The following is a 115343-nucleotide window of genomic DNA, read 5'->3' on the forward strand; positions in this document are numbered from 1 at the left end:
GTGCTGCGTCGTCCCCGGGTGCGGTGCCACCCGCGGATTGCACGCCCACCACATCATCCATTGGGAGGACGGCGGCGTCACCGAACTGCACAATTTGGTCCTGGTGTGTCCCTACCACCACCGGTTGCATCACCGGGGTGGCATCACCATCACCGGCCCCGCCGACCGGCTGGTCGTGACCGACGCGGCAGGACGGCCCTTGAGCAACCGATCACTGGCCCGGCCACCCACCACAGCCCGCCCGGATGTGCCGCCGTGCCCCGGACCGACCGGGGAACGCGCCCAATGGTGGTGGTACCAACCATTCGAACCACCACCAACGTCGGCCAACTAGGCGCGTTCGACTTCATGAGGACTCAGGTTTCCATGACCGACATCCAGTCGGCGACCGTCGCGCTAGACGGCGCAGTGGTCGATCACGAACTGGCGGATGCTGGCATTGACCGCGTCAGCAGCTTCGATCGGTAGGGCATGCGAAGCATTGGGCCACAACCGATGTTGCCAGTCGGGGACTACAGCCAGCATCCGCTGGAGCCCATTGCTCGAATTGTGAACTGTGTTGCCTGCCAAGAGAACTTGCACTGGCAGACGCACCGCACGCAGCACACGACGACTGACAAGGAGTGGAGCCGGCGTGCCTAGCGGTGGAGCGAATTCGGCGAATCCCGCGAGAAACAGTCGTGCGAGCATGTCAACACAACTGCCAGGCTCCGGTTCTCCGGTCATCCAAGCCGCAGCGTGTTGAGCGCGCACTGATCGCGGGCGCGAACTCGCGAAGGCAAGTCCCGCCCAGAATCTTGCCGACGGCCAGGCGACCGTGCTGGCCGGGTCTATCAGTGTCATCGTCGCCAACCGGTGGGGGAAGCGCGCGGCCGTATGTGTGGCCACCCAACCTCCATACGAGTGCCCGATCAGGTGAACCCCTTCGAGACCAAGACCAACGAGAACGTCGTCAACGCACCGTGCACAGTCGGCAGGAGTAAACATCGGCCTCAACTGCACGCTCCCACCGGGCTGACCAGGCATGTCCACCAGATAGACGGTGAAATCGCGCGTCAAACCAGCCAATTGGTTCACCCACATAGCTGAAGTCAGGAAGAACCCGTGAAGAAGCACGACAGGCACACCGCTTGTCGGGCCGTACTGATACACACGGACTGAACCGAACTTTGTCGGAACGTCATGGACGGTATCCTCTGGCTGACCCAGTGCCAGGAGCTCCTCATACGCGGCGAAATAGCGCCGTCGGGCGTTTGCGCTCTTGAATCCCGAGTTCGACCGGCCCAACAACACAGCCCCTCCCACCGACGCCGGTGACTGCCTTACGTGCCCAGTCTCCGTTACAGATAGTCGCCCTAGAACCAGCCGTCGCGCATCTCCAGCGTCGTCCGGTCCAGCGACTCCAGCAGGTCCAATTGCGGTGCGGTCTTGGGCAATTCGAACCGGAAGAAGTACCGGGCGGCCTGCCGCTTACCGTCGTAGAAGTCGCCGTCCTTGCCCGCGGCTGCCACGAACTGTTCCAGCCACAACCACGCCACCACGATGTGCCCGAACGCTTCCAGGTAGACGTGGCTGTTGGCCATCACCGCAGGAATGTCGCCCGAGCCGAACATGCCGGTGGTGACGGCGACGAGCCGCTGCCAGGACGCATCCAGCGCGGCCGCCAGTTCGGCGCCATCGCCGCCCAGTTCGTTCGCCGCCCGGACCGTCTCCGAGATGACCTGTCCCAGCGCTGCCAGGCTGGCTCCGCCGCGCTGAGTCACCTTGCGGCCCAACAGGTCCAGGCTCTGGATGCCGTTGGTGCCCTCATGGATCGGGTTCAGCCGGTTGTCCCGGTAATGCTGCTCGACGTCATATTCGCGGGTGTAGCCGTACCCGCCGTGCACCTGGATCGCCAGGTTGTTGGCCTCCAGGCACCACTGCGAGGGCCAGCTCTTGCCGATCGGGGTCAGGATGTCGATCAACAGACCGGCCGCGTCGGCTTCGGCGTCCGACTCCGCGCTGTGCTGCACGTCCACCAGCCGTGCGCAGTACAGGCCCAGCGCCAGCCCGCCTTCGACATACGCCTTCTGCGCCAACAACATTCGCCTGACGTCGGGATGCTCGACGATGGGCACCTGCGGCGTCGTCGGGTCCTTGACGTCCAGCGGGCGGCCCTGCGGCCGCTCCCGCGCGTACTGCACCGACTTGAGGTAGCCCGTGTAGCCCAGCGCCACCGCACCCATGCCGACGGCCAGCCGGGCCTCGTTCATCATCTGGAACATGTAGACGATGCCGCGGTGCGGCTCGCCCACCAGGTAACCGACCGCGCCGTTCTCGCCGCCCGGATTGAATTGCGTGTCACCGAAATTCAGCACGGTGTTGGTGACGCCGCGCTGCCCCATCTTGTGGTTCAGGCCCGCGATGGCGACGTCGTTGCGCTCGCCGATCGACCCGTCGGCGTTCACCAGGTACTTGGGCACGATGAACAGCGAGATGCCCTTGGTGCCGGGAGGTCCGCCGGGAAGCTTGGCCAGCACCAGGTTGACGATGTTGTCGGTGATCTCGTGCTCGGCGCCCGAAATCCACATCTTGGATCCGAACAGCCGGTAGGTGCCGTCGTCTTGCGGTTCGGCGCGGGTGGCCACGTCGGCCAGCGACGACCCGGCCTGGGTCTCCGAGAGCGCCATGGTGCCCGAAAAGCGGCCGGCCAGCATGGGTTTGACGTAGGTCTCGATCTGCTCGGGCGTACCGAACTTGGTCAGCAGATTGGCGTTGGCGATGGTCAGCATCAGGTAGCCCGACGTCGACACGTTGGCGGCGGCGATCCAGGCGAACGCCGCCTGTGCGACGACCGCCGGCAGTTGCGCCCCGCCGACCGACTCTTCCATCGACATGCCGATCAGGTCGGCCGCGACGAACGCGTCCCAGGCCTCCTTGACCTCCGGGACCATGGTGACGGTCTGCCCGTCGAAGGTGGGCTCGTTGGCGTCACTCTTCTTGTTGTGCGGCGCGAAGTAGCGTTCGGCCAGCTGCTCGCTGAGGTCCAGGACCCCGTCGAAGGTCTCGCGCGAATGGTCGGCGAATCGTTTGCGACCGGTCAGCTCGTCGACCTTGAGCCACTCGTACAGCAGGAAGTCGAGGTCCCGTCGGGACAGCAGCAGAGATTTCATCGGACCTCAGTCACCTCTCGATTGCGCGGTCAGTCCTATGCTCCGCCACCGAGGGGGTCCTCGGCGCGGATCTTCTCGTCGCGGATCAGGCCACGCAGCAGTGCGGTGCTGAACTCGACGGCGATTTCGGAGGCCGAGCGCCGGCCGTGGGGCCGCAGCCACCGGTAGGCGCCGAGCGTCATCCCGATGTAGCCGAGCGCCAGCACATGCGAGTCGCAGTCGCTGAATTCACCACTGGCGATACCGCGGTCGATGACGTCGCGGACGTGTTCATAGACCGTGGTCTCGGCCTGGCGGATGTAGGCGACCTGTTCCTCGGTGAACCATTCGGTGATGTACGGCCCCTCCTGGAAGTACACCGCCGCGCGTTCCAGGTCAGTGGCGATGCCGGTGAGCAGCCGCCGGGTGAAGTTGAAGATGGTCTCCCGCGCCGAGGCCGTCGGGTCGTCGTGCAGGGCGTCGACGGTGAAGTCGGCGGTCGCCTTGTAGATGTCCCAGAGGATCAACGACTTGCTGGCGTAGTAGTGGTAGACCGTCGCCTTGTTCAGCCCGACCGCGTCGGCCACGTCGTCCATGCGTGTCCCGTGGTAGCCGCGGGCCGCGAATAGCTTGGCGGCCACCGCCAGCAACTCCTCGCGCCGCGACGAGCCGTTTGAGGCGGCCGATCCCGTCGCAGAACCCTTTGCCGACGACTCTGTGGACATATCAGCTCAACTCTATGCAGCCGGGCGCGCGGCCCGGGACCCAATCAACTGGTTGGCCAGTCTATGCCGTGGCATCTCGACAGCCGATCTGCCACTCGCAGGCGGGCCCCAGCAGCTAAACTCCGCAGTAACAAGCATGTCGGCTGGAGGTACTGATGGATCCGAGTCCGGATTACGACGCGAGCGACGAGGTCGAGTACTTCTTCAACTGGGTCCCGTGGGGCATTCGCGGCGTATACCCGCCCCCGGCGTACCCCCCGGTGTAGACGTACAACCAGTTTCACCCAACCGGCCGGTGTCAGACGCACGTCGTCCCACCGGCCGAATTTTGCGTACCCGAACCCCCGTCGGTGACGTAGCCATATCCAGGCAATGCCGGCAGTGAGCTTTTGGTGGACTTATGAGCGACTGCTAATTTATAAGCGATTGCTAACTCGTACAGGGGGGTAAGAGCACCATCCAGACGTGGATGGGGGAGACTCTTGCAAGCAAACCAACACAGATCGGATCGAATTCGATGATCATCGGGATTCCCCGCGAGTCTCTGGCTGGTGAGACGCGGGTTGCCGCCACTCCTGCAACTGTCGGCCAGCTGATCAAGCTCGGCTATTCGGTAGTGGTCGAGTCCGGCGCTGGCAACTTGTCCAGTTTCGCCGACGCCGCCTATGTAGAGGCCGGGGCCGACATCGGCTCCCCCTGGGCCGCCGACATCGTGCTGAAGGTCAACGCCCCCGACGACGGCGAGATCGCCGCGGTCAAGGACGGCGCCACCCTCGTGTCGCTGATCTCCCCCGGTTTGAAGCCGGAACTGGTCGAGAAACTGGCAACGCGCCCGATCACCGTCCTGGCCATGGACGCGGTGCCGCGCATCTCGCGCGCCCAGTCCCTCGACGTGCTGTCGTCGATGGCCAACATCGCCGGCTACCGCGCCGTCGTCGAAGCCGCCCACGCATTCGGCCGGTTCTTCACCGGCCAGGTCACCGCCGCCGGCAAGGTCCCGCCGGCCAAGGTCCTGGTCGTCGGCGCCGGTGTCGCCGGCCTGGCCGCGATCGGTGCCGCCGGTTCGCTCGGTGCGGTCGTGCGCGCCACCGACCCCCGTCCCGAGGTGGCCGACCAGGTCGCCTCCCTCGGCGGTGAATACGTCTCGGTCGACCCCAACGCCGGCGAAGTCTCCGCCACCGGCTACGCCAAAGAAATGGGCGACGACTACAAAGCCCGCGAAGCCGAGCTCTACGCACAACTCGCCCAAGATGTCGACATCATCATCACCACCGCGCTGATCCCGGGCCGTCCCGCGCCGCGGATCATCACCGCGGACATGGTGGCCTCGATGAAGGCCGGCTCGGTGATCGTCGACATGGCCGCAGCCAACGGCGGCAACGTCGAAGGCACCGTCAAGGACCAGTCCGTCGTCACCGACAACGGCGTGACGATCATCGGCTACACCGACCTGGCCGGCCGCCTGCCTGCGCAGGCCTCGCAGCTGTACGGCACCAACCTGGTCAACCTGCTCAAGCTGCTCACCCCGGAGAAGGACGGCCAGGTCGTCCTGGACTTCGACGACGTGGTGCAGCGCGGCGTGACCGTCGTGCGCGACGGCGAGATCACCTGGCCCCCGCCGCCGGTGCAGGTCTCCGCCGCCCCCGCCCAAGCCGCGGCCGCTGCCGCGCCGGTGGTGTCCAAGGTCAAGGAGCCGATGTCGACGCAGCGTCGCCTCGGTGTGACGTTCGGCGCCGCAGCCGTGCTCTTTGCCCTGATCGCCGCGTCGCCGGCCGCCCTGCAGGTCCACCTGACGGTGTTCGCGCTGGCGATCGTGATCGGCTACTACGTGATCGGGCACGTGCACCACGCCCTGCACACCCCGCTGATGTCGGTGACCAACGCGATCTCCGGAATCATCGTGGTCGGCGCGCTGCTGCAGATCGGGCATCACAACACCCCGATCACCGCCCTGGCCGGCGTCGCGATTCTGCTCGCCAGCATCAACGTCTTCGGTGGCTTCGCGGTGACCCGCCGCATGCTGGCCATGTTCTCCCGCAGCTAGAGCCTGCGAACCTCAGAGACCTTTGGAACGGATTCATGTTCAACGCAGAAACCATCACCAACGTGGCGAACGCGGCCTACGTCGTCGCTGCCCTGTTGTTCATCCTCGCTCTGGCCGGGCTCTCCAAGCACGAGACCTCCAAGGCCGGTAACGCCTTCGGTATGGCCGGCATGGGGGTGGCACTGATCGCCACCATCGTCCTGGCCATCAACAACAAGATCGAGCCGCTGGGCCTGGCGCTGCTGGTCGGCGCCATGGCCGTCGGTGCGGCCATCGGTCTGTGGCGCGCCCGCGTCGTCGAGATGACCGGCATGCCCGAACTGATCGCGCTGCTGCACAGCTTTGTCGGTCTGGCTGCCGTGCTCGTCGGCTGGAGCGGCTACCTGCACGCCGAGTTCGACCCGAACAGCCAGGGCGCCCTCGAGCTCGCCAAGGAAGGCATGCTCGGCATCCACTCCGCCGAGGTGTTCATCGGCGTGTTCATCGGTGCGGTGACCTTCACCGGTTCGATCGTCGCCAACCTGAAGCTGTCGGCCAAGATCAGCTCCTCCCCGCTGATGCTGCCGGGCAAGAACTTCCTCAACGTCGGCTCGCTGGTGCTGTTCGTCGCGCTGACCGTCTGGTTCGTCATCTCCCCGAACCTGTGGCTGCTGGTCGGCGTCACCGCCCTGGCCCTGCTGCTGGGCTGGCACCTGGTCGCCTCCATCGGCGGCGGCGACATGCCCGTCGTGGTCTCGATGCTCAACAGCTACTCCGGTTGGGCTGCCGCGGCGTCGGGCTTCCTGCTGTCCAACGACCTGCTGATCATCACCGGCGCGCTCGTCGGCTCCTCCGGCGCCTACCTGTCCTACATCATGTGCAAGGCCATGAACCGGTCGTTCATCTCCGTCATCGCCGGTGGCTTCGGCATCGAAGCCGGCCCGGCCGAGGACAAGGACTACGGCGAGCACCGCGAGATCACCGCCGAAGGCGCCGCCGAGCTGCTGGGCTCCGCCGACTCGGTCATCATCACGCCGGGCTACGGCATGGCTGTGGCCCAGGCCCAGTACGGCGTCGCCGACCTGACCCGCAAGCTGCGCGAAAAGGGCGTCAACGTCCGCTTCGGTATCCACCCCGTCGCCGGCCGCCTGCCCGGTCACATGAACGTGCTGCTGGCCGAGGCCAAGGTGCCCTACGACATCGTGCTCGAGATGGACGAGATCAACGACGACTTCGACGACACCGCCGTCGTGCTCGTCATCGGCGCCAACGACACCGTCAACCCGGCCGCGTCCGAGGACCCGAGCAGCCCGATCGCCGGCATGCCGGTGCTCACGGTGTGGAACGCCGAGAACGTCATCGTGTTCAAGCGCTCCATGGCCTCGGGCTACGCGGGCGTGCAGAACCCGCTGTTCTTCCGCGACAACACCCAGATGCTCTTCGGCGACGCACGCGACCGCGTCAACGACATCCTGGCTGCGCTGTAATTCCCAACGCAGAAACCCCCAATTCCCTAGGGATTTGGGGGTTTCTGTGTCTGACAAACTTTCTCCTCGCGAACAGACACAAAACTGTCGTTTTGGCCCGCTAGATGACAGTTTTGCGTCTGCTCGCGGGGATCTTCAGCGCACGAAATCACCGATCGCGGCGAGGAATTGGTCGGGCTTCTCCACCATGGGGCTGTGCCCGGAGCCTGCGATGAGGTGCGGCGGCAGGCCGGCGGCGGTGTAGCGCGCGACGTTCGACGCCGTCGGGGTCAGGACATCCTTGTCGCCCCACAGCACCAGCACCGGTTTCCCCAGCCCCTTGAGCGTCTCCACGACGGGACGTCCGGCTTCCTTGGAGTCGCAGACGCCCGCGTAGTTCAGCTGCTTCAACGAGCGGTACGCCAGCGGCGGAACGGGGTAGTCGGCGGCGAACCCGGTCTGCAGCGAGCTTTCACTGATCGCGTCGACGCCGCGGAAGCGATCCAGCGCGGGCCCGATGACCGGCCAGCACAGCATCCTGCCGAGCAACGGCATCGCGACCAGATCCTCCGCGGCCGGGGTATCCGAAACCGCCACGCGCTCAACCATTTCCGGGTACTTGGTGGCGAACTCGGCGGCCACCTTGCCGCCCATCGAATGTCCGACCAGCTCGGCATGCCGGACACCCATCGCCTCGAGCGCCCGGTGCACGGCTTCGGCCTGACCGTCGGCGTGATACGGCGCGGGATCGGTCGGGGCCTCGGAGCCACCATGGCCGACGAGGTCGATGGCAATCACCCGCTGATGCGCGGCCAGGGCCGGTGCGACCTTCTCCCACCACTCGATGGAGGCCGAATAGCCGTGCAGCAGAACGATTGCCCGGTCACCTGGTGGCCCGTACTCGCGGACGTTCAGGTCGGGGCCATCGAGCTTGAGGACATGACCGCCGGCGAACGGTTCCGCCGCCCGGCTGGTGTGCTCCACGACCACCATGTTCACGACCAACGCCACCACCGCCGCGACCAGCAGGCCAACCAGAATGCGTAGCTTCATGGCGCGACGCTACCGCCCGGAGCCCGCTTCGAGCGACCTGGTTTTCCCTGCCGAGCAGACGTAAAACTGTCGTTTTAGGGGGCCAAACCGACAGTTTTATGTCTGCTCGCGAGAGGACTACTCGCGCTCGGGCGGTGACGTCACCGTCACGCGGGTGCCGCCGCCGGCCGCCGACTCGACGAGCATCGAGCCACCCATCGCGTCCAAGCGGGCCAGCAGCGAGCCCAGGCCGATGTGGCCGTCGGCCACGTACTGGGCCACCACGGCCGCGTCGAACCCGACGCCGTCGTCGGCGACGGTCAGGACGATCCGATTGCCGATGGGGCCCAGCCGCACCGACACCGTCGTGGCCTGCGCATGCTTGCCGATATTGGTCAGCAGCTCGCGGGCCGCCCGGTACAGCAGTTGCTGCGAATCGGGCTTGCCCACCTCCTCGAGGTCGGCCCGCACCACCAGGTGGGTACGAGACTCGAACTGCCGCACCAGGTCCCGCACCGCCGGGGTCAGGCCGAGCTGCGCGAGCACCTGCGGATGCAGCTCGGTGACCGTCGAGCGCAGCGCCGCTGCAGTGTCTTCCAACGCTGCGTAGACCGCATCGAGTTCCGGCCCGGGGGTCCGTTCCCGGACCTCGTCGAGCTGCAGACGGGCTGCCAGCAGCGTCTGCAACGGACCGTCGTGCAGCCCTTCGGCGACTTCCCGGTTGTGCCGTTCGTCGGACTGCATGGCCTCGGACACCAGCTGGCGACGCACCTCCTGCAGGGCCTGCACGTTTTCCTGGCGCCGTACCAGCACGAAACACAACACCGTGGTGGCCACCGCCAGCCAGACCAGGAACCCGAAGTGGGTGTAGACCATGTTCGGCAGGCCCATGCGGTCGTCGTGCTTGGAGTAGAAGATCCACACCGACAGATAGCCGGCGGCCGTCAGCGTGCCGATGGCCCCTGTCATCAGCGGCTGGTCCTGGAACGCCACCGAGATCGGCAGTAGGAAGAAGACCGGCAGCAGGGCCGCCGTCGCACCGCCCGACACCAGGCACAGCGCCAGGATGACCAGCAGGTCGATGCCGGTGGACGCCCAATCCGCCCAGCGTGGCACCGGCCCGCGCAGCACCGCCACCAGCCAGATCACCGCGGCGATGGCGTACAGCCCCAGGATTACCGCGTACAGCACGGGCAGCCAGTGGTCGACCTCCCAGATCCACACCAGGACGCCGATCAGCGCGATCAGCGGAAGCCGCAGCCCGGCCGAAATCCGCACCGGTTCGGCAGCCAGGTACTCGCCGATCCGGCTGAGTGTCGGGCTCACGTCAGTCCAGCAGCTTGCGACGCATCGCCTCGGCCACGGCTGCGCCGCGGTCCCCGACCCCGAGCTTCTCGTAGAGCCGCTGCACGTGGGTCTTGACGGTCGACGGCGCCAGGAACAGCTCCTTGGCCATGGTCGGGATGCTCGCGCCCTTGGCGATCAGCTGCAGCACCTCGCGTTCGCGCGGGCTGAGCACCGGGGCGTCCGGCTCGGCGCGCCGGCGGATCTCGCCGGCCAGCCCCGCGGCGAGGCTGGGTGCGACGACGTCGCGGCCCTTCGCGCATTCGAGGATCGCGTTGACGAGCTCGCTGCGCGTCGACTCCTTCGGCAGGAAGCCCGCCGCGCCTTCCTGCAAGGCTCGGTACACGATCTCCGCCTCGTCGTGGGCGGAGAGCAGGAGCACCCGGGTCGGCAGGCCGTCGCGCAGCACCGCCGCGGCCACCTCGGCGCCGTCCATGCCAGGCATGCGGTAGTCCAGCAGAGCGACCTGGGGTTTGTGGGTCCGGATCGCCTCCAGCGCGGAGGTCCCGTCGTCCGCTTCGGCGAGTACCTCGATGGCGCCACTCGCCGTCAGCGCGCGGACGACGCCGTCGCGAAACATCGGGTGGTCGTCCCCCACCACAACGCGAACCCGTTCGTCGGTCATGCCGTCAGCGTCGCACGGCGGCCAGCGAAAAAGTAACAAGATCGCCAATTGGCGGCCGGGTGTCCCCCGATCAGGGGACACCCGAATCCACCGGCGGACCAGCCGATCACCGGACAGACATCAGACCCCCAACCCGGCACTCTTGAGTCATCACCGGAACACACCGGAGCAAGACCTCAAAAGCTAACTGACACAGGAGAATTCAAATGAGCATCACCGTCCGCACCTTCGGTTTCTCGATCATCGCCGCCGGCGTCCTGGGTGGCTCGGCACTCGGCCTGGCCGGCGCCGCGGGCGCCACCACCCTCGGACCCGACGTCCGCCCGCCGCACATCGTCGCGACCCCGTCGATCATCGCGCCGCCGGCGGGGACGCCGCTGCCCGGCGCCATCTGGCACCGCGGCGTCTACCGGGTGGCCGCCTTGCAGGGCCGCTGACCGGACCCATACCCGGATTCCCTCCCCGAAGTCGTCGCGGGGAGGGAATCCGCTGTTGATCAGTGCTCCGGCTGCGGCCACTCACCACGCAACAGGTCGTGATCGAGCACATCACCGAGGTCTCGCATCAGGTCCGACATTTCGGAGTGTCCTGGCCCTCTCGGGGGCAGGATCAGCGGAATCCGCAAGTGGCGCCCGAATTGTTGTGGACTACGTAACTGCGACCAACCTCGTTAAGGAGCTACGCCAATGTCGACCTATCGGGCCTATCAGGTGACCGGACAGCATCAGTTCGAACTCGTCGAGCGCGATCTGCTCGAACCAGCGCCCGGGCAGGTACGCATCCGCGTCGACTCGTGCGGTGTGTGTCATACCGATTCGTTCACCGCCGAGGGCTTCCGCCCAGACGCCACGCAGCCGTTGGTCCCCGGACACGAGGTGGTCGGCGTGATCGAGGCGATCGGGGCTGCGGTCAACGGGTGGCAGGTCGGCGAACGTGTCGGTGTGGGGTTTCTGGGCGGCCACTGCGGTGACTGCGAGTGGTGCCGGCGCGGCGACTTCGTCAATTGCCAGAACCAGCCCCAGACGGGACTGACCGGAGACGGCGGCTACGCCGAGGTGCTGTACGCCCGGGCCAGCGGACTGGTGCGGGTACCCGAACCGATGGATTCGCTCGACGCCGCACCTCTGCTGTGCGCCGGTATCACCACCTTCAACCCGTTGCAGCACCTGCACGCCGAACCTGGCGCCCTGGTGGCGATCCAGGGCATCGGCGGGCTCGGCCATCTGGGCGTGCAGTACGCCAACAAGCTCGGCTATCAGGTCGCCGCCATCGCCCGCGGGCCGGGCAAGGCGGACCTGGCACGGAAGTTGGGCGCACACCACTACATCGACAGCGCCTCAGTCGATCCCGCCGAAGCGCTGCAACAGCTTGGCGGTGCGGTTGCCATCGTCGCGACGGCTGCGAGCGGTGCATCGATGTCGCCGCTGGTGGCGGGGCTCCGGCCGCGCGGTCAGCTGGTGGTGGTCGGCGCCGCGAATGATCCGCTCGCCGTCAACACCGCTGACGTCATCTTCGGCGGCCGCTCGATCGTGGGCAGCCTCACCGGCACCTCGATCGAGAACGAGACGGGCCTGCAGTTCAGCGCCGCACACGACGTGTCGTCGATGAACGAGGTCATCCCGTTCGAAGACGCACCCGCCGCCTATGCGCGAATGATGTCCGGCGAGGCCAGGTTTCGGGTGGTGCTCGACATGCCCGCCGGTCGCGACTGACGGGTGTGACCCGCTACGGCGTGTCGGCAGCCGGGTGGGCCGGCGAAGGCGCCGCACCCAGCTGAACCAACGCCGCGGCGGTGGCACTGCCGAGATCGGCGCGATAGGTCAGCATGTGCTGCCCACCGGAGTGCGGGATGTTGAACCTGTTGCGGTGCAAGTAGAGATCACCGACCACCGGATGTCGCATGTGGATGACACCGGGCCGGTACCCGACGTCGGCGCGTGCCCACAGCTCCCGGAACCGCTCACTGACGGAAGACAATTCGTCGATCAGCGCCCGCAACCGGGCGTCGTCGGGGTTGCTCGCGGCCGCTTCCCGGAGCCCGCTCACCGCCACGTCGGTCGACTCGTCCCAATCCACGTAGAGCTCGCGGGCCGCGGGCTCCAGCAGCCGCCACCGCAGGAAGTTCTCACCGAGGGCGAAGCCGGGAGACAGCGCGCGGGCAAGGGAATTGGCGGCAAGCACATCGAGACAACTACTGGCCACGATGGCGGGCATGGGAAATTGTTCGATGAGCGTCGCCACGTCGTCGATGGCCTCACTGGCACTCAGCCGACCATGCCGCCGCCCGGTCGGTCCGACGAGCTGGTGGAGGTATTCGGTGGCTTTGATGTCCAGCCGCAGCGCCTTCGCGAGCGCGTCGAGGATCTGCGCTGACGGGTTCATGTCGCGGCCCTGCTCCAGCCGCAAGTAGTACTCCGCACTGACCCCCGCCAAGGTCGCCAATTCCTCGCGCCGCAGGCCGGCCACCCGTCGCCGCGCGCCGGGCGGCAGTCCGACATCTTCGGGACGTACCTGGGCACGTCTGGCGCGCAGGTAATCACCGAGGGCGTTATCGGTGTCGACCATTCGACCACCCTATGGCCCACAGCTGCGGCCACGGCACGAATACGGCATCAATTCCACCGTCGGCGTCCCCATCCTGGCCCCCGTGATACCAGGGTCACTGCGGTGTCCCGTGGCTGCGTTCATCAGCGGCATCGTTCATGTTGTGCCTCTTGAAGGCAGCAGAAGGGAGCAAAGATCATGCAGCGACAGGACGTCGAATTCCCAACCGACGACGGGGTGACACTGCGGGGTTGGCTGTTTACGCCCGACGGCCCCGGCCCGTATCCGGCCATCACCATGGCCCACGGATTCGCCGGGGTGAAGGAGCACGGGCTCGAGCGTTTCGCCCGCCGATTCGCCGACGCCGGATTCGTGGTGCTGGTACATGACCACCGGGGCTTCGGCGCAAGTGATGGCCTGCCGCGCAACGACATCAACCCCTGGGTGCAGATCGCCGACTGGCGCCGCGCCATCTCGTTTCTCGAGGGCCTCCCGCTCGTCGATCCGGACCGAATCGGGCTGTGGGGCAGCAGCTATGCCGGCGGACACGCCATCGTGTTGGGCGCTACCGACCGGCGGCTGCGAGCCGTGGTGGCCCAGGTCCCGACCATCAGCGGCTACCAGCAGAGTCTGCGACGCGTTGCGCCCGATCAAGTTTCAGCTCTCGAAGGCGCCTTCACCGAGGACGACCGTCGGCAATTCAGCGGATCTGCGCCGGCCACGCAGGCGGTGGTGAGTGCGGACCCCGCCGTCCCCGCCGCCTACCGCAGTCCTGACGCCGTCGCGTTCTACACGCAGCCGGTGCCGCCGGGAACGTGGGACAACGCAGTGACGTTGCGTTCGACTCGCGCGGCACGCATGTACGAGCCCGGCACCTTCATCGGCCGCGTCTCACCCACTCCGTTGCTGATGGTCGTGGCGATGCAGGACGCCGTCACCGTGACCGACCTGGCCCTCACCGGATACGAAAAGGCACTGCAGCCAAAGAAACTCGTCACGATCGCCGGCGGCCATTTCGACCCTTACCTGACGCAGTTCGACGCCGCCGGCGGCGAGGCGGCGGACTGGTTCACCGAACATCTCCAAAGCAATTGAGCCCGAAGGAAATTCGACATGCCTGAACTGCACTACGACGTCCTGGTCAACGACGGACTGCCCCGGCACCGCGAGCAGCGCCTACCCGACGGCAGCCCGATCGTCTCGTCGCCCGTCACGTCAACCCTGATCTACGGTGAGCACGACGCCGTCCTGGTCGATCCACCGTTCACCTACGCGCAGGTCTATCGCGTCGGCGACTGGATTCAGCAATCCGGTAAACGACTGGTCGCGATCTACGCCACGCACGGCCACGGTGATCACTGGTTCGGCACCGCACTCCTGCTGCAACGCTTTCCGGGTGTCGTCGCCTATGCCACGCGCGGAACCATCGCGATGATGCATCAGCAGGGCACCGACGGCCGGGCTCAGATGTGGGACGTCGATTTTCCTGGTCAGATTCCACCGAGTCCCGTTGTGTACCAGCAGGTTCCGGAGTCCGGAATCACGCTGGAAGGCGAACAGCTGCTAGCCGTTGAAGTCGGCCATACCGACACCGACGACACCACCGTCCTGCACGTGCCCTCCATCGGCCTGGTCGTGGCCGGCGACGTCGCTTACAACGGGGTGCACCAATACCTCCTCGAGAGTGCGCATGGCGGCGTCGAGGCGTGGTTGGCGGCCCTGGACAAGGTGGCAGCGCTGAAGCCACGTGCCGTGGTCGCGGGCCACAAGAACAAGGAGCTGCCCGACGACGCCGCGATCATCGACCAGACCCGCGAATACTTGCTCGAGGCCCGCCGGCTGCTCGATCAGAAGCCCAGTCCACAAACGTATTTCGAGCGGATGACCACGCTGTACCCGAACCGATTGAACGTCGGCCCGGTGTGGTACTCCGCGGTCGCACTGCTGTCCGGAAGCGCCGGCGAGTCCTCGGTGCGCGACGAGGTGACGCACTGGTTCTTCGACGACTATCTGCCGACCTGGGTCGGCGTCGCCGCAGGCACGATCTCCCGCGACTCGGATTTCATCCTCGACTACTGGTCGGCGCCGCTGAATTGGACTGATCCGCAAGGCAGTCGGTGGCTTCGGGAGCCAGCCGATGTGGTCGACGTGCTGCACGAACTGCACACCCGACTGAACGCCGCCGGCTACACCGACACCGCGGTGCCGGACCGGAAGGTGACCGTCTACCACGACAACGGTGCGGCAATCGAGGTGATCTGGGCGCGGCTCCGCGGCGATGGCACCGAAATCGAGCGAATTGCAGCACATTTCGAGCTGGCCCGCGGAAGTCAGGGCTGGCGGATCATCGCCATCCAGGCGGTGCCGACCGCCAGCGACTCGCTGAAGACCGTGTGGCTGCACGAGAACTGATCGCAGAGGACAACAACCATGATCATCGACACCGCCGACCTGGACCCCACCTCGGCTTACAAGCTCCTCATCGGCAGCGTGCTGCCTCGGGCCATCGCCTGGGTCAGCACCGCCTCGCCCACGGGGGTTGGCAATATCGCACCGATTTCGTTCTTCACGGTGGTCGGGCGCTTTCCGCCGATCCTGTCGATCAGCCTGCAACCGCGTTCGGACGGGGTGACCCTCAAGGACACCTTCGTCAACATTCGCGACACCAACGAATTCGTCGTCAACATCGCAACCATCGGGCAGGCCGACGAAGTCCACCGATCCGCATTCGAATTCGGCACCGACGTCGACGAATTCGAGGCCCTGGGCCTGGAGAAGGCAACTTCCGAGGTAATTTCCGCACCACGTATCGCGGGTGCGCCGATTTCCTTCGAGTGTGTCGTGGACCGCATCATCCCGATGCCGCCGCTGCCAGATCACGTGGTGTGGGGACGGGTGAAGCGGATCCACGTGCGCGACGACCTGTATCTCGAGCGGGGGCGCATCGACGTCGGCGCCCTGGGGGTGTTCGGCCGCCTCGCCGCGGAATACACCATGGTGGACAACATCTTCACCACTCCGCTGCCCGTGCCACTGGTCGCCGAACTCGGCGCACTCCGCGCCGGCCGGCTCGACGGGCACCCGTCCGACTACTCCCCCATCGACTCCGCCGAATGGTCGCCGTCGGGCTCAACGAAGACGGCCGTGCAATGACCACGCACCACATCGGGTTCCCCGTCCGACGAACCCCCGCACGCGCCCCGGGTGCCCCGACCGTGCTGTTGATTCACGGGTTCCTCGACGACGCCTCGGTATGGGATGACGTGATCGACGCTCTGGCCGGTGAGATCGCCACCATCAGCTACGACCTCCCCGGTTTCGGGAGGCGCAGCGAATCGGTATCTGACACCGCCACCATCACGTTGCAGGCGTTGGCCGCCGAAGCCGGCGACATCGTCGCAGGCCTCGACGGGGCGGTCGTGGTGGTCGGCCAAAGCCTCGGCAGTCAGATCGCCGAACTGGTTGCCGCAGCGCACCCGGACCAGGTCCGCGGCCTCGTGCTGCTGACCCCGGTTCCGCTGGGCGGTACGCAATTGCCTGACGAAGTTGTCGCGCAGTTCCGCGCCATCGACGGTGACAGCGCCGCGCAGCGCGCGGCCCGATCCGAACTGTCACCCCGCCTGACCGACACGCAGCTCGACCGGTTGACTGCCGTCGGCACCCCGGTGGCCGCCGGCGTCGCCGCTCACTATGTCGATGTGTGGAATGCCGGATACCCAGCGGCGCCGGCCCGCAGTTCCTACGGCGGCCCGGTGCTGATCGTCCGCGGCGGCGGAGACGGTTTCGTCACGGCAGCCATCGCCGAAACCATCGCGGCACGCTTCACCGGAGCCGAAACACACGTCGTCGACCAGGGCGGCCATTGGCTACACGTCGAGTACCCGGGCACCGTCGCCGCGATGATCCTCGATTTCACCGACGCAATCGCGGAGGAGCGGGCCGCACTTCCACATGTCTAACCAGGTGGCATATCGTGGCGGTCATGGACTTCGCGTTGTCGGCAAAAGCGCAGGATTACCAGCACAGGCTCACCGAGTTCATGACCGAACTCGTGTTGCCGGCCGAGGCCTCCTACCACGCCTATCGTGAGGAGAAGGGCCCGAAGGATCACACCGTGCCGCCGGTGGTCGAGGAGCTCAAGATCGAGGCCCGCAAGCGTGGCCTGTGGAACCTGTTCCTGCCGTCGGAGTCCGGGTTGACCAACCTGGAGTACGCCCCGTTGGCGGAGATTTCCGGCTGGAGCATGGAGATCGCGCCGGAGGCCATCAACTGCGCGGCGCCGGACACCGGCAACATGGAGACCCTGCACCTGTTCGCGAACGAACAGCAGAGCAAGCAGTGGCTCGAACCCCTGCTCAACGGTGAGATTCGCAGCGCGTTCGCCATGACCGAGCCCGCCGTGGCGTCCTCGGATGCCCGCAACATCGAGACGACGATGCTGCGCGACGGCGGGGACTATGTCATCAACGGCCGCAAGTGGTGGATCACCGGCGCCGCCGACCCGCGCTGCAAGATTCTGATCGTCATGGGCCGCACCAACCCGGATGCGGCCTCACACCAGCAGCAGTCGATGATCCTGGTGCCGGTCGATACCCCCGGCGTCGACATCCAGCGGTCGTTGCCGGTGTTCGGCTGGCAGGACCAGCACGGGCACTGCGAGATCGTCTTCGACAACGTCCGGGTGCCGGCGGAGAACCTGCTGCACGAGGAGGGTTCGGGGTTTGCGATCGCGCAGGCGCGGCTGGGGCCGGGCCGTATCCATCACTGTATGCGCGCGATCGGGGCCGCTGAGCGGGCGCTGGCGTTGATGATCGACCGGGTGTCCACGCGGGTGGCGTTCGGTAAGCCGCTGGCCGAGCAGGGCGTGGTGCGCGAGTCGATTGCCCGCTCCCGCAACGAGATCGACCAGGCCCGGTTGTTGTGTGAAAAGGCTGCCTGGACCATCGACCAGCAGGGCAACAAGGCTGCCCATGTGCTGGTGTCGCAGATCAAGTCGGTGGCCCCGCAGGTGGCGTGCGATGTGATCGACCGGGCCATCCAGGTGCATGGCGCGGCGGGAATCTGCGATGACGTCCCGCTGGCGCGGCTGTACGGCTGGCACCGGGCGATGCGGTTGTTCGACGGTCCGGACGAGGTGCACATGCGCACCATCGCGCGCGCCGAACTCGGCCGAGAGAAGTCGGCACTGGCGGCCGCGGTGTTGGGTCGCTGATGCGGTCGACTGGCCTGGAACTCACTGGCGCCTGGAACTTCCGCGATGTCGCCGAGGAGACGGGCATCGCCGGTGGCCGGCTGTTCCGGTCCAGCGAGCTGAGCGGACTGGACGACGACGGACGTAAAGCCCTGCAGCGCTACGGCATCAGCGATGTCGCCGACCTCCGGTCGCTGCGCGAAGTCGAGCGCCGGGGTCCCGGGCAGGTGCCCGACGGCGTCGCAATCCACCTGCTGCCGTTCCACGAGCTGGCCGCCGCCGGCACCGAGGAAGCCGAGGCACCGCACGAGAACGCCTTCGAGAAGATGATGACGGAGAAGCCCGACGACGAGGACGTCGCGGCGGCTGCCGGTCGCTTCATGGTCGAGGAGTACCGCCGCTTCCCCACCCTGCCGGGCGCGCATCTTGCGGTGCGCCAGGTCATTTCGATGCTCGCCGACTCCCGCCCGGTGATCGCGCACTGCTTCGCCGGCAAGGACCGCACCGGATTCACGGTGGCGACGGTGCTGGGCGCCGTCGGGGTCGGGCGCGACGCGATCCTGACCGATTTCCTGCGCAGCAACGACGCGGTGCCGCAGCTACGGGAAGGCATCCTGGAGACCATCCGCACCCGGGCCGGGCAGACGGCCGAGGTCGTCACGTTCGCCGAGGCCCGGCTCACCGAAGAGGTGCTCGGCGTCCGCGAGGAGTACCTGGATGCGGCCCTTGGGGTCGTGGAGGCCGAGTACGGCTCGCAGGCGAATTACCTTGCGGCCATTGGGGTTACCGATGAGCAGTTGACGCGATTGCGAGGCGTGCTGCGAGGCTGAGGCGGTGCCTAGCCGCGACTCGCGGTAAGTGTCACCCGAACCTCGTCCGTCACCTTCATCGCGCCCATCAGCATCGAATATTGCTTGATGCCGTGGTCACTGTGCCGTACGACCGCCGCTCCGCTCAGCCGCCAACCGGCGTCGTCCCGTACCGCCTCGACGTGGACGGTCTGCTCGCTGCTGCGTCCGCCGAGGTCCAACGTTCCGGTCAACCGCCACGAGTCCGCATCGGGTTCGATCGACGACGTACGGAATGTCGCCTGCGGAAAGCGCTTGACCTGCAACGTCTTCAGCGCGTTGCTCCGCACCAACGACTTCTCCGCGCTGGACAGCGGAGTCATCCCGCCCTCACCGGTCAGCACTTCGAGTGAGTTCAGTTCGACGGTCACCTCGACCGAGGCGGGTTTGTCTCCGTCCCAGTCCACGGTCGCCCGCCAGGAGCTCAACGCGATGGTCAATCGGTGCCCCATCCTGGCCGCACTGCCGGTCACGCCGGTGTGCAGCAGCAGCTCGCCATCGGCTTCGCCGAGACTCCATTGCGTAGAGGTCAATTGCCCAACACCAAACCCGTCACCCAGGCGACCGTCGAGAGCAGCGCGGCTGTCAACTCGACCCCCATGGCCAACGCAACGCCCTTCAGGGCGTGCTTGGTCGACGTCCAGGCCCGGCCCTTGTCACGTAGTGCCGAGTACTCGGACAGGTAGACCCCCAGCACGAAGCCGAGGGCCAGTCCCAGCACGGGGATCACGAAAAACCCGATGACACCAAGGATTCCGCCGACGACGAGGCTGCGGGTGGACACGTCAGCCTGTCGCATCCGGCGCATCGGCCAGAGGTACTTGATCACCTCGCCGGCCAAGAACAACGCCGCCGCGACGCCGAGCACCACCCACGACGTCGCGGTGTGGACGACTACCGCCCACACCGCGATCGCGAGGAATACGACCAAACCGCCGGGTAGCACCGGCACCACGATGCCGACCAGGCCGATCGCGATGACCAGCGCAACCAGCACTGTTCCCAAGGTATTCACGACTAGGGCTCCAGGACTGCCTTGCCGTGAATCTTCCCGTCGGCCAACGCCTGTAGTGCCGCAGCACCGTCGGCCAGCGGAAAGCGCATCGGCTCAGGCGGTCGCAGCCCGGCTTCGACCAGCTTCGCCAGGCCGGCACCGATCTCGGCGGCCGAACCCGGCACCCGGTTGATGAACTCGCCGTACCCGACGCCCACCACGCTGATGTTGCGCAGCAGCAGCCGATTCACCTTGACTGACGGAATACCCTGTCCGGCAGCGAAACCCAGCACCAACAGCCGGCCCTCGGTGGCCAGCACCCGAATCGCGTCATCGAAGGCGTCGCCGCCGACCGGGTCGACCACCAGGTCCACTCCCCGGCCGTCGGTGGCCGCCAGCGCCGCGTCGCGCCAGCCGTCGGTGAGCGGCAGCACCACGTCGGCTCCGAGTGAGGCCACGAAATCCATCGCCTCGACCCGGTGCACCATGGCGATCACCTTGGCGCCCATGGCCTTTGCGATCTGGATGGCCGCGACCCCGACGCCGCCGGCCGAACCCAGCACCAGCACGGTCTCCCCCGCCAACAGCCCGCCGCGGCGGGCCAACGCGAAGTACATCGTGTAGTAGTTGCCGAGCAGGCAGACCGCCGAGGCGTCATCCAGACCGTCGGGCGTGGGGATCACCGACGACGGCAGAGCCAGCGCCTGCTCGGCATAGCCGCCCATCATCGTGAAGGCCGAAACCCGTTGACCGGCAACGAAACCGCATCCCTCTGGCGCCGACCGGACGGTACCCGCCACCTCCATGCCCGGGGTGAATCCCGGCGGCAGCTTGAGTTGGTACTCGCCGCGGACCAGCAGCAGATCGGGGAAGCAGACGCCGGCCGCACCGACATCGATGACCACCGCGTTGCCCGAAGGGTCAGCGGCGTCATCGATATCGGCGTAGGCAAGGCCCGAGGGGCCGGTCAGCGACTGTGCAACAAGCGCTTTCACCTATCAGCCGAGCGCGAACGACGCGGCCTTGGCGGCAGACAGATCGGTGATCTCGCCCCACCGCGCGGCGACCTCGTCGACACTGGGCACGTCGTCAAAGGTGACACCGTCGTTCTGGAACAGCGCGGTGCGCTGCACCTTGCCGCCACCGACGATGAAGATCGACCCGGTCTCCGGCAGCTCTTCGCTGCACAGCTGCGCCACGACCGGCGCCACGTACTCCGGCGACAGCTTCGCGAAGACCTCCGGCGGCACGATGTCCTCGGTCATCCGGGTGGCGGCGATCGGCGCGACGGCGTTGAGCTTGATGTTGTACTTGGCGCCTTCCTGGGCCAGGGTGTTGATCAGACCGACGAGACCCAGCTTGGCGGCGCTGTAGTTGGCCTGACCGAAGTTGCCGAACAGACCGCTGGTCGAGGTGGCGACCACGACGCGGCCGTAGGCGTTCTCGCGGAAGTGCGGCCACGCGGCACGAATCACGTTGTACCCGCCGTACAGGTGCACCTTGAGCACGATGTCCCACTGGTCGGCGGTCATCTTGTGGAAGGTGCCGTCCCGCAGGATGCCCGCGTTGGACACCACGCCGTCGATCTTGCCGAAGGCTTCGATCGCGGTGTTGACGATGTTCTCGGCGCCCTCGGCCTCGGCGACGCTGTCGTAGTTGGCGGCGGCGCGGCCGCCGGCGGCCTTGATCTCCTCGACAACCTGGTCGGCCATGTTGTGGCCGGCACCAGTGCCGTCACGCGCGCCGCCGAGGTCGTTGACCACGACGCAGGCGCCTTCACGGGCCAGCGTCAGCGCGTATTCGCGACCCAGGCCGCCACCGGCACCGGTGACGACAATGACGCGATCCTGCACTCCGGGCATGGGTTTCCTCTCATGGAAGGTCAGCGGGACACCGCAGTGGGTGTCCCCTTGTGTATACGGCGACCGATTGGCCGCCGCATCGGTGGGTCCGGTCTGACGTCGACCGGCTTAGAAGAACTTGCGCGCGATCTTCCACGCCTTGTCGGTGTACGGCGGGTAGATCAGCTTGCCCAGGTCGGGCCGCGTCGGCTTCGTCATCACCGACTTCGCGTGGCTGAACTCCAGGAAGCCGTACCGGCCGTGGTAGGCGCCCATGCCGGACGGTCCGACGCCACCGAACGGCAGCCGGGCCGTCGACACCTGGAAGATCAGGTGGTTGACCAGCATGCCGCCGGCCGGCACCTCACGGATGAAGCGCTCCCGGACGGCCTTGGCCTTGGTGAACAGGTACGCGGCCAGCGGCTTGGGCCGGGCGTTGACGAAGGCGATGGCGTGGTCGAGCGAATCGACGGTGATCACCGGCAGGATGGGCCCGAAAATTTCCTCGGTCATCACCGGTGCATCCAGCGGCGGGTCGACCACGACGGTCGGCTGCATGGTGAGCCGAGCCGGGTTCGTGCCGCCGCCGGTGACGACGTCCCCGCCGGTGCCCAGGTAGCTGCTGAGCCGGTTGAACTGCCGCTCGCTGACGATCGGCAGGCCGTCGACGTCGTCGGCGGTGAAAGCCACGATGGCGTCGCGGATCTTGGCGACCAGCTCGTCGCGGATGGGCTTCTCGGCCACCACGTAGTCCGGCGCCACACAGATCTGGCCCGAGTTGACCACCTTGGCGAAGGCGATGCGCTTGGCGGCGACATCGATGTCGGCGTCGGCGGCGACGATCACCGGGCTCTTGCCACCGAGTTCCAGCGTGACCGGGGTCAGGTGCTCGGCTGCGGCCGCCATGATCTTCTTACCGATCTCGGTGCCACCGGTGAACATGATGCGGTCCAGGCCCTGCGCGATGAGTTCCTGGCTGACCATGCCGTCGCCCTCGACCACGGCGACGGCCGAGGTGTCCAGGTACTTCTCGACCAACTCCACCATCAGCCGTGACGAGGCCGGAGCGAACTCAGATGGCTTGAGCACCACGGTGTTTCCCGCGGCGATGGCACCGACGAGCGGGCCCAGCGTGAGGTAGAACGGGAAGTTCCAGGCGCCGATGATCAGCACCGTGCCGTAGGGCTCGTATTCCACCCAGCCACGGCCGGGCAGTTGCGAGCGCTCCAAGAGGCGATAGCGACGTTTCGCCCACTTGTGCAAGTTCTTGGCCGCGTCCTTGGCCTCGGCGATGGTGCCGACGCTGTCCGCGAGCCAGGCCTCGAAGGGCTTGCGGCCGAGATCGGCCTCGAGCGCCTTGGCGATGGCGGTCTCGTTCTCTTCCATCGCCTGGGCCAGCGCGAGCAATTGCTTCTTGCGCCACTGCAGGTCACGGGTGCGCCCGGTGGCGTAGGTCTTGCGTAGGCCGGCGACAACCGCCGGGATATCAGCAGCTGTTGGGCCGACGGATACAGCTGAATCAAGGGTCATGACGAACGTCCTTACGTGAGCCAGGCAACATTCGAATCCTAGCCAACCGGCCGGTTGGTTAGAAGGGCCAGCCGCTCCGGATCAGCGCTTGAGTGCGGTCACGAACGTAGAAAACGCCTTGTCATCGGTGGCATCGACCTGCACCCAGCGATTCAGCCGGCGCATCTCATCCTGGGAGGTGACGGACGCGGACGACCAGCCGTGCGAGTCGAGCCATTGGGCCACGTCGGCGCGATCGGGGTCTTCGTACATCAGGTCCTGCACGTTCATGACCTGTCCCATGCCGAACTGCCCGGCGAGCTTGTCGAACCGATCGCGCATCCGCTGGCGGCGTTCGGCGGCGTGCTCGCCGACCGTCTCGACCGAGATGCGGCTGCCCGGTGCACTCAGCGCGGTGATGTTCTCGAACAGGCGGTCCTGCGCATCGGCCGGCAGGTACATCAGCAGCCCTTCAGCCAGCCAGGCGGTCGGCGCCGAATCGTCAAATCCCGCGTCCCGCAACGCTTTCGGCCAGTCGTTGCGTAGGTCGATCGGCAGCTGGTGCAATACCGCGACCGGCGTCGCACCGTGCGCCTTCAAGGTCTGGTCCTTGTACTCCAGCACCTTCGGCTGGTCGATCTCGAAGACCGTCGTGCCGGCCGGCCAAGCCAATCGGTAGGCCCGCGAATCCAGCCCGGACGCCAGGATCACGACCTGCCGAATGCCGGCCGCAGCGGCGTCGGCGAAATACGCGTCGAAGAAATGCGTGCGCACCGCCTGGTAGTTACCCATGTGCTCGAGCACCGCGGCGACCTCAGGATCGGCGCCGGCCATCCGGTTGTTGAAGTCGGCGTCCAGGATCGTCTCCCACACGCCGGTACCGGCGCCGGCGACCAGGATCTTGGCGAACGGGTCGCGGATCAACGCGTCGTCACGTTCGGATTCCCCGGCCCGCGCTGCGGCAACCATCACCGCCGTCGCGCCGACGCTGCTAGCGATATCCCAGGTGTCGTCGTCGGAGCGTTCGCTGCCCATGTACTAGATGTACCAGCTGACGCCGGCCTATTCGGTGACCCGCCACAACTTGTTGGCGAGCAAAAGTTCGAGCCGCTCGATGACGGCCGTCAGCTCCTGGTGACTGCCGACATATCCGGCGTAGAAGCCCATCCCCCACATGACGGCGATCAGCATCTCCACCACGGTGGGCACCTCGGTGTCGACGGCCAGCTCACCGCGCTCGATGGCGTCGGTGACAGCCCAGGTCACGAAGTCACGGGAGGCCACGAGCGCGTCGTGCTCCTCCTGGCGCAATTCGGGATGTCGCTGCGCCTCGAGAATCGAGGTCACCAGAAACGCCGCGGCGGATCGGTCCTCGGAGTCACCTTGGATGGCGGCGACGAAGAAGGACGACAAACGCCTGATGAAGGTGGTCTCCTCCTCGGCCCGGCGACGGCCCGCAGCGACCACCAAGGCGTTGGTCTGATCGAGGACCTCGCCGTACAGCACCCGCTTGTTCGCGAAGTAATGATTGATCGCTGGGCGCGTCAAATCCGCGCGGATGGCGATGGCTTGGAATGTTGCTGCGTCGTAACCGAGTTCACTGAAAACCTCGCGGGCAGCGCGCAGGATGCGCTCACGGGTTTCGGCCGCCTTCGCCGCGGGAGGGCGACCCGGGCCTCGGGTGGCGATGTACGGCATCGTCAAATTGTGCCACAGATCTCGGCCCGACCCTGCTCGTATGCGAAGCATGGCCGCTGAAATTGCTTCTTCCAGCAAACTTGCAGCTATGTCAATGACCGATTGCTGCACGGCGCCAGGTTCGCGTCCGCCGGCCGGTCCCGATCGGTAGCCCGGCCAGGAACGACCCCGCGTCGGCGACGGCACGGAGAAAGCCGGCCCATAGGGCGTGTTGTTGCCGGCGCATGACGACGTCAGCCAAATTAATGTTGGGCGCCATGACGGGCGTGGTGTCGCGAGAGTCGCTGGCGGTGCGCTGGCAGCAGCTCCGAACGCGGCCACACGACGGCGATCCCGAACATGACGCCCTGCGCCGGGCGACCCGTGCGGGATTGGTGCTGCCGGTCGTCGCCGTCGTCGGACTGGCGGTCGGTACCGCCGTCGGCAGCGGTTCGCAGACGACGATGTTCGCCATCTTCGGCGCGGTGGCGCTGTTGGTGGTGGTGGATTTTCCCGGCAACCGGCCGGCGCGGGCGCTGGCCTATGCCGGCCTCGGCTTCAACGGAACGGTCCTGATCACCCTGGGCACGCTGCTGTCCCCGCATCCGTGGCTCGCCGTACCGGCGATGTTCGCCATCGGCGTGCTGGTGACGTTCTCCGGTGTCCTCAGCGAGATCATCGCCGCCGGCCAGCGCTCCACCTTGATGACGTTCGTGCTGCCGGTGTGCACGCCGGCAGGCCCGGTCCCCGATCGACTGCTCGGCTGGGCGGTGGCCTGGGCCATTGCCGTCCCGGCCGCGTTGTTCCTGCTGCCGCCCACGCATCACGACGACCTGCGCAAGCACGCGGCGCAGGTGTGCCGGCTGCTGGCGGCCCGGCTGGAGGGGTCGGCGACGGCTCAGGAGCTCTCCGATGCGATGGAGGTGCTGGGTGACAACTTCCTCGGCGCCGATTTCCGTCCGGTCGGTTTGACCGCCGGCAGTCGCGCCCTGGTGCGGGTGGTCGACGATCTGCGCTGGCTGTGCGACCGTGCCACCGATGCCACCGGCTCACTGCTGGCGGAGACCCGTGGGCCGGCCATTCGGGTATTGAACGACTGCGCCCGGGTGCTGAGCACGCCGCGGGCCGAGGGCCGCAATCGGTACCGCGCCGATCTGGCCGAGGCGTTGACCGCGCATCGGGCCGCGACCCGGGGGCGTTACCGCGAGGACATCGAATTGATCCGGGGCGAGCCCGACGACCTGCTGGCTGTCGCGGCCGGCCGAAAACTGTTGCGGCTACGCACCTTCTCGGCATGTGTGGGGGCCACCGGCCGGGTCATCGGGTTGGCGGCCGACGCCGACGCCCGCCCGGTGTGGGCCCGCGTCCTCGGTCGGCGATTGCCGGTTTCCGGGAACTTCGATCGGGTGTTGTCCGAATCCCAGGCCGTGTCCGCCATCCCGTCGGGGTTCGTCGCGACCCGGGCCGTGGTGGTGCAGAACAGCCTCCGCACCGGCATCGGGCTGGCCGTGGCGGTGGCGGTCGTTCATCTGTTTCCGCTGCAACACGGATTCTGGATCGCCATGGCGTCCCTGTCCGTGCTGCGCAGCAGCGCGCTGACCACCGGGACGCGCGTCGTGCGTGCGGTCGGCGGCACCGCGATCGGGTTCCTGCTCGGCACCGTGGTGATCCACCTGATCGGGGCGAATCCCGTCCTGCTGTGGTTGCTCCTGCCGATAGTGGCGTTCGGTTCCGCCTATGTGCCCGACGTGTTTTCGTTCGTCGCGGGCCAGGCGATGTTCACGATGTTGGTGCTCACGATCTACAACCTGCTCAGTCCGGCGGGCTGGCGGGTCGGGCTGATCAGGCTCGAGAATGTCCTGGTCGGCGCCGCGGTGGGCGTCGTGGTGTCGCTGCTGCTGTGGCCACGAGGTTCAGCGGCGGTGGTGCAGCGCACGCTGGACTCGGCGCGCACCGCCGGCACGCGGTACCTGATCGCCGCCGTGCGGCGGGTGACCCGCGGCGCATCCGAGGCAGCCACCGACCGGGTGCACGCCTTGAGCTACGACGCCCTGACCGCCTCCCGCACCGTGGATGATGCTGTGCGCCACTTTCTTTCGGAGAGCAGTGGGGCCACGGAGTTACGGGCGCCGGTGGTCCGGGCTGCCAATCAGACGGTCCGGTTGCGGGCGGCGGCCGACCTCATCGCTGACGTCGTGCCGCCGCCCCTGGCCCCGTACCCGGCCGCCCGCGCCGTACTCGAAGAACACACCGCGTCGATCTGCGCCCGAATCTCGGGCACCGAAGATCCCGGCGCCGCAGAGCGCAGCCCGATCAGTGACGACTTCGTGCTGGCTCTGCGCGCCGAATCTGGAGGCGGAACCTTGTCGGTCGAGGCCGCGCTGCCTCTGGTGACCGTCGCGGCCAGCCTCGGCGAGTTGGAGCTGCTCTACCCGGACCCCGCGCCCGCTTGATCAGCGACCGGGCCGGTGCGGCTTCAACGCATTCGGCGGAATTTGGCCGAACTTGCCGGACTGGAAGTCGTCGAACGCCTCGATGAGCTCCGACTTGGAGTTCATCACGAACGGGCCGTAGTGGAAGACCGGTTCCCGGATCGGCTGGCCCCCGAGCAACAGCACCTCGAGCGCGGGCCGGTTGGAGTCCTGGCCGGCGTCGGCAGCGACGGTGATGCGGTCCCCCGGGCCCAGCACGGCCAGCTGACCCTGGTGGATGGGGTGCCCGACGGGTCCGACGGTGCCGCGTCCGGAGAGGATGTAGACGAGCGCGTTGAACTTGCGGTTCCACGGCACGTCGAGGCGAGCTCCGGGCGCAATTGTGGCGTGCGCCATGGTGATTGGCGTGTGGGTACCGCCTGGCCCCGTGGCGTCGCCGATCTCACCGGCGATGACGCGCGCCAGCGCGCCGCCGTCGTCGGAGGACAACAGGGTCACGTCGGTGCCCTCGATGGCCTGGTACCTGGGGGCGGCGAATTTGTCCTTCTTGGGCAGGTTCACCCACAGCTGCAGGCCGTGGAACAGGCCACCGCTCTCGACAAGTTCGGCCGGCGGCGTCTCGATGTGCAGGATGCCCGATCCGGCGGTCATCCACTGGGTGGCGCCGTCGGTGATCAGGCCGCCGCCACCGTGTGAATCCTGGTGTGCGAAGCGGCCGTCGATCATGTACGTCACGGTCTCGAAGCCGCGGTGCGGGTGCCAGTCGGTGCCCGTCGGTTCGCCGGGCTCGTACTCGACCTCGCCCATCTGGTCCATGTGGACGAACGGATCGAGGTCGGCCGGGCTGACCCCGGCGAAGGCACGGACGACTGGGAAACCCTCGCCCTCATAGCCCCGGGGGCCGGTGGTGATGGATCGCACCGGGCGTTCTGTCTCACTCGGTGCGGCGGAAGCGATACGCGGCAAGCTGATCGTGTCAGCAGTGATAGCAGGCATGTCACCTATAACCGGACCGTAGTCCGATTAATTCCGGACGGCAACAGCGCAGGTCAATGCCCGGCCAGCGCCGCAATCGCGACACTGCGCGCCTCGTCCGAGGACTCCGCCGCCAGCGCGGCATCGGCGGCCGCCCGGCAGTGATCCAGCGTCACCCCCGACAGCGCCGCACCGACCGCGCGGACCGCGGCAGCCGCCGTCGACAGTGACGTCACGCCCAGCCCGACCAGCACGCACGCCAGCGCGGGATCAGCCGCGGCCTCCCCGCACACGCCGACCGGCTTGCCCTGCTCCTCGCCCGCCTTGGCCGCCGCGCGCACCAGCGCCAGCACCGCCGGCTGCCACGGGTCGCTCAGTGTCGCCAGGTCGGCCGACATCCGATCGGCCGCCATCGTGTACTGCGTCAAGTCATTGGTGCCGATCGACAGGAAGTCGACGTGCCGCAAGATCCGGTCGGCCAGGAGCGCGGCGGCGGGCACCTCGATCATCACGCCGGGCGTCAGACCGAAAGATCGCACCTGCGCCGCAAAGGCTTTCGCCTCCGCCGGCGTCGCGATCATCGGGGCCATCACCCACGGACGCTGGCCGGTCGCCGCGGCCGCAGCCGCGATCGCCTGGAGCTGGCGGGTCAGCAGCTCCGGATTGCCCTGGGCGATGCGGATGCCGCGTACTCCCAGCGCCGGGTTGGCTTCATCGGCATGACCGGCGAATCGCAGCGGCTTGTCCGAACCAGCGTCGAGGGTGCGCACCACCACCTTTCGCTCCGGGAACGCCGCCAGCACGTCGCCGTAGATCTGCGCCTGCTCGTCGACGGTCGGTTCCAGATCCCGATTCAGGAAGCACAATTCGGTCCGGAACAGCCCGATGCCCTCCGCCGGGGTCGCGGCGGCCGCGTGCGCGGCGGCGCCGTCCTGCACGTTGGCGAGCACCGCTACCCGATGCCCATCGGCGGTGGATCCGGGGCCACCCCAGCTGTCGGCAAGGTCGGACTCACGCCGCGCCTGCGCCACAGCCTCGGCCGCTGCGGTCGCGTCGGGCTCGATCGCCACCGTGCCGTTGGTGCCGTCCACCAGCACCATCGCGCCCGACTGCACCTGCTCGAGCCCGGAAACGGCCACCACACACGGAATGCCTAGTTGACGGGCGATGATCGCGGTGTGGCTGGTCGGCCCGCCGAGGCTGGTCACCAACGCCACCACCAGCTGCGGGTCCAGCCCGGCCGTGTCCGCCGGCGCCAGGTCCTCGGCGCAGAGCACCGACGGCACGTCCGGCACCGGCACCCCCGGCTCGGGAAGTCCGCGCAGTTCGGCGATCACGCGATCCCGGATATCCCTGAGGTCGGCGACCCGCTCGGCCATCAATCCGCCCATCCGAGTGAACATCTCGACGAACTGGTCTGCCGTGGCGACCACGGCCCGCACCGCGGACATGCCGTCGGCGATGCGCTTGTCCGTCGCCGACGCCCAGGCCCGGTCCTGCGCCAGCGTCGCCGTCGTGGCCAACACCTCCGCGGCCGCTCCGGTGGCCTTGGCCGCCCGGGTCCGGAGGCGGTCCGCGACGGTGACAGACGCGGCCGCGAAGCGCTCCCGCTCCCCTGCCCGCTCCGACTCCCCCAGTTCAACGGGCACGGCGTCGGCCTCGGGCGTGGGTCGCGCCCCTGGCCACAGCACCGGCGCGTAACGCACTCCGCCGACTGCGGGAACTCCGCGCAGCACCACCGGTGCGCCGCCGGTTTCCACATCGACCGGCATTGACTGTGGCGTCGGGGCCGGGCTCACAGATGTCTGGCTCATGTGATGTAGATTACTCCGAACCGTTGACAAGTCAACATATCCAAGCGTAAAACAAACAATATAAAGATCGAATCGGATGTGTTCCCACAATCTTGGAGGGTCATGTACGCGGAAGAACGGCAGCAGGCCATCGCCTCGCGAGTGCTCGCCGACGGCCGCGCCTCGGTCAACGAACTGGCAGACGCCTACGACGTCACCACAGAAACGGTGCGCCGCGACCTCGACGTCCTCGACAAAGCGGGGGTCATCCGCCGAGTGCACGGGGGAGCGGTGCCGGCCCGCACACTGCACCTGGTGGAGCAGGGCGTCGTCCAGCGCGATTCCACCCAGACCCAACAGAAGGCCGCGATCGCCGCCGCGGCGGTTGCCCTGCTGCCCGCCACCGGCGGGACGGTACTCATCGACGCCGGCACCACCACCGCGCGCATCGCCGAGCTCATCCCCACCGACCGCGACCTCGTCATCATCACGAACTCGATTCCCGCGGCCGCGAAGCTGACGTCCAACCCGACAATCTCCCTGCAACTGCTGGGCGGCCGGGTCCGCAGCCTGACCCAGGCCGTGGTGGGGGAGCAGGCGCTGCGAACCCTCGACTCCCTGCGCGTCGACGTCGCCTTCCTCGGCACCAACGGCATCACCGTCCGGCACGGCTTCTCCACCCCCGACAGTGACGAGGCCGCCATCAAGCGCGCCATGGCCAAGTGCGCCAACCACGTTGTGGTGACGGCTGATTCGAGCAAGTTCGGCCGCGAGGACCTGGTCAGTTTCGCACCGCTGTCGGCCGTGCGGACCGTCGTCACCGACAACGAGATCCGCGATCACGAGCGCCGCCAACTCATCGACGCCGGAGTCGACGTCATCTGCGCGGAGGCCGGCTCGTGATCGTCACCGTCACCCTCAACCCCAGCCTGGACCGCACCCTCTCCCTCGACGAACCGCTGACCAGGGGAGCGGTACACCGCCTGGTCCCCGTCTCCACCGAGCCAGGGGGCAAGGGCGTCAACGTATCTCGCGCGCTGACGCAGAACGGTGTCGACACCGTCGCCCTGCTGCCTGCCGCCGACCACGATCCGATCCTGGCGGAGCTGCGGACCCGCGGGGTGCCGTTTCACAACATCGACATCCCGGGCACCGTGCGCAGCAATCTGACGATCACCGAAACTGACGGCACCACAACAAAACTCAACGAGCCCGGGGCACATCTGGATGACGCCACCCTGGCGGCGCTGACCGCAGTCGTCTCCGAGCACGCGGCGCGGGCCATCTGGGTGGTGCTGTCCGGATCGCTGCCGCCGGGCGTTCCCGACGGCTGGTACGCCGACATCGTCGCGCAGCTGGCGGCCCTGCCGTGCCGCGTCGCGGTGGACACCTCCGAGCGTCCCCTGACCGCACTCGCCGAAGCCTTCTCGAGCGCGGCGCCCGATCTGATCAAGCCCAATTCCGAGGAATTGGCGTGGTTGACCGGCCGCTCAGCGCATGAGCTGGAAGAGGCTGCCGCACAAGGTGATTCACTGCCGGTGATCGCCGCCGCCCAGCAACTCGTCACCCGCGGGGCGCACACCGTGCTCGTCACCCTCGGTGGCGCGGGCGCGGTCCTGGTCGACCACGACGGCGTGTGGGCGGCAACGGCCCCGTCCATCGTGCCGCGCAGCACTGTCGGCGCGGGTGACGCATCGCTGGCGGGATATCTCGCCGCCACCATCGCCGGCGCCCCGCCCGCGCAGCGGCTCCAAACGGCCGTCGCCTACGGCAGCGCAGCTGCCTCGTTGCCAGGTTCCGCGCTGCCCAACCCCGAGCAGATCGATGTGAAAACCGTTCGCGTACAGGCAGTCACCTCCGCCTCAGCCACTCTCTGATCCCGTTCTAGTCAAAGGAACACCCATGCCGATCATCACCTCGGACCTCGTCGCACTCGACGTCGACGCCGGCCCGGACAAGCAGAATGTGATCGAACTGCTGGCCGGCCGGATGGCCGCGGCCGGCCGCGCCACCAACCGCGACGGACTCATCGAGGCGGCACTGGCGCGCGAATCCCAGTCCGCCACCGGCCTTCCCGGTGGCATCGCGATCCCGCACTGCCGATCACCCCATGTCGACGAGCCCACCATCGCTTTCGCCCGGCTGGCACCCCGGGTCCCGTTCGGCGCACCCGACGGTCCCGCCGACCTGGCTTTCCTGATCGCGGCACCGGAATCCGGCGGTACCGAACACATGAAGCTGCTGTCCAGCCTGGCCCGGGCCCTGGTGCGCAAGGACTTCGTCGAACAGCTCCGTGCCGCGGGCACGGACGCCGAGGTGGTCGCTCTCGTCGAGGGCGTCGTCAGCCCGGCACCCGCAGCCCCAGTCGCACCGCCGACCCCGGCCCCTGCGCCCGAATCGGCGCCCGCTGCCTCACTCATCGCAATCACCGCCTGTCCCACCGGAATTGCCCACACCTACATGGCCGCCGACGCCCTGAAACTGGCTGCCGACCGTGCGGGCGTGCGCTTCAGCGTCGAAACCCAAGGGTCGTCCGGCTCGACCCCACTGTCGGCCGAGACCATCGCCGCGGCCGACGCCGTCATCTTCGCCACCGATGTCGGGGTCAAGGACAAGCAGCGGTTCGCCGGCAAGCCCGTCGTCGCTTCCGGCGTGAAGCGGGCCATCAACGAACCCGACACCATGATCGCCGAAGCCGTTGCCGCGGCCAAGGATCCGCGGGCCGCCCGGGTGCAGGGCGATGCAGCGGCCCCCGCGCCCACCGATGCCCGCGGCGGGCTGGGCTGGGGCACGCGGCTACGCCAGATCCTGCTGACCGGTGTCAGCTACATGATCCCGTTCGTCGCGGCCGGCGGCCTGCTGATCGCGTTGGGGTTCCTGTTCGCGGGCTACGAGATCGCCAACAAGCCTGCCGGGCAAACTGATTCACTCGCGCACATCATCGCGACCACCAATTCACTGACCAACCTGCCGGCCGGGGGACTCCTGCAGTACCTCGGTGCGGTGCTGTTCACGCTCGGCGGGCTGGCCTTCGGATTCCTCGTCCCGGCCCTCGCGGGCTACATCTCGTTCGCCATCGCCGACCGTCCCGGTATCGCACCGGGCTTCACCGCCGGTGCGGTGGCCGTCGCCGTCGGGGGCGGATTCATCGGCGGCATCGTCGGCGGGCTGATCGCCGGGTTCTCCGCACTGTGGATCGGGTCGTTCAAAGTGCCCCAGTGGTTCCGCGGCCTGATGCCGGTAGTGGTGATCCCGCTGGGCGCCTCACTGATCGTCGGCCTGTCGATGTTCCTGCTGCTGGGCCGCCCCCTGGCCGCCGTCACGTCGGGCCTGACCCACTGGCTCGGCAGCATGACCGGCAGCTCACTGGTCCTGCTGGGCGTCATCCTCGGCCTGATGATGTGCTTCGACCTGGGTGGCCCGGTCAACAAGGCGGCCTACGCCTTCGCCGCCGCCGGTCTGAACATGACCGACGTCGCATCGCTGCGGATCATGGCCGCCGTCATGGCCGCCGGGATGGTGCCGCCGCTGGCCATGGCGTTGGCCTCGGCCGTCCGGCCCCGGCTCTTCACCGAACCCGAGCGCGAAAACGGCCGGGCCGCTTGGCTTCTCGGCGCGTGCTTCATCACCGAGGGCGCCATCCCGTTCGCCGCGGCCGACCCGCTGCGGGTCATCCCGTCGATGATGTTCGGCGGCGCCGTCACCGGGGCCCTGGTGATGTCGTTCGACGTGACCTCCAAGGCACCGCACGGCGGCATCTTCGTCTTCTTCGCCATCGACCACCTCATCTGGTTCGTCGTGGCCGTCGTCGTCGGAGCCGTCTGCAGCGCACTGGCGGTCATCGTCGCCAAGAGCGCCGGCAGGGCAGTCCCGGCGGCCGAAGCCAGCGCGTCCCTGCAGCCCGCCGGCAGCTGAACAACTTCCAGATCAGACAACCAACCCAACCCCACAAAGGAGAAGCCATGCCCAGCAAGACCGTCACCGTCGGATCCGCCATCGGCCTGCACGCCCGTCCGGCAGCCGTCATCTCCGAGGCCGTCGTCAACTCCGGCGCGCAGGTAACCCTCGCGGTCGACGGCGGCGAACCCGTGGACGCCGGCTCGGCGCTCATGATCATGACGCTCGGGGCCGGCAACGGCGCCCAGGTGACGGTGGCTTCGGACGACGAAACCGCGCTCGCGGTGGTCGCCGACCTGGTGTCGCAGGACCTCGACGCCTGACGCGCACCGCTCGGGGCCACTCCCAGCGGCCACAGAAAGCGCACTGAGCCCCCGCTACACACCACTAGTATGAATTCGTGCTACATGGTTACACGATGTTCCGCAGGTCCAGTTGCGGGATGTTCGGCCGGATGCCAAGGCTCGGCGGGAAATCCATCAGACCGAGCTGGTCGGCGATGACGAGCATGCCGTCGATGGTGACCTCGACGGCCACGACGTCATCGATTCCGCCCGAGGCACTGCTGGCCGCGGAGTACGGGCCGGTCACGTCCACTGCCCCGACAGCGTCAACGACCTGGCATCACGCCCGGTACATGTGTCCACCCGCTGCATGTCGGCTCCACCCCCTGTTCCCGACGCCAGGCGCCGGGCATCGCTGTCCTCCGTGACCATCTTGGTACGCCACCTCACAGGCGGCAGGCCGATGGCCAAACTCCTACGCGAGTCACGGCATCTGACCTGCACAGGCGGCCCCACACCACCCCCACAGCGCTTCCCCACAACCCGCATCGAGCCTACCAGCGGGTCTGACCACAGGTCCGCACCAATTCGACACCGCCACGGCCTGGTCGGCCGCCACCGTCGCGCGCCGAAAGATATTGGTGGGCAAGCAATTCGACGGCACTCCGCGAACCTCCATCGAACCGCCGGCCGGACTGCCGACACCGGTATTGGGCCCGGCCATCCCGCTATCGCCACTGACGTGGTCGATACTGGGAGGGCATCTGCGTCTTGGCACCTGCGTCGAGCGAACCGAGGAGAGAAAGCGCGTATTCGGTGACTGACCACTCTGAACCGCAGCACAACCCCCCGGAAAGCGCTTTTGCCGGACACCCGGTGAACACGCCGCCGGCCTGGCCACGCGTGAATCCGGCGAGCGGCAACACCGGCATGCAGCACACCGAACCGCTGCAGCGCAGGACCGGCTACCCGCCGCAGCCCGGCCCCATTCAGCCCGGTCCCATCCAGCCAGGTCGCCCGTCACAGCAGCCGTGGCCGTACGGCCCACAGGGTCAGTTCACGGCGCCGGGGTCGTACGCCGACGCCATCCGCCGGGACGACCTGCTCCGGGCCCGCAAGCCCGAGCCCGGTCGTGGCTGGCGCAAGACGCTGTTCAAGGCGACGTTCGGGCTGGTCAACCTCGGTCCATCACCCGATGAGATCCACGAGGCTCAGCAGATCAACCGAATTCGGTCGGCGTTGTCGGGTCACTACAAGGTCGGCGTCATGGGCAAGGGCGGCGTCGGCAAGACGACGATGTCCGCCTCGATCGGGTCGCTGTTCGCCGAGCTCCGGCAGGAGGATCGGGTCGTGGCCGTCGACGCCGACACCGCATTCGGCAAGCTCGGCAGCCGCGTCGATCCCAAAGCCCTGAGTTCGTACTGGGAGTTGGCATCCGACCAGCATCTCGAGAGTTTCGCCGATATCCGTAACCGCGTGGGCAGCAATGCCGCCGGACTGTTCGTGCTGGCCGGTGAGGCGAGCCCGGCCCGCCGGCGGGTGCTGGACCCCGCGGTTTACCGGGAGGCGGCCTCCCGGCTGGATCGTCACTTCACCATTTCGATCATCGACTGCAGCTCGACGATGGACAGCCCCGTCACCCAGGAGGTGCTCCGGGATCTGGACGCGCTCATCGTCGTGTCATCACCCTGGGTCGACGGGGCCGGCGCGGCCGGGCAGACGCTGGATTGGCTGGCGGCACACGGCCTCAACGGTCTGTTGCAGCGAACGGTGGTGGTGCTCAACGATTCCGACGGCCATGCCGACAAGCGCACGCGCTCGGTGTTGGCCCAGCAGTTCGCCGGGCAGGGTCAGGCCGTCGTCGAGGTCCCGTTCGACGGGCACCTGCGGCCGGGCGGCGTCATCGCCGGTACCCGGCAGCTGGCGCCGGCGACGCGACGCAAGTTCATCGAGATCGCGGCCGCACTCGCGGCGAACTTCCCGACCAGTGACGACCGGCACCGCGAGCGTTCCTGACACCTGCAGCTAGACCAGCTGCAAGAGCAGCTTTTCGACCAACTGCTTGTCCTGCTCCGACACGGTCGCTTCGGCTTCGGCACCGACCACGACGGCCTCGGGCACGCCGGCGGCCAGGGCCGTCTCCTGGATGGTCAGGTTGGCACCGCGCCGCGCCGCGTACAGCCGCTGACCAAGAGTCGCGGTCGGCGCTTTGGCGCCGAGCAGTGTCAGTTCATCGATCCGGGCGCGCACCAGTCCCAGTGCTTTGATCAGCGGCGGCGATACCGGCCCGAGCCGGGCGGCGCTCGCGGCGACGGCTTCGAGCTGCCGCAGGTCGGAGAGTATCTGCGTCACCCACGGCGTGAATTCGGAATCCTCGATCGCCGGCAGCGCGTCGGCTGTGGCACCCAAGGTGTTCACCGCGGCGACGACCGCCTGGGCGATCAGCGGAACCTCACCCGCGTTGGTCAACGGCGGGGCGGGCGCGGCTTGCAGCTGAGGAGCCGCGAACTGCGCCTGCGCCGGGACCGGCTCGCCACTGCGGATCCGTGCGATGGTTCCCGGCGCCCAGCGCAATACCTCTTCGAGGCGCAGGCGCGTTCTCTCGCGCGGCCAGCTGCGGCCTTTTTCGAAGGAGATCAGCGCTCCGGCGTTGATGATGCCGTCGGCCGCCAGACTGCGCTGGCTGATGTCGAGCTCGCGGCGCCGAGCTGCGGCGGCCGCACCGGCGCGCTCCATCCCGGGATCGACGGCGGGCAGGGCGATGTACTCGGTGACGTCATCGGGATCGATGTTCGGCACCCGAGGTCACCTCCATCTCATTGCGGCCCGCGCTCAACAAGAAATCCGGAGCGCTGTCAGCGGTCCGATACAGCTTAGCCCGTTCCGTCCCGCATAACTATTGCGTTGACAGTCACTGAACCGTATCGGTAGGCCCGGAAGCGCTTCAGTTAGACCGTACACCCTCCCCAAACCACGACTTTCACCAATGTTATTCCGGACCATTCGGATGATTTCCGACCATCAATAGCGCCCTGACCTGCAAATATACCTAGCGCTACGGTTTAACTGTTGCGTTACTGCAGTCTGGTGCTATAGATTCTTCTCAACCGCGACGGAACAGTCGCAGCGCAACAGCTAAGGAGTACCCCGATGACCGCAATTGCCATGGACGGCCTGCCGCTCGGTGAGTGCACCCGGAGCCCGGAGCAGTGGACGACGATCGCCAGCGAGGAAGCCAAGAGCCTCTGCCGGCAGTGCCCCCGCCGCTGGGCGTGCGCGCGTGACGCCGTCGAACTGCCCCGCGCCGAAGGCCTCTGGGCCGGCATCGTCATTCCCGCCGACGAGGGTCGCGGCCGGACGTTCGCGCTGAAGCAGCTGCGGTCCCTGGCCGAAGCCAATGGCTTCCCGGTCCGCCGTCAGCGCCGCATCTTCCTCGAAGTCGCGTAGTACCCCGCTGCCCACGCTGCCGTTTGAGGGGGCGGCAGCGCGGGCAGCGGTTCTACGCACGAGGGTTACCGTGACGGGATGAGCGTTACCGACAACACCGGAGCACCGACCACCGTCACCGCCGAAGCCGGACGATTCACCATCGCCGTCGACGGCAAGACTGTCGGGCTGATCGACTACCTCGACCAGGGCGGCCGACGCATCTTCCCGCACACCGAAGTTCAGCCCGAATACGGTGGCCGCGGGCTGGCGACGATCCTCGTCGCCGAGGCATTGGACGCCACGCGAGCCGCAGGGCTACGCATCGTCCCGGAATGCTCGATGGTCAGTGGATACATCGCCAAGCATCCCGAGTACGCGCCGCTGGTCGACCCGGCCTGAGTGGTTTGGGCGCGCTCCGTATCGGAGAGTGATACGGGGCGCGCCGAGATCACTGCTGGCCCAGGTACTGCGCGGTCGAACCGCTGACCGGCATGTCGGGCATGCCGAGCTTGCGGTGATCCCAGCTGCGCATCCGGCTCGGCACGACGCGGACCGCGACGCGGTTGTTCATCATCTGGTCGACGAACGGGCGCATCTCATCGGTGTAGGGGCCGGTGTAGCGCTCCCACACGCTGATGCCCACGCGCAGACAGGTGTCGACGTCGTCGAGGATCTCGGCGGTGCCGTCGATCGAGACGCCGCGGAGGGTGCCGTAGGTGTCACCGTCCTCGATCATCACGGTGATGGTCGAGTCCCGGCGCAGGTTGAGCGCCTTCTGCGACTTGGCCTTGGTCTCGAACCAGATTTCACCGTCGAGCACGGCGTACCACATGGCCACCAGGTGCGGGCGGCCGTCGGCCAGGACGGTGGCCATGGTCGCGGTCCGGCTGCGATCGATGAATTCGACGATCTCGTCGTCGGTCATGACGATCTTCTTGCGCTCGTTCTGTCCCACGCTCTTATGCCTATCAGGCCACGGCAGCGAGCTGCCCATCGGACCCAGCAGCGCACTGCCCATCGGACCCGGCAGCGAGCTGCCCAGCCGCCCCAGCTGCCGGCTCTTACTCGGCCTGCAGCGCCGCGATCGCCGGGCCGAACATCGTCGCCTTGATGGCGGCCATGGTCTGAGAATCCTTGCCCGCCACCGGGATCACGAGCTCCACCGCGGCAGGCACCACCGCGTCCTCGGCCGCGGCGGCCTCGACGATTCCGTACTTGGCGGCGTCGTCACCACCGAAGCGCCGGCCGGTGGTCATCGAGGCGATCGCCGCCTGCGGGGTCAGTTTGGCCTGGATCAGGGCGGCCATCCCGGGCGTGAACGGAATCCGGATGTCGACCTCGGGGAAACAGAAGAACCCGCGGTCGGAGCGCATGGTCCGGTAGTCGTGGGCCATCGCCAGCATGGCGCCGGCGCCGAAGGCGTGCCCGTTGACCGCTGCGGCCGTCGGGATCGGCAGGGTCAGCACCCGCGCGAACAGCGCATGCACCCGCCCGACGTACGCCTGCATCTGGTCGCCGTGCGCCATCAGCCAGTCGAGATCCAGCCCGTTGGAGTAGAACTTCCCGGCACCGGTGGTGACCAGACCCTGGGCGCCACCCGCGACGAGATCGTCGATGGCGCCGTTGATGTCGTCGAGGAAGCCCAGCGAGAACCGGTTCTCGTCATCGCCGAGATTGAGGATGGCGATCTTGTCCTGGTAGGTGACGGTGATGGTCATGGTTGTTTCCTCCTGGTTGGGGTGGGTTCGTCGGCAAGGACCGCGCGTACGGCTGCGGACAGCCGATCACGAGCCCAGCTGTTACTGATTCTGTTGCGGGACAAGATGATTGCCGTCGGCAGATCCACGATGCACACGGTGATGGCATCGACCGCCGCGCCGTCGCGACGGTCCCATAGGTGCGACGACAGCCGCACCATCAGGTCGATCAGCTGACGGTCGAGGTCTTTGAGTTCGGCCGCCAGCGACGCCGGCAGGTCGGGGCCGAGCAGCTGGTCGCGCTGCACACGCCACGCCAGTTGAGCCGACTGCCGCCGGCGTTCGTAGAACACCGCGGGGGCCTGCGCGGCCGCGACGACGGCGTCCACCGGGTCGGCAGCCTTGTCGGCCAGCGCCGCATCGACCAATTCCGTTTGGACATCGAGGAATCGGCGTGCCGCACGCAGCCACGTCCGGGCGACGAGCTCCGTCCGCGAGCCGAAATTGTGATAGATCGCGCCGTTGGAGATCCCGGCCGCAGCCGCGACGGCGCGGGTGGTGACGCCGGCCGGTCCGGCCTCGACGGCCAGCGACTCGGCAGCGTCGAGCACCGCATCGAGGTCGTAAACACGAGGCCGGGGCACCGGCACACCATAACAGAGCGATCGCTCCGTTACTACGCAGCGGGAGCGCGCCCCGTTACGGCGGGTAGATCTGCTTGATGGTTCCGTCGGCGTTGACCTGCATGTATCCGGTGCCCGGTGCGGTGGAGTGAATCGCCAGGCCCAGGCCGCCGCCCTCTTCACCCTCGATGATGAGGTACATCTGCGATCCCGGCTCCGCACCCAGCTGCGGGGGCGCGCCGGCCATCGTCGCGGCCACCGCCTGCGCATTGATGGCACCGAGATCCGCCAGCACGTCGAACGAACTGGTGCTGGTGTCCGAGCCCCATTTGTTCCAGCCGCCGCCGCGGTACATGAAGCTCTGGTCGACGTGCTTGTTGGTGGGAGAGACGCGATCCATGATCGCGTAGTCGGGGTAGACCACGAGCTTGAATCCCATGGCGTCCCCGAACTTCGCCTTGATGGTCCCGATCAGGTTGGTCAGGCCGTCGGCGGTCTGCAGCTGGCTGGGTCCCGGCGGTGTCGACGCGGCAGTCGAGGCGGGAGTGGACATGCCACCGGTCGGGTACGCAACGGTGCCGCCGGGGCCGGTGGGCAGCGACGGAAACAGTTGCGCGCTGGGATCATTGGTGGCCACCGGCTGATCACTCGAACCGCTGTCGGGCCACATCACGTAGGCGATGCCGGCACCCCCGAGGACGACCACCGTGACCAACGCGGCGACGATCACGACCGCCGAGTTGCGCCACCACGACTGTGCCGGTTGGGCATTCGTCAGCTGGGGCGGTGACCACTGCGCTGATCCGGGCCCCAGGCTCTGGGCCGGGCTCGCATACTGCGTGTGCGCGTGCGCCGGGTAGGACTCGGGGCCGGTCGTGGGGTAGGGGACCGACGGGGCGGCCCACGCCGGCGGCGGTGTCTGCTGAGCGGGCTGACCGAACGGAGCAGGCTGCGCCGGTCCGGCCAACGCGGCACGGGCGGCGGCAGCCAGGTCTTTGGTTGTGGCATAACGCAGTTCGGGATCTTTGGCCATGCCGGTGGCGATGACCTGATCCATGTACGCCGAAATACCGGGCCGCATGGTCGACGGCCGCGGCGGATCCGAGTAGAGGTGGCTGGTGATCTGCCGCTCCATGCTGTCGCCCGGAAACGGCGGAGCGCCGGTCAGACATTCGTGCAGCACACAGGTCAGCGCGTAGATGTCGGAGCGGGCATCGGCACGATCACTGGTGAAACGCTCGGGCGCCATGTACGCGACCGTGCCGATGGTGGCGCCGGTGTGGGTCAGCTTGGTCTCGCCGGCGGCGCGGGCGATACCGAAGTCGATGAGGTAGGCGAAATCGTCTGGGGTGACGAGGATGTTGGCGGGTTTGACGTCGCGGTGCACCAGGCCGACACCGTGCGCGGCACCGAGCGCGGCGGCGATCTGCTCGACGATCGAGACCGCACGGTCGGGCGTCAGTGGGCCGTTGGCCAGCAGCTCCTGGACGGTCTTGCCGTCGATCAGCCGCATCGTCACGTAGAGCCGGTCGTCGATCTCACCGAAATCGTGGATCGGCACGATATGCGGCTCATCCAGCCCGGCGGCCGCGTGGGCCTCCCGCCGGAAACGCACCTGGTACTGCTCGTCGTCCGCGAAGGTCGGGGGCAGCACCTTCATCGCGACGACCCGCTTCATGGTGGTGTCGTAGGCCTTCCAGACCTCACCCATGCCGCCGCGGCCGAGCAGCTCAATCAGCCGGTAGCGGCCGAACGGTGTCCCATCCACCGGCTAACCATAAGAGGCAGCCGCGTCAGCTGCCAGAGGTGGGTGATCCGCGGTTACGCGCGCACCCTGCGGCGATAGGTGACCTTGTCGAATTCCCGGCCGTGTTCGTCGACCGCGATCACGTCCATTTCGCTGAGCAACTGCCCGGGCCTGACGTCCACGCGGATGAAGGCATAGTTGCGGAAACGCACCCGCGACCAGCCGACGGCCTCGGCCTTCTTCTCACCGTCGGACGTCCAAACATAGCTGTTCGGGACGAACGTGTCGGGAGACTCGTGGCCGCGGTAGCTCTCGGGCTCGCCCGGCTGGAAGCCGTATCGCGGCCGGCCGGCGCAGCCCACGGTGTAGTAGACGGTGCCGTCGGTTTCCGCGTCCACGGTGGAGTTGTCACCGGCGACCTTGGTGGGGCGGTCGGCGCGGATCGGGTCGGTGCGTTCGTAGACGTGGTTGTGTCCCTGCAGCACGAGATCGACCTGGTAGCGGTCGAACAGCTCGCACCAGGCCGCCCGGACGCCGCCGTCGCTGGCGTGGGAGTCGGTGGTCGAGTAGGCGCAGTGGTGGAAGAAGCAGACGATGAAGTCGATGTTGGGGTCGGCCCGGTAGGCCGCGAGGGTGCGCTCGACCCAGGAATTCTGCGTACCGTCGGAATAGCCCGTGTTGGAACGGATTTCGAAGCTCACGTCGTTGGCGTCCAGGGACAACACCGCAACGTTGCCGTAGGCGAACGAATAGACCGACGGGCAGGCCGCCGGGCCGTTGTCCGGAAAGTCCATGCGCGCCAGGTGGCCGCCGTATCCGTGGCTCGGATACGAGGCCTCCATGTCGTGATTGCCGGTCGCGAACATCCACGGTGTGCTCGCCGCGCTGGCCTCGATGGAGCCCAGGTAGACGTCCCAGACGAACGGGTTGTACTTGTCGAAGCCGTGCGCGGGCTTACCCGATGCGACGAATGACAGCGGCTTGCCGCCGCCGGACGGGTCGGCGTAGGCGATATCTCCGGCCAGCAGGTGGAATTCGGGCTTGGACGCGACGATTTGGTTGAACACGTTGGCGGTGTGCGGAGCGTCGGGCTCGTTATCCGGCTTGTAGTAGCGATCGTCATAGTCGCCCGGCTTGAGCCCCGCAGGCTGACGGGGCACATCATCGGTGCCCTGGTCGCCCATCATGGTGAACCGGAACGGTGCCAACGTCTTTCGCACGCTGGGCATCGCCGTCTTGGCAGACCGCACGTCGCTGACGAAGCCGTCCTCGGTGCGCCACCGGTAGAAATGCGCGGTGCCGCCGGGTAGGCCGTCGACCGGGACATGGGCGTAGAACTGCTCGGCCGCCAGCACGCCGCGGTCGTTGGTCGGAATCTGGGTGACGAGGTTGCGTACCTCGGCTTCGAAGGTCGCGCCCAGTTGATCGGTGGGTCCGTGGTCGACGAACACCCTGGTACTGCCGGGATTTCGCGACAGCTGCGCGGACAGTCGCAGCTGGTTGGTGGCGTCACCGCCGAATCCGACCCGGCGGTTGGCCACGCTCAGCGGCGCGTCCTGCGCGTAGGCGCGGCGCCCGAACGGTGCCAGGCCCAGGGCCGCCACCGCAGCGGCTGCCGCTGACCCACGCAGGAAGTTCCGCCGCGATACCCGGTGCCGGCGCAGGTACTGCTGGTGCCAGTCGTGCTGCTCGGCGATGGTCATGGTTGCCGACAAGTCGTCGGGGAGGCCCGTGTCCGGGATTTCACCGGCGGCGGTCAGTCGGGTCGGACGCACCCGTCGATCGTGGCCCAGCGCGGAGCGTCTGGCGAGTCCGACACCGGAATCAAGTCCGAAGTTCAGCCGGGGTTCACGGAATCGCGATCAACGACGCCGGGGCGCCGTACCGCTGCGGCCAGTCCTGCCACGCGACGTCCGTCGGGCCGACGGCCTGTTCCGTCACCGTCCACCGGTCGCCTCGGTGGTTCAGCAGGGCCGCGTAGGTCCGAGACACAAACCCTTCGGCGGCGCCTTCGGCAAGGGGCGTGCCGCGGAAGTCGAACGGCTGGCCGTCGGCCCCGCGGATGCCGCCGTACACGAATGCCCACGGCTCAGAGATGTTGACGACCTGAACCGCAAGAGTTGCGGGCTTGCCGAGTTCGGCCGCCAACGCCGCGACGGAGGGCGTCACGATGGCCTCGCCGGCCGGTGAGCCGGGGTCGACGCCCGGTTCCGCCCACGCCTGCGCGGTGCCGACCAGGATCGACAACCACATGGTCAGGAGCACCACGACGCCGCGTCGGAACATGCGGAGACGGTACCGAGCCCCGGCCAGGAATGACACTTTTTGTGATCTGAAAAGTCTTGGGCTGTCCCGAACTCTTTCTCAGCAACGCCTCAGTTGGCGACGGCACGGTGGAGACATCAAGCGTTAACGCGCATGTCTTACCGACGTTTCGAGAAAGTAGTCAACGCCAATGAGACACCCGTCAGAACCCCCGACGCCGGACAACCAGCATCTCTGGTCGCGGCAGTACGCCACTGAGCAGGAGAAACTGGTCCAGTGGAGCAATGACCGCTACCGGCGCCCCTACGCTTCCGACGAGCACACCCAGCCGCTGCGGACTCCGTACGGGGCACCGCACCAGTACCCCGCCGCGCCCGTTCCACCGGCGCCAGCTAAGCGTTCCCGCTCCGGATTGCTGGCCTTCGGCGTCGCCGCGGTAGCCATCGCGGCCGGTGCCGCCGGCACCATGGCCGCGGTCGATCACTTCGGCAGCGTGGTGCCGGCCGCGCAGGTTCCGCTCGCCACCGGAATTCAGAACCGCTCGCTGCCAACCGCTTCCGCGCAGGCGCCGGCGGCCCCGGCCGGCTCCGTCGAAGCGGTGTCCGCCAAGGTGCTGCCCAGCGTCGTGAAACTGCAGGTCCAGACCGGCCAGCAGGGCGGCGAGGGCTCGGGCATCGTCCTCACCGCGGACGGGCTGATCCTGACCAACAACCACGTGGTCGCCGAGGCCAACCAGGCTGCCGCGGCACAGGATTCACTGCCGAGCGGGCTGAGCCCGAGTGGCCGGCTGCCCCGCGGCATGACCGCCGGCGGACCGACCAAGGCCACCGTCACCCTGGCCGACGGCCGCACGGTGCCCTTCACCGTGGTGGGCGCCGATCCCGCCGACGACATCGCGGTGGTCAAGGCCCAGGGCGTGTCCGACCTGACCCCGATCAGCATCGGCTCCTCGAAGGACCTGCGCGTCGGGCAGAACGTGGTGGCGGTCGGCTCGCCGCTGGGCCTGCAGGGCACCGTCACCACCGGCATCATCAGCTCGCTGAACCGTCCGGTGAGCACCGGTGACGAGCAGACCGGACAGCAGTCGGTGATGAGTGCCATCCAGACCGACGCCGCGATCAACCCCGGTAACTCCGGTGGTGCGCTGGTCGACATGAACGGCAACCTCATCGGCGTGAACTCGGCGATCGCCTCGCTGGGTGGTGGCCCGGATTCCGGTGGTGCCCAGCCCGGTTCGATCGGCCTCGGCTTCGCCATCCCGGTCGATCAGGCCAAACGCATCGCCGACCAACTGATTTCGACCGGCACCGTGCAGCACGCCTCGCTGGGTGTGAAGCTGGCCGCCAACACCAGCGCGCAGGGCGCGGCAGTGGCCGGTGTCGTCGCCGACGGCCCCGCCGCCGCGGCCGGCCTGGACAAGGGCGCGGTGATCACCAAGGTCGACAACCAGCCGATCGACGGTCCTGAGGCGCTCGTCGCGGCGATCCGGTCCAAGGCGCCCGGCGACAACGTCACCGTGACCTACGCCGACCCCTCCGGAGCCGAACGCTCGGTGCAGGTGACCTTGGGGCAGACGGATGCTTAGGCCGGCCTAGCCCGTCCCTGTCCCCGCATCCCTGTGAGGGTTGTGTACGCGGAACCCGAGATACGCGTACACAACCCTCACAGGCGTCTGCCGTCTTACCCTCTCCGTGTCGACATTTCCGGAGGGGCCATGCGCGTCGAGTACATCGTGGTGCTGATCGCCGTCATCGTGATCGTGGACATCGCCATTCTCGTTGCGCTGCTGCGCAAGCAACGCGCCCGGAAGGCGGCCTCCGGCACCACGACCGTCCCAACAGAACTCGGCGCCACCGCCGACGTGCCCAAGAAATCCCCGGCACCGGTCCTGGCGAAGGCATTCCTGTCGGTGGGGCTGTCATTGGCCATCGCGGCCGGCATCTGCGCGGGGTTTGTGGCCCAATCGAATTCGTCCGACCGCCACGCGGACGGGACGGTCGTCGAGTTGGTGCCCAGCGGCGGCGGCAGCAGCCCGCGCTACCGGGCCCGCGTCGAATTCGCCACCTCGACGGGCACCCACATCCGCTTCCTCAGCTCGATCAGCAGCAATCCACCACCGGCCACGGTCGGCGAGCACGTCGACGTCCGCTACCACCCCGATGACCCGCACGACGCCACCATCGACACCTATTGGCAGGTGTGGTTCCTGCCGACCCTGCTCGCCATCATCAGCGCCCCGTTTCTCCTGGTGGGCGCCGGATTCGGGATCGCGAGCCGGGCCGGGCGTAAACGGGGGCCGGAAATCCTCTGATGTGACCGGGCGGTCCAGCAGATTGCCAGGTTCATCTGGGCTGCCGCAGGTCACGCGCGGATGTATCGTCTCCCCAATTCCAAATTTGCTGTGAATCGGGGGAAATGGTCCAGTACTACCTCTCGGGTGCAGTAACGGCCCGGGTCGACGGCACGCCGGCGGCGCTCGGCGGACCGAAGCAGCGGTGCGTACTGGCGGTGCTGCTGGCCCATCACGGCACGGTGGTCAGCATCGACCGCCTGATCGATGCCGTCTGGGGCGACGAGCCACCGCCGAAGGCGCTGGCTTCGGTCCGCTCCTATGTGGCCAACCTCCGTCGGGTCCTCGATCCGGGCGCAGATATCGGACCTGACCAGGCCCCGGACCTCCGCCGGGCCGACAGCCAGAGCCAACGGCTCGCCTCGCATCCGCACGGCTACCAATTGAATCTGCTCACCGGCGACGCCATCGACCTGCTCAGCTTCGAAAGCCTGGTGGCCAAAGGCCGGACGGCACTGGTCCGCCATGCGGCCGGCGCCGCCGTCGAGATGCTTACCGAGGCACTGGGACTCTGGCATGGAGATCCGTTCGGAGAGTTCGCCTATCACGAGTTCGCCGCGCCTGAGGCCATCCGCTTCGCGGCTCTGCGGACCACCGCCATCGAGGCGCGATTCGACGCCGCACTGCAACTCGGCGGCGGCGGGGAACTGGTTCCCGAGGTCGAGGCGGCACTGGCGGAACATCCTCTGCAGGAACGGTTGTGGGGCCATCTGATGCTGGCCCTGCACCGGTCCAACCGCACCGCCGACGCGATCCAGGCGTTCGAGCGGGCCTGCACGACGCTCGACCGCGAGGTAGGCACCCGGCCCGGCGAAGGCCTGCAGACTCTCTTCGAGAAGATCCGGGACGGGGCCGCGGAACTGCGGGTCGCGCCGCCGCTGCACACACTCGACCCCGATCCGGCAGCACCGCCGCCATTCGTCGGCCGGGACACCGAACTCGGTGCGGTCAACGCCGCCGTGCGCCGAGCCGAGGGCGGAGCGGGCGGACTGACGCTCGTCACCGGCGACAGTGGCATCGGCAAGACGACGTTGGCGCAGGCGGCCGTCGCCCGCGCCCGTGCGGCGGGCATCGCCGTGGCCTGGGCCGGACACCCGAGCGGGGTGAAGCTGCCCCTGCACTGGACCTGGATCCAGCTGCTGCGCCAGCTGGGCGGCGAGCTCGGACCCGCCGGCCGCAAGGCGGTACTGCGGGAAGCGCCTGGCGTGGTGAATGCCCTGGTGCCCGAATGGCACGGCGACGACGACCTCAGCACCGGTAGTCGTTTCGCGCCAACAGGATTCGCCTTGGTCGAGAGAATCGTGTCGGCGCTGCGCGAGCTGTCGGCGATGGCCCCGCTGGTGCTCGTCATCGACGACCTGCAACGGGCGGACCCCGCCTCGATCAACACGCTGGTCCTGCTCGCTGAAGAATTCCCGCGCATCCCCATCCAGATCATCGGCAACTGGACCTTCTTCGGCGCCGACCGGCCGATGAACCGGTCGTCTTTCGAGCGCATCGTCCGGTCGAACGACACCGTCACGATGCACCTGGACGGCATCGACCGCGCGTCCGCCGCACACCTCGTCGACGCGGTGGCCGGCGGCACCATCCCGCCGGCCGTCTCGGCCCAGGTCTGGGAACAGGCCGGCGGAAACCCTTTCTACATCAAGGAACTCGCCCGGGCGCTCGATACCGACGGTGGCCCGCAACGCAGCCATCCCGCCCTCTCGGACGCGGTGGTCGGCGTCGTCGGCCGGCGGCTCGGCGTGCTGGACCGGCCGTGCCGGCGGGTACTGTGCGCGGCCGCCGTCGTCGGGCCCGAATTCAACGTCGCCGACCTGGCGGACATCGTCGACCTTTCGGTGTCGACAGTGCAGAACCGGCTGCGTCCGGCGTATCAGACCGGCCTGCTCGACGAACTGCCGGCACGCCCCGGTGCCTACCGATTCAGCCACGGGCTGGTACGCGACGCGCTCATCGCTCAGCTCGCCACCACCGACCGCACCAGCGTGCACGCCGCGATCGCCACCACCCGGGCGGCCACGCTCGCGACGGCCGCGTACGAACACGTCATCGCCACCGCCGACCATGCCTGGCGGGCCGGTGCCGAGCTCAATCCCGATGTGGCCCTTGGCATCCTCGAGATGTCCATCCAACGGGCCCTGAACCGGTCCGCGTACCACGACGTCGCCGGGCTCGCCGAGCACGCGCTGCAGATCAGTGACCGGCTGCCGGCCAAGCCCGAACACCTGGACCGGCAAGCCACCCTGTGGCTACACCTGGCCGGCGCGAAGAACATCCTCGAGGGGCAGGCCAGTGAGTCGGCCGCCGCGGCCGTCCAGCGGGCCTTCGAGATCGGCCAGGAAGTCAAGGGCCGCAACTTTTATGGCGCCATCGCGCTGCAGTCCATGTTGCTGTGCGCGCACGGCCGCATCGACGAGGTCGAGATCATCGTGATCGGTCTGCAGGACCAGTACGACAAATCCGGTGATCCGGTGATCGGTCTGGTCAACGACTTCGTGCACATCCTGCTGTACACCCTGCGCGGCAACACCGACATGCTGATCAGCACCGGGCTGCACATGATGGACACCTTCCCGCCGCCCGAGACCGTCACCGATCCGCTGCACTTCTTCCATCCCCGCGTCTACTGCTGGATGGCCATCGCCGAGGCAGTCCGCGGTGATGTGGACGCCATGCGCGAATACCACCGCCGCGCACTGCATCTCGCACAGAGCCGCGGCGACGTGTTCAACATCTTGGCCGCCCGCCTGACCTACGTCGAATGCGCAGCCGTCCTCGGTATCACCGACGGCATCGTCGAACTGGCCGACCAGGTCGACGTCGAGTTCAGCGCGGCGGGCAGCCCGCAATGGGCCGCGTGCGCGCGCATCGTCCGGGTCTGGGCACAGGTGCTCGGCTCCGGCGAGGGGGACGCCGCCGTCGCCTTCCAGGCGTTCGAGGAATACACCTGCGACGGCACCACGGTGATGAACACGATGTTCCTGTGCCTGCTCTCCGACATCGAGCTGTACCAGGGCCGGCCCGNGCGCCCGCGCCCTGCTGCACCGGGCCGGCCGCCTGGCCGATGCCACGGGCGAACAAGCCTTCGCCCGTGGCATCGCACAGCGGCTGGCGACCCAGTCGGTCGAGCCCGTCTGAATCAGGCCCGCACGGTCCGGTCGGGGAGTTCCTCGCGCCACTGACGCCAGATCGCCCGGTCCGTCATCAGATCCAGCACACTGCCGAATCCGGCCGGATACACCAGGGAGACAACCCATTTGCGGGAGTTCCCACGACTGACCTCACAGCCGCCCCGATACAACTGACGCAGCCAGGTGACCGTCACCGCGTCCCGCGGGTAGTCGAAGATCACCACCTCCTGGCCCGCGGCCAGCTTCGCCTGATAGTCGGTCAGGTCCAACTGGTCGTCGACCCATTTCGAATACTCGGACGCCAGGCACCGCACCTGGGTGTCCGTCAACTCCAGTTCGACGTTCACCCACCAGGTGTTGGTTCGGCTCTTGAGGAGATACGCCTTACTTCGGGGTGGCGCCGTCGCCATCTCGTCAGAAGGTGATCTTCAGAGATTTATCCACCGCATCCAACGCGTCGAACAGCTCCTTGCCCTGGCTCTCATCGCTGGTCGCGTTGATCTGCAGCACGTACAAGCCGTCGGGCCCCTTGAAGACCACGGTCTCCTGGCCGAATGCGGCCTTGCCGCCGCCCTTGAGGTTGTACGTGCCGGCGATGCGGAAAGCCGGGAAGCCGGCTGACGTCCCCGCCTCCTCACCGGCGGACTCGAAACCTGGGAGGTTCTTCACCTCGCCACCGGCGAGCTTGAGCAGCTTGTCCGGATCCACCGGACCGTCCAGGCGCGACACCAGCGCAATGATGTTCGCCGTGTAATCCGTGCTCTGCGCGCCGGGCCCGGTGTAGACGAGCGCGCCGTACGCGTAATCGGGGGTGTCTTCCCCGGCGCTGTCCCAACCGGTCGGCCGCTCGATGTCCACGGCGGGCGCGCCCGGATCCCCGGGATGGATCGACGTCTCCTGGATCTTCTCTTGCTTGATGTAGTCGGCGATCGTGGGGTTCGCCCCGGATTCGTCAGCCTTGCGCGGCTTCAGCTTGGGCGCCGCCTTCGTCGACGACGACGCGCTCGAGCTGCTGCTCGAGCTCGACGAGCTGGAACTGGAGCTCGAGCTGGTCGTGCTCTTGTCCTTGTCGCCTCCGCAGGCGCCCAGCGTGAAGCTCAGGCAAACGGCGGCGGCAACGGCGATGACAGGCCGATGCGACATCTGCATCGTGACTCCTCAGGGTTAGACGACGGACGTCGGTCACGTCCTCGGCGTCACGATATGGACGTCCGATTGGAATTCCGTTGAACTCGCCGCGGCACGTGGTTGGAACGCCGGCGGCCGCCAACCAGACCGGCCTGGACTTCCAACCGGATTCCAACACCGCGGAGCTAACTTTTGCCGTCCGGCTTGATCAGTGCGGCGCCGGTAAGTGGCGCCCGAAACTCGGAAGGGGTTGGCGACATGACCAACACGACGTGTCAGAGGCTCGTTCTGGCGTCCGCGATCACGGTTGCCGTGTTCGGCGCCGCTGCCTGCTCCAGCGGGACGCCGTCGGTGAGCAAGAAGGATGTCGAGAGCCAGATCATCACCAAGATGACCGGCGCCGACGGCAAGAAGGCCGATTCGGTGACGTGCCCCGAAAACCTTGCGGGCCAAAAGGGTGCCGAGATCAACTGCACCATGAAGGTCGGTGACAAGACCAGCACCGTCAACGTCACGGTCACCAGCATCGAAGGTGAGCAGGTCAAGTTCGACATGGTCCAGACCATCGACAAGGACCAGGTCGCCAAGCAGATCAGCGAAGAGCTGGGGCAGCAGTTCGGGACCAAGCCCGAAACATTGACGTGCCCGGAGAACCTGAAGGGTACGGAGGGCGCAACCCTCCGTTGCGAGCTCAAGGACAGCGGCCAGACGTACGGCGTGACGGTCACCGTCAACAAGGTGGACGGCTCCGACGTGAACTACGGGTTCAAGGTCGACGACAAGCCCAAGTCGTAAGCGATGGGAATGCACCGAGCCCTCTGGCGGGCATCTGCGCTATTGGCGGTCTGCACCCTGGCCGTCGCCGGCTGCGGCGAGAAGCAGCTGAAACCTCAAGCGGGTTCGTCGTCGACGACGAAGCCGATGGCCCCGCCGGCCGAGATCCACGGCGACGCATCGGATCCCGTGAACAAGATCGTCGCCCAAGCCATCGGCAACATCGAAAGCTACTGGAAGAGCGAATTTCCCAAGCTCTACGAGAAGGACTACACGCCGGTCAAGGGCGGCTTCTACGCCGTGGACCCGAAGAAGGGCCCGGTGCCGCCGTGTGCGGACTCACCCGCGGACGTTGCCGGCAATGCGTTCTACTGCTCCAAGGGCGACGACGTGGCCTGGGACGCCACGGGGCTGCTACCCGACTTGCAAAAGAAGTTCGGAGACTTCGTCATTCCGCTGGTATTGGCCCACGAGTGGGGCCATGCGATCCAGGCCCGCGCGAACTTCCAGGGCGAGACGGTGACCAAGGAGATCCAGGCCGACTGCTTTGCCGGTGCGTGGGCCGCCCACGCCAAAGACATCTACAACGTCAGCGCCAACGATATGGACTACGCCCTCGCCGGTTTCTTGTTCTTGCGCGATGAACCGGGTACCGCCAAGCACGATCTGAGTGCGCACGGCAGTGGGTTCGACCGGGTGAGCTCGTTCCGCACCGGGTTCGGCAAGGGCCCGAAGGCCTGTGCGGACTATCGCAACGGCGACCCGGTGGTGGTCGAATTGCCGTTCAACGACGCCGCCGATCAGGCCTCCGGGGGCGAGGCTCCGTATGACGCGATAATCGATGGTGTCCCAGCGGATCTCGAGGACTACTTCACGCAGCTGATCCCCGAGCTGACCGACGGCAAGTACGACTGGACTCCGCTGAAGGCACCGCGCAAGATCGATCCTGACAAGGTGCCCGATTGCGGCGGCAAGTCGATGAAGGGTTCGGTCCTGTACTACTGCGTGGACGACGATTACGTCGGCTTCGACAACGTCAAGACGATGCCCGACATCTATGACAGCGGCGGCGATTTCTCGGTGGCGACGCTCATCGCGACACAGTACGGACTGGCGGCGCTGATCCGCATGGGCCAGCCGCAGGACTCGAAGCAGACCTCGCTGCGCGCAGACTGTCTCGCCGGTTCCTGGGCCGCCAGCATCCTGCTCCACAACCGCCCCAACAGCAGATACAGCCTCTCGCCCGGCGACCTGGACAAGGCCGTCGCCGCCCTGCTGCTCTACCGCACCGACGGCGGGGACGTCCAACACCACGGCCAGGGGACCGAACGCATCGACGCCTACCACCGCGGTGTGTACGACGGCGCCAAGCCCTGCCTGACCCTCTGATATCCCGAGATCCGCCAAGGAGCCCCATGACCCATCCCGACCAGACTGCCGTCACCGACGGCGATACACCGGAGGAAGAGACGACCTCGGCCTGGCGTGGCCTGCTGAGGTCGATGCACCCGAAATTCTTCTTTTCGATGGCCGACGGCTATCCCGTTGGTGTCAAACAGTTTCTGCAGTTCTGCCTGCTGCTGATCTACCCCGGCTGGCTGTTTGCGGCCCCACTGTGTGCGGCCATCTACGCCGTCGGGTACGGCGTGCTGTGGGTGTTGTTCTGGCCGGTGCGCGCCTGGATGAAGACGAACCGGCCCGAGGACTACGCGGCCAGTCAGCTGAAATGAGAGTGCGCCCTACCGCCGCTTGAGGAAGTCGAAGAAGTGGGGCGTGGTGTCGACTCGCAGGCGCGTCAGCTTGCGGTAGCTGATCAGCCACTTCCCGTCCGCCAGGCGGTACTGCTCGTGGTAGTGCCCGTAACCGTGCAGATGTTCTTCGATGTCTCCGTTGGTCCACCACAGCTGGTCCTCCATGGCCCAGATTCCGGTGGCGGTGGTGTCACTGGTCAGCTCGATCTCGGGGGTGTGGCCGTGGTGCACGGTCGTGACGGTGGTGCCGCCGTCGAGCAGTGACCGAATGGCCCGCGTCAGTGGCTCTTTGCCGACGACACGGTTTCCACTGCCGGCCTTGGGTGTCCAATTGTTGTTGTCGGGCAACCCATCCCAGGTTTCGGAGACGACGTCGTCGGTGTGCAGCGTCGGATAGATCTCCCACTGCTTGGTGTCCATGCACCGGAGGCGGCGGGCAAAGGTGCGTTTGATGCCTCGATGGCGTGCGCTTGGTCGCCGGTGCTCAGGGTGATGTCGGTGGTCATCGGTCGACCTCATTTCGTCTGGTTCGGGTGCGTCGGCGCCACGGCGCCATGAGCAGCTCACAGGCGCGGCGCATGTCGCGCTCGGCCTGCTCGGGCGTCGTCTCGCCGGTGATGGCCCACGACAGGATGCCGTACGCGCACTGCTCGAGCAGCAGCGCGATCTGCGTCTCATCCGCGGTCGGCGCGGCGATGCCGGCGACACCCAGGATGTTGCTCCGCAGGTTGTAGTCGCCGCTCACAGTCGATTCCGCGCGCCGGGCGTTGACCGAAGTGATCATCGCGCGCGCCAGTTGCGGGCGCGCGAGCATGGTCCGAATGATGCCGGCCATGAGTTCGGTGACGTCGGCGATGGGGTACCCCGTCGTCGGGCCCGGCGGCGCGGCGTTCTGTGTGTAGTGAAAGAGCAACGCCGCGAACAGATGATGCTTGGTGGGGTAGTAGCGGTAGACCGTGGTGATCGAGACCGCGGACTGGTCTGCCACATCCTGCATCCGGACTTCTTCGAGTCCGTGGCGCGCGCCGAGCCGCGCGGCGGTGGCGAGGATGCGGTCGCAGCGGTCGATCTGTGCGGGGGTCCTCGGGGTCGCCGGCTCCCGGTCGAGTGGTGCTCGCGGCATCGCTACTCCGGTGGTCCAGCAGGCGTGCCCTGCAACATCTTCTGGATCATCGCGTGGGACGCCAGCAGCACCTTGCCGCGGTCGCCGGTGGCGTGGACGGCCGGGCTGTCGGCGTGCTTCGAGATGATGTGCACCGGGCCGTTGGCGAGATTCGCCAGGCCTTCACGCGCGACGTCGGCCGGATCGGACGCCGGCATCCCGGGGATGTCGAAATTGAGACCGACCCGCTCCATCGCCGGTGTCTTGGTGAGGCCGAGGACGAGCTCGAGGACGTCCACGTTGTGCTCGCGCAGCTCCAGCCAGAGCCCTTCGGCATATATCCGGCTGAATGCCTTCACACCGCCGTACACGGTGTGCCGCGCCGACCCGAGATGTCCGCTGAGCGACCCGACCAACATCAGTCCGCCGCGGCCGCGCTCGCGCATCGGCGCTCCGAAATGCTGGACCAGCCGCAGCGGCGTGGTGATGTTCAGATCGATGACCCGCTGGAACGCGCCGAGGTCGCCGTCGAGGAACTCCGCGCTGTGGGTGTTGGCGCCCGCGTTGTAGATGAGCAGCCCGACTTCCAGATCAGCTGTCGCGCTGATGATCTGGTCGATGCCGTCGTCGGTGGTGAGGTCGACGGCGAGTTCGCGTACCGCCAAGCCCGATTCGCGACACCGGTTCGCGGTGGCCTGCAGTGGACCCGGCTTGCGGGCGATCAACACCAGGTTGATGCCGGCCTGCGCCAGCAGTGCCGCGAACTCGGCGCCGACGCCTTCCGAGCCACCCGCGATGACGGCCCACGGCCCGTACTTGTGCAGCTGCAACGCGTCTTCGCTAGACAAGTTCTCACCCCATATCTAAAATTCATTTTAGTTTTCTGCGTCCGAGGGTATCCGATCCAGACGCCAAGACGGAAGGGCGTGTGCATGCGGATAGGACTGCAGACACCGGTGGTCATCCAAGTTCCGGCCACCGCATCGACGTGGGAAAGAACCGCAGGCGCCGCGGAGATCGGAGAGATCGCCGCCGTGGCCGATCTGCTCGGCGTCGACTATCTCACCTGCTCCGAGCACGTCGTCGTGCCAGTTGATGTCGCGGCCACTCGGGGGTCGACGTACTGGGATCCGTTGGCCACCTTGGCTTTCATCGCCGGGCGGACATCGCGAATTCAGTTGGCGACGTCCGTACTGGTGCTGGGCTACCACCATCCGCTGGAGATCGCCAAGCGCTACGGCACTCTCGACCAGGTCAGCGACGGCCGGCTGATCCTGGGGGTGGGCGTCGGGTCATTGCGTGAAGAGTTCGACCTGTTGGACGCCGCCTGGGACGACCGGGGCGCCCGGGCAGACGAGGCAATGAGTGCCTTGCGTGGGGCCTTGGCCACCAATCACCCAGTGCACCAAGGCAAGTACTACAACTACGACTCCGTCGTCATGGACCCTTGCGCGCTGCAACTGCGGGTACCGATCTGGGTGGGCGGCCGGACCCGGCGTTCGCTTCGCCGCGCCGTCGAGCTCGGGGACGGCTGGATGCCCTTCGGCCTCACGGCAGCCGAGATAGCGACAATGCTTGCAGCCGTGGACCTTCCGGACCCTTTCGACGTCGTGCTCGCCACGGGGCCGCTGGATCCGATGGGCGCACCGCAACAGACACTCGACGAACTCGGTGCGCTCGAAGACGCCGGTGCGACGGCGGCAACGTGCGTCATCGCCTCCCGATCCGCCGCGCACTGCTGCGAACAGCTCGGCGCTTTGGCGGACCTGACGAACCTGCTGGCCACGGAGCAACGGTGACCGAGCAGCGGCTCGCCGAGCTCGAAGCCCGTCTGCGCCGCATCGAAGACGAACGTGCCATCGAGCGGATGATCGCTTCGTACGGACCGCTCGTCGACGCCGGTTCGGCCGACGCCGTCGCCGCGATGTGGGCACCGGACGGGGTGTACGACGTCGAGAACTGGCTCATGACAGGTCGCGACGATGTCGCCGCGATGGTGCGCTCACCCGGTCATCAGGACTTCATCACCACCGGATGCACCCACTTCCTGAGTCCTGCCGTCGTCACCATCCATGGCGACGAGGCAGTCGCGGTCTGTGAGTCGACGCTATTGCTCAGGCGCGCAACGACTTACGAGGCCATCCGCGCCGGCGTCAGCCACTTCCAGCTGAACCGCGCAGCCGAGGCACCGCACGGCTGGCTGATCGTCAAACGCATCACCCGGCTCCTCGATGGGACCGAGCCGCCCCGCAGGTTGTTGGCGGCCGGTATCGACGGACGGGTCGTGACCTAGCCCGTCGTGCTGTCCAGCGTGTGCCCGGCCATGGCCGCCAGGACCCGGTGGGCGCGGGCGACCATCTCAGCGGCGGGCTCCTCCGGATGATTGCGCCAGAACAGCATCAGTGCCGACACCATGTGTTCCCACACGCCGGTGGCGGCGACCAGATCGACGGGATCGGTCAGGCCGACCCCGCCGAGGGACCGCGACACTCCCGCGAACGCCTGCTGGCGCAAGATCGTCCGCTGCTCGCGCGCCGCATCCCGCGCCGGACCCTTCGGGACCGACCGGTCGAACAGCACATGCCAGTCGCCCGGATGCCCCTCGAACGTCGTGAAGATCGCGGCCAGCACCGGCTCACCGGCCGCGGCGCCGGCCCCGGCCAGGTGATCGGGGGACTGGAGCGCGTCGGCGACCGCCTGCTCGATCTGATTTCCGATCCTGGTGACGCACGCGGCGTACACCGCCTCTTTGGACCCGAAGTAGCTGATGATCAGGGTCTTGGAGACCTCGGCCTGCGCGGCGATGGCAGCCAGCGACGCACCCGCGTAGGTGGCCCGGCTGAATTCGGCGATTGCCGCCTCGACGATCAGCTGCTCACGCTCGCCGCGCGGCACCCCTTTGGTGCCGGTTCTGCCGCTGACGGGCCGCGTGGTCATCGTGACAGCCTAATCAGGCTTGTCGGGTGTTCGAACCGTTGTTGACCGGTGCCCGGGACGAACAGGCCGATTCAGTGCGGCTGAACGTCGATCCACTCCAGATATGCACTGCCCGAAACTGATCCGGTACCCCAGGTACCGGTATACGAGTAGGCGGCGGCGTATCCCGGTCCGTGGCCGTGGCGCCACGGCGAGTCGACGGTGCCGATCAGGGCCAGAATTTCCCGGCCGCCGTCGCGCACCGACCACTTGAACTTGCGGGGCCTTCGCATGGTGTTGCCGCGGTCGTCGACCAGTGGCTCGCCGTACTCGGTGACCGCGAAGTGGACGTCGGAGTACACCTCGGTTTCACCACCGAGGACTCGTACGTGAGCCAACTTGCAGGCAGTCCGGCCCCGGGCCCGGACGTCGGTCAGCAGCACCTGAGTGCGCTCATCGAGGTTGATGATCTGGTAGGTGAAGAAGTCCATCGGCAGTTTGAACCGGGCCGGCACCGGACTGCGGGTAAGCGCCTGGTGCGTACGGATTCTCGCGTACTCGAAGGTGCCGAGACCGCTGACGTCGACGCCGTCGACGGTGCCCGCATACGGCGCGAGCAGGCTCAGATGGTCGTACACCGGCGATTTCACGAAGTACGAAACCTGATCTGTGACATCGAGTTTCAGATCGACGTCGAACTGCGGGTAGCGGCCGCGTACGACGACGTGGGGCAACGCCACATCGATGGCCAGGTCCTCGGCCCAGCGCAGCCGGCGGCCGTCGGCGGTGAACGAACAGTCAGTGTGCATGTCGTAGGCCCGATAGAAGCGCTGGTCCGCATGTGCCGTCGACGAGAAGACCGTGGACGTATCGCGCGCATCGGGCGCCGCGAGGTGGTCGAGGTCGAACAGTTCGGTACCCGATGCGCCCAGCAGCGTCATCGTGTTGAGGTAGCGGTACGGCTCCGGCAGGTCCGGGACGAACACCCCGAAATGCGTTACGCCCCAGGCGCGCGAGACATCATGGGGTTTGAGAATCTCAGGGGCATCGAACGGCAGGCGCGACGCCGGCAGCCGGCTGTCGACCAGCGGCAGCAGGCCGTCGATGACGACGCGCGACAGCGCGCGGGAGACCAGGTGCTTGTTCATCGGATCCTTCGAGTTGCGGCCGGGGCTACGTGAGCGCCGCGAGGGCACGGTCGGCCGTAGCAGGGGAGATGAGATCGATCGTCGGTAGGACCGCACGCAGGACCGCCGGGCTGACTTCCACCGGCTGATGCGTGACCGCGCGGACGATCCAGCGTCCCGCTTCTTCCGCCGAAAGTGCTGCGGCGCTTTCGTATTCGGCAGTGGGCGCGATCATCTCGGTGCGGACCAGCGGGAAGTAGACATTGGTGGCGCTGATGCCGGGGTGGGGCCGCTCGGCGTTGAGGCTGCGGCCGAAGATCGCCAGCGCGCTCTTCGAGGCCGCATAGGCGGAGAATCGCGGAAATGTGTTGGCGTGCAGGCCCCACGTGCAGATGTTGATGACCTGACCGCGGCCGCGTTCGATCATGCCGGGCAGCAGGCCCAGGCTCAGCTGGACGGCCGCGAGGTAGTTGAGGGACATCGTGCGCTGGTAGTCGTGCAACCGGTCGGTGGCGTCGGCGATGCTGCGGCGGATCGAGTGGCCGGCGTTGTTCACGAGGACGTCCACCCGCTGATCGGCAAGCTCGGTCAGCAGTCGGGCAGTGGCGTCCTGGTCCGCGAGATCGCAGGTGCGCCAAGAGCATCCGGTCTCGGCGGCCAGGCTCCGCAGTTCGTCTTCGCGACGGGCGACGGCGATGACCGTGGCGCCACGGGCGCTGAGCTGGGTGACCGCCTGTCGGCCGATTCCGGCCGAGGCGCCCGTCAGCACGATGGTCAGATCACTGACGTCGCGACCCGGGCCGGCCAGCGCGGCGTCGAGCCGCTCGGGCAGCAGCGTCCGACGCTGGACGAGATCCATAACGACATTACGAATGGACATGACTTCCTCCCACACGGTGTTCTCACCGGGACTCGGCCGATATTACCATGCGGTCACTTTTGCTGATGTGGCACGCACTGGCGCTACGCCGCGCCGATGACGGACCCGGCCATCCACAGCGGCGGCTCACAGTGGTCGCCGAGCGCAGCGTGCGGATTCATCGCACTCCAGCGCTGACGGCGCGTCATCCGGTCGTAGTGCTCGTCGGCGACCGACTTCAGGAAGTCCACGCTGCCGCTCATGAAATCCAGTCCGTACCCGGTCAGCACATACGCGGGCAGGCTCGGCGTGAACTGCTCGGAGATGTCGTACCGCTCGCAGCGGTGGTGTGTCCCGCGGTGATCAGTACTGGCTGTCCACTGCAGCACCGACGGCCGGCGCCAGGACGTCGCCGTCGCCTCGACCCCGGTGTACCAATCGACGCCGGCGGCGGGCGCGACCCGGGTCGGCGCCGGGATTTCGTAGACGATCTTTGTCTCCACGCCGATCACTCCGCTCGCCGACCGAAATTCGTGTACCGAGTGTGGGCACTGGTCCCGTGGTCGAGGAAGAGTTGCCGGCTCGATCAGCCCGGTTCCTCGCACAAATCAAAGATTGGGCCCGCGAGTGTGAGGGCGGACAGCAACCGATCACAGGACGGATCAGCCGGCGAGCTCGATCGTCCCGCCCGGGATCGCGTCGATCAACATTCGGGTGTAGTCGGACGTCGGGTTCTCGTACACCTGGTCCGTAGGCCCGGAATCCACCACCTCGCCGCGGGACATCACGATCACGTTGTGAGCGATCTCCTTCACCACCGCCAGGTCGTGGGTGATGAACAGGTAACTCAGGCCGAGCTCGTTCTGCAGCTCGCTCAGTAGCGTGAGGATCTGCGCCTGCACCAGGACGTCCAGCGCGGAAACCGCTTCGTCGCACACCACCACCTCCGGGTTGAGGGCGAGCGCGCGGGCAATCGCGACGCGCTGCCGCTGACCGCCGGACAGCTCGTTGGGGAAGCGCTGCATGACCGACTGCGGCAGCGCGACCAGGTCCAGCAGTTCCTTCACTCGGGCGGTGCGGGAGGACTTGTCTCCGATGCCGTGGATGTTCAGCGGCTCGGCGATCGCCCGGTAGATGGAGTACATCGGATCCAGCGACCCGTACGGGTTCTGGAACACCGGCTGTACCCGGCGTCGGAACTCCTTCGCTTCGGCGCCGCGCAGCGACGTGACGTCCTTCCCGTCAAAGTGCACCGTGCCCGAGGTCGCCTCCAACAGTCCCAGCACCATGCGCGCCACCGTCGACTTTCCCGAGCCGGACTCGCCGACCACCGCGGTGGTCGTCCCGCGCCGCAGGGTGAAACTCACATCGTTCACGGCACGAAAGGTCGAGCCGCCGCTGAAGGGGACGGCACCACGGATCGGGAATTCCTTGACCAGGTTCGCCGCGACCATGACGTCCTGAGGACCGGACGACGCGTGCTGGTTAGGTTCGGCGATGGTGCCGGTGACCTTGAGCTGCAGCGCCTGGTCGCCGAGGAGTTCGCCATGGTCCAAGTCGGTGAGGGTCTTGCCGTGGGCACGCCGGGCGGCCAAGGAGGGCGCCGCGCGCACCAACCGCTTGGTGTACTCGTGGTGCGGGTCCTGCAGGATCTGCAGGGCTGGTCCGGACTCGACCACCCGCCCCTTGTACATGACGACCAGGTGGCTGGCGCGTTCCGCGGCCAAGCCGAGGTCGTGCGTGATGAGTAGGACCGCCGTGCCGAGATCGGTGGTCAAATCCTCGAGATGGTCCAGGATTTGCCGCTGCACGGTCACGTCCAGGGCCGAGGTCGGCTCGTCGGCGATCAGCAGCTTCGGCCGGCACGCGAGTCCGATCGCGATCAGCGCCCGCTGGCGCATACCGCCCGAGTACTCGTGCGGGAACTGATTGACTCGCTTGTCGGGGTCGCGCATGCCTGCCTCGCTGAGCAATGCGATCGCGCGTTTGCGCGCATCGCCCCGCTTCGCTGCACCATTCGCTTGCAGGGTTTCGCGGATCTGGAATCCGACGCGCCACACCGGGTTGAGGTTGGTGTTGGGGTCCTGCGGGACCAGACCGACGCCGCTGCCCCGGATCTTCTCGAAGTCGCGGCGGGACGCGGCAGCCAAGTCCTGGCCGTCGAAAAGGATCTGACCGCCGGTCACCTTGCCGGTCCCCGGCAACAGACCGAGCACCGCGGCGGCCGTGGTGGATTTGCCTGACCCGGACTCCCCGACGATGGCCACCGTTTGCCCCGGGTAAACGGTGAGGCTCACATCTCGCACCGCGGGCACCGACTTGTTCTGCACCCGGAACTCGACCCGCAGGTCGCGGATGTCGAGCAGCGGCGCAGATCCGTCCTTCGACGTCTGGGTCATCAGCGGGTCCTCGCCTTCGGGTCCAGCGCGTCGCGCAGCACATCACCGAGCATCATGAAGGTGAGCACGGTGATCGCCAGCGCCGCCGCGGGATAGAACAGGATCGGCGTGCCCTCGCGGAGCAGTTGCTGCCCGGCCGCGATGTCGATGCCCCACGACACCGCCGTGGACGGTAATCCGATGCCGAGATACGACAGGGTCGCTTCGGTGACGATGAAGATGCCCAGCGAAATGGTGCCGACCACGATCACCGGACCCAGCGCGTTGGGTATGACGTGGGTGAACAGGGTGCGAACCCGGGACGCTCCCAGCGACCGCGCCGCCGTGATGAACTCCTCGTTGCGAACCGCGATCGCGGCCGATCGGGCAATGCGCGCGATTTGCGGCCAGCTGAAGATCGCGAGCACGATCACCACGGTGAACACGGTTCGCGAGCTGATCATCTGCATCGTGACCACCGCCGCCAGGATGAGCGGGATACCGAAGAAGATGTCCGCCAGCCTCGCGATCACCGAGTCGATCCAGCCACCGAAGAACCCGGCCACGCTGCCGAGCAGGCCGCCGATCAGGACCACGACGATCGTGGTCAGTACGCCCACCGCCACCGAAGCACGGGCGCCGTAGATCGTTCGGGTGTAGATGTCGTAGCCCTGCCGGTCGGTCCCGAACCAGTGCTCGGAGCTGGGCGGGAGCAGCGACTGCTCGAGCGAACCGTAATGCGGGTCCTGACTGGTGAACAGTCCTGGGAAGAGCACGACGACCACGATCATGGCCAGCAGCACCATCGACACGATGAACTCCGGCTTGGTGCGCAGCTCCAGCCACGCCGACTTCCAGAAACCAGCGGGATGCACGTCGGCGGCGACCGCGTCGACCTCGGCGACGCTGACCGCGTCAGGGCCCGCGACGAAACGCTCCTGGCCGGGGTACCGGGTGGGTTGGTTCGGGGTCTCAGGCATAGCGGATCCTCGGGTCGAGGGCGGCGTAGAGCAGGTCGACCACCACGTTGGACGCCAGGTAGATGAGCACGAGCACCGTGACAAAGGACACGACGGTCGACGATTCGCCCCGGATCACCGCCTGATAGATGGTTCCGCCCACTCCCGGAATGTTGAAGATGCCCTCGGTGACGATCGCGCCGCCCATCAGCACGCCGAGGTCGGCGCCGAGAAACGTCACCACCGGGATCAGCGAGTTGCGGAGCACGTGCACCACGATCACCCGCGGGCGGGACAGCCCCTTCGCCGTGGCGGTCCGCACGTAGTCCGCCGAGAGGTTCTCCGCGATCGACGAGCGGGTCAGCCGGACAACATATGCGAACGACACCGCACCGAGCACGAATCCGGGCAGCAGCAGGTGATAGAGGTCGAGGTGGCCGCCGACGGTGACGGGGAAGATCTGCCAGCGCACACCGAACAGGTACTGAGCCGCAAAGCCGATCACGAAGATCGGGACGGCGACGATGAGAAGCGTCACGATCAGGATCGTGGTGTCGACCCACTTGCCCTTGTTCAGACCCGCGAGCACGCCGAACGTCACACCGAACACCGCCTCGACGGCGATCGCGATGAGCGCGAGGTCGACCGTGACGGGGAAGGCGCGCTTCATCACGTCGAACACCGGCTGGCCCGAGAAGGAGGTGCCGAAGTCCAACCGGAACACTCCGCTGATGTAGTGCCAGTACTGCAGGTAGAACGGCTGGTCCAAGTGATACTGCGCGCGGAGCGTCGCGATCAGCGCGGGCGACATGGGCTTGCCGCCGCCCAGCGCGGAGATCGGGTCGGCCGGCAGCAGGAAGACGAGCGCATAGATCAGGAAAGTGGCGCCGAAGAACACGATCACCACCTGCCCGAGCCGGCTCAATCCGTATCTCAGCATCGGTTACCCCTCGGTGTTCTCGGCAACGTCGCCCTTGATGATCTGGGTGAAATCGGCCAGACCGTTCCAGGTCAGCTGGGCCGTCACACCCGGCCCGACGCCGCCGGCCGCGGTGTAGTCCCAGAGCGGGATCACCGGGAGGTCGTGCATGAGGATCGCCTGGGCCCGATTGACCAGTGCATACGACTGGTTCGGATCGAGCGCCCGTTCGGCCTCGATCAGCTTCGCGTCGAAAGCCGGTGAGCTGTAGACGGGATCGTTGGAGCCCGCGCCGGTGACGAACTGGGGCTGCAGGAACTCAATCATCGACGGGTAGTCGCCCTGCCACCCGCTGCGGAATGCGGTCCGAATGGTCCGCTTGGTGATTGCGTCCCGGACCTGCTTGAACGTCGGCTGCGGAGCGCCGTGCGCGTCGATGCCGAGCGTGTTCTTCAACTGATTCGACAGCGCGTCGATCCACTCCTGGTGATCGCCGTCGGAGTTGTACGCGACCTCGAACGATCCCGACCACGGCGCGATCGTGTTGGCCTGCGCCCACAGCTGCTTGGCTTTGACCGGATCGAACTTCAGCACATCGTTGCCCGGGATGTTCGGGTCCCAGCCCGGTAGCGACCGGGCGGTGAAGTCCTGGGCCGCGCCGCGGGCGCCGCGGAAAATCGCCTTGATGATCTCGGGCCGGTTGATCGCCATCGAAATCGCCGCGCGTCGTAGGCGACCCTCCTCGCCGCTGAAATGCGGCAGGTAATAGGGGATTCCGAGCTGCATGTTCTGGGCGGTCGGTTTGGTCAACGCCCGGCTCCCGAGCACCTTCTGATAGGTGCCCAACGCACTCACCGGCACCGTGTCGAGCACGTCGAGGTTGCCGGACTCGAGGTCGGTGTACGCGGTGTCGAAGCTGCTGTAGAAGATGAAGCTCAGGCCACCGTTCTTCGGCTTGTCCGGACCCTTGTAATTCGGGTTGCGCACCACGTCGAGCTTGACGTTGTGCAGCCAGGCGTCCGGGCCCTTCAGCATGTACGGGCCGTTCCCGACGGGATGCTCGCCGAACTTGGCCGCGCCCTCGGTGAAGAACACATCGGGCAATGGCTTGAAGGGCGTGAACCCGAGCCCCAGCTTGAAGTCGATGTTGGGGCTGGTGAGGCGCACCGTGAAGGTGTAATCGTCCACCACCTTCAAGCCCGACATCTCGGTCAGCGAGGACCCCTCGGCGGCGACGCTGTCGTATCCCTCGATCGGCGAGAAGAAGCTCTGCTGCAGCTGCCCATTGACGGTGGCCGCACCGAAATTCCAAGCGCGGACGTAGTTTTCGGCCCGCACCGGGGTGCCGTCGGTGAAGGTCCAATCCCGTACGAGGTGAACCGTGTAGTGCTGGTTGTCGGTGGTGTCCACGGACTCCGCGTTCGCCAAAACCGGCGTGCCGTCGGCGGTGTAGCTATAGAGCCCCGTGAACAACGAATCGACGACGCGACCGCCCATGTTCTCGTTGGTGTTGGTGGGTACCAGGCCGTTCTGTGGTTCACCACCGTTGACGGTGATGATCGCATCCGGGCCGGTGCCATAGTTGCCGCGCGCACCTTCCAGGCTGCACCCCGATGCGGCCAGCACCGCGCCCGTCACCGCCGCGCACAATGCCCTTGCTGCCCATTTCACCTCGGACCTCCGATCGCGGGCCTTCACATTCCCACAGCTCGATCCCCTCGGCCAGGCAGGGAACGTTGAGTACGAGCCCTCGTGTTCGCGTAGGACGAAGGCGTTCATCGTTGCGCCGCCCGCTATGGATCTATCGGGAAAACCCATGCCGACAGCGGCTGGCAGGGCAGCCTGGGAGGATCAGACTCCGGCGACGCCTTCACATGTTCGACCCGACCGTGACTACTGCGCATTGCGGTCGAGTACCGCTTTGAAAATTGCCTTTGCTTCCCCGCCCACGCGGTCGAGTCCGTCCGCGCGCTCGATCGCGCGAAGCGCCGCCGCGCGCAGCCCACTGGCAAGCAGGTATGCACATTCGACGGAGATCGGTGCTGGCGGTGGCCCGGCCTGGGTGGTGCCTGCCATCAACGCGACGAGGAATTCGACGAAGCGCTCCAACCCCTCCCGCTGAGCGCGAAGAACTCGTTCACCAACCGAAGGGCTGGACAGTGCGAGCGCCAACGCGGGTTCGCCAGAAAGTATCGCCAAGTAGGCGTCGATGGCCTGTTCGATCTGGACCGCACGCGCCGAGTCGAGATCGATTGCCGCAGAGACGGTTTCGATGATGCGCAATGTACTGAGATCAACAAGCTCGACGAGGCAGGCGTCCTTGTCCACGAAGTGCTTGTAAAACGTCCGGCGCGAAGCATGCGCGTGACCAACGATGTCGCTGACCTGAGTATGAGCGAGCCCCTTTTCCCGGATCGCCGCGGCGAGACCGTCGAGCAACCTGAGGTGCTGCTGCGCAACCTTGGCCGTGCGGTCTGCGGGCATATCGGGGCAACCTTTCTGTTCGGCTGTGTTGAGGTGCTGGTCGATCGTGGGCAGCGCGAGCGGGAGACGTTCTAGACGAAAAGGGTACTCGCGAGTACCCTTTTCGTCGGTGGGGATCGGTTGGACACCCTGGTGGGAGTCCGCTCACGGCCAGGAGGATCCGTATGTCGGTGTCACCTGTCGAACTGCTGATGCAAGTCATCGATCGCTCGTGGAGCGTCGTTCGTCACCTCGTGCGCGGCCACGTCTGGATCTATCGCGCCAGTCGGGGGCGCCTCGGCCAACACGTGCCCGGCGTTCCCCCGATGCTCCTGCTCGACCACATCGGGGCCAAAAGTGGATCGCTCCGGACGACACCCTTGGTCTATATGCCCGACGGAGATCGATACATCATCGTCGCGGCAAAAGGCGGACACCCGAACAACCCGGCCTGGCTACATAATCTGCGGGCGCATCCCGTCGTGACAGTCCAAATCGGTGCTCGCAGCGTCGAGATGAGTGCCAGAGAACTAGGGCCCGCGGAACGCCGGGCGCTGTGGCCTCAAGCGCTCGCGTACACCAGCCACTGGCGCAGGTACGCCCGACGAGTTCCACCTTCACGGACGATTCCGCTGATTGCACTAGAGACGGTCAGCGGCTCGTGACCTAGATGCCCACGACACCATCAGGCCGTCTCGACCTCGGCCTTGATCCGGTTGAGCGTGGTGGTCATGTCCCGGATGTTGCGGCGGATGCGCAATTGACCACCGAAGATGCCGAACACCGTGTCGAGCAGGCCAGGCGTCATCCAGAACGACTCGGTGACATCCGTGCCATCACCGGCGGACGCGAGAGCGTAATGCCAATTGTTTACCGCCTTATCGCCGGCAAGCACCGCGAAGCCGAACTCGCGACCGGGCTCGCAGGCCGTGACACGGCACGTCGTCCAATAGATCGGCCCGATCTCGTTGCGCTTGACGTGGCCGCGGAACCGCGCGCCGAGTGCCGGTCCGGTCGCCCCGTCCAGCCATTCCGATTCGAACACCTCCGGCGAGTATTTCGGGGTGTTGCGAATGTCGGCGATCAGGTTCCAGACCTGATCGGCCGGCGCGTTCATGTGGACGGTAACCGCACCTTTCATGGCGCGATCCTATCGATCAGTACCGCCCGGCAGGCCGCTTCAAATCAGGCCCACGAGGGTGAGTGCTGTGCACGAATTCGGGCCGATTCAGGTGCACAGCCCTCACAGTCATGCTCGACAAAGCAAAAGCCGCGAATCCGAACCGGATTCGCGGCTTTCGTTGAGTGGGCGAAGGGGGACTTGAACCCCCACGTCCCGAAGGACACTGGCACCTGAAGCCAGCGCGTCTGCCATTCCGCCACTCGCCCCAAACAACTGGGAGAGACTATCACCACCCCTACCCCCGGCTCCAAATCCGCCGCTGACCAGTGGCTTCCGGACCAGCCAACCTGGGCCTCGAGGGTGCCGACGGCGCACGAAACCGCACGAGCGGATCGCCTGGCGGCACGCCCCACACCGCCTGACCAGCGTCTTTCGAATTCTCACGATTCTGTTGGTCACGTATTACAAGGTCAGGCCGATACCATGCGTAACGGTGGTGTCCGGAGTTATTGCGCGCATCACATCTGGAGTACCGAGACGAGGCGAGGCAGGGGGACATGGGTCTGGTCGACCGGTTCGAGCGCAAGCTCGAGACCACGGTCGGAGACGCTTTTGCCCGCGTCTTCGGGGGGTCGATCGCACCCCCGGAAGTCGAGGCCGCATTACAGCGGGAAGCCGAATCGGGTGCCCACGATGTCGGCGGCGGCCGTATTTTGGCACCGAACGAATACGTCATTACGCTCAGTTACACCGATTTCGAGAAGGTAAACGCCGATCCTGACCTCACACCCAGTGCTTTTGCCAAACACCTTGAGGGATTCGTCCATGAGCGGGGATGGCAAACGTATGGTGAGGTGGTCGTCAGGTTTGAGCCGTCACCTGGCCTTCACACCGGCCAATTCCGCGCCCACGGCGTGGTCAACCCCGACTCAACCGCCGGGCCAGCGCGGCCGGCGGCACCCAGCGACCGCGTGCACACCGCAGAACCAGGAGTACCAACGATGACTGACAACCCGACCCACCGCCCCGGCCAGGGACAGGGCCAGCCAGGCGACGAGTACGACTACGGACGGCAGCCCGAAGAGCAGCGCGGTCAGCAGTACCCGCAGGACCCGAACCAGGGCTACGGCCAGCCCCAGCCGGGTTACGGACAGCAGGGCGGCTACGGCGCCCCGCAGGGTGGCCCCGGTTACGGACAGCAGGGCGGCTACGGACAGCCGGGTGACCAGGCCGGTTACGGCGCGGGCCCGTCCGGATACGGCCAAGGCGGCTTCGGCGGCCCGCAGGGTGGTCCTCCCGGACCGCCGCCCGTCGGCGGCCCGCAGGGCGGCTACGGCCAGCCCGAGCAGGGCTACGGACAGCAGAACTACGGCCAGCAGCCCGAGCAGGGTTACGGCGGCCCGCAGGGCGGCTACGGCCAGCAGCCTCAGCAGGGCGGTTACGGACAGCCCGAGCAGAACTACGGCCAGCCCGGCTACGGCCAGCAGCCTCAGCAGGGTGGCTACGGCCAGCCCGACCAGGGCTACGGCCAGCCCCAGCAGAACTACGGACAGCCGAGCTACGGCCAGCCCGCCGGCCAGGGCGGCTACGGCGAGCAGAACTATGGCCAGCCGCAGCAGGGCTATGCACAGCCCCCCGCCGATCAGGGCTACGCACAGCCCGATCAGGGTTACGGCCAGCCCCCGGCCCAGGCCGGTTACGGCGAGCAGGGTTACGGCGGCGGCGCGGGCGCCGGCTACGCCGAGCCCGAGTACGGCCAGCCGGGCGGATACGCCGGTGGCTACGGTGCCGCCGGTGCGAACGTCACCCTCCAGCTCGACGACGGCAGCGGCCGCACCTACCAGCTGCGCGAAGGCGCGAACGTCATCGGCCGCGGCCAGGACGCGCAGTTCCGCCTGCCCGATACCGGCGTCTCGCGCCGGCACCTCGAGATCCGCTGGGACGGCCACACCGCGCTGCTCTCGGACCTGAACTCGACCAACGGCACCACCGTCAACAACGCCCCGGTTCAGGAGTGGCAGCTGGCCGACGGCGACGTCATCCGGGTGGGTCATTCCGAGATCGTGGTCCGCGTTCACTGAGCTCGGTTTCCGTCACCGGCCGGATCATGTGCGCACCGGCCGGTGACCGCCAAAGTATCGTGACGATGCCGACGGCTACCGGGCACCGGGCCCAGCCTCGACGCGGCAACGGAGAGGACGTCGGATGCAGGGGTTAGTTCTGCAGCTGACGCGGGTCGGTTTCCTGCTGTTGCTCTGGCTTTTCATCTGGTCGGTGCTGCGCGTGCTGCGCACCGACATCTACGCACCCACCGGAGCCGTCATGGTGCGGCGCGGTCTGGCGTTCCGGGGCACCCTGCTGCCCAACCGGGACCGACGCCGGTACGCGCGCCAGTTGGTGGTGACCGAAGGCGCCCTGCAGGGCACCCGGATCACCCTGACCAGCCAGCCCGTTCTGATCGGCCGGGCCGACGACTCCAACTTGGTGCTCACCGACGACTACGCCTCGACACGGCACGCCCGGCTGTCGCCGAGAGGCTCCGAGTGGTACGTCGAAGACCTAGGATCGACCAACGGTACATACCTGGACAGGGCGAAAGTGACGACGGCGGTAAGGGTTCCAATGGGAACGCCGGTTCGAATCGGCAAGACGGTAATTGAGCTGCGCCCGTGACACTTGTACTCCGATATGCCGCGCGCAGCGACCGCGGCCTGGTCCGTGCCAACAACGAGGACTCCGTCTACGCGGGGGCCCGCCTGCTCGCGCTGGCCGACGGCATGGGCGGCCATGCCGCGGGTGAGGTTGCCTCGCAGCTCGTCATTGCCGCGCTGGCCCACCTGGACGACGACGAACCCGGCGGCGACCTGCTGGCCAAGCTGAACGACGCCGTCCACGACGGCAATACGGCCATCGCCGCCCACGTCGAAGCCGATCCCGAGCTCGAGGGCATGGGCACGACCCTGAGCGCCATCCTGTTCGCGGGCACGCGCCTCGGCATGGTGCACATCGGCGACTCCCGCGGCTACCTGATGCGCGACGGCGAGCTGACCCAGATCACCAAGGACGACACCTTCGTCCAGACCCTGGTCGACGACGGCCGGATCACCGCCGAAGAGGCCCACAGCCACCCGCAACGCTCGTTGATCATGAAGGCGCTGACCGGCCATGAGGTCGAGCCGACGCTGACCATGCGCGAGGCCCGCGCCGGTGACCGCTACTTGCTGTGCTCGGACGGACTGTCCGACCCGGTCAGCCACGAGACCATCCAGGGCGCCATGCAGATCCCGGACGTCGTGGACTGTGCCGACCGGCTCATCGAGCTGGCGCTGCGCGGCGGCGGCCCGGACAACGTCACCGTCGTCGTGGCCGACGTCGTCGACTACGAGTACGGCCAGACCGCACCCATCCTGGCGGGCGCGGTGTCCGGTCAGGACGACGACACCTTGCCGCCCAACACCGCGGCCGGACGTGCCTCCGCCTTCAACCCGAAGCGCACGGCAGCAGCGGCGAAAAAGCCTGTGCCGCAACCTGATCCGCCGCCCCGGAAGAGCCACACCCGGCGCAACCTGATCATCGGCGCGATCCTGCTGATCCTGTTGCTCGTCAGCGGACTGGCCGTCGGGCGCTACATGATCCGCAGCAATTACTACGTCGCCGGTTACAACGGCTCGGTCTACATCATGCGCGGCGTGCCGGGCTCGCTGCTCGGGCTGCCGCTGCAGGATCCCTACCTGCTGGCCTGCCTGGACACCCACTCCGAGATGACGATCATCGGCGTCGACGACACCCGCGCGGGCTGCCAGCCCATGAAGGTCTCCGACCTGCGCGAGTCCGGCCGGGCCCAGGTCACCGCCGGCCTGCCGACCGGCACCGTCGACGACGCCATCCGTCAGCTCAAGGAACTCAGCCGCAGCTCGCTGCTGCCGCTGTGCGCGCCGCACGTCGCCACCCCGCCGGCGGCGCCCGCACCCACCCCCGGCGCACCGGCCCCGTCGCTGTCGGTGGTGCCGCAGCCGCCGCGCGGTCCGGCCCCCGGACCCGAGGCGCCAGGTTCGACGACGCCGGCCCCGACTCCGGCCCCCGCACCAACACCGGCGCCGAGCCCGGCACCGGCCCCCAACCCGTCCAGCCCTGCGCCTGCCCCGACCTCGCCTGCGGCTCCGTCCCCGACGGCCACGGCACTCCCTCCGCCACCTCAGGAGCCGGGCACAAACTGCCGGAACGCGTCATGACGCCCCGAGAGCGAGCGGGAGTCGAGGCATGACGACGCAGCCGCAGTCTCCGGTTGCGGTCGCTCCTCCACTGCCCAATCGGCGTAATTCCGAATTGGTGCTGCTGGGGTTCGCGGCCGTGATCACGACTGTGGCGCTGCTGATCGTCGAGGCCAACCAGGAGTCCGGCCTGCAACCGGACCTCATCCAGTTCACCGTCGGCTTCGTCGTGCTGTTCGGCGTCGCCCACCTGGCGGTTCGCCGCTACGCGCCGTACGCCGACCCGCTGCTGCTGCCCGTGGTCGCGCTGCTCAACGGCCTGGGCCTGGTGCTGATCTACCGGCTGGATCTGTCGGCGCACTCGCGGCCGGCGGGCATCCTGCCGGGCGGCAACGCCAACCAGCAGATGCTGTGGACGTTGCTGGGCATTCTGGTGTTCACCGCGGTGCTGATGTTCGTGCACGACCACCGGATGCTGGCCCGTTACGGCTACATCTGCGGCCTGGCCGGCCTGGTGCTGCTGGCCATCCCCGCGGTGCTGCCGGATTCGGTGGCCGAGCAGTACGGCGCCAAGATCTGGATCCGGTTGCCGGGCTTCTCCATTCAGCCCGCCGAGTTCTCCAAGATCCTGCTGCTGATCTTCTTCGCCAGCGTGCTGGTCACCAAGCGCAGCCTGTTCACCAGTGCCGGCAAGCACATGTTCGGGCTGGACCTGCCGCGACCGCGCGACCTGGCGCCGCTGTTGGTGGCCTGGATCGGGTCCATCGGCGTGATGGTGTTCGAGAAGGACCTCGGGGCGTCGCTGCTGCTCTACGCGACGTTCCTGGTGCTGCTGTACGTCGCCACCGAGAAGCTCAGCTGGGTGATCATCGGGCTGAGCTTGTTCTGCGTGGGCAGCCTGGTGGCGTACCACCTTTTCGATCACGTGCGGGTGCGCGTGCAGAACTGGCTGGACCCGTTCGCCGACCCCGACGGCGCCGGTTACCAGATGGTGCAGTCCCTGTTCAGCTTCGCCACCGGCGGCATCTTCGGCACCGGCCTGGGCAACGGTCAGCCCGGCACCGTGCCCGACGCCTCCACCGACTTCATCATCGCGGTGGTGGGTGAGGAGCTCGGGCTCGTCGGCCTGGCCGCGGTGCTGATGCTGTACACGATCGTCGTGATCCGGGGACTGCGCACCGCCATCGCGGTCCGGGACAGCTTCGGCAAGCTGCTGGCGGCCGGCCTGTCCGCCGCGCTGGCGCTGCAGCTGTTCATCGTCGTCGGCGGCGTCACCAAACTGATCCCGCAGACCGGCCTCACCACGCCGTGGATGTCGTACGGCGGCTCGTCCCTGCTGTCCAACTACGTGCTGCTGGCCCTGCTGCTGCGGGTCTCGCACGTCGCGCGCCGGCCGCTGTCCACCCGGGGCGCCAACGCGTCACCGATCGCGGCGGCCAACACCGAGGTGATCGAGAAGCAATGAACACCTCGCTTCGTCGCGTCTCCGGACTGGTGATGGCACTGGTCGTGATGCTGCTGCTGAACGCCACCACCACGCAGGTGTTCGCCGCCGACAGCCTGCGCGCCGACCCGCGCAACCAGCGGGTGCTGCTCGACGAGTACTCGCGCCAGCGCGGCCAGATCACCGCAGGCGGCCAGCTGCTGGCGTACTCGATGCCGACCAACGGCCGGTTCCGCTACCTCCGCATCTACCCGAACCCGCTGGTCTACGCGCCCGTCACCGGCTTCTACTCGCTGCAGTACTCGAGCACCGGCCTCGAGCGCGCCGAGGACAGCATCCTCAACGGCTCCGACGAGCGGCTGTTCGGCAACCGCATCGCGGACTTCTTCACGGGCCGCGATCCGCGCGGCGGCAACGTCGACACCACGATCGTGCCGCGGGTGCAGCAGGCCGCCTGGGACGCGATGCAGCAGGGCTGCGGTGGTAACCCGTGCAAGGGTTCGGTGGTGGCGCTCGATCCGTCGACCGGCAAGATTCTGGCCATGGTGTCGTCTCCGTCGTACGACCCCAATCTGCTGGCCTCGCACGAGAGCGAGCGGCAATCCGCCGCCTGGCAGGAGCTGCGGGACAACCCCGATTCACCGCTGCAGAACCGGGCGATCTCCGAGACGTTCCCGCCGGGGTCGACGTTCAAGGTGCTGACCACCGCCGCGGCGCTGCAGGCCGGTGCCACCCCGGATACCCAGCTGACCTCCGCAGCCCGAATCACGTTGCCGGACAGCACCGCCACGCTGGAGAACTACGGTGGCACGGCGTGCGGCGGGGGTCCGACGGTGTCCCTGCGCGAGGCGTTCGCCAAGTCCTGCAACACCGCCTTCGTCGAACTGGGCCTGCACAACGGGGCCGACGCGATGCGGACCATGGCCAAGCAGTTCGGCCTGGACACCCCGCCGCCGTCGATTCCGCTGCAGGTCGCGGAGTCGACCGTGGGCCCGATCTCCGACGCCCCGGCCCTGGGTATCTCCAGCATCGGCCAGAAGGACGTCGCCCTGACCCCGCTGCAGAACGCGATGGTTGCCGCGACCATCGCCAACGGCGGCGTCAGCATGGCCCCGTACCTGGTCGATGACCTGAAGGGACCTGACCTTTCCAACATCGCGGCTACCTCACCGCACCAACAGCGGCGGGCCATCTCATCCCAGGTCGCGGCTACACTTACGGATCTGATGGTCGGCGCCGAGCAGGTGACGCAGCAGAAGGGAGCCATAGCCGGCGTGCAGATCGCATCAAAGACGGGCACGGCCGAACACGGCACCGATCCACGTCACACACCACCACATGCGTGGTACATCGCTTTTGCCCCGGCGAAATCCCCGAAGGTCGCCGTCGCCGTCCTAGTGGAGAATGGTGGAGACCGTTTGTCCGCGACCGGCGGTGCGCTGGCCGCACCCATCGGGCGGGCCACCATCGCCGCGGCGCTACGGGAGGGATCATGAGCGCGCGGGTCGGAGTAACACTTTCCGGCCGCTATCGACTTCAGCGACTCATCGCCACTGGCGGCATGGGTCAAGTCTGGGAGGGCGTCGACAGCAGGCTCGGCCGACAGGTCGCCATCAAGGTGCTAAAGGCCGAGTACTCGACCGACCCCGAGTTCGTCGAGCGGTTCCGCGCTGAGGCGCGCACGGTAGCGATGCTGAATCACCCCGGCATCGCCAGCGTCTACGACTACGGCGAGACCGAGCTCGACGATTCCGGCCGCACCGCCTACCTGGTCATGGAGCTCGTCAACGGCGAGCCGTTGAACTCGGTGATCAAGCGCACCGGCCGGCTGTCGCTGCGGCACTCGCTGGACATGCTGGAGCAGACGGGGCGGGCCCTGCAGGTCGCGCACAGCGCAGGCCTGGTGCACCGCGACGTCAAGCCCGGCAACATCATGATCACGCCGACCGGCCAGGTGAAGCTCACCGACTTCGGCATCGCCAAGGCGGTCGACGCGGCTCCCGTCACCCAGACGGGCATGGTGATGGGCACCGCTCAGTACATCGCGCCCGAGCAGGCCCTGGGCCACGACGCCACCGCGGCCAGCGACGTCTACTCGCTCGGTGTCGTCGGCTACGAGTCCGTGTCCGGCCGGCGGCCGTTCACCGGCGACGGCGCCCTGACCGTGGCGATGAAGCACATCAAGGAAGCGCCGCCACCACTGCCGGCCGACCTGCCCCCGAACGTCCGCGAGCTGATCGAGATCAGCCTCGCCAAGGACGCCATCCACCGCTACCGCAGCGGCGGACCGTTCGCCGACGCCGTCGCCGCGGTCCGGGCCGGACGCCGCCCCCCGCGGCCCAACCAGGCACCGACCATCGGCCGGGCCGCTCCGGCGGCGATTCCGTCGAGCACGCAGGCCCGCACGAGCAACGAACTGGCCGTGCGTCCGGCACCGGCAACCCCGCGGCCCCGGCCCGCTGCCGGTAGCCACCGGCCGGCCCCGCCCGCGCGGCGGACTTTCTCGCCCGGTCAGCGCGCCCTGTTGTGGGCGGCTGGTGTCCTGGGTGCGCTGGCAATCGTCATCGCGATCCTGATCGTGCTCAACGCGCAGGACCGGCAGGACCAGAAGAACCAGCAGCAGTCCACCGTCACCAACACCATCACCGAGACCACGAAGACGCCCGGCGCACCGGCGGGTCAGTCGGCTTCGCTCCCTGAATTGTCAGGACCGGCCATTTCATGACCACGCCCCAGCACCTCTCCGACCGCTACGAACTGGGGGACATCCTCGGTTTCGGCGGCATGTCCGAGGTTCACCTCGGCCGCGATCTACGTCTGCACCGAGACGTGGCGGTCAAGGTGCTGCGCGCCGACCTGGCTCGGGACCCGAGCTTCTACCTGCGGTTCCGCCGCGAGGCGCAGAACGCCGCGGCGCTGAACCATCCGGCGATCGTCGCGGTCTACGACACCGGTGAGGCCGAGACGCCCAACGGCCCGCTGCCGTACATCGTCATGGAGTACGTCGACGGCGTGACGCTGCGCGACATCGTGCACACGGAGGGGCCGCTGCCGCAGCAGCGCGCCATCGAGATCATCGCCGACGCCTGCCAGGCCCTGAACTTCAGCCACCAGCACGGCATCGTGCACCGGGACATCAAGCCGGCGAACATCATGATCAGCAAGGCCAATGCGGTCAAGGTCATGGACTTCGGCATCGCCCGCGCCATCGCCGACAGCAGCAACCGGATGACGCAGACCGCGGCGGTCATCGGCACCGCCCAGTACCTGTCACCCGAGCAGGCCAGCGGGCAGAACGTCGACGCCCGCTCGGACGTGTACTCGCTGGGCTGCGTGCTCTACGAACTGATCACCGGTGAGCCGCCGTTCGTCGGCGATTCCCCGGTCGCGGTGGCCTACCAGCACGTCCGCGAGGACCCGGTGCCGCCGTCGCAGCGGCACGCCGGGATCTCTCCCGAGCTGGACGCCGTCGTGCTCAAGGCACTGGCGAAGAACCCGGACAACCGGTACCAGAGCGCCGCGGACATGCGGAACGACCTGATCCGCGTGCACGCCGGCGAAGCTCCCGACGCACCCAAGGTGCTCACCGACGCCGAGCGCACCGCGATGATGGGCACCGGCGGCTTCGGTGGGCCGCGCAGCATGATGCCCGAGCAGATCACCGTCACCCCGCAGCCGTACCGCTCGACGGACCGGGCCGCGACGCCGATCGGTCGCTGGCTCATCGCCGCCGCCATCCTGGCCGTGCTGACGGTCGTCGTCACCGTGGCCATCAACCTGATCAACGGCAAGCCGCACGACCAGCAGATTCCGGACGTCCGCGGTCTGGCTCAGGCGGACGCCGTCGCCAACCTGCAGAACCGCGGCTTCAAGACCCGCACGCAGCAGCGGCCCGACTCCACCGTGGCGCCGGACCATGTCATCGGCACCGAGCCCTCGGCCAACACATCGGTGGCCGCCGGCGACGAGGTCACCATCAACATCTCCACCGGTCCCGAGCAGCGCGAGGTCCCGGACGTCTCGAAGCTCTCGCCTTCCGACGCGATGGCCAAGCTGCAGTCCGCCGGTTTCCGGAACATCCAGCAGACGGTGTCGCAGTCGCTGCCGGACCAGAAGGACCGGGTCATCGCGACCAACCCGCCGGCCCACCAGACGTCGGCCATCACCAACGTGATCACGATCATCGTCGGCTCCGGGCCCGGCCTGGTGCCCATCCCCGACGTCGGCGGACAGACCGTCGACATCGCGACGAAGAACCTGAATACCGTCGGCTTCGCCACGATCTTGACGGCGCCGACCGACAGCCCGAAGCCGGCCGGCGAGATCATCGCGAGCGATCCGCCGGCGGGTACGCCGACGGCCAAGGACGCGCCGATCACGCTGAAGGTCTCGCAGGGCAACCAGTTCGTCATGCCGAACCTGGCCGGTCAGTTCTGGACCGACGCCGAGCCGAACCTGCGCGCCCTGGGCTGGACCGGCGTGCTGATCAAGGGCGCCGACGTGCAGAACAGCGGTCAGCGCAGCAATGCGGTGGTGAGCCAGATGCCGGCAGCCGGCAGCGGCGTCAACTTCGGCGCGTCGATCACGCTGAGCTTCGCTTCGTAGTCTTGCGGGGGACGTTCTGGCAGGCCGTTGCTCGCACTTTTACGCCATGAAGTGAGAGTCAGTCACCCAGCGGCCCAACATCGCGTTGACTCTCACCTCAGGGACACGGCCACTCGGTCTTTTGCGCCATCAGGTCAGGGTCAACGGGATTCCGGCCCCAGCAGACGTTGACTCTCACCTCAGGGCCGTGGGTACTCGCACTTCCGCGCCATGAAGTGAGAGTCAACGACCCGGGCAGCCCACAACGGCGTCCACCCTGAACCCACGGCACACGCCACTCGCACTGCGTGGATGGAAGCTCGGCGGAATTAGGCCGTGCGGGTCGCGGCCGAGACGGCGTCGGCGACTTCCTGCTCGAGGCGACTGACCAGTCCCTCGTCGGGCGCCTGACCGCAGAAGGCGAGCCAGTTGGCCAGCATGCGGTGACCGCCCTGCGTCAGGATGCTCTCCGGGTGGAACTGGACCCCGTGGATCGGCAGCTCGCGGTGCCGGACGGCCATGATGACGCCGCTGTCGGTGTGGCCGATGGCCTCCAGCTCATCCGGCAGCGTCTCCGGCAGGATGGTCAGCGAGTGGTAGCGAGTGGCCGTGAACGGGTCCGGAAGTCCTTGCAGCACACCACTATTCGCGTGATGCACCAGGCTGGTCTTGCCGTGCAGCAGTTCCGGCGCGCGGTCCACCGTGCCACCGAAAGCCACCCCGATGGCCTGGTGTCCCAAGCACACGCCGAGTAGGGGAGTGCGGGTCTCGGCACAGGCGCGGACCAACGGAATGGACGCGCCGGCGCGCTCGGGGGTACCCGGACCGGGGCTCACCAGGATCCCGTCGAACTCCTCGGCCACGGCGGCGACGCCCTCGGGGGTGGAGACACGCTCGTCGTCGCTACGCCAGACCTGCGCGTGCACCCCGAGCTGACCCAAGTACTGGACCAGGTTGAACACGAAGCTGTCGTAGTTGTCGAGGACGAGAACCTGCATGCCGCCAGGCTACTGGGTCACCCACCAACCCGATCAATCAATATGTGACCGGTCCAGCCGGTTTGGCGTACTGCAGCTTCAGCGGCATCCGGTGGCCGACGACGTCGACCGACGCCCGCGGCTCCTCGGTATAGCCGAGCCCGAACCGCACCACGTACTGCTTGTACAAGGTCACCAACGGCGCGGCAGCCAGCGCGGCCCGCATGCCCTCGACGTTGCCGATCACGGTGACGACGTACGGCGGGCTGTAGGTCCGGCCGTTGAGCAACAGGGTGTTCCCGACGCAGCGGGGAGCCGACGTGGCCAGGATCCGCTGGTCCTGCATCTGCACGGCCTCGGCCCCGCCCAACCACAGTGCGTTGAGCACCGCCTGGACGTCCTGCTGATGCACGACCAGGTCGTCGGGGGTGGCGTCGCGGGGGTACTGACCCTGCGCATTGCGCTGCGCGTCGTTGAGGGTGATCACCAGGCCCGGTCCACGCATGGGATCGAGGCCCAGCTCCAGGCCCAGCTCGTTGGCGCGGCTCGTGATGGCGCCGAGGGCGGCGTCGGCGCCGGGCGTACCGCCGTGGTGGTTTTCGAGCTGATGCTGCAGGTTGTCGCGCTCCGCGGTCCGGGTCGCGACGGTGCGTTTCGCCTCTTTCACCATGTCGACGAGGCGGGGCGCATCGCTGCGGCGGATCTCGCTGCCGCCGGACACGCTGTGCGTGGTGGCCAGCAGGAGGCCGGCAAGCACACAGACCACCGGCACACCGAATCGCCAGGCGGAGTGGCGGACCGGCTGGGCAGGTTCCGAGGTCCCAGCCGTCCACCAGGGCCTGCGAGGCGACACGTCTTCTGCGTTAGGCTCTGAGTGCATACCGCTCCATCGTCGCACCGAATTGCCGGTTTTTCTCCACCGGCCCGGATGTGCGGCACCGACTGTCCGCGAAGGTACCAATGCCCAAGTCCAAGGTTCGCAAGAAGAACGACTTCACCATCAACCCGGTGAGTCGGACGCCGGTGAAGGTCAAGGCCGGACCGTCGAGCGTGTGGTTCGTGGTGTTCTTCTGCTCGCTGATGCTGATCGGCCTCATCTGGCTGGCGGTCTTCCAGCTCGCCGCGCTGAACCCCGCCGGCACGCCCCACCTGCTGCAGTGGATGGCCGATCTCGCCCAGTGGAACTACGCGATCGCCTTCGCGTTCATGATCACCGGTCTGCTGCTGACCATGCGGTGGCGCTGAGCTGCGTGAACGGCCCCGGTTCGTTACATACCGGTCTCGTTACGTAGCCCAACTGGCAACCTGGCGGTCACGCAATCACATCGATGTGATTCATCCCCATTGGGGATAGTGCCTGTGGATAACTTGCCGCTGAGGGTGTGGACATCTCATGGAACAAACTCAATGGAGCCCCCCGCCGGCCGGCATCGCGGCCTGTGGAGCATTCGGCGTCGTACTGACGGCAGTGGCCCTGACATCGGTCACTGACCTGCCCGGACGTGTTCTCGGCGGCATCGCGGCCATCGGTCTGCTGGTGTTCGCCGTCATGTCCAGGCGGGCGCGGCCAAAGCTCGCCATCACCCCGGCGGGGCTGGTGGTGCGGGGGTGGTTCAGCACTCAGACTTATACACAGGCCGACCTCAAGAGTGTGCGTATCACCGAGTTCCGCCGGCTGACCCGCAAGGTGCGGCTCTTGGAGCTCGACACCGTCGACGACCGGCTCCTGGTCTTCACGCGATGGGATGTCGGCACCGACCCCATCAACGTCCTCGACGCCCTGACCGACGCCGGCCTGATCCCTTAGTTCCAACGCAAACGGCGCGGCAGGCCCCAATAGGGGACTGCCGCGCCGCGCGTCAGGCTGGGATTCAGGAAATGGTGACCGAGTCGACGACGACTGCCTCGGTCGGGCGGTCGCCGCGGTCGACGGACGTGGTGGCGATGGCGTCCACGACCTTCTGCGACTCCGCATCGACGACCTCACCGAAGATGGTGTGGCGACGGTTCAGGTGCGGGGTGGGGCCGACGGTGATGAAGAACTGCGAACCGTTGGTGCCCGGGCCGGCGTTGGCCATGGCCAGCAGGTACGGCTTGTCGAACTGCAGCTCCGGGTGGAACTCGTCGGCGAACTGGTAGCCCGGGCCGCCACGGCCGGTGCCGGTCGGGTCGCCGCCCTGGATCATGAAGCCGTCGATGACGCGGTGGAAGACGACGCCGTCGTAGAACGGGCCGGAGGTGCCGCCCGAGGCGTTCTCGGTGGAGTAATCCTTGGTGCCCTGGGCCAGACCAACGAAGTTGGCGACGGTCTTGGGCGCGTGGTTACCGAACAAAGCAATCTTGATGTCGCCGCGGTTGGTGTGCAGCGTCGCGGTCGCGGTCTGAATAGGGCTCGTCACGGAAAGTCAGTCTGCCACTCACATTTAAGACCCCGAAGTCGCCCCCACCGAATAACGTGGAAGGCCTAGCGTAGAGCCAAGCCCCCGCTTGGGAGGTCTGCAGAAATCGTGTCCGGCAGAGAGGTTGGTTGATGAGCACTGTCACCGAGAACGTCCCCGAGGTCAGCCGCCCCAGCTCCGGTGCCCGCCTGGGTCGTGGGCTGAAGTACACCATCGCCGGGCCGCTGCTGATCCTGCGCGGGGTGCTCGGGCTCGGCGTCGGCTCCACCCTCGGTACCGCGCGCTGGGTGGGCCGGCGGTGCCACCGCAGCGAGGATTCCGCGGGAGATCTCGCGGTGGTGGTGCAGTCGGGCGCCAACCGTCGCAGGCCCTTGCTCATCGCCGGCGCCACGGTCGCGGTCCTGGCCCTCGGTGGCATCACGTTCTCGATCGTGCGGCGCTCGATGCAGCCAGAGCCCTCTCCGCTGCCCCCGAGCGTGGACGTGACGCCCCAGCCCTAGGTTTCCGCGTCGAGACTGAGCTTGTGTGTCAGATCCGGATCTGACACACAAGCTCATGTTCGTCAGCCAGTCTTGGTGCAGGCCGTGATGAGGGCCTCCGGGTCGGTCACGCTGACCCCCAGCTCCCGCAGCGTCACCGGTACCCCACAAACCTTGGCCTTGACGGGTGGGTCGATGGTCAACGCCACCACGCCGTCGGACGAGCCGTTCACCAGCCAGCGTCCGCGGAAGCCGTGTACACCCCAGGACGTGATGCGGCCTTCCCACCGGCTGGCCTCAGCGATGGAGCTCAGCGGGATCTCGGCGGCGAAACCCCACCCCATGGTCACGTGCAGCGCTCCGTCGCGCACTTCCACGCCGCTGTGCTTCGGCCCGAGACCGAACGGCACCGACAACGGAAGCATCCACTTCGCGTAGCTGATCTCTGTCGTCATGGCGGCAGCGTAGGACGGCGACGTTGGAGCCCCTTTGGAACACGGCGGACGCCGCTCTCCCTCGACATGTTCGATCTGGAGCCGTCAGCTTTCCTTGACGGTGAAGGAAAGCTGACGGGTCGAAATCGCACTTGGTACAGGAAGGGCCGGCAGACGGGCCATGCCTTCGTCGCATCGAGTCTGCTGGGCAGCAGGATCCAAAAACGGCCCCGGTGACGAACACCGAAGCCGTTGTCTTGATTTGTGGAGCCTAGGAGATTCGAACTCCTGACATCTGCCTTGCAAAGGCAGCGCTCTACCAACTGAGCTAAGGCCCCTCGATGGTGTCCGGAATTGAGTGCCAGACCTCTGCGCCATGCCGGGTCCGCCATACGAAGCCGGCGGCGACTGCGACCATGGCACCGAGCACCAGCAGAACCAATCTCACGGTGCACCCTTCCGGTGGGGGAGTCGGTGATACCGACTTCCGTGGGCCTAGGAGGACTCGAACCTCCGACCTCTTCGTTATCAGCGAAGCGCTCTAACCGCCTGAGCTATAGGCCCGAAAGTGGCCTTGCGGCCGAGCGATGAGATTACCGTATGGGGTCCCCTCCGCCCAAAACGCGACGTCAGTCGCGCCCGCAGGCCTGCCGACTAGTCGCGATCGGCGAGCGTCACCTCAACCCCGCCGACCAGATCGGTCGTCAGGTTGTAGACGAACGCCGCGGCGGTGGCCATGGCCGTCAGCAGCACGATGTTGACCAACCCGACGAGGGTCGCGCCGCCGAAAATCGTACTGGCAGAAACCAATTCACCGCCGCTGCCGCCACCACTGGTGAGCAGATCGCCGACGTTGCTGTTGAGCTTGCTCCACACACCCATGCCACCGAGGACCAGGTAGAGGAACGCCACCGCGATCATCCACACGAAGAACAGCGCCACCGACAGCACCAACGAGACCTTCAACACGCTCCACGGATCGACGTGGCGCACCTGCATGCTGGCCCGCACCGGGCCGTCCTGTCGGGCACCCACGCGGCTCCGTGGTGCCGCCGAACGTGCCGGGGCCGGAGCGACGGTGGCGACGGTGCTGCGCGGCTCCCGTGGTTCGCCCGACGCCCGACGCTGCGGCTGGCGGGACAGATCCGGGATCTCGCTGGCGTAGGCCGCCTCGGGCCGGGTCTCGGTCCGAACCGTCTCGGTCGTCCGGACGGGCTTCGGCGGCACGTTGCCCGTCGGAGTCACGGCCGGCACCGGGGGCACCGGCGGGACGTCGGGGGTGACGGCCGGCGTGATGGTCGTCTCGGCTTCGGAGGCCGAACCTCCGCTGCCGCTGACGAACCGGTTGAGCCGGTCATCCAGGCTCTGCCCGGCGGCCGCGGGCGCGTCCGCCGGAGCTCCCGTGCGGGCCCGCTGCCAGGGCGGCGCTTCGCCGCCCTGGTCGGCCGCATGGGCGCCGCCACCCGATCCGGCAGGCCCGTTGTTGCTCGCGGGTCCGTCACCGGTACGGGTGTATCCCGGCTCGTTCGGGGAACTCACCTGGCGGCTCCTTCAATCAGTGCGGCTGCGGGCAGCCGCAGCACTACGTTTCGTCGGTCTCGGTCTCGGTCGCGGTTTCGGTCTCGACGTCGATATCGTCGTCACCTTCGGCCTCTTCGGCGTTGCGCGCGACGGCAATCAGTGTGTCGCCCTCACCCAGGTTCATCAACCGCACACCCTTGGTCTGCCGCCCGGCCTTGCGCACCTGACGTGCCGCGGTCCGGATGACACCACCGCCGGAAGTGATGGCGTACAGCTCGGTCTCGTCATCGACGATCAACGCTCCGACCAGACTGCCACGCTTCGGGTCGTACTGAATCGTGAGGATGCCCTTGCCGCCGCGGCCCTGCGCGGTGTACTCGTCGATGGCCGTCCGCTTGGCGTAACCGCCCGCGGTCGCGACCAACAGGTAGGTGTCCGGGATCACGACGTTGAGCGACAGCAGCCGGTCGTCCTCGTTGAACCGCATGCCCTGCACACCGGAGGTGGCCCGGCCCATCGGCCGCAGCGCCTCGTCGGTCGCCGAGAAGCGGATGGACTGGCCGTTGGCGGACACCAGCAGCAGGTCCTCTTCGGCGGAGCACAGCACCGCACCGACCAGTTCGTCACCGTCGCGCAGGTTGATCGCGACGATGCCGCCGGAACGGTTCGAGTCGAAGTCGGCCAGCTTGGACTTCTTCACCAGACCGTTGCGGGTGGCGAGCACCAGGTAGGGCGCGTCCTCGTAGCTCTTGATCTGGATGACCTGAGCTATGCGCTCTTCCGGCTGGAAGGCCAGCAGGTTCGCCACGTGCTGACCACGCGCGATCCGCGAGGCCTCGGGCAGTTCGTAGGCCTTGGCCCGGTACACCCGGCCCTGCGTGGTGAAGAACAGGATCCAGTCGTGCGTGGAGCACACGAAGAAGTGGTTGACGATGTCGTCCTGCTTGAGCCCGGCACCCTGCACACCCTTGCCGCCGCGCTTCTGGCTGCGGTACAGGTCGGTCTTGGTCCGCTTGGCGTAGCCGGTCTCGGTGATGGTGACGACGACGTCCTCGCGCTGGATGAGGTCCTCGTCGGCGACGTCACCCTCTCCCGCGATGATCCGGGTACGACGGTCGTCGCCGTACTTGTCGGCGATCTCCTTGAGCTCGTCGTGGACGATGGCGCGCTGCCGCTCGGGCTTGGCCAGGATGTCCTCGAGGTCTGCGATCTCGGCCTCGATCTTGGCCAGGTCGTCGACGATGCGCTGACGTTCCAGGGCGGCGAGGCGGCGCAGCTGCATGTCGAGGATGGCCTGCGCCTGGATCTCGTCGACTTCGAGCAGTTCCATCAAGCCGCCCCGGGCTGCGTCGGCGTTCGGGGAGGCCCGGATCAACGCGATGACTTCGTCAAGGGCGTCAAGGGCTTTCACCAAGCCGCGCAAGATGTGAGCGCGCTCGTTGGCCTTCCGCAACCGGTACCGGGTGCGCCGGATGATCACGTCGAGCTGGTGCGTGACGTAGTACCGGATCATCTGGTCCAGCCGCAGGGTGCGTGGCACGCCGTCGACGATCGACAGCATGTTGGCGCCGAAGCTGGTCTGCAGCTGAGTGTGCTTGTAGAGGTTGTTCAGCACCACCTTGGCGACCGCGTCACGCTTGAGGTCGATGACGATGCGCAGACCGACACGGTCGCTGGATTCGTTGTCGATGTTCGCGATGCCGGCGATCCGGCCGTCGCGCACCAGGTCGGCTACCGATCCGATGAAGTTGTCGTGGTTGACCTGGTAGGGCAGCTCGGTGATGACGAGCGAGGTGCGGCCCTTGGCGTCTTCCTCGATCTCGACGACACCGCGCATGCGCACCGAGCCCCGGCCGGTGCGGTAGGTGTCGGAGATGCCCTGCGTCCCGACGATCAGACCGTGGGTGGGGAAGTCCGGGCCCTTGACCCGCTCCATGCACGCTTCGAGGGTGGCTTCCTCATCGGCTTCGTGGTTCTCCAGGCACCAGTACACGGCCTCTGCCAGTTCGCGGAGGTTGTGCGGTGGGATGTTGGTGGCCATACCGACGGCGATGCCGCCGGAGCCGTTGGCCAGCAGGTTCGGGAACCGGCTGGGCAGGACGGTCGGCTCTTGCACGCGGCCGTCGTAGTTGGGGATGAAATCGACTGTCTCCTCGTCGATTTCGCGCAGCATCTCCATGGCTAGCGGGGTGAGACGGGCCTCGGTGTAACGCATGGCGGCGGCGGGGTCGTTGCCCGGCGAGCCGAAGTTGCCCTGGCCGTCGACCAGCGGGTACCGCAGCGACCAGGGCTGGGCCATGCGGACGAGGGTGTCGTAGATCGACGAGTCGCCGTGCGGGTGGTAGTTACCCATGGTCTCGGCGACCGAACGTGCCGACTTGGCATGGGAACGATCCGGCCGGAACCCCGAGTCGTACATCGCGTAGAGCACTCGGCGGTGTACCGGCTTGAGGCCGTCTCGAACCTCGGGGAGGGCACGGCCGACGATGACGCTCATGGCGTAATCGATGTAGCTGCGCTGCATCTCCTGCTGGATGTCAACCGGTTCGATGCGGTCGCCCGCGGGCGGCATGGTGTCGGTCATCGAATTCCTTCTCCGGATTGTTTCACGTTAAACATTGATTTTTGGTGGTCGGGCTGAGCCGGACTCACAGTCTCTGATCGCTAGACATCAAGGAATCGAACGTCTTTCGCGTTCCGGGTGATGAAGCTGCGGCGTGCTTCGACGTCCTCGCCCATCAGGATCGAGAACAGTTCGTCAGCAGCCGCGGCGTCATCGAGGGTCACCTGACGCAAGACCCGGACCGACGGATCCATGGTGGTCTCCCACAGCTCCTTGGCGTCCATCTCACCCAGACCCTTGTAGCGCTGGATGCCGTCGTCGGTGTTGATTCGCTTGCCGGCGGCCTTACCGGCCTCGAGCAGACCGTCGCGCTCGCGGTCCGAGTAGGCGAATTCTGGTTCGCTGCGTTGCCATTTCAGCTTGTACAGCGGCGGCTGGGCCAAGAAGATGTGGCCGTTTTCCACCAGCGGCTTCATGAAACGGAACAGCAGCGTCAGCAGCAGGGTCGAGATGTGCTGGCCGTCGACGTCGGCGTCGGCCATCAGCACGATCTTGTGGTACCGCAGCTTCGACAGGTCGAACTCGTCGTGGATACCGGTGCCCAGGGCCGTGATGATGGCCTGGACTTCGTTGTTCTTCAGCACCCGGTCGATGCGGGCCTTCTCGACGTTGATGATCTTTCCGCGCAGCGGCAGGATCGCCTGGAACATCGAGTCGCGGCCGCTCTTGGCCGAGCCGCCGGCCGAATCGCCCTCCACCACGTATAGTTCCGACTTCGTCGGATCCGTGGAACGGCAGTCGGCCAGCTTGCCGGGCAGGCCCCCGAGATCGGTCGCACTTTTGCGGCGCACCAGCTCGCGCGCCTTACGCGCGGCGACGCGGGCCTGAGCCGACGAAACCGCTTTGTTGACCACCGTCTTGGCTTCGGCGGGGTTGGCCTCGAACCAGTGGGTCAGCTGCTCGTTACAAATCTTCTGCACGAACGACTTGACCTCGGTGTTACCCAGCTTGGTCTTGGTCTGGCCCTCGAACTGGGGCTGGCGGACCTTCACCGAGACGACGGCCGCGAGACCTTCGCGGATGTCGTCACCGGTGAGGTTGGCTTCCTTTTCCTTGAGCAGCTTCTTGTCGCGCGCGTACTTGTTCACCACGGTGGTCAGCGCGGCGCGGAAGCCCTCTTCGTGGGTGCCGCCCTCATGCGTGTTGATGGTGTTCGCGAAGGTGTGCACCGACTCGGAGTATCCGGCGTTCCACTGCATCGCGATCTCGACCTCGTGGCCTTCGGCCTTGCCACCGAAATCGATGATGCTCTGCTGGATGGCGCTCTTGGTGCGGTTGATGTGCTTGACGAAATCGACCAGGCCGTCGGGGTAGTGATAAACCCGGTGCTTGACCTTGTGCGGGCCCGACGCTTCGGCTGCCTTTTCCTCAGCGGTCTTGGGTGCTTCGGCGTGATCGCTGACCACCTCATCGACAACCGCAGCCGCGACGACCCGTTCGTCGGTCAGCTCGATGGTCAGGCCCTTGTTGAGGAAGGCCATCTCCTGCAGGCGGCGGGCGATGGTCTCGAAGTCGTAGACCGTGGTCTCGAAGATGTCTGGATCTGCCCAGAACCGGATGGTCGAACCGGTCTTCTTGGACGGCTCACCCTTGCGCAGGGTGCCGGGGACCGACTTGTCGTAGGTCTGGTGCCACTCGAAACCGTCCTTGTGGACGTCCGCCTCGAGCCGCGTCGACAAGGCGTTGACAACGGAAACGCCGACACCGTGCAGACCACCGGATACCTGGTAGGCGCCTTCTTCGAACTTGCCGCCGGCATGCAGGACGGTCATGACGACGTCAATGGTGGGGATGCCGGTGGCGTGCATCGCGACCGGGATGCCGCGGCCGTCGTCGGTGACCTGGACTCCGCCGTCTTCGAGGATGCGGACATCGACCTTGGTCGCGAAACCGGCCATCGCCTCATCGACGGCGTTGTCCACGACTTCCCAGACCAGGTGGTGCAGGCCGCGCTCGCCGGTGGACCCGATATACATACCGGGACGCTTGCGGACCGCTTCCAGACCTTCGAGGACCTTGATCGAATCGGCACCGTACTCAGCCGGCGCATCCTTCTTTTGGGCAGCCACGTCGGACGCGTCTCCTTGGGGTTCGCGGGGCGGTGAGGACACCGCACTCAGATCTGTCGACAGTCTACCGGTAGCAGTCGGCGGCACTGACTTTCTGACAGCGTTTTGACACGTCTGTTCGCGCCGTGCGGGGAATTTCTCGGGTGACGTCGCGTCCGGACGCTCCAGGGGCGTCATCTTGGACGCATCGGCGCGCTCAGAGACGCCCGGAACCGGCCTCAGCCGAAGGTGTCGCGGGGACCGCGGGCCCCGTAGTTACGTGGGCCCTGCTTCCACGTCGGCCCCGACGGACCCAGGATTTTCAGCGAAGTGACGACCCCGTCGCCGACGGCGGCGGCGATTTTCGCCAAAATCTGGGACTGCACCATCCGCAACTGGGTCGCCCAGGCCGTGGATTCCGCCGTCACCGTCAGAATGCCCTCGCGTAATGAGGTGGGGGAGGCGTGCTCCGCGATCTGGTCGCCGACCACCGTCGACCACTGGCCGAACACCGATCCTTCGGCCATCCGGCCCGACCAGCCCCGGTTGCGGGCCATATCCATGGTCGCCGAGCCCAGCAACTGCGGATCCCGGCGATCGGGCCCGGGTCCGGACCAGGTGCGCCGGCCGCCGCCGCGTCGCGCCTTGGAGACGGGGGCGTTCCGGCCCCGGCCGACATCTTTTCCTTGGCTGCGGGCCGCGCCGCGCGCTTCCTCCAGCGTGCGACGCACCAGATCCATGCCCTTCAGATGGGCGAGATGCGGTGGCGGAAAAGCACTTTCCGGCATGTCAGGCTTCGCGGGCTCGTCTGCCCCGTCCGGTTGATTCGTTCGGTCAGCCTCGCTCATGCGTCCACCACCGAAATCCGCCCGCCGTCGTCGTCGTCGCGCATCACCACATTGATCCGGGTGCCGTCCCAGTCCTGGGGAATGTCATCGGGCACCGCGGCAGTGACCAAAACCTGCTCCGCCGATTGTGCCACGTCGGCGAGCGCCCGACGGCGTGCCGAATCGAGTTCGGCGAAGACGTCATCAAGGAGCAGGACCGGGTCGGTGCCGTCGGTGCGCAGCAGTTCGTACGCGCCCAGCCGCAACGCCAGGGCCATGGACCACGATTCGCCGTGGCTGGCAAAACCTTTCGCGAGCTGATCGCCGAGGCGCAGCTCGAGATCATCGCGGTGCGGGCCGACCAGGCACACGCCGCGCTCAAGTTCCGCGGACCGGCGCCGGGTGAGTTCGTCGAGCAGTGCGGTCTGATACGCCGCGATGTCGGTGGACCCGGTGCCGGCCTGTTCCTCGACGGCCGCCACGGAACTGCGGTAGCGCACCGACGCGGGCCGCGACGACGGCGCCAGCAGGTGGTAGGCCTTCGTGATCTCCGGGTGCAACTCGTTGATGAGGTCGACGCGAGCGGCGATCAGTTCGGCACCGTGACTGGCCAGGTGACCGTCCCAGACATCGAGGGTTTCCAGCGCGCCGGCATCACTGCCGCGAAAACGGCTGGCGCCCGCGGATTTCAGCAGTGCGGTGCGCTGCCGGACGACTTTTTCGTAATCCGCGCGCACCCCACCCAACCGGGGCCGACGGGTGCTGGCCAGTTCGTCGAGATAACGCCGGCGCTCCCCGGGATCGCCGCGAACCAGCGACAGATCTTCCGGTGCGAACAACACCGCCCGAAGGGCGCCGAGAATTTCGCGGGCCGACCGGACGGGGGAGCGGTTCAGCCGGGCTTTGTTCGCGCGGCCCGCGGTGATGTCGAGATCCACCGCGAGTTCCCGGCCCTCGTTGACCACGATGGTGGACACCACCGCCCGCTCACAGCCAGACCGGATCAACGGTGCGTCAGACGCCACCCGGTGAGAGCCGAGCGTGGCGGTATACCACAGGGCCTCAACGATATTGGTCTTGCCGAAACCGTTCTGGCCGACGAACACGGTCCGACCCGGAGCCAGTTCCAGGTCGAGCCGCGGCCATGATCGGAAGTCGGTCAGGGTGAGCTGTCGAACGAACACCTAGCCGGACTTACTGACCCTCTGTACGGCGTGGCCACCGAACTGATTACGAAGTGCTGCAACGGCTTTCATGGTCGGCGAGTCCTCCTGTCGAGACAGGAACCGCGCGAACAGCGACGCCGCGATGCCCGGCACGGGGACCCGCAACCGGATGGCTTCCTCGACCGTCCACCGGCCTTCACCGGAGTCCTCGGTGTAGCCGCTGATGTCGGCCAACTGGGGATCTTCCTTGAGCGCCTTGGCCAGCAGCTGCTGCAGCCAGGACCGCACGACGGTGCCGTTGGACCAGGCCTGGTAGACCGCCTGCGGACTCGTGATCAATGGCTCGGCGGCGAGCATCTCGTAACCCTCGCCGTAGGCGGTCATCAGCGCGTACTCCACGCCGTTGTGCACCATCTTGGCGAAATGTCCGGCACCGACCGGGCCGGCGTGGACGAAGCCGTCGGCGAGATCTCCCTCGGGTCGCAGCGTCTCGAAGATCGGCATGACGCGCGCGACGTCGTCGTCACTGCCGCCGATCATCAGGCCGTAGCCCTCGGTCAGTCCCCAGACGCCACCGGAAACCCCGGCGTCGATGAAGCCGATACCCTTGTCCGCCAACAGTTTTGCGTGAATACCGTCTTCGGTGTAGCGCGAGTTGCCACCGTCGATCACCAGGTCACCGGAGCTCAGCACCCCGGCGAGATCCTCGATGGTCTCGCGGGTGATCTCACCCGAGGGCACCATGACCCACACCACGCGTGGCGCCTCCAGCTGCTCGGCGAGGGCCGCGAGTGACGGCACGTCGCTGACCTCGGGCCGCGGGTCGTATCCGATGACTTCGTGGCCGCCACCGCGCAGACGCTCGCGCATGTTGAAGCCCATTTTTCCGAGGCCGATCAACCCCAGCTGCATGTGTGCGTCCTCCGCTGTTCGGTTCCGGTCAGCCCGGCAGGCGCACTGGCATCAACAAGTACACGTAGTCGGTGTCCCCGGCGGGGAACGGTCCGGATCCCGAGTACTGATTCTCCCCGGCCGGACGCAACACCGCAGGCTTGCTGGGGGTGGTGAAGCCGAAAGTGACGCGGTCGGCGTGCAGCGAACCCAACCCGTCGGTGAGATAGGTGGGGTTGAACGCGATGGTCAGCGGCTCACCGTAGAACTCGACCGGCAGGTCTTCCTCGGCGCGACCGACGTCGTCGGCACCGGCTGACAGCCGCAGGATGTCGTCGGCGAACTCCATCCGGACCTGGGCACCACGATCAGCGACCAGCGCGACACGCTTGATGGCCTCGGCGAGCTCGGCGACACCGATGGTGGCCACTGCGGTGTGCTCAGCCGGCAGCAGCTGGCGGAATTTCGGGAATTCGGCATCCAGCAGGCGCGTGGTGGTGCGCTTGCCATTGCTGCGGATACCCAGCATCCCGTCCTTGCCGACGGCCTGACCGGCACCCAGCGACAGGTGCACCTCGTTGCCGTCGGATCCGGACTTGGCGGACTCCGCGAGGGTCTTGGCCGGAACCAGCACGGCGGCTTCGAGATCCGGCACCGCGGAATTCCACGTGAGCTCGCGGACCGCGAGTCGGAAGCGGTCGGTGGCCGCCAGGACGACCTTCTCGCCCGAGATCTCGACGCGGACACCGGTCAGCATCGGCAGGGTGTCATCGCGGCCGGCGGCGACCGCCACCTGGCCGATGGCCTCGGAGAAGACGCTGGCGGGCACGACGCCGGTCTCGTCCGGCAGCGCCGGCAGCGCGGGGTAGTCCTCGACCGCCATGGTCGGCAGCGAGAAGCGGGCGCTACCGCAGCTCAGCGCCACCCGGGTGCCTTCGACGCTGAGTTCGACGGGCTTGGCCGGCAGTGCGCGAGTGATGTCCGAGAGCAGCTTGCCCGACACCAAAACGCTACCGGGAGAAGAGATTTCAGCTGCGACGCGAACTTCGGCGGATACCTCGTAGTCGTATCCGGAGATGGTCAGACCGTCGTCGGAGCCGGTCAGCAGCACACCGGCCAGGACCGGGTTCAGCGGCCGGGACGGCAGGATCCGGGCCACCCAGGCCACGGCGTCGGCGAAATCTTCCCGAACCAGACGGAACTTCAAATCGGTCAGACCCGCTGTCGTCGCCACGTCCATAGCGTCCCTTCGCTGTAACCCCACCACGCTTGCCTGCCGGATCCCGCCGTGAGGCGAAGGCACCACGCATCGGCGTTGGTTCCGGCTATCGAACAACACCGTAGAGCGTTCCGCGTGAAGTTGAAAGCTAAACGATCAGGCCGGAGAGCGCACGATGACCCCCGGAAACCTGTCGGGATCCGGTTGTCCACCGGGAGTTTCCCCACCGGACTGCTTTTAGAAGAAGATCTAGAGAGATCTAAAGGTATTAGTAATAGGGGTTGTGCACGCTGTGGATGGATCCACGGAGTTGCTGGTGGAGGGCTCACCGGCGGGATCCGGGCCTGTGCGCAGACTGTGCAGGCGCCGTTAATCCAATCCGTGTATTTGTGGAGCGATCTGGCCGTGTGGATTGTTCTGAGCAAAATCCCAGGGTTTATCCCATGTAGTACACAGCGCTGTGCACAGCCGAATCGTGTGACAAAAGATGCCTGTGTTGCCAAAGTTTTTTCTGACGAACCGGCACGACGGCGCGAAAATCGGCCTGGATCTCGTCGGATCCGGGCGATGGGAAGAGCACGCTTGTGCCGAAAAACAACACCGGCCCGCAGGCGTGAGCGCCCGGGGCCGGTGTTGGAAGAGACGGATTCAGTGCTTGGAACGCTGCCGGATCCGGGTGGTGAGCTCTTTGACATGATCGAAAACCTCACGCCGCGAAGCCATTTCCTTCTTGATCTTGCGCTCGGCGTACATCACCGTGGTGTGGTCGCGGCCGAAGGCCTGGCCGATCCGCGGCAATGACAGGTCCGTGAGCTCCCGGCACAGATACATGGCGATCTGCCGGGAGAGCGCGACGGCGCGGGTCTTTCCGGGGCCGCGAAGCTCCTCGACGCTGGTCTCGAAGTACTCGGCCGTGGCCGCCATGATCGTGGCGATACTGATCTGGGTGGTGCCGGCGTCGGCGATGAGATCTCGCAGCACAATCTCAGCCAGGGACTTGTCGATCATCGTCTTGTTGAGCGACGCGAACGCCGTCACGCGGATCAACGCACCCTCGAGCTCGCGGATATTCCGGTCGATGCGACTGGCAATCAGCTCCAGCACGTCGTCTGGCACATCCAGCCGATCCATCTGCGCCTTCTTGCGCAGGATCGCGATGCGGGTCTCCAGCTCGGGCGGCTGAATGTCGGTGATCAGACCCCATTCGAACCGGGTGCGCAGCCGGTCTTCCAGCGTCGCAAGCTGTTTCGGCGGCCGGTCCGACGAGATGACGATCTGCTTGTTCGCGTTGTGCAGCGTATTGAAGGTATGGAAGAACTCTTCCTGAGTGCTTTCCTTGCCTTCGATGAACTGGATGTCATCGACCAGCAGCACGTCGATGTCGCGGAAGCTGCGCTTGAACGACGCCGTCCGGTCGTCACGCAACGAGTTGATGAAGTCGTTGGTGAACTGCTCGGTCGAGACGTACTTCACTCGCATGCCCGGGAAGAGCTTCTGTGCGTAATTGCCCGCCGCATGCAGCAGGTGCGTCTTGCCCAGTCCCGACTCACCCCAGATGAACAGTGGGTTGTAGGCCCGGGCCGGCGCCTCGGCGATGGCCAATGTCGCGGCGTGCGCGAACCGGTTGGACGCCCCGATGACAAAGGTGTCGAAGGTGTAGCGCCGGTTGAGGCTCAGATCAGCGGATTCGTCGGCGGGCGGCCGGTTGAAGTACCGGGGCCAGCTCTCCTCGGCGCTCGAGAGCTCCTCGGTGTCGTCGTCGAGGTCGTCGGCCGCGGTGAGCGGTTCGGGCTCGGGAGCCTCAGCCGGCTCCGACGGCACCGACCGGTCGTCGGTGTCCGGGACCGCGATACGAACGCCCAGGTCAACGCGCTGTCCGAGGTGCCGGCTCAACGCGGCGATGATCGGTTCGCGCAGGTGGCGTTCGATCTCGTTCTGGACGAACTGGGTCGGCACCGACAGCAACGCGAAACCTTCGGTCAGCACCAGCGGCTGAACCATGCGCAACCAGGCCCGTTGTTGGGCGGTCAGCGTCGTGGTGCCGCCGAGGTCACCGTTGAGTTCGGCAACCACGCTTTTCCAGATGTCGGTGAACGATGCACCCGGGCTAGCGGTCAACGACTACTACCCCCTCGGAGCCGCCTGACCGGCGGCTCAATAAAACGACGACAATCTGTCCACATAGTTATCCACAGACTGTGGACAAAGTAGAAGAATGCCGTCGTGCTCGTGTTTTGCATGCAGGAAGCCCGCGCGCTGAGGCTCGTCACAGGAACGTCTGTGGGCTCGTAGCGTCGGGACCTCTCTGGCTTGTTGTCTTGCGCCGTCGTGCAACGGCATTGGCAGAAGCTAACAAGTTTTCTGTTCGTCCGCCAACCGTTCGGCAACATTGGTTCGAGGTTCTTGGGCGTGTCGGCTTGCCACGTTGCGAGTGTTACAACTGTGACGAGCACAAGCGCGTTCCCGCTGCGCTTCCCTCTCGATGCGGTAACGGTTCCTGACGTGGGACGGCGAGGTTTGACCCGGGGAATTCAGATCAGTACCCTCGAACAGTCGCCCACAAGTGGTGATACGGCTGCGACTGGGGAAGTTCTGCCACGAACTTTATCGGTACCGCGCCGGCTAGCAAGCAAGATGCGTGCGCTTACCAGCGACGACCGTGCCCACCGGCATGACTCGTTCATGTCGGTGGCGAGTGCGGGCGTCACATAGTTGAGGAGATATAGCCGTGGCCAAGGGCAAGCGGACTTTCCAGCCGAACAACCGCCGTCGGGCTCGTGTGCACGGCTTCCGTCTGCGTATGCGGACCCGCGCCGGCCGCGCCATCGTGTCGGCACGCCGCGGCAAGGGCCGTCGCTCTCTCACTGCGTGACCTGACGCAGGATCGAAGCACCGTGCTTCCGGCTCGTAACCGGATGACGCGCTCGACAGACTTTCGAGTCACCGTGAACCGCGGTGTCCGTGCGGCACAGCGGGATCTCGTGGTGCATTCGTTGGCACCCGGAGCTCCCGACGGCGCCGAGTCAAACACCGAGGACGCGCCGAAAGTCGGTCTCGTCGTAGGTAAATCGGTCGGCAATGCCGTCCAGCGGCACCGGGTGTCCCGTCAGCTCCGTCATGCCAGTCGTGATCTGCTGCCCGAGCTGAGGAGCGGCGAGCTGTTGGTGATCCGGGCCCTGCCCGGCAGTCGCGAGGCGGCCACCGCCACGTTGCAGGACGAACTACGAGTGGCTGTGCAGCGCGCTCACGCAAAGTCCGGATCCCGGCAATGACAGGTCGGCTGGCCCGCGGGCTGATCTTTCTCATCGAGCTGTACCGCAACATGGTGTCGCCGATGCGTCTGCCCAGCTGCCGGTTCAGCCCCACCTGTAGTGAATACGCCGTCGAGGCGCTCACCGAACACGGTCTCTTCCGCGGTTGTTGGTTGACGACAGTCCGGCTGGCCAAGTGTGGCCCGTGGCATCACGGGGGATGGGACCCCATCCCCGAAAGACGGTCCGCGGCAACCGCCGCGCAGTCAAGGAGCGATTCGCTTGTCTTTTAACTGGTTCAGCCTGGACTACATCTATTACCCGGTATCGGGGATCATGTGGCTCTGGTACAAGCTCTTCGGCGCGATCCTCGGCGCGGAGAACTTCTTCGCCTGGGGCCTGTCGGTGATGTTCCTGGTGTTCACCCTGCGTGCCATCCTGTACCGGCCGTTCGTCCGCCAGATCGAGACCACCCGTCAGATGCAGGAACTGCAGCCCCAGATCAAGGAACTGCAGAAGAAGTACGGCAAAGACCGCCAGCGGCTCGCGCTCGAGATGCAGAAGCTGCAGAGCGAACACGGTTTCAACCCGCTCCTGGGCTGTCTGCCGATGCTGGCGCAGATTCCGGTGTTCCTTGGCCTGTTCCACGTTCTGCGGTCGTTCAACCGGACTGAGGGCGCCGGGATGGGGATCGGGGCGCAGGCACTGTCCCTGGAAGAGAACCGGACGACCGGCAACTACTTCTTCAGTGCCGTCGACGTCAGCCACTTCCTGAACACAGACTTTTTCGGTGCGCCGTTGGGCGCCACCATGATTCAGACCGGCGAGAGCCTCAAGGCGTTCGCCCACTTCGACCGCATGTCGGTGATCCTGGTCGGCATCCCGCTGATGATCGTGTCCGGTATCGCCACGCACATGAACAGCCGCGCGTCGGTGGCCCGGCAGAGCCCCGAAGCGGCCGGCAACCCGCAGACCGCGCTGATGAACAAGCTCGCGCTGTACGTGTTCCCGTTGGGCGTGGTGGTTTCCGGGCCGTTCCTGCCGATCGCCATCCTGATGTACTGGGTGGCCAACAACATCTGGACCTACGGTCAGCAGCATGTGGTGTTCAACCGGATCGAGAAGCGTGAGGCGGAGGAGAAGGAGCAGGCGATCGCACGTCGCTCCGCCAACGCCCCCGCACCCGGTGTGAAGCCGAACAGGTCGAAGAAGGGCAATCCGCCGGCAGCCCCGGCGAGCGCCGGCACCGACGTCGAACAGACGGCTACGGAGCTCGACGGCACGACGGAATCCGATTCTGCGGGGTCGAAGCCGGCCCCGGGTGCCAAGCCCAACAAGAAGAAGCGTTGACCGGCCAGAGGGTAAAGACCCTGAGCGACGGCCGGTGCAAGAGGGAGAAGGCAGGGATATGACAGACACAGAAACGCAGGCGGAAGCCGGCATCGAGGCCGAGGCCCCGACGACGACTGCGGCCGCTCCTGCAAGCAAGGGCGAGGATCTCGAAGAGCGCCTGGTCGCCGAAGGTGAGATCGCCGGGGATTACCTCGAGGAACTCCTCGATCTGCTGGACTTCGATGGTGACATCGATCTGGACGTCGAAGGGGACCGCGCGATCGTCAGCATCGACGGTGGCAACGATCTGACGAAGCTGGTCGGTCGCAAGGGCGAGGTGCTGGATGCACTCCAGGAGCTGACCCGGCTGGCCGTGCACCAGAAGACCGGCGAGCGCAGCCGGCTGATGCTGGACATCGCCAAGTGGCGTCGGCAGCGGCGTGATGAACTGGCAGCGCTCGGCCAGAAGGTGGCCGACCGGGTGCTGGCCTCGGGCGAGCGCGAAGAGCTGTCGCCGATGACGCCGTTCGAGCGCAAGATCGTGCACGACGCCGTCGCGGCCGTGGATGGTGTGCACAGCGAGAGCGAGGGCGTCGAGCCGTCTCGCCGGGTGGTTGTCCTGCCTGATTGAGCACCTTAATTACATCGATGTTGTTCGTCGGCGGCGAGCTGGCGGGGAAAGCGGAGGCTGTTTCACGTGAAACATGGTGACGCCCCATCCCCACCGGCCGCCGCCGTCGACGTTTTTGGTGACCGTGCCGAGCTGGCACAGCGCTATGCGGAGATCCTCGCGGGCGACGGAATCGAACGAGGACTGATCGGACCGTCCGAAGTCAGCCGACTCTGGGACCGTCACGTGATGAATTGCGCCGCTATAGGTGAGTTGGTCGCCAGCGGCGAACGAATCGGCGATATCGGCAGTGGAGCCGGCCTGCCGGGGATCCCGTTGGCGCTCGCCCGGCCCGACGTTCACGTGGTTCTGATCGAGCCGCTGCTGCGCCGCGCCGACTTCCTGCGGGAAGTCGTGGCCGAGCTCGGTATTGACGTGACCGTGATTCGCGGTCGCGCCGAGGAGCGGGCGGTGCGGGCCGAGGCAGGGGAGCTCGACGTCGTCACCTCCCGAGCGGTGGCCGCCCTCGACAAGCTGGCCAAGTGGAGCCTGCCGCTCCTGAAAGTCGACGGCCGGATGCTGGCCCTCAAGGGGGAGCGGGCGGCCGACGAAATCGTCGAACACCGTCGGGCACTCAACTCACTCGGTGCTGTGGACGTAAGGGTGGTGAAATGTGGCGTGAACTATTTGACTCCGCCCGCAACCGTGGTCGTGGCGACGCGCGGAGCCAAGCGCGCAGGGACCGGCCGAGCGGTGAAGAACCGGCGATGACATCGCCGGCCAGGGGGAGCAACATGTCCCAGGTTTCGAAAGCGGCCGACCCGGCCGCCACATCAGGAAAGGCAGCAATCGATGCCGATGTTTCACGTGAAACGTGGACCCCAAGCGTGACCATGGATACGCCGATCGGGGCGGAAGCCGAACGCGCGGTCCAGATCATTCACGGAGCCAAGGGACAGCAGCTGCCGCGCCCGGAGCACCAGCGGGTGTTCACGATCGCCAACCAGAAGGGTGGCGTCGGTAAGACGACCACCGCGGTCAACATGGCCGCGGCCCTGGCGCTGCAGGGTCTGAACGTTCTGGTCATCGACCTGGACCCCCAGGGCAACGCCAGCACGGCGCTGGGCATTGAGCACCGGCCGGGTACGGCGTCGTCGTACGAGGTGCTGATCGGGGAGATCACCCTGGAGAGCGCGCTGCAGCGCAGCCCGCACAACGAGCGCCTGTACTGCGTCCCGGCGACCATCGACCTGGCCGGCGCCGAGATCGAGTTGGTCAGCATGGTGGCACGTGAAACGCGGCTGCGGAACGCGCTCGCCACGCTGAAAGACCACAACTTCGACTACGTCTTCATCGACTGCCCACCGTCGTTGGGTCTGCTGACCATCAACGCGCTTGTCGCGGCGCCGGAAGTCCTCATCCCGATCCAGTGCGAGTACTACGCCCTGGAAGGTGTGGGTCAGCTGCTCCGGAACATCGAGATGGTCAAGGCGCACCTGAATCCCCACCTCGACGTCACGACCGTCGTCCTCACCATGTACGACGGACGCACCAAACTCGCCGACCAGGTCGCGATGGATGTCCGCGACCACTTTGGCGATAAGGTTTTGCGGACCGTCATCCCACGCAGCGTCAAGGTTTCCGAGGCTCCGGGGTACGGCATGACGATCCTGGATTACGACCCGGGATCACGTGGAGCAATGAGCTATTTGGACGCCAGTCGTGAACTCGCCCAGCGTGGCGAGCACGGAGTGAGGAAGTAACGATGTCGCAGCCACGTAAGCGCAGCGGACTCGGTCGGGGACTGGCGGCGCTCATCCCGACCGGTGCACCCGAAGACGAGCAGCAGGACACCTCGCTGCGGATGGGGTCCGCCGCAGCCGACGTGGTGATCGGCGGCGCGCCGTCGATCCCGACCAACGGCACCGCGGCTGCGGCAGCGGCCAAGGCGGAAGCCGAAGCCATCGGTGCGGTGTACCGCGAGATCGAGCCGGCAGAGATCCAGCCGAACCCGCGCCAGCCGCGGACTGTCTTCGATGGCGACGCGCTCGCCGAGCTCGTGCACTCCATCCGCGAGTTCGGCCTCATGCAGCCCATCGTGGTGCGCGAGCTGAGCGAGCCGTCAGGCCCGCACAAGTACCAGCTGATCATGGGCGAGCGGCGGTGGCGCGCCTCGCAGGAGGCCGGCCTCACCGCCATTCCGGCGATCGTGCGCGAGACCGCCGACGACAACATGCTGCGCGACGCGCTGCTCGAGAACATTCACCGGGTCCAGCTGAACCCGCTCGAAGAGGCGTCGGCCTACCAGCAGCTGCTGGAGGAGTTCGACGTCACCCACGAGGAACTCGCGACCCGCATCGGCCGGTCGCGTCCGGTCATCACCAACATGATCCGTCTGCTGAAGCTGCCCATCGCGGTGCAGCGTCGGGTCGCCGCCGGTGTGCTGTCGGCCGGCCACGCCCGTGCCCTGCTGGCGCTCGAAGGGGGAGCGGAGAAGCAGGAGGAGCTCGCCGCCCGGATCGTGGCCGAGGGGCTGTCGGTGCGCGCGACGGAAGAAGCCGTCACTCTGGCCAACCGCGACGGTGACAAGCCGACGCCGGCACCGAAGCGCAAGCCGATCCAGATGCCCGGGCTGCAGGATGTGGCCGAGCAGCTGTCGACCGCGTTCGACACCAAGGTGACCGTGAGCCTGGGTAAGCGCAAAGGCAAGATCGTCGTCGAGTTCGGCTCGGTGGACGACCTTCAGCGCATCGTCGAACTGATGAAGACCGAACAGGGCTAACTGGCCGATTTTGGGGTTTGCGACAACCCGACCAGCCACCAGGACCCGTTACGTCACTGTGACGGTGAGGTTTTTTGGGTGTGCGGGACGGGGGAGGGGAACCGCGATGTTTCACGTGGAACAGTGCCGCATTTGGCCGCCGTCGATCTGGACTGAACAAATCGGGTCGGCGGCGTCCGCTTCTCCTATCCTGGAAGGGCAGCCTGATCCGATCGGGCGGACGACGGGAGTCTGGTGACATCACGAATCACGCCGCTGCGCCTCGAATCGTTCGAGCGGCTGCCGAAGCACGCGCGGCGTTGTGTCTTCTGGGAAGTCGACCCGTCGGCGCTCGGCGACAGCGAGCATCTCAGTGACCCCGAGTTCGAGAAAGAAGCATGGCTGTCGATGGTCATGCTCGAGTGGGGATCGTGCGGACAGCTGGCGGTAACCTGCGACCCGGACCGCGCCGAGGACCCCAACGATGACGCGCCCTGTCTGGGCTACGCGTTCTATGCGCCGCCGCGCGCAGTGCCCCGGGCGGGGCGCTTTCCCACCGGACCGGTCAGTCCTGACGCGGTGCTACTGACGTCCATCGGCGTCGACTCCGGTGAAGACGGCGAGGCGCTGTCGCGCCATCTCATCGCGGCCGTGGTCGCCGATCTGGTTCGTCGTGGTGTGCGGGCGCTGGAAGCGTTCGGCCGCACGACAGAGGTCGCCCAACTCGGTAGCCCACACGCGTGCCCGGCAGAGCTGGCGGCGACCGTCGAGGCGTTCGGGGAGTGCGCCGTCGAGCAGTGCGTGATCGAGGCCGACTTCCTCCAAGACAACGGGTTCGAGATCGTTGCGCCGCACCCATACTTCCCGCGACTGCGGCTGGAGCTGGAGCAGGGACTCGGCTGGAAGGCTGATGTTGAGGCCGCGCTGGAACGACTGCTGGAGAGCAACGCGTTGCAGCAGCCGGTGGGCGCGCTGCCCAGCCCGGTGCTGTGGACACCGCAGCGCTGAGATTGATCCGCGTGGACGCCAGTCCCAACTGAGTGGTTCCACGTGAAACACCGACCTTCCCGTACCCTCGCCGCCATGGAGCGTCGTCGATGAATCCGGATTCCTCGGGCCTGCTCGAAGTCGGCGACGGCAATCGGATGTACTGGGAAACGCGAGGCAATCCGGCCGGCCGGCCGGTCCTGATCGTCCACGGCGGCCCGGGTTCGGGCCGCTCGCGCAACGCCCACAAACAATTCGACCCGGACCTCTTCCGCGTCGTGTCTTTCGATCAACGTGGCTGCGGCGACAGCGTGCCGAGCGCGGCCGATCCGACGACGGACATGTCGTGCAACACCACCGAGCATCTGCTCGCCGACATGGAGGCGCTGCGGCGTCACCTGGGCATCGACCGGTGGCTGCTCTACGGCGGCTCCTGGGCGTCCACGTTGATCCTCGCCTACGCGCAGCGGCATCCCGAGCGGGTGCTCGGCATCGTGCTGATCGGCGTGACGATGACGCGGCCGCAGGAAGTCGATTGGCTGTACCGCGGGCTGCGGATCGTCCGGCCGGTCGAGTGGGAGCGGTTCCGCGACGGCGTGCCGGCGGAGCACCGGGACGGGAATCTCGTCGAGGCATACCGGCAGCTGCTGGACCATCCTGACGCCGCGGTGCGAGAGCGAGCCGCCCAGGACTGGTGCGCGTGGGAAGACGCCGCGATCGCCCACGAGACTCTGGGGAAGCCGGGTCAGTACACGGCGAAGTTGGATGCAGCGAGGCTGGCGTTCGTGCGGATCTGCACGCATTACTTCGCCCACAACGCATGGCTAGAAGACGGCCAACTGCTGCGCGATGCGCATCGACTCAAAGGCATCCCCGGTGTGCTGATCCACGGCCGCCTCGACCTCTCCGCGCCCGTGCGGACGGCATGGGAACTCGCGCAGGCATGGCCCGACGCCGAGCTTCGGATCATCGAGGACTCCGGCCACACGGGCAGCCCCGCGATGGCAGCGGCGATCACTGACGCGGTCGCGCGGTTCATTCCGCGGAGCTGACGGCGCGACGGTTCCACGTGAAACAACGGGGGTCGTAGGACAGCGCGCCGGGGGAGATACGCGTCTGCGCTGATGTTTGTGGCCCACCTCGGCGGCACGCTGATTAGCATGAGCGAACTGCGTGCGGGTACCCCATTGGTGGACTGGAGCGACGTGGGCGTGAGCGAGCTGCCGACCGGAACGGTGACGCTACTGCTGGCTGACGTCGAAGGCTCGACGCGGCTCTGGGAGACCCAGCCCGACCAGATGGCCGCCGCCATCGCGCGTCTCGATGAGACCGTCTCCGCCGCACTCATCACCCACGCCGGAGTCCGGCCGGTCGAGCAGGGGGAGGGCGACAGCTTCGTCGTCGCCTTCGGTTGTGCGTCGGACGCGGTGGCGTGCGCGCTGGATCTGCAGCGCGCGCCGCTGGCACCGATCCGGCTGCGCATCGGAATCCACACCGGCGAGGTCCGCCTGCGCGACGCCGGCAACTACATCGGCCCGACCATCAACCGCACCGCGCGACTCCGGGATCTCGGGCACGGCGGCCAGACGTTGTTGTCGGGAGTGACGGCGGCGCTGACCGAGGATCAGCTCCCGGACAGTGCGTCGCTGACCGACCTCGGCACGCACGTGATGCGCGATCTCCCGCGGCCGGAACGCGTCAGGCAGTTGTGTCACCCGGATCTGCGCAACGACTTCCCGCCGCTGCGGGCGCCGGGCTCCGTCGTCGCGCACGGACTGCCCGCCGAGTTGACGACCTTCATCGGGCGCCGGACCGAGACGACGAATCTGCGCGACGCCCTGGCCGCGCACCGGCTCGTCACCCTCAGCGGAGCCGGCGGCGCGGGCAAGACGCGGCTGGCGGTCCACGTGGCTGCCCGCGCGGTCGGCGACTATGACGACGGCGTCTGGTTCGTCGACCTGGCTCCGGTGACCAACCCCGACGCCGTGCCCGTCACCGCGGCCCGCGTGTTCGGGCTGCCCGACGAACCTGGCCGCTCCACGACGGACACCCTGCTGCGGTTCGTCCGCGACCGCCGACTCCTCATGGTGCTCGACAACTGCGAGCACGTCCTCGGCGCGAGCGCCACGTTCGTGGCGTCTCTGCTCGGGGCGGCACCGGGAGTCACCGTGTTGGCCACGAGCCGGGAGCCGCTCGGTGTCCCCGGGGAAGCGGTGTGGCAGGTGCCGTCCCTGTCGCTCGCCGACGAGGCCGTCGAGCTGTTCGCCGACCGGGCTCGGCTCGCGCGCGCCGACTTCGCCGTCACCGAGGACAACGCGGCGTCCGTTGCCCAGATCTGTCAGCGGCTCGACGGTATGCCGCTGGCGATCGAGTTCGCGGCGGCCCGGCTGCGCGCGCTGTCGCTGCCCGAGATCCTGGACAGCCTCCACGATCGCTTCCGGTTGCTCACCGGAAGTTCCCGGACGGCGGTGCGGCGGCAGCAGACGCTGCGCGCGTCCGTGGATTGGTCGCACGCCCTCTTGAGCGAGCCCGAGCGCGTGCTGTTCCGCCGGCTGGCGGTATTCCTCGGTGGCTTCGATCTGGGGGCCGCCCGGGCGGTAGCGGCGTCGGATGTGGCCGAGCGGTATCAGGTTCTCGATCAGCTGAGCCTGCTCGTGGACAAGTCTCTTGTCGTCGCCGAGAGCACGGCCGGCGGTACCCGTTACCGACTGCTGGAGACGGTGCGCCAGTACGGGTTGGAGAAGCTGGGGGAGTCGGGCGAAGCCGACGCGGTGCGGGTGCGCCATCGCGACCACTACGCGGCGCTGGCGGCCGCGCTCGATGGGGCCGGTCGGTCGGCGCGGAACCAACCGCGTCTCGACGACGTCGAACTCGAGATCGACAACCTGCGCGCCGCGTTCGAGTGGAGCCGGGACAGCGGGGACATCGCCGCGGCGGCGACGATGGTGTCGTCGTTGCAGCCGCTGTGGCTCAAGTGCGGCCGCATTCGGGAAGGGCTGGCGTGGTTCAGCAGCATGATGAGCGACGAGCACCTGCGTACCCTCCAGACGACGCCTGTGGCCTACGTACGGGTGCTGGCGGACAAGGCGGTACTCGATGTCTGGGCCGGTGTGTCCGGGAGCCTGGAGATGGCAGAGCGGGCCCTGCACCTTGCGCGACAGGTCGACGATCCAGTTCTGTTGGCCCGGGCGTTGACGGCGTGCGGCTTCGTCGCCGGCAACAGTGACGACCCCCGGCTGGCCCACCAGTACTTCGCGGAGGGCATCCCGATTGCGCGGGCGTCGAACGACATCTGGCGGCTGGGCGCGATCCTCACCTGGCAAGCCCAGGCGGCGTGCGTGGCCGGAGATCCCATGACGGCCCGCGCGGCTACCGAGGAAGTTCGTGATCTCGCCGAGGCCACCGGCGCCCGGTTCGACTCGCGAGAATGGCGCGCCAATCTGGCGTGGGCTCAACTGATGCAGGGGGAGTTGGACGCCGCCGTCGCGCACTTCCGGGCAGCTGTCGCCGAAGCCGAAGCGGCGCACGACTCGATCTGGACGGTGGGGGCACTTCAAGGTCTGGGCATCGCCTTGGCCTGGCGTGGTGAGGCGGCTGCCGCTCGAGCAGCGGCAGAGACTGCCGTGGAGCTAGCGGCAGATCTCGGTGAGTTCATGCTCGGCGTCGGCACTGCGGCCCTGGCTTCGGCGGCCCTCGCCCATGGCGATGTCGCGACAGCGCGGACGGCCAGCCTGGCGTCCGAACGCCATCTCAGCGTCCAGCCGGCTGCCGCGGTCACCACGTATGCGCGCACGGCCGAAGCGGAACTGGCGGGCGGTGATCTGGTGGCCGCGCGCCGGCTGGCCGACGAGGCGGTGCGGGTGAATGTGGGCTGGCATCTGATGCTCGCGGGCATCACCAGGGCCCGCGTGGCGATGGCCCAGGACCAACCGGATCAAGCGTCACGTGACGCTCACGCCGCGCTCGGTGTTGCTGTCGAAATTGGGGCCGCGGCCGGAGTTCCGGAAATCTTCGAATGTCTGGCGGCGCTGTCCGGCGATCACCGGGAGGCAGCCCGGCTCTACGGCGCAGCAGAGTCGATGCGCGGACACGTCGGTGCCGTTCGCTTCCAGGTCCACCAGGCGGGCTACGAGGCGTCGGTGGCGGCCCTGCGGGAGGCGATGGGGGAGAAGGACTTCGACGCCGCGTGGGCTGAGGGCGCCGGGCTGTCGGTCGAGGAGGCGATCGCGTACGCCCAACGCGGCCACGGCGAGCGCAAGCGACCGGCGAGCGGCTGGGGCTCGCTGACACCGGCCGAACGGGAGGTCGTGAAACTGGTGTGTGAAGGCTTGGGCAACAAGGACATTGCGACGCGGTTGTTCGTCTCCCCGCGGACCGTGCAGGCACACCTGACTCACGTCTACACCAAGCTCGGCCTCAGTTCGCGGATCCAGTTGATCCAGGAGGCCGGGCGCCAGGTGTGATGGGAGGGCGGTGCATCGCCGAGGTCACTTGAGCGGTGCTTCGACGCCGGTTTGAGCGAGGTTGGCCGGCAGCAAGCGGTCCCCGTGAACAGGGATGGCAGCCACCGCGGTATTGAGCTCGCGGAGTTCGGCGTCGGTGAAGGTGAGATGGTCGGCGCCGAGATTCTCCAGGAGGTGTGGCGCACGCGTGGTGCTGGGAATGGGCACGATCCAAGGGCGCTGGGCCATCAGCCAGGCCAGCGAGACCTGGGCCGGTGTCGCGCCCTTGCGTACGGCCCAGCGTTGAATGAGTTGGAGCAGAGGCATGTTCGCGGCGAGGTTGTCCCGGGAGTTGCGGGGCACGGTCGCGCGGAAGTCACCGTCGGCGAATTGGGTGTAGGGCGTGATGGCGCCGGTGGTGAAGCCCATTCCCAACGGGGCCCAGGGCACGAACCCGATGCCGAGCTCGTCGCACAGCGCCAGCACGCCGGCCTCGGGGCCGCGCCACAGCATCGAGTACTCGTTCTGGATGGCGGTCAGCGGTTGCACGGCATGCGCGCGGCGCGCGGTCTGCAGACCTGGTTCGGACAAGCCGAAATGGCGGACCTTGCCTTGGCCGATCAGATCTTTCACGGTGCCGGCGACGTCTTCGATGGGTACCGTCGGGTCGACCCGGTGTTGGTAGAGCAGATCGATGTGGTCTGAGCGCAGCCGCTGCAACATCGCGTCGACGGCCCGGCGGATATGGTCGGGCCGACTGTTCGGCCCACCACGGCGCTGCCCGGTGTCCGGGTCGATATCCCAACCGAACTTCGAGGCGATCACCACCTGATCCCGCACAGGCTGCAGTGCCTCGCCGACGATGCGTTCGGACTCCAAGGGGCCGTACGCCTCGGCGGTATCGAAGAACGTCACCCCTTGGTCGTGTGCGGTGCGGATCAGCGCGACCATGTCCGAGCGACTGGTGACCGGACCATAGAGCTTGCCGGGCATCGTCTGGCAGCCCAGCCCGATGCCGGACACCTCCAGCGATCCGAGCTTGCGTCGGCCGCTGACGGTGGTGGCCGCGGCGACCGCGGGGTTGGTGTCAGGCCGCGGGTTCTTGGTTTCTGGTGTGGTGCCGCAGCCGGCGGCAAGGCCTGCGATCGCCGGGGCCGCGGCTGCGGCGCCCAGCAGGAAAGTGCGACGACGATGCACCGATCCTCGGGTGTGCACGTGTGGGTCCTTCTCGTGAGTCAGACGTCGATGTGACGCTTGGAGAACTGGTCGACGATCGCGGGATCGCGGTGGTCGAAGAACAGGCTTGTGTTGGTGTCCATCGCGGCGATCTGGTCCATCTGGGCGGCGGTGAGCTCGAAGTCGAAAACGGCGAGGTTCTCCCGCATCCGCTCGGGGCGGACGGACTTGGGGATGACGATCACGTCGCGCTGGATCAGCCAGCGCAGCACGACCTGCCCGACCGATCTGCCGTGCGCGGCGGCGATCGCAGTCAGCGTCGGATCGGCGAACATGTTGTTGCGACCCTCGGCGAACGGGCCCCACGATTCGTGGCGCACACCGTAGGCGCTCATCACCCGGTGATCGTCGGCGCGCTGATAGAAGACGTGCGTCTCGATCTGGTTGACGGCCGGAGCGACATCGTTGTGCACGATCAGATCGACCAGCCGGTCCGGCAGAAAATTCGACACGCCTATCGCCCGGGCGCGGCCCTGTGCCAGCAGCTGCTCCATGGCCCGCCAGGCACCGTAGTAGTCATTGAAGGGTTGATGGATCAGGTACAGGTCGACGTATTCCAACCCGAGCCGGTCCAAGGACCGCTCGAACGCAGCCGGGGTGGCGTCCTGGCCGGCGTGCTCCATCCACAACTTGGTGGTGACGAACAGCTCGTCGCGCGGAATGCCGCTGGCGGCGAGGGCACGCCCGACGGGACGCTCGTTCTGATACGACGCCGCCGTGTCGATGTGCCGGTACCCGGCTTCCAGCGCCTGCGCGACGACGTGTTCGGTCTCGTCATCGGGCACCTGGTAGACGCCGAATCCCAGGATCGGGATCTCGACGCCGTTGTTCAAGGTGATGGTCTGCACGGGGTGTCCTTGCGTGTCGGGGGTGATTCGGGCGGTGCTCAGCGTTCGTACATCGCCATCTGTTCGGGGTTGTAGCGTTCCCCGACTGCTGGGGGCAGGGTGTTCAGGCCCTGCAGTTGTGCGGCGCTCAGCTCCACCGCGTCCGCGGCGATGTTCTCCTCCACACGTGCGACGCGCTTGGTCCCCGGGATGGGAGCGATGTCGTCGCCTTGCGCCAGCAGCCAGGCCAACGCCACCTGGGCCGGGGTCGCTCCCACCTGATCGGCGACGGCTTTGACCTCGTCGGCGATGCGCAGGTTCCGGGTGAAGTTCTCTCCGGTGAAACGGGGGTTGTCCTTGCGGAAGTCGGTGTCGTCGAACTGTTCGGGGGAGCGGATGGTGCCCGTCAGAAAGCCGCGGCCCAGTGGGGAGAACGGCACCAGTCCGATGCCCAGCTCACGCAAGGTCGGGATGATCTCGGCCTCCAGAGCGCGGGTCCACAGCGAGTACTCGGACTGCAGCGCGGTGATCGGGTGCGTGGCGTGGGCGCGGCGGATGGTTGTGGCGGCGGCCGCCGACAACCCGATGTGGCGCACCTTGCCTTCGCCGACCAGTTCAGCGACCGCACCGACGGTGTCCTCGATCGGCGTGTTCGGATCGACGCGGTGTTGGTAGTACAGATCGATGTGGTCGGTACCCAACCGACGCAGCGACCCTTCGACGGCGGTGCGGATGTTGGCCGGGCTGCTGTCGAGGTTCCAGGCGCCCTCGCCGGTGTGGGACACCAGACCGAACTTGGTGGCCAGCACCACCTGATCGCGACGACCCTTCAACGCCTTGCCGACGAGTTCTTCGTTGATGAACGGGCCGTAGATCTCGGCGGTGTCGATGAACGTCAGCCCGAGATCGAGGGCACGGTGAATCGTCCGGATCGACTCGGCGTCGTCGGCGCCGGCACCGGTGTACCCGTGCGACATCCCCATCGCTCCGAGGCCGATTCTCGACACGGTCAGGTCCCGCAGTTGGATGTACTTCATTGCGCCTCCGGCCAGTTGGGTTCCATCAACGAGTCAACCGCGTAATCGGCCGGCCGGGGAGGGCCTGCGATGACAGGTACTGCCAGACACCCCCGCACCCCGGCGCACCGGCCATAGTGTGGGGACCGTGGACCACCGTCGCGAGATACGCGAATTCCTGACCTCGCGCCGCGCCCGCATCACCCCGCAGCAGGCCGGTCTCGAGGTGTTCGGCAGAAAGAGACAGGTGCCAGGACTGCGCCGCGAAGAAGTCGCCATGCTCACCGGAGTCTCCGCGGACTACTACATCCGGCTCGAGCGAGGCAATCTGGTCGGCGCCTCCGACAGCGTCCTGGACGCGTTGGCGCGGGCTCTGCAACTCGACGATGCCGAACGCGACCATCTATTCGATCTGGCGCGCATCGACAACGCCGCACGCGCCACGAAACGCGCGTCGACGTCGACGACGCGGATCAAACCCGTTGTGCGGCAGGTGCTCGACGCGATCACCGAGGCCGCCGCTGACATCCGCAATGAACGTGGCGACATCATCGCGGCCAACAAACTTGGTGCTGCGCTGTACAGCGAAATGCACGCCGAGACCGTGCAACCGCCCAACGTCGCGCGCTACACCTTTCTGAACCCGAGCGCGCGGGACTTCTTCGTCGACTGGGACCGCGCCGCCACCGACATCGTTGCGGTGCTGCGAGCTGCTGCCGGACGTAACCCCTACGACAAATCGTTGTCCGATCTGGTCGGTGAATTGTCCACTCGCAGCGATGAATTCCGGGTGCGCTGGGCCTCGCACAACGTCCGCCGCCACACGACCGGCACCAAACGCATGCGCCACCACATCGTCGGCGACATCGAATTGAACTACCAGAGCTTCGAATTACCCGGAGAGCAGGGACTACGTCTCAGCGTCTTCACTGCCGAACCCGACAGCGCCAACCAGCAGGCTCTGCGCTTCCTCGCGAGCTGGGCCGACACCACCACCGGCGCCCTGGAGGCCTCACAACCCGGGTTCGACGCCGTCCGCGATGTCGGCCAAGATGTCGACGACCTCGGATAGCGGACGCGTCGTCTCGATCTCGTGAGTGGCCGACCGCCTCAACAGTGGTTCGGTCTCAGCGATGTCAGCCAGGATCCGGGCCCGCTCGTCGGCGGTCTTGCCGAACGGATTGTTCGTCCGGCGCTGCAGCCTGTCCAAGAGGACATCAGTTGGGGCAGTGAGCAACACGATCGCGTCGAACCGGTCGTAGAACCGCCATTGATTGGCCACGGTGCCCTGAACGAACAACGGCCGGTCTCGCCGTCGATTCAGTAGGTCGTCGATCAGAGGCTCTCGCCACAGGGGCTCGCCGTCGGTGACTTCGATCCAGGGACCGTCGTCGGTGTCTACGGTGGCATAGCCGCGTTGCGCCAGAGCGGCGAGCGCCGTCGACTTGCCCACCCCGGACATCCCCGTGACGAGGACCGCCGCGTGGCGACTCATACCGACGGACTAAGCGCCGGCCTGGCCGGCCTGTTCCACCGACATCTCGTGAGCCAGCAGCTCGGCGAAGGTGAAAGTGCCTGTGGGACGGTCGTTCTTGCCCAGCAGGTACAGCCGCTTCACGGCGGCCAGGATGCCTTCGGCAATGGAGTCGCGGGCACCGGGGGAGGTCAGCAGCTCGCGGTCGTGCGGGCTGCTGACGTAGCCGAGGTCGACCTGCACCGTGGGCATCCGGGTCAGCCGCAGCAGGTCCCAGGTCCGGCCGTGGGTCCGGCAGTCGCGGAAACCGCTGCGCGCCACCACTTCCCGCTGAATGAAGTCGGCGAGGTTGCGGCCGATGGTGGACACCGAACCGTGCGAATTCCCGAAGTAGAACGACGCGACGCCGTTGGCTGCCGGGCTGGGCAGGCTGGCGCAGCGCAGGCTGATCATCAGGTCGGCGCCGACGGCGTTGGCCGTCGCGGCGCGCTCGGCGTCGGCCGGGCTGCCGCCGACCGGGCGCGACAGGAACGTGTCCATGCCGATGGCCGTCATGCGGCCTTCCAAGCGGCTGGCGAGATCCCAGAGGACGTCGGCTTCACTGACGGGCCCGGACCGGCTCGTCATGATGAGCCCGCGGTCATCGCCGCCGCGGCCCGGATCGATGATGATCCGCTTTCCGGTCAGGCGGGGGCCGCTGCGTCGGACGAGTTCCTCTTCGCGGATCGCGTGCGGCGAACCGCCGGTGACCCGGGAACCGAGGAAGTACAGGGAGCGCAGCGTCTCCGGACCACAGATGCCGTCCGGGAACATGCCGTACTCGCGCTGGTAGGACATCAGGCCGTTGTGGGTCTGCAAGCCGAAATGACCATCGACGAGACCGGTGTAGAAACCGAGATCCTGCAGCCGCGCCTGCAGGGTGGCGACGTCGTCGCCGTACATGGGGGCACCGAACTGGTGCGACAGCGTGCGCGCCCCCAGCCGGTACGAGGCCTCTTTCAGCGAGCGATAGGTGGCCTCACCGACCATGCCGTCGACGAGGAGCCCACGCTGCTGCTGGAAGGCGCGCACGGCCTCATCGAGATCGTCGTCGAAATAATCGAGAGCGACGTGCTTGCCGGTGGTGAGATCCGCGTCGGGACTGTCGAGCAGTCCCAGGGCGGCCAGTGCGGCCCGAATCTCGGTGACCGAACCTCCCCGGTCACCGCGACGCAGTATCGACATTCCTGGCCTTTCAATCACGGACGCCAGGCGGGCGGACAGCTAGCGCACTGGCGGGACGCCTGCACCCATTGTCGCAGACCCTGCTCAGGATTCCGCAACTTCACAGGCAGCAGCGCTGCGCCCCGCCGAATCCGGCGGGTGCGCAGCCGCTGATGCGGTCAGAGTTCGTCGGCGATCTCGCGCAGCAGTGCCGCCTTGCCCTTGGCGCCGACGATGCGCTTCACAGGCTCGCCGTCCTTGAACAGGATCAGGGTCGGGATCGAGACGACGTTGAAGTTGCGGGCGGTCTCGGGGTTGGCGTCGACGTCGAGCTTGGCGACGGTCAGCTCCCCGGCCTTCTCGCCGGCCAATTCCTCGAGCACCGGGGCGATCATCTTGCACGGTCCGCACCAGGTCGCCCAGAAGTCGACCAGCACCGGGGTGCCGCTCTTGATGACGTCGCTGTCGAACGAACCGTCGGTGACGGTCAGCGTTGCGCTGCCCTCGCTCATGTATTGCTCCTCTCGGGTGAACTCTGTGGGGGAAGGACGATCAGCCGTGGTGCTCGGCCAGCCAGCGCTCGGCGTCGATGGCCGCCGCACAGCCGCTGCCGGCCGCGGTGATCGCCTGGCGGTAGGTGTGGTCGACCAGATCGCCTGCGGCGAACACGCCGTCCAGCGACGTGTTGGTGGTGCGACCCGCCACCTGCACGTAGCCCTCGTCGTCGAGATCGACGACGCCGCGCACGAGACCCGACCGCGGGTCGTGGCCGATGGCGACGAACACGCCGGTGACGGGCAGCTTGCTCTCCTCGCCGGTGGCGGAGTTGCGCAGACGTAGTCCACTGACCTTCGAATCACCTTCCACCGCAACAACTTCGGTGTTGGTGACGAAGGTGATCTTCTCGTTGGCCTGCGCGCGTTCGAGCATGATCCGCGAGGCGCGGAACTCGTCACGGCGATGGATCAGGGTCACCGAACGGGCGAAGCGCGTCAGGAACGTCGCTTCCTCCATCGCGGAGTCGCCGCCGCCGATCACGGCGATGTCCTGGTCGCGGAAGAAGAAACCGTCACAGGTGGCACAGGTGCTCACGCCCTGGCCGATCAGCTCCTGCTCACCCGGCACGCCGAGGTGGCGGGCCGCCGCGCCCATCGCGAGGATGACCGCGCGGGCCTGGTGGGTCTCGCCGTCGACGGTGACGGTCTTGATGGGGCCGTCGAGGGACACCGCGTCGACGTCTTCCATGCGCAGATCGGCGCCGAACCGCAGGGCCTGCTCGCGCATCTCGTCCATGAGCTCGGGGCCGGTGATGCCCTCTTTGAAGCCCGGGTAGTTCTCCACCTCAGTGGTGGTCATCAAGGCACCACCGAACTGGACACCTTCGAAAACCACCGGCTTGAGCTGGGCGCGAGCCGCGTACACCGCTGCGGTGTAGCCGGCCGGCCCGGAGCCGATGATGATCACGTCGTGCACGGTGTCTTGGGTGGTCATGGCCGCCTTTCATCTGGCTCTGGTCAGGCTCATACCTGGTTGGCCTGCTGCCAGAGTCGGTACGCCTATAACACCAGGGTAAGTGCCGGTGTTCCCGGCCGTTTGGCGGGCCACGGGGCGGTCAGCGGCGCGGCTCTGCCGGGGCGTCCACGATGACGGCATCGGCGATCAGGCCGGCATCGGTCGAGCTGCAGCCGGGAGACACCAGCAGGGCCATCATCGAGCCGGGGTCGGTCCTCGGCAGCAGCAGGAGCACCTGGGCGCGGTCGTGCGCGGTCACGGTGGCGGCGCCCAGCACCGGAGTGGTGGGGGCGTAACCGAGCCCCTGCAGGCAGGACTGCAATCGATCCGGCCCGGCGAGCGGCCCCAACTCGGGCGGTCTGGCCCGCAGCCCCAGGATCTGCCGATCGGCCCACGGCATCCCCGCCTGGCGCTGGACGGTCAGCGACGCCGCGGTGGGGCCCGCCGAGGTGCGGGCCGGTTCGTCGGACCCGCTGATCACGACGACGGCGCCGATGCCGACCGCCACCAGTGCGGCAGCCGCCCCGGCGATGGCGATGGGACGCGACCCGCGTGCTCCGTGACCGGCGGAGTGACCGGGGACGACGGCGTGACGTGCCGGTTGGGTTCCCGCGTCGCGCAGGGCGGATCCGATGCGCGAGGTGACCTCTGCGGGGATATCGCTCTCGGCGTCGTCGTCCGTCAGGTCATGCAGATCGCGGCGGACCTGTTCGAGCTCCGTGTACCGCCGGGCGACTGCCGGATCGTCGCGGATCCGCTGGCGCAGTCGGGCAGCCGTGGCGTCGTCGAGCAGTCCGGCCTGCAGGTCGGCCAGCTGCTGGTGGGTGACGGACTCGTCGGTGTGTTCGTCGTCCACGAGCCGAAGCCTAATCCGGTGCGGTGCGTGGGCCCTGCGCTGCTTTGCTCGTCAGTCCGCCGAGTGCGACAGATGCGCCAGGGACTGGGCGAGTTTCGCGCGGGCCCGGGAGCAGCGGCTCTTCACGGTGCCCTCCGCGATGCCCAGCATCGCCGCGGTCTCGGCCACCGAGTAGCCCTGCATGTCGACGGCGACGACCGCGGCCCGCTGCTCGACGGGTAGTCGCAGCAGCGCCCGCTCGATGACGATGCTGGTCTCGACGCGGCGTGCCGGGTCGGCGATCCGGCAGTCGGCCTCGTTGAGTTCTTCGGTTCGGTGAAAGCGGTTGTGACGCAACCGGTCCAGGCAGGAATTCACCACGATGCGGCACAGCCAGCTGCGAACGGAGCTGTCGTGCCGGAACCGCGGCGCGTGGCGGTGAGCTTTGAACAGGGCGTCCTGGAGGGCGTCTGCGGCATCCTGCGGGTCGTGGCTGGTCAATCGCGCGAGCCGGTACAGCTGGTGGCGGTGCCGGTAGAACAGCTCCTCGAACGCGTACCGCTCGCCGGCGATGTGCGCCGCGAGCAATTCTGCGTCTGATGCGTCCGACGGTGGCGCCCCGAAACTCCCCACTTCCGAACCATAAGTCGGGTTCTGCAACGGGCCCGACGCGAATTGGTCGGTACGGCCTTGACCAGCGCAGATGCGGTGTGTGGGCCTGTGGATAACCTACCCGGCGGCCTTCACCACCACGTTGGAGATGTCGGTCTTGCTCTTGCCGTCGACGGTGCCCAGCGTGGAGATCCAGATCAGCAGGTGCGACGTCGGCTGTGCGTTGCTGATCGTGATGGTGTTGGCACCGGTCTTCATGGTGGCCGGCTGCGTCAGGACGGTCGTGGCGTCCAGCGAGGCCGGGGTGGCCGACTGGGCGGACCGGATCTGGATCGCGGTGCCCGTGCTGGTCAGGTTCAGGCTGACCGACGCCACGGTAGTGGCCTGGGGCAGGTTCAGCATGAGGCCGACGCCGTTCTTGAAACCGGGGAACGGGGCAGGATCGGTGTAGACGTCGGTGGACCAGGCATCACCGGACGCGCCGGTGATGGCCTTGCCCGCGGTCTCCGGGGAGTCCGCGCCGCCACCGGGTGAAAACACTGTCACACCAACGGGTTTCACCACATTGCCGGGCGTCGGGGCGCCGCTCGTGGTCGGATGCTGGCTGTTGAGGCCGAGCTGCTGCTTGTCCAGGCCGCCGCCGACGTCGCCGAAGATGCCCCTGAGCACCGACGCCAGCACCAGCAGTGCCACCAGCAGGACCGCGCCGCCGACACCCACACCGATGAGCACTGCCCTGCGCCGCTTGGCGGCGGCCTCGAGTTCCGCCGCGTCCGCGGGCTCCGGGCGCTGCGAGCCGTCGACGGGCTCCAGCAGTTCCGTGGTCTCGGCGACGGTGGTCGCCTGCTGCAGCAGATTCAACAGCGTTGGGGCCGAGCGGATCCCGCCACCCTCCTGCACGGCCCGGGCCGCGGCGGCAGAGATCTGGAAGGGGATGGTCCCGTCGACCGAGCGGGGTTCGACGGGCTGGCCCGCGCTGTTCTGCGTCGCGGGCAGCATGCCGCTGAGGGCACCGGCTTCGGGCAGCGGCCACCGGTTGATCAGCAGCGCGTACAGCGTGGCGCCGACGCCACGGATGTCGTCTTCAGGGGTGGCCGACGGCAGGGTGCCGGGGAAGGCCAGGACCACGTCGCCTTCGATGCTGACGCGGATTCGGCCGGGATGATCGATCGACAACGCGACGCCGGACCGGTGCGCGGACTCCGCCGTCGACGCCAGGGACTGGATGGCGCGGGCGCCGCCCATCGGGGACGGTTCCGTCGCGGCCACCTCGGCCAGGGAACCGCCGCGGATCCATTCGCTGACCACCAGGCCACCGTGGCCGAGCCGGGTGACGTCCAGGAT

107 protein-coding genes, 3 tRNA genes and 5 pseudogenes (1 of these 115 only partly in view) are annotated in these 115343 nt (G+C 67.1%); 51 read left to right on the forward strand and 64 right to left on the reverse strand.

What is annotated here, in order from left to right; all coding sequences use genetic code 11:
• Positions 1–334: HNH endonuclease signature motif containing protein (locus A7G45_RS05370; RefSeq protein ID WP_260934547.1), on the forward strand; the 334-nt coding region annotated here is incomplete at its 5' end.
• A gap of 161 nt (positions 335–495) precedes the next feature.
• Here A7G45_RS05370 and A7G45_RS05375 read toward each other — a convergent pair.
• The 3 genes and pseudogenes from A7G45_RS05375 to A7G45_RS05385 all read right to left on the reverse strand — a co-directional run.
• Positions 496–1305 (reverse strand): annotated as a pseudogene (locus A7G45_RS05375) (alpha/beta fold hydrolase); the annotation flags it as partial.
• A 50-nt stretch (positions 1306–1355) separates the two neighbouring features.
• A complete protein-coding gene (locus A7G45_RS05380) occupies positions 1356–3152 on the reverse strand; it encodes an acyl-CoA dehydrogenase (protein WP_043987465.1) in 1797 nt (598 codons plus the stop codon).
• Positions 3153–3187: 35 nt separating this feature from the next.
• Entirely contained in the window at positions 3188–3856 is a 669-nt protein-coding gene (locus A7G45_RS05385; RefSeq protein ID WP_043391269.1) for a TetR/AcrR family transcriptional regulator, read from the reverse strand.
• A 149-nt stretch (positions 3857–4005) separates the two neighbouring features.
• Between A7G45_RS05385 and A7G45_RS05390 the strand changes: the two are divergent.
• The 3 genes and pseudogenes from A7G45_RS05390 to pntB form a co-directional block, all read left to right on the forward strand.
• A pseudogene (locus A7G45_RS05390) lies at positions 4006–4122 on the forward strand (CAP domain-containing protein); the annotation flags it as partial.
• Positions 4123–4373: 251 nt separating this feature from the next.
• Positions 4374–5900, forward strand: coding sequence for a Re/Si-specific NAD(P)(+) transhydrogenase subunit alpha (locus A7G45_RS05395; RefSeq protein ID WP_043391272.1), 1527 nt, complete (start codon positions 4374–4376; stop codon positions 5898–5900).
• A gap of 35 nt (positions 5901–5935) precedes the next feature.
• Positions 5936–7366 (forward strand): Re/Si-specific NAD(P)(+) transhydrogenase subunit beta, encoded by a 1431-nt coding sequence (gene pntB, locus A7G45_RS05400; protein WP_043987466.1) that lies wholly within the window; start codon positions 5936–5938, stop codon positions 7364–7366.
• Between the two features lie 135 nt (positions 7367–7501).
• Here the strand turns inward: pntB and A7G45_RS05405 are convergent, their stop codons facing one another.
• The 3 genes from A7G45_RS05405 to A7G45_RS05415 all read right to left on the reverse strand — a co-directional run bounded on the left by A7G45_RS05405 (position 7502) and on the right by A7G45_RS05415 (position 10346).
• Positions 7502–8398, reverse strand: coding sequence for an alpha/beta fold hydrolase (locus A7G45_RS05405; protein ID WP_043391277.1), 897 nt, complete (start codon positions 8396–8398; stop codon positions 7502–7504).
• A gap of 117 nt (positions 8399–8515) precedes the next feature.
• Positions 8516–9703, reverse strand: coding sequence for a sensor histidine kinase (locus tag A7G45_RS05410; protein WP_260934559.1), 1188 nt, complete (start codon positions 9701–9703; stop codon positions 8516–8518).
• A gap of 1 nt (position 9704) precedes the next feature.
• A complete protein-coding gene (locus A7G45_RS05415) occupies positions 9705–10346 on the reverse strand; it encodes a response regulator (RefSeq protein WP_043391282.1) in 642 nt (213 codons plus the stop codon).
• A 206-nt stretch (positions 10347–10552) separates the two neighbouring features.
• Here A7G45_RS05415 and A7G45_RS05420 point away from each other — a divergent pair, with 206 nt between their 5' ends.
• Together A7G45_RS05420 and A7G45_RS05425 are read left to right on the forward strand one after the other, a co-directional pair.
• The gene (locus tag A7G45_RS05420; RefSeq protein WP_071288597.1) at positions 10553–10783 is read left to right on the forward strand and encodes a hypothetical protein; all 231 of its coding nucleotides are present in this window, start codon (positions 10553–10555) and stop codon (positions 10781–10783) included.
• A gap of 249 nt (positions 10784–11032) precedes the next feature.
• Positions 11033–12058 (forward strand): alcohol dehydrogenase, encoded by a 1026-nt coding sequence (locus tag A7G45_RS05425; protein ID WP_260934562.1) that lies wholly within the window; start codon positions 11033–11035, stop codon positions 12056–12058.
• A 13-nt stretch (positions 12059–12071) separates the two neighbouring features.
• On the opposite strand, the gene A7G45_RS05430 is transcribed toward A7G45_RS05425, so the two are convergent.
• Positions 12072–12911 (reverse strand): helix-turn-helix domain-containing protein, encoded by an 840-nt coding sequence (locus tag A7G45_RS05430; RefSeq protein WP_260934564.1) that lies wholly within the window; start codon positions 12909–12911, stop codon positions 12072–12074.
• 177 nt (positions 12912–13088) lie between these two features.
• Here A7G45_RS05430 and A7G45_RS05435 point away from each other — a divergent pair, with 177 nt between their 5' ends.
• The 6 genes from A7G45_RS05435 to A7G45_RS05460 are packed head-to-tail and all read left to right on the forward strand — an operon-like array spanning position 13089 to position 18911.
• Positions 13089–13985, forward strand: coding sequence for an alpha/beta hydrolase (locus tag A7G45_RS05435; protein WP_260934565.1), 897 nt, complete (start codon positions 13089–13091; stop codon positions 13983–13985).
• Positions 13986–14003: 18 nt separating this feature from the next.
• The gene (locus tag A7G45_RS05440; RefSeq protein WP_260934567.1) at positions 14004–15302 is read left to right on the forward strand and encodes an MBL fold metallo-hydrolase; all 1299 of its coding nucleotides are present in this window, start codon (positions 14004–14006) and stop codon (positions 15300–15302) included.
• 18 nt (positions 15303–15320) lie between these two features.
• The gene (locus A7G45_RS05445; RefSeq protein WP_260934569.1) at positions 15321–16043 is read left to right on the forward strand and encodes a flavin reductase family protein; all 723 of its coding nucleotides are present in this window, start codon (positions 15321–15323) and stop codon (positions 16041–16043) included.
• Positions 16040–16849 carry an alpha/beta fold hydrolase gene (locus A7G45_RS05450; RefSeq protein WP_260934571.1) on the forward strand — a complete coding sequence of 270 codons (810 nt, stop codon included), beginning with the start codon at positions 16040–16042 and terminating at the stop codon, positions 16847–16849. Before A7G45_RS05445 ends, A7G45_RS05450 begins: the two co-directional genes overlap by 4 nt.
• A 23-nt stretch (positions 16850–16872) precedes the next feature.
• On the forward strand, positions 16873–18102 hold the full coding sequence (locus A7G45_RS05455; RefSeq protein WP_260934573.1) for an acyl-CoA dehydrogenase family protein: 1230 nt from the start codon (positions 16873–16875) through the stop codon (positions 18100–18102).
• Entirely contained in the window at positions 18102–18911 is an 810-nt protein-coding gene (locus A7G45_RS05460) for a tyrosine-protein phosphatase (RefSeq protein WP_260934575.1), read from the forward strand. The genes A7G45_RS05455 and A7G45_RS05460 overlap by 1 nt, the downstream gene beginning before the upstream one ends.
• 8 nt (positions 18912–18919) lie before the next feature.
• Here the strand turns inward: A7G45_RS05460 and A7G45_RS05465 are convergent, their stop codons facing one another.
• The 7 genes from A7G45_RS05465 to A7G45_RS05495 form a co-directional block, all read right to left on the reverse strand.
• Entirely contained in the window at positions 18920–19462 is a 543-nt protein-coding gene (locus tag A7G45_RS05465) for a YceI family protein (RefSeq protein ID WP_260934577.1), read from the reverse strand.
• Positions 19459–19944 carry a DUF456 domain-containing protein gene (locus A7G45_RS05470; protein WP_260934580.1) on the reverse strand — a complete coding sequence of 162 codons (486 nt, stop codon included), beginning with the start codon at positions 19942–19944 and terminating at the stop codon, positions 19459–19461. Before A7G45_RS05470 ends, A7G45_RS05465 begins: the two co-directional genes overlap by 4 nt.
• A gap of 2 nt (positions 19945–19946) precedes the next feature.
• Entirely contained in the window at positions 19947–20918 is a 972-nt protein-coding gene (locus A7G45_RS05475; protein WP_260934583.1) for an NADPH:quinone oxidoreductase family protein, read from the reverse strand.
• A 3-nt stretch (positions 20919–20921) separates the two neighbouring features.
• Positions 20922–21785: an SDR family oxidoreductase gene (locus tag A7G45_RS05480; protein ID WP_043391304.1), complete on the reverse strand. Its 864-nt coding sequence runs from the start codon at positions 21783–21785 to the stop codon at positions 20922–20924.
• 108 nt (positions 21786–21893) lie between these two features.
• Positions 21894–23294, reverse strand: coding sequence for an aldehyde dehydrogenase family protein (locus A7G45_RS05485; protein ID WP_260934588.1), 1401 nt, complete (start codon positions 23292–23294; stop codon positions 21894–21896).
• Positions 23295–23375: 81 nt separating this feature from the next.
• Positions 23376–24308: an SAM-dependent methyltransferase gene (locus A7G45_RS05490; protein WP_260934591.1), complete on the reverse strand. Its 933-nt coding sequence runs from the start codon at positions 24306–24308 to the stop codon at positions 23376–23378.
• Positions 24309–24335: 27 nt separating this feature from the next.
• Positions 24336–24971, reverse strand: a complete 636-nt coding sequence (locus tag A7G45_RS05495; RefSeq protein WP_043391310.1) for a TetR/AcrR family transcriptional regulator — start codon at positions 24969–24971, stop codon at positions 24336–24338.
• A gap of 257 nt (positions 24972–25228) precedes the next feature.
• Between A7G45_RS05495 and A7G45_RS05500 the strand changes: the two genes are divergently transcribed.
• On the forward strand, positions 25229–27403 hold the full coding sequence (locus A7G45_RS05500; RefSeq protein ID WP_043391900.1) for an FUSC family protein: 2175 nt from the start codon (positions 25229–25231) through the stop codon (positions 27401–27403).
• Here the strand turns inward: A7G45_RS05500 and A7G45_RS05505 are convergent, their stop codons facing one another.
• Together A7G45_RS05505 and ptsP are read right to left on the reverse strand one after the other, a co-directional pair.
• Complete coding sequence (locus A7G45_RS05505; protein WP_260934597.1) at positions 27404–28378, reverse strand: pirin family protein; 975 nt, start codon at positions 28376–28378, stop codon at positions 27404–27406. It abuts the gene before it with no gap.
• Between the two features lie 53 nt (positions 28379–28431).
• On the reverse strand, positions 28432–30171 hold the full coding sequence (gene ptsP, locus A7G45_RS05510; protein ID WP_260934600.1) for a phosphoenolpyruvate--protein phosphotransferase: 1740 nt from the start codon (positions 30169–30171) through the stop codon (positions 28432–28434).
• 102 nt (positions 30172–30273) lie between these two features.
• On the opposite strand from ptsP, the gene A7G45_RS05515 reads away from it, so the two are divergent.
• Genes A7G45_RS05515 through A7G45_RS05530 form a run of 4 tightly spaced genes read left to right on the forward strand, consistent with a single transcriptional unit; the run spans position 30274 to position 34370 of the window.
• Entirely contained in the window at positions 30274–31053 is a 780-nt protein-coding gene (locus tag A7G45_RS05515) for a DeoR/GlpR family DNA-binding transcription regulator (protein WP_043391313.1), read from the forward strand.
• Entirely contained in the window at positions 31050–32027 is a 978-nt protein-coding gene (pfkB, locus tag A7G45_RS05520; RefSeq protein WP_260934603.1) for a 1-phosphofructokinase, read from the forward strand. The genes A7G45_RS05515 and pfkB overlap by 4 nt, the downstream gene beginning before the upstream one ends.
• Positions 32028–32052: 25 nt before the next feature.
• Complete coding sequence (locus tag A7G45_RS05525) at positions 32053–34065, forward strand: PTS fructose transporter subunit IIABC (protein ID WP_260934606.1); 2013 nt, start codon at positions 32053–32055, stop codon at positions 34063–34065.
• Positions 34066–34112: 47 nt separating this feature from the next.
• Positions 34113–34370, forward strand: coding sequence for an HPr family phosphocarrier protein (locus A7G45_RS05530; protein ID WP_260934609.1), 258 nt, complete (start codon positions 34113–34115; stop codon positions 34368–34370).
• Between the two features lie 91 nt (positions 34371–34461).
• Here the strand turns inward: A7G45_RS05530 and A7G45_RS05535 are convergent.
• Positions 34462–34596: pseudogene (locus tag A7G45_RS05535) on the reverse strand (ESX secretion-associated protein EspG); the annotation flags it as partial.
• 551 nt (positions 34597–35147) lie between these two features.
• On the opposite strand from A7G45_RS05535, the gene A7G45_RS05540 reads away from it, so the two are divergent.
• A complete protein-coding gene (locus A7G45_RS05540; protein WP_260934611.1) occupies positions 35148–36347 on the forward strand; it encodes a MinD/ParA family ATP-binding protein in 1200 nt (399 codons plus the stop codon).
• A 9-nt stretch (positions 36348–36356) separates the two neighbouring features.
• On the opposite strand, the gene A7G45_RS05545 is transcribed toward A7G45_RS05540, so the two are convergent.
• Positions 36357–37067, reverse strand: coding sequence for a transcriptional regulator (locus A7G45_RS05545; protein WP_260937990.1), 711 nt, complete (start codon positions 37065–37067; stop codon positions 36357–36359).
• Between the two features lie 414 nt (positions 37068–37481).
• On the opposite strand from A7G45_RS05545, the gene A7G45_RS05550 reads away from it, so the two are divergent.
• Together A7G45_RS05550 and A7G45_RS05555 are read left to right on the forward strand one after the other, a co-directional pair.
• Positions 37482–37778, forward strand: a complete 297-nt coding sequence (locus A7G45_RS05550) for a WhiB family transcriptional regulator (protein ID WP_133760087.1) — start codon at positions 37482–37484, stop codon at positions 37776–37778.
• Between the two features lie 78 nt (positions 37779–37856).
• Positions 37857–38159, forward strand: coding sequence for a GNAT family N-acetyltransferase (locus A7G45_RS05555; protein WP_260934620.1), 303 nt, complete (start codon positions 37857–37859; stop codon positions 38157–38159).
• Positions 38160–38208: 49 nt separating this feature from the next.
• Here A7G45_RS05555 and A7G45_RS05560 read toward each other — a convergent pair whose 3' ends face one another.
• From A7G45_RS05560 to A7G45_RS05585, 6 genes are all read right to left on the reverse strand, one after another.
• Positions 38209–38715 carry a pyridoxamine 5'-phosphate oxidase family protein gene (locus tag A7G45_RS05560; RefSeq protein ID WP_043391371.1) on the reverse strand — a complete coding sequence of 169 codons (507 nt, stop codon included), beginning with the start codon at positions 38713–38715 and terminating at the stop codon, positions 38209–38211.
• Between the two features lie 106 nt (positions 38716–38821).
• Positions 38822–39478, reverse strand: a complete 657-nt coding sequence (locus A7G45_RS05565; protein WP_260934628.1) for an enoyl-CoA hydratase-related protein — start codon at positions 39476–39478, stop codon at positions 38822–38824.
• A complete protein-coding gene (locus A7G45_RS05570; RefSeq protein ID WP_260934632.1) occupies positions 39475–40101 on the reverse strand; it encodes a helix-turn-helix domain-containing protein in 627 nt (208 codons plus the stop codon). The genes A7G45_RS05565 and A7G45_RS05570 overlap by 4 nt, the downstream gene beginning before the upstream one ends.
• Before the next feature lie 55 nt (positions 40102–40156).
• On the reverse strand, positions 40157–41848 hold the full coding sequence (locus A7G45_RS05575; RefSeq protein WP_260934635.1) for a serine/threonine-protein kinase: 1692 nt from the start codon (positions 41846–41848) through the stop codon (positions 40157–40159).
• 53 nt (positions 41849–41901) lie between these two features.
• Positions 41902–43530, reverse strand: coding sequence for a metallophosphoesterase (locus tag A7G45_RS05580; protein ID WP_260937993.1), 1629 nt, complete (start codon positions 43528–43530; stop codon positions 41902–41904).
• Positions 43531–43675: 145 nt separating this feature from the next.
• Complete coding sequence (locus A7G45_RS05585) at positions 43676–44113, reverse strand: hypothetical protein (RefSeq protein WP_260934638.1); 438 nt, start codon at positions 44111–44113, stop codon at positions 43676–43678.
• Positions 44114–44507: 394 nt separating this feature from the next.
• Between A7G45_RS05585 and A7G45_RS05590 the strand changes: the two genes are divergently transcribed.
• From A7G45_RS05590 to A7G45_RS05600, 3 genes are all read left to right on the forward strand, one after another.
• On the forward strand, positions 44508–45677 hold the full coding sequence (locus A7G45_RS05590; RefSeq protein WP_043987503.1) for a S1C family serine protease: 1170 nt from the start codon (positions 44508–44510) through the stop codon (positions 45675–45677).
• Positions 45678–45806: 129 nt separating this feature from the next.
• On the forward strand, positions 45807–46403 hold the full coding sequence (locus tag A7G45_RS05595) for a DUF3592 domain-containing protein (protein ID WP_043987483.1): 597 nt from the start codon (positions 45807–45809) through the stop codon (positions 46401–46403).
• A 104-nt stretch (positions 46404–46507) separates the two neighbouring features.
• Positions 46508–49472, forward strand: a 2965-nt coding sequence (locus A7G45_RS05600; RefSeq protein WP_260934646.1) for an ATP-binding protein, incomplete at its 3' end; no start/stop codon positions are given.
• 115 nt (positions 49473–49587) lie between these two features.
• Here A7G45_RS05600 and A7G45_RS05605 read toward each other — a convergent pair.
• Positions 49588–49989: a hypothetical protein gene (locus A7G45_RS05605; protein ID WP_043987486.1), complete on the reverse strand. Its 402-nt coding sequence runs from the start codon at positions 49987–49989 to the stop codon at positions 49588–49590.
• Between the two features lie 4 nt (positions 49990–49993).
• Positions 49994–50728, reverse strand: a complete 735-nt coding sequence (locus A7G45_RS05610; RefSeq protein WP_043987487.1) for an LpqN/LpqT family lipoprotein — start codon at positions 50726–50728, stop codon at positions 49994–49996.
• A gap of 237 nt (positions 50729–50965) precedes the next feature.
• Between A7G45_RS05610 and A7G45_RS05615 the strand changes: the two genes are divergently transcribed.
• Genes A7G45_RS05615 through A7G45_RS05625 form a run of 3 tightly spaced genes read left to right on the forward strand, consistent with a single transcriptional unit; the run spans position 50966 to position 53211 of the window.
• Positions 50966–51502 (forward strand): anti-apoptotic protein, encoded by a 537-nt coding sequence (locus tag A7G45_RS05615; protein ID WP_043391392.1) that lies wholly within the window; start codon positions 50966–50968, stop codon positions 51500–51502.
• A gap of 3 nt (positions 51503–51505) precedes the next feature.
• Entirely contained in the window at positions 51506–52870 is a 1365-nt protein-coding gene (locus A7G45_RS05620; protein WP_043987489.1) for a neutral zinc metallopeptidase, read from the forward strand.
• A gap of 26 nt (positions 52871–52896) precedes the next feature.
• On the forward strand, positions 52897–53211 hold the full coding sequence (locus A7G45_RS05625; protein WP_043391397.1) for a hypothetical protein: 315 nt from the start codon (positions 52897–52899) through the stop codon (positions 53209–53211).
• Positions 53212–53220: 9 nt separating this feature from the next.
• Here the strand turns inward: A7G45_RS05625 and A7G45_RS05630 are convergent.
• The 3 genes and pseudogenes from A7G45_RS05630 to A7G45_RS05640 form a co-directional block, all read right to left on the reverse strand.
• Positions 53221–53738, reverse strand: a pseudogene (locus A7G45_RS05630) (nuclear transport factor 2 family protein).
• Positions 53735–54355: a TetR/AcrR family transcriptional regulator gene (locus tag A7G45_RS05635; RefSeq protein WP_043987490.1), complete on the reverse strand. Its 621-nt coding sequence runs from the start codon at positions 54353–54355 to the stop codon at positions 53735–53737. Before A7G45_RS05635 ends, A7G45_RS05630 begins: the two are co-directional and overlap by 4 nt.
• Positions 54356–54357: 2 nt before the next feature.
• Positions 54358–55182, reverse strand: a complete 825-nt coding sequence (locus A7G45_RS05640; RefSeq protein WP_260934659.1) for an SDR family NAD(P)-dependent oxidoreductase — start codon at positions 55180–55182, stop codon at positions 54358–54360.
• 84 nt (positions 55183–55266) lie between these two features.
• Here A7G45_RS05640 and A7G45_RS05645 point away from each other — a divergent pair, with 84 nt between their 5' ends.
• On the forward strand, positions 55267–56133 hold the full coding sequence (locus A7G45_RS05645) for an LLM class F420-dependent oxidoreductase (protein ID WP_043987492.1): 867 nt from the start codon (positions 55267–55269) through the stop codon (positions 56131–56133).
• On the forward strand, positions 56130–56627 hold the full coding sequence (locus tag A7G45_RS05650; RefSeq protein WP_043987493.1) for a nuclear transport factor 2 family protein: 498 nt from the start codon (positions 56130–56132) through the stop codon (positions 56625–56627). Before A7G45_RS05645 ends, A7G45_RS05650 begins: the two co-directional genes overlap by 4 nt.
• Here the strand turns inward: A7G45_RS05650 and A7G45_RS05655 are convergent.
• From A7G45_RS05655 to A7G45_RS05695, 9 genes are all read right to left on the reverse strand, one after another.
• The gene (locus A7G45_RS05655) at positions 56624–57229 is read right to left on the reverse strand and encodes a TetR/AcrR family transcriptional regulator (RefSeq protein ID WP_043391920.1); all 606 of its coding nucleotides are present in this window, start codon (positions 57227–57229) and stop codon (positions 56624–56626) included. The genes A7G45_RS05650 and A7G45_RS05655 overlap by 4 nt on opposite strands.
• A gap of 113 nt (positions 57230–57342) precedes the next feature.
• Complete coding sequence (locus tag A7G45_RS05660) at positions 57343–58398, reverse strand: DUF6670 family protein (protein WP_043987504.1); 1056 nt, start codon at positions 58396–58398, stop codon at positions 57343–57345.
• A gap of 25 nt (positions 58399–58423) precedes the next feature.
• Entirely contained in the window at positions 58424–59257 is an 834-nt protein-coding gene (locus A7G45_RS05665; protein ID WP_043987505.1) for an SDR family NAD(P)-dependent oxidoreductase, read from the reverse strand.
• 83 nt (positions 59258–59340) lie between these two features.
• Positions 59341–59739 (reverse strand): hypothetical protein, encoded by a 399-nt coding sequence (locus tag A7G45_RS05670; RefSeq protein ID WP_131630790.1) that lies wholly within the window; start codon positions 59737–59739, stop codon positions 59341–59343.
• A 159-nt stretch (positions 59740–59898) separates the two neighbouring features.
• Positions 59899–61635: a dipeptide ABC transporter ATP-binding protein gene (locus tag A7G45_RS05675; RefSeq protein WP_260934669.1), complete on the reverse strand. Its 1737-nt coding sequence runs from the start codon at positions 61633–61635 to the stop codon at positions 59899–59901.
• On the reverse strand, positions 61635–62594 hold the full coding sequence (locus A7G45_RS05680) for an ABC transporter permease (protein WP_260934672.1): 960 nt from the start codon (positions 62592–62594) through the stop codon (positions 61635–61637). Before A7G45_RS05680 ends, A7G45_RS05675 begins: the two co-directional genes overlap by 1 nt.
• The gene (locus A7G45_RS05685) at positions 62587–63513 is read right to left on the reverse strand and encodes an ABC transporter permease (RefSeq protein WP_260934675.1); all 927 of its coding nucleotides are present in this window, start codon (positions 63511–63513) and stop codon (positions 62587–62589) included. Before A7G45_RS05685 ends, A7G45_RS05680 begins: the two co-directional genes overlap by 8 nt.
• 3 nt (positions 63514–63516) lie before the next feature.
• A complete protein-coding gene (locus A7G45_RS05690; protein WP_260934678.1) occupies positions 63517–65163 on the reverse strand; it encodes a peptide ABC transporter substrate-binding protein in 1647 nt (548 codons plus the stop codon).
• Between the two features lie 222 nt (positions 65164–65385).
• Entirely contained in the window at positions 65386–65976 is a 591-nt protein-coding gene (locus tag A7G45_RS05695) for a TetR/AcrR family transcriptional regulator (protein ID WP_260934681.1), read from the reverse strand.
• A gap of 164 nt (positions 65977–66140) precedes the next feature.
• On the opposite strand from A7G45_RS05695, the gene A7G45_RS05700 reads away from it, so the two are divergent.
• Positions 66141–66620, forward strand: coding sequence for a nitroreductase/quinone reductase family protein (locus A7G45_RS05700; RefSeq protein ID WP_260934683.1), 480 nt, complete (start codon positions 66141–66143; stop codon positions 66618–66620).
• Positions 66621–66640: 20 nt separating this feature from the next.
• On the opposite strand, the gene A7G45_RS05705 is transcribed toward A7G45_RS05700, so the two are convergent.
• Both A7G45_RS05705 and A7G45_RS05710 read right to left on the reverse strand, forming a co-directional pair.
• A complete protein-coding gene (locus A7G45_RS05705; protein WP_260934686.1) occupies positions 66641–67096 on the reverse strand; it encodes an SRPBCC family protein in 456 nt (151 codons plus the stop codon).
• 165 nt (positions 67097–67261) lie between these two features.
• Positions 67262–67344, reverse strand: a tRNA-Leu gene (locus A7G45_RS05710).
• 291 nt (positions 67345–67635) lie between these two features.
• On the opposite strand from A7G45_RS05710, the gene A7G45_RS05715 reads away from it, so the two are divergent.
• From A7G45_RS05715 to pknB, 7 genes are all read left to right on the forward strand, one after another.
• The gene (locus A7G45_RS05715) at positions 67636–69159 is read left to right on the forward strand and encodes an FHA domain-containing protein (RefSeq protein WP_260934688.1); all 1524 of its coding nucleotides are present in this window, start codon (positions 67636–67638) and stop codon (positions 69157–69159) included.
• A 124-nt stretch (positions 69160–69283) separates the two neighbouring features.
• The gene (locus A7G45_RS05720; protein ID WP_260934691.1) at positions 69284–69751 is read left to right on the forward strand and encodes an FHA domain-containing protein FhaB/FipA; all 468 of its coding nucleotides are present in this window, start codon (positions 69284–69286) and stop codon (positions 69749–69751) included.
• Positions 69748–71310, forward strand: a complete 1563-nt coding sequence (locus A7G45_RS05725; RefSeq protein WP_260934694.1) for a PP2C family protein-serine/threonine phosphatase — start codon at positions 69748–69750, stop codon at positions 71308–71310. Before A7G45_RS05720 ends, A7G45_RS05725 begins: the two co-directional genes overlap by 4 nt.
• Positions 71311–71338: 28 nt before the next feature.
• Entirely contained in the window at positions 71339–72754 is a 1416-nt protein-coding gene (locus A7G45_RS05730) for a peptidoglycan glycosyltransferase RodA (RefSeq protein WP_260934696.1), read from the forward strand.
• Positions 72751–74229, forward strand: a complete 1479-nt coding sequence (gene pbpA, locus A7G45_RS05735) for a D,D-transpeptidase PbpA (protein ID WP_260934699.1) — start codon at positions 72751–72753, stop codon at positions 74227–74229. The genes A7G45_RS05730 and pbpA overlap by 4 nt, the downstream gene beginning before the upstream one ends.
• Positions 74226–75458, forward strand: coding sequence for a protein kinase domain-containing protein (locus A7G45_RS05740; protein WP_051954549.1), 1233 nt, complete (start codon positions 74226–74228; stop codon positions 75456–75458). The genes pbpA and A7G45_RS05740 overlap by 4 nt, the downstream gene beginning before the upstream one ends.
• Positions 75455–77338 (forward strand): Stk1 family PASTA domain-containing Ser/Thr kinase, encoded by a 1884-nt coding sequence (gene pknB / locus A7G45_RS05745; RefSeq protein ID WP_260934701.1) that lies wholly within the window; start codon positions 75455–75457, stop codon positions 77336–77338. Before A7G45_RS05740 ends, pknB begins: the two co-directional genes overlap by 4 nt.
• Positions 77339–77646: 308 nt before the next feature.
• On the opposite strand, the gene A7G45_RS05750 is transcribed toward pknB, so the two are convergent.
• Both A7G45_RS05750 and A7G45_RS05755 read right to left on the reverse strand, forming a co-directional pair.
• Complete coding sequence (locus tag A7G45_RS05750; protein WP_043391444.1) at positions 77647–78315, reverse strand: aminodeoxychorismate/anthranilate synthase component II; 669 nt, start codon at positions 78313–78315, stop codon at positions 77647–77649.
• Between the two features lie 37 nt (positions 78316–78352).
• Positions 78353–79174: a DUF881 domain-containing protein gene (locus tag A7G45_RS05755; RefSeq protein WP_276554732.1), complete on the reverse strand. Its 822-nt coding sequence runs from the start codon at positions 79172–79174 to the stop codon at positions 78353–78355.
• Between the two features lie 80 nt (positions 79175–79254).
• Between A7G45_RS05755 and crgA the strand changes: the two genes are divergently transcribed.
• On the forward strand, positions 79255–79539 hold the full coding sequence (gene crgA / locus A7G45_RS05760) for a cell division protein CrgA (RefSeq protein WP_020099906.1): 285 nt from the start codon (positions 79255–79257) through the stop codon (positions 79537–79539).
• Positions 79540–79687: 148 nt separating this feature from the next.
• The gene (locus A7G45_RS05765; protein ID WP_260934725.1) at positions 79688–80101 is read left to right on the forward strand and encodes a PH domain-containing protein; all 414 of its coding nucleotides are present in this window, start codon (positions 79688–79690) and stop codon (positions 80099–80101) included.
• Positions 80102–80165: 64 nt separating this feature from the next.
• On the opposite strand, the gene A7G45_RS05770 is transcribed toward A7G45_RS05765, so the two are convergent.
• On the reverse strand, positions 80166–80693 hold the full coding sequence (locus A7G45_RS05770) for a peptidylprolyl isomerase (RefSeq protein ID WP_043391451.1): 528 nt from the start codon (positions 80691–80693) through the stop codon (positions 80166–80168).
• Positions 80694–80824: 131 nt separating this feature from the next.
• Here A7G45_RS05770 and cwsA point away from each other — a divergent pair, with 131 nt between their 5' ends.
• On the forward strand, positions 80825–81193 hold the full coding sequence (gene cwsA / locus A7G45_RS05775) for a cell wall synthesis protein CwsA (RefSeq protein WP_260934728.1): 369 nt from the start codon (positions 80825–80827) through the stop codon (positions 81191–81193).
• 62 nt (positions 81194–81255) lie between these two features.
• Here cwsA and A7G45_RS05780 read toward each other — a convergent pair whose 3' ends face one another.
• The 11 genes and pseudogenes from A7G45_RS05780 to dnaA all read right to left on the reverse strand — a co-directional run bounded on the left by A7G45_RS05780 (position 81256) and on the right by dnaA (position 94019).
• Positions 81256–81627 (reverse strand): hypothetical protein, encoded by a 372-nt coding sequence (locus tag A7G45_RS05780; protein WP_260934731.1) that lies wholly within the window; start codon positions 81625–81627, stop codon positions 81256–81258.
• Positions 81628–81871: 244 nt separating this feature from the next.
• Positions 81872–81944, reverse strand: a tRNA-Ala gene (locus A7G45_RS05785).
• Positions 81945–82096: 152 nt separating this feature from the next.
• Positions 82097–82170 (reverse strand) — tRNA-Ile (locus A7G45_RS05790).
• A gap of 90 nt (positions 82171–82260) precedes the next feature.
• A complete protein-coding gene (locus A7G45_RS05795) occupies positions 82261–83145 on the reverse strand; it encodes a DUF3566 domain-containing protein (RefSeq protein ID WP_260934734.1) in 885 nt (294 codons plus the stop codon).
• A 43-nt stretch (positions 83146–83188) separates the two neighbouring features.
• On the reverse strand, positions 83189–85711 hold the full coding sequence (gyrA, locus tag A7G45_RS05800) for a DNA gyrase subunit A (protein WP_260934736.1): 2523 nt from the start codon (positions 85709–85711) through the stop codon (positions 83189–83191).
• 80 nt (positions 85712–85791) lie between these two features.
• Positions 85792–87819 (reverse strand): DNA topoisomerase (ATP-hydrolyzing) subunit B, encoded by a 2028-nt coding sequence (gene gyrB / locus A7G45_RS05805; protein WP_043391462.1) that lies wholly within the window; start codon positions 87817–87819, stop codon positions 85792–85794.
• Between the two features lie 218 nt (positions 87820–88037).
• Positions 88038–88586: a DUF721 family protein gene (locus A7G45_RS05810; protein ID WP_156127109.1), complete on the reverse strand. Its 549-nt coding sequence runs from the start codon at positions 88584–88586 to the stop codon at positions 88038–88040.
• Positions 88587–88642: 56 nt separating this feature from the next.
• Positions 88643–89809 carry a DNA replication/repair protein RecF gene (recF, locus tag A7G45_RS05815; RefSeq protein ID WP_260934739.1) on the reverse strand — a complete coding sequence of 389 codons (1167 nt, stop codon included), beginning with the start codon at positions 89807–89809 and terminating at the stop codon, positions 88643–88645.
• A pseudogene (gene gnd, locus A7G45_RS05820) lies at positions 89810–90712 on the reverse strand (phosphogluconate dehydrogenase (NAD(+)-dependent, decarboxylating)); the annotation flags it as partial.
• Positions 90713–90731: 19 nt separating this feature from the next.
• Positions 90732–91922: a DNA polymerase III subunit beta gene (gene dnaN, locus A7G45_RS05825; protein WP_043391472.1), complete on the reverse strand. Its 1191-nt coding sequence runs from the start codon at positions 91920–91922 to the stop codon at positions 90732–90734.
• A gap of 627 nt (positions 91923–92549) precedes the next feature.
• Positions 92550–94019: a chromosomal replication initiator protein DnaA gene (gene dnaA / locus A7G45_RS05830; protein ID WP_276554733.1), complete on the reverse strand. Its 1470-nt coding sequence runs from the start codon at positions 94017–94019 to the stop codon at positions 92550–92552.
• 610 nt (positions 94020–94629) lie between these two features.
• Between dnaA and rpmH the strand changes: the two genes are divergently transcribed.
• The 11 genes from rpmH (at position 94630) to A7G45_RS05885 (ending at position 105305) form a co-directional block, all read left to right on the forward strand.
• Complete coding sequence (rpmH, locus tag A7G45_RS05835; protein WP_073695092.1) at positions 94630–94773, forward strand: 50S ribosomal protein L34; 144 nt, start codon at positions 94630–94632, stop codon at positions 94771–94773.
• A gap of 22 nt (positions 94774–94795) precedes the next feature.
• Positions 94796–95173: a ribonuclease P protein component gene (gene rnpA, locus A7G45_RS05840; protein WP_260934765.1), complete on the forward strand. Its 378-nt coding sequence runs from the start codon at positions 94796–94798 to the stop codon at positions 95171–95173.
• On the forward strand, positions 95170–95445 hold the full coding sequence (gene yidD, locus A7G45_RS05845) for a membrane protein insertion efficiency factor YidD (protein WP_081936537.1): 276 nt from the start codon (positions 95170–95172) through the stop codon (positions 95443–95445). Before rnpA ends, yidD begins: the two co-directional genes overlap by 4 nt.
• Before the next feature lie 43 nt (positions 95446–95488).
• Positions 95489–96502, forward strand: coding sequence for a membrane protein insertase YidC (gene yidC / locus A7G45_RS05850; RefSeq protein ID WP_377041986.1), 1014 nt, complete (start codon positions 95489–95491; stop codon positions 96500–96502).
• Between the two features lie 58 nt (positions 96503–96560).
• Entirely contained in the window at positions 96561–97115 is a 555-nt protein-coding gene (locus tag A7G45_RS05855; RefSeq protein ID WP_260934772.1) for a Jag family protein, read from the forward strand.
• 66 nt (positions 97116–97181) lie between these two features.
• On the forward strand, positions 97182–97865 hold the full coding sequence (gene rsmG / locus A7G45_RS05860; RefSeq protein ID WP_260934775.1) for a 16S rRNA (guanine(527)-N(7))-methyltransferase RsmG: 684 nt from the start codon (positions 97182–97184) through the stop codon (positions 97863–97865).
• Positions 97866–97888: 23 nt separating this feature from the next.
• Positions 97889–98857, forward strand: coding sequence for a ParA family protein (locus tag A7G45_RS05865; protein ID WP_377041980.1), 969 nt, complete (start codon positions 97889–97891; stop codon positions 98855–98857).
• Between the two features lie 2 nt (positions 98858–98859).
• Complete coding sequence (locus A7G45_RS05870; RefSeq protein WP_071286393.1) at positions 98860–99876, forward strand: ParB/RepB/Spo0J family partition protein; 1017 nt, start codon at positions 98860–98862, stop codon at positions 99874–99876.
• 234 nt (positions 99877–100110) lie between these two features.
• Positions 100111–100863 (forward strand): acetyltransferase, encoded by a 753-nt coding sequence (locus A7G45_RS05875; RefSeq protein WP_260934781.1) that lies wholly within the window; start codon positions 100111–100113, stop codon positions 100861–100863.
• A gap of 89 nt (positions 100864–100952) precedes the next feature.
• Positions 100953–101894, forward strand: coding sequence for a prolyl aminopeptidase (pip, locus tag A7G45_RS05880; RefSeq protein ID WP_260934784.1), 942 nt, complete (start codon positions 100953–100955; stop codon positions 101892–101894).
• Positions 101895–102002: 108 nt separating this feature from the next.
• On the forward strand, positions 102003–105305 hold the full coding sequence (locus A7G45_RS05885) for a helix-turn-helix transcriptional regulator (RefSeq protein ID WP_260934787.1): 3303 nt from the start codon (positions 102003–102005) through the stop codon (positions 105303–105305).
• Between the two features lie 24 nt (positions 105306–105329).
• On the opposite strand, the gene A7G45_RS05890 is transcribed toward A7G45_RS05885, so the two are convergent.
• The 3 genes from A7G45_RS05890 to A7G45_RS05900 are packed head-to-tail and all read right to left on the reverse strand — an operon-like array spanning position 105330 to position 108384.
• Entirely contained in the window at positions 105330–106499 is a 1170-nt protein-coding gene (locus tag A7G45_RS05890; RefSeq protein WP_260934789.1) for an aldo/keto reductase, read from the reverse strand.
• 20 nt (positions 106500–106519) lie between these two features.
• Entirely contained in the window at positions 106520–107368 is an 849-nt protein-coding gene (locus A7G45_RS05895; RefSeq protein ID WP_260934792.1) for an aldo/keto reductase, read from the reverse strand.
• Between the two features lie 38 nt (positions 107369–107406).
• Positions 107407–108384, reverse strand: a complete 978-nt coding sequence (locus A7G45_RS05900; RefSeq protein WP_260934796.1) for an aldo/keto reductase — start codon at positions 108382–108384, stop codon at positions 107407–107409.
• Between the two features lie 118 nt (positions 108385–108502).
• On the opposite strand from A7G45_RS05900, the gene A7G45_RS05905 reads away from it, so the two are divergent.
• The gene (locus A7G45_RS05905) at positions 108503–109435 is read left to right on the forward strand and encodes a helix-turn-helix transcriptional regulator (RefSeq protein WP_260934798.1); all 933 of its coding nucleotides are present in this window, start codon (positions 108503–108505) and stop codon (positions 109433–109435) included.
• Here the strand turns inward: A7G45_RS05905 and A7G45_RS05910 are convergent.
• The 7 genes from A7G45_RS05910 to murJ all read right to left on the reverse strand — a co-directional run.
• Positions 109376–109858, reverse strand: coding sequence for an AAA family ATPase (locus tag A7G45_RS05910; RefSeq protein ID WP_260934801.1), 483 nt, complete (start codon positions 109856–109858; stop codon positions 109376–109378). The two genes, A7G45_RS05905 and A7G45_RS05910, sit on opposite strands and share 60 nt — an antisense overlap.
• Positions 109859–109867: 9 nt before the next feature.
• The gene (locus tag A7G45_RS05915; RefSeq protein WP_043986329.1) at positions 109868–111061 is read right to left on the reverse strand and encodes an N-acetylmuramoyl-L-alanine amidase; all 1194 of its coding nucleotides are present in this window, start codon (positions 111059–111061) and stop codon (positions 109868–109870) included.
• Positions 111062–111219: 158 nt separating this feature from the next.
• Complete coding sequence (trxA, locus tag A7G45_RS05920) at positions 111220–111552, reverse strand: thioredoxin (protein WP_043391502.1); 333 nt, start codon at positions 111550–111552, stop codon at positions 111220–111222.
• Positions 111553–111592: 40 nt separating this feature from the next.
• Positions 111593–112531: a thioredoxin-disulfide reductase gene (trxB, locus tag A7G45_RS05925; protein WP_071286400.1), complete on the reverse strand. Its 939-nt coding sequence runs from the start codon at positions 112529–112531 to the stop codon at positions 111593–111595.
• 121 nt (positions 112532–112652) lie between these two features.
• Complete coding sequence (locus A7G45_RS05930; protein ID WP_260934809.1) at positions 112653–113408, reverse strand: RsmA family anti-sigma factor; 756 nt, start codon at positions 113406–113408, stop codon at positions 112653–112655.
• A gap of 51 nt (positions 113409–113459) precedes the next feature.
• Positions 113460–114020: an RNA polymerase sigma factor SigM gene (gene sigM / locus A7G45_RS05935; RefSeq protein WP_260934812.1), complete on the reverse strand. Its 561-nt coding sequence runs from the start codon at positions 114018–114020 to the stop codon at positions 113460–113462.
• A gap of 96 nt (positions 114021–114116) precedes the next feature.
• Positions 114117–115343, reverse strand: partial view of a murein biosynthesis integral membrane protein MurJ gene (gene murJ / locus A7G45_RS05940; protein ID WP_260934815.1) — the end only. Its footprint extends 2157 nt past the window's final position; the window shows 1227 of its 3384 coding nt (coding positions 2158–3384); the start codon falls outside the window, past its right edge; its stop codon occupies positions 114117–114119.

This window comes from Mycolicibacterium llatzerense (genome assembly GCF_025331195.1).
Classification (GTDB): Bacteria; Actinomycetota; Actinomycetes; order Mycobacteriales; family Mycobacteriaceae; genus Mycobacterium; species Mycobacterium llatzerense.

What these genes read in the sequence shown, in the direction of transcription:
- A7G45_RS05515 (WP_043391313.1), top strand. Translation starts at nt 30,274, where the DNA reads ATGTACGCGGAAGAACGGCAGCAGGCCATCGCCTCGCGAGTGCTCGCC.
- A7G45_RS05440 (WP_260934567.1), top strand. Translation starts at nt 14,004, where the DNA reads ATGCCTGAACTGCACTACGACGTCCTGGTCAACGACGGACTGCCCCGG.
- crgA (WP_020099906.1), top strand. Translation starts at nt 79,255, where the DNA reads ATGCCCAAGTCCAAGGTTCGCAAGAAGAACGACTTCACCATCAACCCG.
- A7G45_RS05665 (WP_043987505.1), bottom strand. Translation starts at nt 59,257, where the DNA reads ATGTCCATTCGTAATGTCGTTATGGATCTCGTCCAGCGTCGGACGCTG.
- A7G45_RS05495 (WP_043391310.1), bottom strand. Translation starts at nt 24,971, where the DNA reads ATGCCGTACATCGCCACCCGAGGCCCGGGTCGCCCTCCCGCGGCGAAG.
- A7G45_RS05455 (WP_260934573.1), top strand. Translation starts at nt 16,873, where the DNA reads ATGGACTTCGCGTTGTCGGCAAAAGCGCAGGATTACCAGCACAGGCTC.
- A7G45_RS05595 (WP_043987483.1), top strand. Translation starts at nt 45,807, where the DNA reads ATGCGCGTCGAGTACATCGTGGTGCTGATCGCCGTCATCGTGATCGTG.
- A7G45_RS05620 (WP_043987489.1), top strand. Translation starts at nt 51,506, where the DNA reads ATGGGAATGCACCGAGCCCTCTGGCGGGCATCTGCGCTATTGGCGGTC.
- A7G45_RS05480 (WP_043391304.1), bottom strand. Translation starts at nt 21,785, where the DNA reads ATGCCCGGAGTGCAGGATCGCGTCATTGTCGTCACCGGTGCCGGTGGC.
- pntB (WP_043987466.1), top strand. Translation starts at nt 5,936, where the DNA reads ATGTTCAACGCAGAAACCATCACCAACGTGGCGAACGCGGCCTACGTC.
- A7G45_RS05565 (WP_260934628.1), bottom strand. Translation starts at nt 39,478, where the DNA reads ATGACCATCACCGTCACCTACCAGGACAAGATCGCCATCCTCAATCTC.
- A7G45_RS05715 (WP_260934688.1), top strand. Translation starts at nt 67,636, where the DNA reads ATGGGTCTGGTCGACCGGTTCGAGCGCAAGCTCGAGACCACGGTCGGA.
- A7G45_RS05425 (WP_260934562.1), top strand. Translation starts at nt 11,033, where the DNA reads ATGTCGACCTATCGGGCCTATCAGGTGACCGGACAGCATCAGTTCGAA.
- A7G45_RS05460 (WP_260934575.1), top strand. Translation starts at nt 18,102, where the DNA reads ATGCGGTCGACTGGCCTGGAACTCACTGGCGCCTGGAACTTCCGCGAT.
- yidD (WP_081936537.1), top strand. Translation starts at nt 95,170, where the DNA reads ATGACAGGTCGGCTGGCCCGCGGGCTGATCTTTCTCATCGAGCTGTAC.
- A7G45_RS05700 (WP_260934683.1), top strand. Translation starts at nt 66,141, where the DNA reads ATGTCGGTGTCACCTGTCGAACTGCTGATGCAAGTCATCGATCGCTCG.
- A7G45_RS05625 (WP_043391397.1), top strand. Translation starts at nt 52,897, where the DNA reads ATGACCCATCCCGACCAGACTGCCGTCACCGACGGCGATACACCGGAG.
- A7G45_RS05580 (WP_260937993.1), bottom strand. Translation starts at nt 43,530, where the DNA reads ATGACCATCGCCGAGCAGCACGACTGGCACCAGCAGTACCTGCGCCGG.
- cwsA (WP_260934728.1), top strand. Translation starts at nt 80,825, where the DNA reads ATGAGCACTGTCACCGAGAACGTCCCCGAGGTCAGCCGCCCCAGCTCC.
- A7G45_RS05550 (WP_133760087.1), top strand. Translation starts at nt 37,482, where the DNA reads ATGACCGCAATTGCCATGGACGGCCTGCCGCTCGGTGAGTGCACCCGG.
- A7G45_RS05660 (WP_043987504.1), bottom strand. Translation starts at nt 58,398, where the DNA reads ATGAACAAGCACCTGGTCTCCCGCGCGCTGTCGCGCGTCGTCATCGAC.
- A7G45_RS05585 (WP_260934638.1), bottom strand. Translation starts at nt 44,113, where the DNA reads ATGTTCCGACGCGGCGTCGTGGTGCTCCTGACCATGTGGTTGTCGATC.
- A7G45_RS05865 (WP_377041980.1), top strand. Translation starts at nt 97,889, where the DNA reads ATGTCCCAGGTTTCGAAAGCGGCCGACCCGGCCGCCACATCAGGAAAG.
- A7G45_RS05680 (WP_260934672.1), bottom strand. Translation starts at nt 62,594, where the DNA reads ATGCCTGAGACCCCGAACCAACCCACCCGGTACCCCGGCCAGGAGCGT.
- A7G45_RS05705 (WP_260934686.1), bottom strand. Translation starts at nt 67,096, where the DNA reads ATGAAAGGTGCGGTTACCGTCCACATGAACGCGCCGGCCGATCAGGTC.
- trxA (WP_043391502.1), bottom strand. Translation starts at nt 111,552, where the DNA reads ATGAGCGAGGGCAGCGCAACGCTGACCGTCACCGACGGTTCGTTCGAC.
- A7G45_RS05780 (WP_260934731.1), bottom strand. Translation starts at nt 81,627, where the DNA reads ATGACGACAGAGATCAGCTACGCGAAGTGGATGCTTCCGTTGTCGGTG.
- A7G45_RS05755 (WP_276554732.1), bottom strand. Translation starts at nt 79,174, where the DNA reads ATGCACTCAGAGCCTAACGCAGAAGACGTGTCGCCTCGCAGGCCCTGG.
- A7G45_RS05505 (WP_260934597.1), bottom strand. Translation starts at nt 28,378, where the DNA reads ATGCCTGCTATCACTGCTGACACGATCAGCTTGCCGCGTATCGCTTCC.
- A7G45_RS05885 (WP_260934787.1), top strand. Translation starts at nt 102,003, where the DNA reads ATGAGCGAACTGCGTGCGGGTACCCCATTGGTGGACTGGAGCGACGTG.
- pbpA (WP_260934699.1), top strand. Translation starts at nt 72,751, where the DNA reads ATGAACACCTCGCTTCGTCGCGTCTCCGGACTGGTGATGGCACTGGTC.
- A7G45_RS05490 (WP_260934591.1), bottom strand. Translation starts at nt 24,308, where the DNA reads ATGGGCAGCGAACGCTCCGACGACGACACCTGGGATATCGCTAGCAGC.
- A7G45_RS05615 (WP_043391392.1), top strand. Translation starts at nt 50,966, where the DNA reads ATGACCAACACGACGTGTCAGAGGCTCGTTCTGGCGTCCGCGATCACG.
- A7G45_RS05765 (WP_260934725.1), top strand. Translation starts at nt 79,688, where the DNA reads ATGGAACAAACTCAATGGAGCCCCCCGCCGGCCGGCATCGCGGCCTGT.
- A7G45_RS05900 (WP_260934796.1), bottom strand. Translation starts at nt 108,384, where the DNA reads ATGAAGTACATCCAACTGCGGGACCTGACCGTGTCGAGAATCGGCCTC.
- A7G45_RS05910 (WP_260934801.1), bottom strand. Translation starts at nt 109,858, where the DNA reads ATGAGTCGCCACGCGGCGGTCCTCGTCACGGGGATGTCCGGGGTGGGC.
- A7G45_RS05750 (WP_043391444.1), bottom strand. Translation starts at nt 78,315, where the DNA reads ATGCAGGTTCTCGTCCTCGACAACTACGACAGCTTCGTGTTCAACCTG.
- A7G45_RS05870 (WP_071286393.1), top strand. Translation starts at nt 98,860, where the DNA reads ATGTCGCAGCCACGTAAGCGCAGCGGACTCGGTCGGGGACTGGCGGCG.
- A7G45_RS05720 (WP_260934691.1), top strand. Translation starts at nt 69,284, where the DNA reads ATGCAGGGGTTAGTTCTGCAGCTGACGCGGGTCGGTTTCCTGCTGTTG.
- A7G45_RS05695 (WP_260934681.1), bottom strand. Translation starts at nt 65,976, where the DNA reads ATGCCCGCAGACCGCACGGCCAAGGTTGCGCAGCAGCACCTCAGGTTG.
- A7G45_RS05555 (WP_260934620.1), top strand. Translation starts at nt 37,857, where the DNA reads ATGAGCGTTACCGACAACACCGGAGCACCGACCACCGTCACCGCCGAA.
- A7G45_RS05610 (WP_043987487.1), bottom strand. Translation starts at nt 50,728, where the DNA reads ATGCAGATGTCGCATCGGCCTGTCATCGCCGTTGCCGCCGCCGTTTGC.
- dnaN (WP_043391472.1), bottom strand. Translation starts at nt 91,922, where the DNA reads ATGGACGTGGCGACGACAGCGGGTCTGACCGATTTGAAGTTCCGTCTG.
- pip (WP_260934784.1), top strand. Translation starts at nt 100,953, where the DNA reads ATGAATCCGGATTCCTCGGGCCTGCTCGAAGTCGGCGACGGCAATCGG.
- A7G45_RS05405 (WP_043391277.1), bottom strand. Translation starts at nt 8,398, where the DNA reads ATGAAGCTACGCATTCTGGTTGGCCTGCTGGTCGCGGCGGTGGTGGCG.
- gyrA (WP_260934736.1), bottom strand. Translation starts at nt 85,711, where the DNA reads ATGACCGACACCATGCCGCCCGCGGGCGACCGCATCGAACCGGTTGAC.
- pknB (WP_260934701.1), top strand. Translation starts at nt 75,455, where the DNA reads ATGACCACGCCCCAGCACCTCTCCGACCGCTACGAACTGGGGGACATC.
- ptsP (WP_260934600.1), bottom strand. Translation starts at nt 30,171, where the DNA reads ATGAGCCAGACATCTGTGAGCCCGGCCCCGACGCCACAGTCAATGCCG.
- A7G45_RS05395 (WP_043391272.1), top strand. Translation starts at nt 4,374, where the DNA reads ATGATCATCGGGATTCCCCGCGAGTCTCTGGCTGGTGAGACGCGGGTT.
- A7G45_RS05385 (WP_043391269.1), bottom strand. Translation starts at nt 3,856, where the DNA reads ATGTCCACAGAGTCGTCGGCAAAGGGTTCTGCGACGGGATCGGCCGCC.
- A7G45_RS05500 (WP_043391900.1), top strand. Translation starts at nt 25,229, where the DNA reads ATGACGGGCGTGGTGTCGCGAGAGTCGCTGGCGGTGCGCTGGCAGCAG.
- A7G45_RS05530 (WP_260934609.1), top strand. Translation starts at nt 34,113, where the DNA reads ATGCCCAGCAAGACCGTCACCGTCGGATCCGCCATCGGCCTGCACGCC.
- A7G45_RS05380 (WP_043987465.1), bottom strand. Translation starts at nt 3,152, where the DNA reads ATGAAATCTCTGCTGCTGTCCCGACGGGACCTCGACTTCCTGCTGTAC.
- A7G45_RS05430 (WP_260934564.1), bottom strand. Translation starts at nt 12,911, where the DNA reads ATGGTCGACACCGATAACGCCCTCGGTGATTACCTGCGCGCCAGACGT.
- A7G45_RS05855 (WP_260934772.1), top strand. Translation starts at nt 96,561, where the DNA reads ATGACAGACACAGAAACGCAGGCGGAAGCCGGCATCGAGGCCGAGGCC.
- A7G45_RS05730 (WP_260934696.1), top strand. Translation starts at nt 71,339, where the DNA reads ATGACGACGCAGCCGCAGTCTCCGGTTGCGGTCGCTCCTCCACTGCCC.
- A7G45_RS05415 (WP_043391282.1), bottom strand. Translation starts at nt 10,346, where the DNA reads ATGACCGACGAACGGGTTCGCGTTGTGGTGGGGGACGACCACCCGATG.
- A7G45_RS05740 (WP_051954549.1), top strand. Translation starts at nt 74,226, where the DNA reads ATGAGCGCGCGGGTCGGAGTAACACTTTCCGGCCGCTATCGACTTCAG.
- A7G45_RS05645 (WP_043987492.1), top strand. Translation starts at nt 55,267, where the DNA reads ATGCGGATAGGACTGCAGACACCGGTGGTCATCCAAGTTCCGGCCACC.
- A7G45_RS05605 (WP_043987486.1), bottom strand. Translation starts at nt 49,989, where the DNA reads ATGGCGACGGCGCCACCCCGAAGTAAGGCGTATCTCCTCAAGAGCCGA.
- yidC (WP_377041986.1), top strand. Translation starts at nt 95,489, where the DNA reads ATGTGGCTCTGGTACAAGCTCTTCGGCGCGATCCTCGGCGCGGAGAAC.
- A7G45_RS05445 (WP_260934569.1), top strand. Translation starts at nt 15,321, where the DNA reads ATGATCATCGACACCGCCGACCTGGACCCCACCTCGGCTTACAAGCTC.
- A7G45_RS05435 (WP_260934565.1), top strand. Translation starts at nt 13,089, where the DNA reads ATGCAGCGACAGGACGTCGAATTCCCAACCGACGACGGGGTGACACTG.
- A7G45_RS05545 (WP_260937990.1), bottom strand. Translation starts at nt 37,067, where the DNA reads ATGGAGCGCGCCGGTGCGGCCGCCGCAGCTCGGCGCCGCGAGCTCGAC.
- A7G45_RS05810 (WP_156127109.1), bottom strand. Translation starts at nt 88,586, where the DNA reads ATGCCGGAAAGTGCTTTTCCGCCACCGCATCTCGCCCATCTGAAGGGC.
- A7G45_RS05525 (WP_260934606.1), top strand. Translation starts at nt 32,053, where the DNA reads ATGCCGATCATCACCTCGGACCTCGTCGCACTCGACGTCGACGCCGGC.
- A7G45_RS05635 (WP_043987490.1), bottom strand. Translation starts at nt 54,355, where the DNA reads ATGCCGCGAGCACCACTCGACCGGGAGCCGGCGACCCCGAGGACCCCC.
- A7G45_RS05450 (WP_260934571.1), top strand. Translation starts at nt 16,040, where the DNA reads ATGACCACGCACCACATCGGGTTCCCCGTCCGACGAACCCCCGCACGC.
- A7G45_RS05420 (WP_071288597.1), top strand. Translation starts at nt 10,553, where the DNA reads ATGAGCATCACCGTCCGCACCTTCGGTTTCTCGATCATCGCCGCCGGC.
- trxB (WP_071286400.1), bottom strand. Translation starts at nt 112,531, where the DNA reads ATGACCACCCAAGACACCGTGCACGACGTGATCATCATCGGCTCCGGG.
- A7G45_RS05485 (WP_260934588.1), bottom strand. Translation starts at nt 23,294, where the DNA reads ATGACCCTTGATTCAGCTGTATCCGTCGGCCCAACAGCTGCTGATATC.
- A7G45_RS05685 (WP_260934675.1), bottom strand. Translation starts at nt 63,513, where the DNA reads ATGCTGAGATACGGATTGAGCCGGCTCGGGCAGGTGGTGATCGTGTTC.
- A7G45_RS05915 (WP_043986329.1), bottom strand. Translation starts at nt 111,061, where the DNA reads ATGTCGATACTGCGTCGCGGTGACCGGGGAGGTTCGGTCACCGAGATT.
- A7G45_RS05675 (WP_260934669.1), bottom strand. Translation starts at nt 61,635, where the DNA reads ATGACCCAGACGTCGAAGGACGGATCTGCGCCGCTGCTCGACATCCGC.